Origin of the sequence: Rhizobium sp. BT-226, assembly GCF_025847085.2 — a bacterium.
GTDB lineage: Bacteria > Pseudomonadota > Alphaproteobacteria > Rhizobiales > Rhizobiaceae > Rhizobium > Rhizobium sophorae.
Genome location: NZ_JAOYTI010000009.1, coordinates 1 through 115,343, shown reverse-complemented (window position 1 = coordinate 115,343; position 115,343 = coordinate 1). Strand labels below are relative to the sequence as shown.

The window sequence follows — 115,343 nt, the reverse complement described above, 5'->3', positions numbered from 1 at the left end:
CTTGAAAGCCTTGGGGAGCGACATCCGGATACAGATTGCCGACGAACGAAAATCGCAGGATGAGCAATACGCGCTCGATCGGATCACCCTCGCGGAGGAACGCGTCGAGACCTTCATCCAGACCCTTGAGGATGCAGAGGAGGACGAAGAGGCGCTCGAGCGCGATGTCGATCGCTGGCTGGTCGACACTCTTCAGATCAAGAAGCAGCCGTTTGCTTGGCCGGAAGAAGAACCCTTCAAACTGGTTGCGACCGGTCACACACTGATCCCGCGCATTCCGTGGCAGTCAGAACTGCATATTGACGGTGTAAAACCGCTTACGTGGAAAAGACGCGTCGTGACCAACCGGCATGGTGCTGGTCTGCTGCGTCCAGGCATGCCATTGCTGGACAGTCTTGAGAGGTTCACAAGGTGGGATGACAGAGGAACGGCGTTTGCCACCTATCGCGTTGTCCCGAACTGGACAAACGACATCTGGATCGGCTTCAAATTGTGTTTCGTCGTCGAGCCGAAAGTCGAATTCTCCGATTTTCTGGCTCCCTCGCGAGCCGAACTGGCTTTGTGGCGTCGTGCCCAGCGATACCTCGCGCCCACGGCCCATACCGTTTATATCGATCTCAACGGCGTTGAAGTCACAGACCCCGAACTTGTTTCCATCTTAAGCCGGCCGTACGTCGACACGCCGACAGGCGGCAGGGCGAGGGACATTAATCTTGGTAGCCGGCCGCAGTTGCTTGCCGAGATTATCGATCCGTCTGCTTTTCAAGGGATTTGCCTATCTGTCCGTGACAAAGCGCGCGGAGCCCTCGCGTCGAGGAGTGACATCGTCTCAGCGATCTCGTCCGGAGCCGCTTTGGCGGAGGCGGATCTCGAGCGTCACGAACGGCGGATGTTGCAAGGACATTCAGTCAGTGAAACGTCGGCTCAGATCGACATCGAGATGATCAGGTCAATCCTTCGGATCATAAGCCAACCTTCGATCAGACTGGACGCGATGGGTTCCATCATCCTCGCGCCACATGCGCCAAAGCACGCTCCCAATGGATAGATTACAGGGTCACCACGAATTTGAGGCGCTGTCACACCTGCTTTCCGGTAAAGAAGTTTCCGGAACTTGGCGCGGGCAGTCTCCTGCCGTTGAAAGGCTTCGCGCGGCACTCTGTGATGCGACCCAGGCCGCGAGCGTGCTTGATCTTGTCGTTCTTCTGCGGCAGGCATTGATACATGAATATGCGCGGCGCGCCTATGAAGTGTCGCCTACCCTCCTCATCGCGCATCCACGGTTCGGCCCATTTAATAAATGGGACAAGGTTGGGCTGCTTGCCGCTTCGACCCCCGGCGGTACTCTTGTGACCGCGCGTGATTGGCAACCGGATTGGTTGCCGAAGGTGGACGGGAGAGGCGTCGACACGCTTGCATCATCCGAAACCGTTGAACGTGTCTTCAACGCCGAGGGAACGGACGGTGACCCGTTCCTGGTGTCTGTCAACCGCCCTTCCTACCGCAGCCGCGGACAGCGCGCAGCTGTCCGCGCCGCTCTTTCGACGCCAGCAGGTGGCACGCTGGTGATCGCGCTCCCGACCGGCGAGGGAAAGAGCATGATCTTCCAGTTGGCGCACAAAGTAGGATTCGTCGGCTCCAGTTCCGATGCCAGGGGCGTAACGCTGGTCATCGTTCCCACGGTGGCATTGGGGGTCAACCATGAGCAGGAGGCCGTTGATGTCTGCGGCCTGACGCGTCCTCTTGCCTTTCAAGGCGGCAGTGATGCCCAGAACGCGATTATCGCAGATCGCATTGCCGACGGTTCCCAGGGAATATGTTTTGTATCCCCGGAGGCTGCCTGTAACCGCCTGCGCATTCCGTTGAGGCGTGCCGCTGAAGCAGGCTTTCTGCGTGCATTGGTGGTTGATGAAGCCCATTTGGTGGACCAGTGGGGAACAGGATTCCGCAGCGAGTTCCAGGAACTGAGTGGCCTCAGGCGCGAACTTATCAGTAAGGCTCCGCCAGAGCAGCAGTTAAGAACTTTGCTCCTCTCAGCGACCCTGACGGACTCTTCACTGGAAACGCTTCGCACGCTCTTTGGCACCGACGGCCAATTCGAGAGTATTGCTGCGGTTCAACTCAGGCCCGAGCCCGACTACTGGATCGCGCCGGAAACGGATGAAGCGACGCGGGTCGATCGCGTCCTGGAAGCCCTGCACCACGCGCCAAGACCAGCCGTTCTATACGTCACCGAGGTTGCCGATGCGGATTTTTGGCACCGTCGACTGGTCGAGGAAGGCTTCCGCCGGGTGCGGAAACTCCACGGGAAGACAAATCGGGGCGATCGAGAACGCATCGTCTCTGGTTGGCGCGATGGGTCACTTGATGTTGTTATTGGAACCTCGGCGTTCGGTCTTGGCATCGACTATGCTCACGCACGAAGTATCATCCACGCCTGCGTGCCGGAGACGCTTGACAGGTTCTATCAGGAAGTAGGGCGAGGTGGGCGCGACGGCATGGTCTCGCTCTCCATAGCCATCCCATCGGCGAACGACTATGCGACCGCAGACGGGATAAACGCGAAAAAAGTGATCAGCGTCGAGCGAGGCCATCAGCGCTGGTCTACGATGTTCGCTCGCAAGGTTTCGCTTGCGAATGGAAGATTCGCAGTGCGGGTGGACGGCCGCCCGGGCGCAGATGAGCGCGACATAGACATGGTCGGTGAGACCAATACGGACTGGAACCTGCGGACCTTGGCGCTTATGGCGCGGTCTGGCCTGATAAAACTGTTGGGGACTCCCCACCAAACTATCGAAAAAGAGGGCGATTGGCTGGAGATTGAGGTTCTCGACGATCATCATCTTGAAAACCAGGCGTGGGTCGAAAAGGTCGAGAAAGTCCGTCTTGGTGATTGGACCGCGAGCAGGCGAAACCTGGATTTAATGCGGGAGTTTCTGGAGGATAAACGTTGTCCGGCAGAAACCCTCGAGGACCTGTACGGCTCGGATCGATTGGCGCGCCGTTGCAGTCGTTGCAGGCTTTGCCGCACGGATCCCGGGAAAAAACATCATACGAAGCCTGTAGGTGAGCCGATTGGGCCATGGGTTCATCCACTTCATCCTTCGGTGGAAAGGCTCTTCGACAAAAATCTGAAACTGCTGGTCACCTACGAGCCGAATAGCTTGCCACGAGCCGCATCAAGGCGACTGGGTGAATCCTTGCAACGCTTGCAGCAGGCCAACGTTGCGAAATTGTTGCTTCTTGGAGCGCAGCCTTTTGAAATGGATCGTGTCCTCAAGTTTGCCGCGACCGCGCCATTTTTTGTCAGCGCAGTAACGGCGCTTGGTCTATCGAGACTGCCAAAAGGGCCTGAGATAGTCATGGTCGGACGTGATCAGATCCTGGAAGAACAGAATCTCGTCGCCCGCCCGGACTCTCCTCGGATTATCCTTGCGCCACTCAATCAACTCGCTCCTGACGGGAGACGTCTACGCGATGTTTTTGGCGGCCGTGTTCTGACGTTTGAAGAATTTAATGAGAGGGTATCCCGGTGAGCATCATCACAACCGTTGAAGCGGTTCCGAGCCGGCTTTACGCGATATATTCATCGCTGTTCGATAGCGAGAGCGGAGAGGTTAGAGAGCGCCTTGAGGCTTGGGCCACCCCTCCATCTTTAAAAAACTCCGGCGAAGACGGTGAGGGACCCGCAACCAAACTCTTCATCCATTCACTGCAGGAGGCCCGTAGGCTCGGCCTCGTCGAAGACATGGACGACAAACTGCTGTTGACCTTGGACGCCCGGAACGGCGGCAAGAGAGGAGATGATAGCGAGGCTTTTTTTCGGGAGTATATGCTTCGAACGCTGTTTGACCCCATCCGAGCCGAGGAAGCTCAGCAAAGCGCGTTCATGTTGGCTCTTACTTGGTTGCTGAGCACCAATCCTCTGAAGCCGATGGGTTTTTCTGACGATCCAAACTTGGCGATCAAAATGATAATTGGAGAGCATGCTCGAAAGACAGAGTGTACGATCGGGCTGAACTATCAAAATATGCTCTATTGGGCCAGATATCTGGGCTTTGCGACGGTCGTGGGCAACGGAGCCGTAAGACGGGTCATACCTAATCCCATTACTGCAATCGAGGGGGCTCTCCCAGCGATATTTGCGGATGATGACGAATTGCCCATCGAGAACTTCCTGACACGGTTGGCGGCCATCTACCCAGTTTTTGAAAAGGGCAGCGTGCGGGAACGTTTCAACGAGATGCGACTGGTACCACTGAGCGGCCTCGAGACACGGCTGTCTGTCACGACGAGTATAGCCTTGCAACGTCTCGCGGACCGACAGCGGTTGGGACTGAAGAGCGTCGCTGATGCGCCGGCGCGCATCCTCGATTTCGGAACCCGCGAAGGCCGGGTAAGTCACATCGCTCTGCGGGGGAGCAAATGATGCGTAATTTCCTCTGCTGGGATCCGGGTTCTGTACGCCAGGTTATCAATCCCTTTGCTGAGCACATGCCGGACAACCTTTTCAAAGCGGTGCATAGCGACTGGGATCTCAATGTGACGCCGCCCGTCGGCACGAGGTTCCAGGATATCTCCGAAGCATCCTGGAACGAGTTGAGCCAACGCCAGTTTTTGGCCGATTTTCTTAGTGAAGAGCGGCCGCATTCGCTGGCGGCTATCCTTGGCCAGACGGGGTCGGGAAAATCGCATCTCGTCCATTGGATGCGTCTCCACATCAAATCGGACAAGTCCCGTCTTGTTCTTTTGGTCCCGAAGTCCGGAACGAGCCTGCGCGCGATCGTCAGGATGATCATCGACGAACTTCCGATCGGTGAGCAGAGAAGTTTTTTGGACACGTTGCAGTCGGCTGGCGATGGCACTCAAACCCGTGCGGGCCAGAAACAGCAACTTTTGAACGACCTCGCTCAAGTAATCCGTGAGGAGGTCGTGTCGCCTGGTGCGGATGAGGTCGAGCAACTTCTCGTCTCCCATTTACCGCATCTGTTCCAGGATCCTCATATGCGGGTAACCCATTTCCTTGGGGATGACACGGTTATCTCAGAGATCGTCGACCATATTTTCGCACCGTCGAACGCTCAAGACCGTCCCGAGAAACGGAGAAGCTTCGAGACAAGCGATCTTCCCTTGGGCGGTCTGGACTTCGCAAATGCCTCGAAACTCGCTCAGGACGCGATGCAGATCATTGCCCTGGACAGTGAAACATATACCCAGTTGGCGGTCGATATTATAAACCGAAATCTCGATAAGGCTGTCGCTCGAACGCTGAGTTTCTCGGGTGATCGCGTCGAGGAATTGATGACCCGCTTGCGGGCGCATTTGAAGTCACAAGGCCGGGAACTTGTCCTTCTTGTCGAGGAATTCGCGCGTCTGCAAGGGATCGATCGGGCACTTCTTCAATCTATCACCTCTCATGGCGACGAGCGCCTATGCAAGATGCGCTCTGCCATCGCCGTGACGACCGGCTTTTTCGAAAGTGTCGCAGAGACAGCCTATATGCGAACCACGCATATCGTCGATATGGATCGCTCGGCCGGGCGGGCCGAGGGCCATGTCGTGACGACCGCGTCACTGAGCCAGTTCGCATCTCGATATCTCAATGCTGTCAGGCTTGGCCGGGCCGCAATAGACCAATGGTCTCAAGACTCTACCAGCGAGGACAACCCTCCTTCGCGTTGCTCGAACTGTCCTCATCGAAGTGATTGCCATGTAATCTTCGGCGAAGTTGATGGGTACGGCCTATATCCCTTCACACCTCGTGCGCTATGGAATGCCGCGATGCGCGTTGATAAAACTCTGCCAGAGAGCCTCAACCCGCGCGTCTTGCAGAATGACCTTCTGGTCGAGGTTCTGGATAATTATGGTGACTCCATCCAGACTGGGTCATTTCCACCATTGCAGTTGCTCGAAAAATTGGGCGGCGTAAAACTCCTGCCTCTGGCATCAGAATTACAACTCGAATCGAGAAATCCGCAGTTTTCCGGCCGTTGGAAGGCATTTCTCGAGCTGTATGACGGTTCGGGTGAGATCAAGAACTTGGATGCTCGTCTTCGAGAAGCTCTTGATGTCCCGGAAATTTCCGACGCAAGCGACGATGTGCCCGTCCCGGAACATGAAGCTTTTGCACCGGCTAGTGAGACGACGAAACCCGCCCTTAGCCGGGAAGAGATCTTGGTCCAAAACTGGAGCACGGGTGGCGTCCTTGACCAATCGATCTTGAACCCCCTTCGGAACCTTATCTTTTCGGCAGTCTCAGACGCCATCGACTGGGATATGCTCGGTCTTGGAAAATCAGCTTTCGTCAACGCCACGAACAGTCGTCCTTTCCAGCGAGGTAGTATCAGTTTTGCAAGGCAGGCCAGCCTGGTTCGTTCTGATCTCGGAGTGAAACTCGAAATACCCGGGTCGTTAAGCCCCGCTATGACAGGTGCGGCACTACAAGGATTGCTTAGGGCCGACAAGAATAAGTTCAGCTGGGATTTTGAGAACGGGGACAGAATGCTGGCCGCGTTTTTGGATTGCGTCGACGTATGGGCACGAAGCGTCGAAGAGCAACTGCTCGCGCTCTGCTCTCCGACACCCACTTGGGATCAGGCGACTGCCGCAGTGGAACTGCTTTGCGTCGGTGCCGCGATTGGCGGAAAGCTGAAGACCGAAGCGAGCATAGCAGAATTCATTGAGGGCGCATTCAGCACTTGGCAGCCGGAGTGCGCGAGCCGGTCGAAACAGATGCGAGACGTTTACGATAGCTTGCTCAATGGGCGCCCAAACCTGGCTCAGATCGCGCGCGCTCAGATATCGAGCATGAAAGGCGGCCAGATGGGCGCCATGCTGGCTCCGAGCCGGGTGGTTCCTATTATCCGGAATATCAGGCAGTCGAAATGGCGCCTGACGCTCGTTCCTCCGAGCGAGGACCGTTCTGAGCTAGCCGCCCTTTACAGAAGTATTCAGGAGACCCTGCCGACTGCTGCCACTGCCGAAATAAGTGATCGACAGGAGTGGCTCCGAGAAATGGATGAGGCGTTTGGCGAGGGAGCAACTCGGCCGACAATTGTTTCCGCCTTGGAGAAGGCCCTACTTGCCGCGGTCGATGCCGGTGTCGGATCGAACAGCACGGCCAAGCCGTTAAACGACGCTCTTGATCGCATCCGCAGCGTCCAATTCGATGACTCATTGGCTGCGGCTCGCAGCCTTGCGAAACAGGAGGACGCCCTGTCGGCGCTGACCCATTTCGGCCGCGGTCGGCGAAACGGCGTGGAATCCGGAACCGCTCTGGCAAATGCTGCCAAGGCATTTCTGGATGCAATTGATCAGACTGTAGACGCCAACAGCCAAAGCCACGAAGTAAAGCACAGTGCTCTGGCATCAAGCATCACCTCGATCCACGGTGCCCTGGATGCGATCGAAACGGATTTGCGGGTAATGGGCGATCTCTCGCAGGAGGCCTCCGATGCTGCTTGAAAGAGCCTCAGTCCTTGCAGACAAGATCAATGAGTACCAGACACTCAAAATGGCGGGAGACGAAGCGCTTCAGTTTCAGGTCCGCGCCAACCAACTGACAGCAGTTTCCGAGAAGCTGTCGCGCGCGCGTGCGGCGTTGAAAAACATGCGCGATGCTGGCGTCACGGTAGACTTTGTGCCGGCGGACGGAGTGACCCTCGCGGAGCGAGCGAAGGAACTTCGCGCCGCCATGACTGCCAATCCGTCTGCGATCAATGATCCGCCGTTCAATCTCAAATATGAGTTTCTCGATCGCTTGTCCGCCGTCACCTCCACTGCGGAGCGGACGATCGCCGCCTGCTGGAAATCGTATGTTCGCAAACGCGCGGAGTTCGGCGCTTCTGATGTGCTCGATGCTCTTTACGCGATCCCGCAGTTTCGCGCCGGCGTTACCAGAATCCGACAATCCCGTGCTGCAGTCGACGCACTGGGCGAGACAGTCCCGGCGGATCCAAAATCAACGATAGCCCGATTGGAGGTTTTGGTGGAAGAGCAGGCAAAGGCCTGGTCCGACCTCTCGGCAAAGGATATTTCACCCAGCGTCGTCAAATTCATTCGCGACTCCGCCAACGATGGTGCATCGCTTGCCGCCTATTCCGAGGAAATCAGGAAATGGCTGACTGACCACAATTTGATTGCGTCGTTTCGGATAAGACTGAAATAGGTAACTGGTAATGGCACTGTCACTGCACGCGACCCACCTTCTGGATCTCATCGAAGCAATAGAGATGCGCTCGCTCGAATGGGGTTTCACGGACGGCTCCCTGAGCGAAAGCGAAGTTTTGGCGCTCGCTCGATCAGTGGTCGGTGCGGAAGGTCCAGCCGCCGATGACGTCATCGAAGAGCTGATAGACGCTCGAGTGATCTTCGAACTGCACAATTCAGGCGATGGGATCCGTCTGCGGTCGCGTTTTGCCGAGATGATGCGGTTGCTGGCGGCAAATCGGCAATTGTTTCCAAACAAGCCGTGGCAGGGCGCGCCTCATCTCGTCGCTGATTTTCGTGTCGACCGTCGGCCTAGACGATTTCCAAAGCGCGATCGGTTGCCGCACGACGTTCTGCGCGAGCGTGAATCAGTCTTTGCATCGAGCCCTCTTCGTCGAGATCTCTGGCAGTCCCTGACGGCAGTACCGGGAATGAAGTTGGCGGCCTTTCAGGAACGCGCAGCGGTCAGACTCTCTGCGCCGACTGAGGACGGCGGCACCATTGTCACAGCCGGAACGGGCAGTGGCAAGACCATCGCGTTCTACCTTCCGGCCATGATCCGTATCGGGGAGACTATAGGCTCAGATCATTGGGTTAAAGCCGTCGCCATCTACCCGCGCACCGAGTTGCTCAAGGATCAGTTCGTCGAAGCATTTCGGATGGCGCGCACTATCGACGGAACGCTCGCGGCGCATGGACGCCGGAAACTGAAAATCGGTGCACTGTTTGGATCGACCCCCACCCGGGCAACCGAGCAGGAACTCGTCAGGAAGGAATGGGTCCGCCGCGGACAGGATTTTGTTTGCCCATTCATGCGCTGCCCGACATGTGCGAACGAACTCGTTTGGCGGCAAGCCGATATCGATGCAAGAACCGAGCGGCTAAGATGTGTGCGGCCGGAGTGCACGGGCATTGTGAGCGACAGCGAAATCGTTCTCACGCGAGAGAGGATGCAGCGTCAACCGCCAGACATCTTGTTCACAACGACAGAAATGCTCAATCAACGGCTGTCTGATCACTGGATGCGTGGCTTGTTCGGCGTCGGCGCGCCCCCGGCTAAGCGTCCATTTCTTGGACTGCTTGATGAAGTTCATACCTACGAAGGCGTTTCGGGGGCACAGGCCGCGTTGACACTAAGACGCTGGCGGCATCTACTAGCTTCACCAATCAGCTGGGCCGGACTTTCTGCAACGTTGGGTGATGCAGCCCGCTTTTTTGCTGACCTGACCGGTGCTAACCCGGATCGTGTTGTCGAGATCACGCCCACGTCAGCCGAATACGAAGAGCAGGGAGCCGAATATCAAATTTTGCTTCGTGGCGATCCAACGTCGCGGGCCTCATTGCTTTCGACCACGATCCAGACGTCGATGTTGGTTCCGCGCCTGCTCGATCCGCCGGGAGCGAACAACGTCTCAGGCGCGTTCGGTCGACGCGCCTTCCTTTTCACCGATGACCTCGACGTCACCAACCGACTCTACGACGATCTGCGTGACGCGGAGGCGTATACGATTTTCGGCAAGCCCGACAACCAGCGTCGACCACTTGCAGCCATTCGCGCAGGAGGCGGAGATGCAGCAATCCGTGACGTGGAAGGGCAGCGTTGGCGGGTTTGCGAAGATATCGGGCATCCGCTTGACAGGCGATTGATCGTCGGTCGCACGACATCGCAGGACGCCGGGGTCAATCAGTCCGCCAATATCGTCGTTGCGACGACAGCGCTAGAGGTGGGTTTCAACGATCCCACGGTCGGGGCAGTAATTCAGCACAAGGCTCCACGGGGCATGGCGTCTTTTCTACAGCGCAAAGGCCGGGCCGGACGAGACCGATCCATGCGTCCCATAACCTTGACGGTCCTGTCTGATTACGGGCGAGATAGAGCTTTTTACCAAGCTTACGAGCATCTCTTCGATCCCGCGCTGGAGCCGCAGAATCTTCCAATCCGAAATCCATATGTACTGAAGATACAGGCTGTCTACGCCATGTTCGATTGGCTGTCAGCGAGGACAGCCGGATTCGAAAAGGCCTGGCAGTGGGACTTGTTGAGCCGCCCACAGACAAATCCCAGTCAGTCAGTGCAAGCCGTATTGGAGCAAACGAAGACGACACTGTCAGAACTCATCCAGGGCAATCAAACGACGGTTGACGACCTTCGCAGGTACCTCGTCTCGACATTAGCCGTCGACCAGGCCACCACCGACTCCTTGCTTTGGGAGGCTCCACGCTCGCTGCTACTTGAAGCGGTGCCGACGCTGGTGCGGCGGCTCTTCCGACAATGGAATCTGGCTTTCCCAGCACCTGACGGCGAACTCGATCTAAAAATTGATTACCACCCATTGCCAGACTTTGTGCCGCGCAGTCTCTTCAGCGATCTCAGTCTGCCCGAAGTCCGGGTAATCCTACCACCGGCCACGGCAAATCACGACGAGCGGGTGGAAATGATGCCTATCCTCCAAGGGCTCAACCAACTCGTGCCTGGACGCGTTACGCGGCGTTTTGCTCATGAAAGAGGCGCTCTTTCGCACTGGGTATCAGTGAATCCCGCGTTTCCGGAGCAAGATCGCCGGATAAGCGATTATGCCGAGGAACATGAGTTTGTTGGCCTATTTACCGGGCGCTTCAACGATCACGTCAGCGACACGCCTCTCTTGGTGTTCCGCCCATGGACGGTGCGCCTTTCAAAAGCCGCGCGTAGCGATGCGCTGCCCAGCAGTAACGCTAGACTTGCCTGGCAAACGGACATTGTTCCCAACGGCGACCCTCTGAACGTGCCGATCCCGCCGCGCTCGAATTGGCGGCGCTTGGTGGGATCGATTGACTTCTACCTCCACCGGTTCCGATCGAGCGTCAGCGTGCGCAGATTCGCACCTACAGCGTACGCAAACGTTCGTACGCTCCAAGATGATTTCCCCGTCACAGTCCATTTCAAAAGTGACGATGATCGTCCGGCCGCTCTGGGCTTCGAGTTGGAGGTGGACGGACTCCGCGTCGATTTAACGTTGCCTGTCGATCTTGCTCATGCGGCAAATATCCTCCCTGGTTCACTGTTGGCGACAAGCAAACTGAGTTTCGCGCGGGATACCTTTAAAAGAGACGATGAGCTGCCATCTGATCTCAATCCGTTCCAACGTGATTGGCTTTTTCAAATCATGGTATCGGCGCTCCTCGCAGATGCCGCGACCACTGGCCGATCAATTACCGAGGTCGCTGGAGAACTTCTAAGCGAGCAACGGCTCGAAGGCGTATTTCATGACACGATGAGTGAATTATTTGGCGCTCTCCCGCCGACCGTGCCGGATGACGAGGACGACGACTCAGATGATGAACTCGACGACGACACCGGCGATGCGGCGAACGGCGGAAGAGGAACTCAGGCTCTGGGGCCTAGAGGACCGGGACGGCTGCAGCAGGCGCTGTCGATCCAACTAAGATTGCCGATCGTGCGGGAGCGCTTGCGTCTTGTGGCTCAACAACTCAGTCAGCCTGATCCTGCCGCGTTCGACAGATGGCTGCGTGCCTTGGTTTTGGAAACGCTTGGGGAAGCGATGCTACAGGCATGCATCGCTGCTGCGCCGCGGCAAGCGACGGTCGACACGCTTCTGGTCGATGTTCGCGACGACTCAGAAAGTGGCGAGACAAGCGTCTGGTTCACCGAAACGACGTTAGGCGGTGCCGGTGTACTGCAAGCCTTCGCGGAGCGGTTCGCCTCCGAGCCTCAGATTTTTCTGACCGCGCTTGAGGCGGCTCTCGCTGCGACGGACTTGGAACTGGTCGACGACGGCCTTCGCCAGATTCTCCATCTTGCGCTCAACGATGCCGACGTCGCCGGCGACATGATGCGGTTACGCGGTACAACCTCGCACAGTGAACGAGCGACCGTCTGGAGATCACTTTCATATCGTCTAACGCAAAATGGTGGTATCGACGTAAGCCATGCGTTTTCCGTATCGCTCAACATTCGTCTGTTGCGCGCAGGCAGCGGACCGCAACTCGATCAGCTTCTGCTCGACCTTCAGGCCCACTGGGATCGTCTTGAGGAACAGTTCTCGATATCCATCGGTCTGCGGGAATTCGCATATATTTGCAGCAGAGACGCAGGCCTGTCCGCATCGATAAGGTCATTTCTATCCGCCACTTTGCCGGCGGCAGCTATTGGAAACGTTACGGTCTTGGCGGCTGTCACCAGCTTGCTATGGCCACGTGCCGACGAGCTGCGGCAACGAACGCTTCAATCCTACAATCCCTATCGGCAGGCTCGCAGTACAGACCCCGCAGTGGTCCGACATTTGCTGCTGACTAGGTCCACACCAACGGTAGAACTCACTGACCCCGATTGGTTCGAGCAACTCTCGGACGCCTTTGACAGTCACGGTGTTTGCCAGTTGGCCATCAGTGCAACCAACACCGGATCGCTGCGCCAGGCGATCGTGTTTCTCGTCGCAACGCCCATCAACATCGGCGTCCTTCAATTTTTCCCCGTAGTGGAACGCGTCGACCGGGTCTCCGGTCGGATCTTAGCAACCCTGACACTGAGGGAGCAAATCTAATGCCGGCACCCTCACGTGACCTTCACGGACCTGCGCAGTCGCGCGCCGTGCGTGACCTCCTTCAAAGCCTTTTCGTTGCCGAACTGATGAGCCCAAGTCCGAAACTCTGGCTCTTCTTTGCCTGGATATCCGACGTTGAGGTTATAGACAATTCGGCACGACAGTTTGCGGCGCTGCAGCCCGACTGGCCCAGCGCGCCAATCAAATTGTCGGAAGTGCTACGGGCCCTCCTTTCGCGCGGAATTCAAATCCGGTTGATCATCCGGGAGCATGGTCATAACGACTACTTCATCGCAAAATTGCAGGCGCTGAAGGCAATTTTCGGGGATCAGGTCAGGTGGACAATCGAAAAAAGTTTTCATGCCAAAGGCCTTTTGGGTGCTGATTATTTTCTGAGTGGGTCGATGAACCTTACGTTGAACGGAATATCGATTAACGGCGAGCATCTCGTTCTTCGGACAGATCCGCCTACGGTTGCCGAACAAACGATCGAATTGGAATCCAGATGGGAGGGGCTCCTAAAATGATCGGGTCGGATATCGCGGAAGCACGCACGATCCTTGCTGATCTGGAATCCATTTCGGACTTCTCCGCACTCGGTACCGATGTCGACGAACTGTGTCAGCGACTTCTTATGACAATTGCTGATGCGGGATTCCCTGGCGCGCTTATCCCGAATATCGATCCGGGTGGCAGCTTGCACATATTCGTTGCTGCTCCGACGATGACAGCTTGGCGCCGGCTGAGCCCGGTTCTCAGAGCATTTGCTGGCCCAACGCTCACTTCCTTTAACGGAATCACCGAGCCACTGCCTCTGGCAGACGTTGTTGCTCAGAGGATCGCGCGATCAGCGCCCGCGGCAACAGCAATAATAAGGATCCCGCAGGACGGTAGAAGCATCTTGTCGGCTTTACGCGCGCTCACGCGCGTTCGTGAGACTATCGCCCGCGCCCCGGATCTTCAATCCGCGATACCGGAGCCGACCAGTTGGCTTCTGGCGCGCTTTCAAGACAATCTCAACGTCGGCCGCCGCGACGCTGCGGCGGCAATTCTCGCGCATCTTACCGACGAACTGCGTCTCGACGCTCTCAACATAAAATTCCTTGAGATCCAACTGCTTGCCGCGTTCGCCGACTGGGCGGCTATCGTGTCTCTTCCCGGTTTCGCAAGTCTCTGTATTGCTCGCCGACCGCCTGCCATCACAGCACTTTTGTTGGAAGCAATCTACCAGGTTCACGTCGCTTTTCCGTTCGATGCCGGCGATCGCAACGGCACGCATGAAACCTACGAAAGCACCGTTCGGGTCTTTGCACAGCCGATGCTGACGATACCCGTACCGCCAACTTTAACGGAAGGCGGATGGAGGATCTACGGACTTGAGAATTGCGTATCGGCATCAAGATCGGACATTCATCAAGCGCTCTTGCGTGAGCAGCCCAATCTGGGTTGGATAGCGGATGAACTTGCTAAGACTTCGGTGGCCGCCCCAGTCCCCTCGCCGTCGGCCCACACGCAGCTTGACGATGCGCGAAATGCCCTTATCCAGGTTGATGCGGTCGAAGCGGTCGACAACGTAGCCACCGCGCTGGCTGCATTGGCGAAACTAGCGCCGGCGGAACTTGCACTGCTCCGAGAAGCCGAGCCGTTCAGCGCGGCCTTACGGCTAACCGAGGAGGCCGCCTCCAGCGGCGTGCCTTCATCCTGGATCGAATGGCTGGCGAAATCAGGTGATCCGTCCTTCACGGTTGCCCTCGACATCGCACGCCACGGCAAGGACGAGTGGTCATTCGAGGCAGCGACAAGTGATCCCCCTCACGTCGCCGCTATGGTTGCTGCACTTAACCGCGCACAAGATAATCCACTAGCGTCGGAAAGGACCTCACAGGCCCTCCCCTTCCTCGTCGCCTGGCTTCAGCGAGATCCGGCGTTTCCTGCTCCCCCAATGAAGGCCGTGTATGCGAGCCTTCTGACCTTGTTTGCGCTGAATTCGACGCGAAGCGGCGCAGTCTTTGAATCGAGCCAGGTATTGGTAGAAGCGCTCCTCGCCGTTGGGCTAAGCGGCGCGGAGTATAGGTCTCTCATCGCAGACATCGATGAGTTAGCCGGCCAAGCCTTCGGTGTGGACATGATCTACTGGGTCTTGGATACCATCGAGGGATTCATGAGGGCGAGCGCTCCTGACGCGAAAGCTCGCGAAGCTTTCCTGCACGGCATTCTTGCTCGCACGGCCCCCCTTTATGGTCGCTTGAGCAGTTTGCAGCGAACCGCAGTAAAAAGTCTGGCCGGCGAACTCGGGTGGTCGCTGGATACATTCGGTGTGAACGTCGATTTGGCGCCGGCAGACAACTTCAGCACACGACTTGAAGGACTGCGGATCGCGATTTACTCTTTGACAGAGGCATCAAGTCGCCAGGCGAAAGCCGCTATCGAGGAAATGGCGCCGAGCGCCACGGTCGATTGCAGTGCTGACCATGGCGGGTCCGTGCGTCTTCGAGCGTTGGCTGAGAATGCCGATATATTCGTAGTAACATGGCTATCGGCGAAACACGCGGCTACGGAATTCATCCGGGAGCACCGGGGCAACCGCACCTTGTTATATGCTCAAGGCCGCGGCTTTTCGAGCATACTTCGCGCGCTTGAAGACCACTTCGCATAGTTCGGGACCTTTTGGATTGTAGTCCCGCCTCACACCGAGCCAGGAGTGGTTGGCCACACCAAGCCCGGCAAAGCAAATGGCCCACAACGGCTTAAACGTCCGAAGTCTCGGGCGGCGACTTAAACGGATTGAGGATCCTGACGCCACGCCCAGCGAAATCGGAGACATTTCGCGTCACAACCACAAGACCGTGGACACGGGCGGTGGCGGCAAGAGCAACATCCCACCTGTCCTTGTTCTTGGCGCCGAGCAGGCGCGTCCATTCTGCGACGACCGGCCCATCAATCGGAATGATGCGATCGGAGAACGATTTTTCCAGCGCATCAATACCATCCAGGATCCTCTGAGCGCGCTCCGGTTCACGCTTCATCAACGCTTCGGCTCCCCGGCTTTTCGAATAGCGTCGCGACACTCAGCCGAAGGTCCGTGTCATCGACCGTCGTGATCCATTGATGCACGTTCTTGTGCCCGCCGCTCTTGAGTTCACGGAGAGCATTTTCATCGAGCAGATAAAGCGTCACGGAATGGCCCTTGGTCCGACCTCACCAAGATCACTGTCGTCATCGAACGCACCAGCATCAGCCAAAGCGGCCAAAGTCGTCTTCAGGCTCTTCGTTGGATAGGGACGCCCCCGCTTCGGATATGCCTTAGCATACTCGACTGCAGCTTCAGCCTGATCCCGCGTTATGGAAGGAAAGTCTGCAAGGACCGCATCAACGCCCTCGTCGCGTGTCAAAGCTGCGATCAAGTGCGCCGAAATTGTCGTTCCGCGGATCAGCGCCTCGCCTCGATCGCCCTCGCTATCAATCCTGCCTCTGACCGTCTCAAGTCTCTTCATCCGGTCTTTCAGATCAGTATCGATTTGGGCAAGATCCAGTTCGAGTTTACCGAGTTGGAGCTTGTGAGCATCTTCAGGTAGTTTACGCAAGGCACCGTACAGCCGGCGCCGCCCCGCCGGCGTCAGGTCCTTATCGAGTTCGTCGGCAAGCCGCAGAAATCGAAGCTCAGCGGGTCCAAGGAGCCTCTGAACTATATTCCCCACCTTCTTTTGCCGGGCGAGAATGATACCTGTGTCAACCGCCTTGTTGAGCATCGCAGGGGTTCGACCCAAGACATATCCTGCTTCACTTAGCGTGAAATTCTGGGTCTGGGGCATATGCGGCTCCTTCATCAATTCATCCCAATATAGGGATTAATTACATGCCGCACAAGATAGCAAAGACAGCCGTAGGATGGACCCTCGTCTGCCTATGTCCTGGTCTCGGAGCTGATGCATGAACCGAAGCATGGATTAATGAGGCTGCTGGAGCCAATCAAACGTTTGATTGCTGATGCGGTCGCAAGCCGGCGCTGTCCCCGCGACTATGGCCTTGAGTTGCGCTCCAGAGATGGCCATGCCCTGATAAGTCGATAGCGGATTTATGGTGCAACTGTTGAAGAAGTCATTGAGCGATGGCGAAATCACATTTGCCCAGACCTGCATCTTGCTCCGTGTGGTTTCTGGTGTCAGGGGCGTTACGAATGCATCAGTGAGGGTCGCAACGGCTCGACAGGCAGGACATCCCGACGCATCGGTCGGCGCTCTGGTCGCCCCTTCATGGAAAAGGATGAAACCACGATCGGAAACTTCCCAGCTTCCACTTTCAACGAGGACGCCAACGCACGCTGATACACAAGCAGCGCCATCTGAGACGACGGGTTTGAGCCCTGAAGATCTGATTGCTATCGCAATCGTCTTAGCTGCGTCTTCGTCCCCGCCTAAGCCCTTCGCCTCGATTTTTTTGATCTCGTCGCTGTGCTCGCGTAAGATTTTCAAAAACTCCTGAGCCGATCGCTCATTGATTGTCTTTGGTACGCGTAGCGTGTCGCCACTGAGCAGGCTTTCCGACGGTGGCATCGTCGGAGCGACAATGTACTTGCAGACGCTAAGTGCGGCGAGAAGAAGAATGAAAATTGCGGCCAGTGACGTTGTGTATTTGAAGACTTTTATTATAACCCGCATTCCTAAAGACCCAATTGAAACAATAATCTGCAAAATTCGGTAATGGCTCCGGGAACCGGCGAGATCAGGTGGTACTACAGGTTGATTAAGAGATTCTTCGATCCCGACTAAGGCCTGGGCGCCGATTTTGAGTCGATGCTGACCACGACAGAACGTCCGAAAACCTCTGTGAGGCTACTCGTTATCCTCCCCCTGGGGCTCGAAGAATTCTATCTGATCGGCCTTACGGCTTAGCAAGCCCGCATCTTCCAGTGCGTCGATGTCCGGCAGATCGCGAAGCGTTTGCAGGCCGAAAGTGGATAAAAAATGCTGCGTGGTCACGTAGGTGTAGGGGGCACCAGGTGTTGGGCTGCGCGGTCCAGACGCCAGGAACGCTGCTCCCCGGAGAGAGGCGATCGTATCGCGACTGACCTCCTTGCCGAAGATCTTCGATAGCTCGGTCCTTGTCACCGGCTGAAAATATCCCACCGCCATTAGCACCGTCGCCTCGAACTCCGACAGCGCCGCTTCGAATTGGCGCGTCGGCGCCGAGGAAGCGCGAATGGTATCGCCGAACCGCACCCGGGTGCGATGCTGCCAGCCACCAGCGACCGACACCAGTTCGTAGGGACGATCTCGCAGTTCCTCGACCAGATCGTCGATCAGCAGATCGATGCTGCAGCCACTGCCCACTACCCGGGCCAGTGACTCGCGGCCGACCGGCTCGGCCGAGGCAAAGATCACCGCCTCGACCCGCATCATCCATTCACGCCAGCGCAGTTCGGGCGGGAGATCCTCCAATTCCCGATCGAAGAGACGTTCGCTTCCAACGTTCGTCTCGCGGCGGGATGGCTTTGCTGCGCGAGATCGGGCCATCGTCACAACCCGTAAGTCCGGAAGGAGGACCGGCCGGAGAACTCGCGAACCGCCTCAAGACTTTCTAAGCGGTCGAACAGGCGTGTCGCCGCCCAGCGGGACAGTTTGCTGCCGGGCGCCGAGGCCAGTATAGCGTCCTCGTTCAGTAGCTCCCGGATGACTGGCTCGGCGCCCTTGGTGCGCAGCTTTGGGGCCACAGCCAGCAGTCGTCCGGCCCGGCGATCGATCTCGGTCGCGGATCGAAGCGCGGTATCGACGCCGTCGGCCAGCGCTAGGCTGATGGCGCGCGCGAATGCCGGTTCGCCCGGCCGGACGCGCCCTCGCCCGCCGACCGTGCGGAAGGCCGGGCCGTAGCGCTCGGGTAGCAGCAGCGGCACGGGCCTGGGCCATTTCAGCATTTCCGCCAGGACGACATCGGCCACGCCCAGGGCCAGCACCTCGGCATCCGGGCGGGTCACGCAAATCGCTGCAATCAGGTCCGCCGCGACGAAGGGCGCTGCTCGTCCGGACTGAACGGCTGTGTCGACTAGATCCGGGACCGACGCAAGGCAATTGTCCCAGCGCAACCCCAACCGTGCGGCGAGCTCCTTAATGAAGGGCGACCCGATTGGGCTGGATCGGCGCGTCAGCATTCGGGCTGCCAGAAACAGCTTTCCGGCCGGTCCTGGATCGTCACCCGGCTCTGTTAGCAACACGGCGTCGCGCAGTGCGTGTTCCACCTCGCCGCGGCCGAGCATTCGGGCGGCGATCGCGGCGGACTTGAGGGCAAGGCGATCGCGCCAGCAACCAATCCAGGGCGGTTCGGCGCGGATCAGATCGTCCAGTGATTTCAGAGCGATACCAGCGACGAAGGCGGCGTCGGTCTCGTTTGTGTCGCGACCACGCGGCAGCGCCCAGCCCGGTAAGCGGGGCGACCAAGCGGGGGCAGTTGAAGCGGAGGGCGCGAGCAAATCCATGCCCCGAAGCATAAATCAGATGCGCGCTTCATGCCAGTAGAAACACGTCAAACCGCACGCCCTGTCGCCGATTAAAAACGACCGATAAACTTCCATTATCGTTCATTTCTGTCACTATAGAGAAATGGCGCAAATCATCGAGCAAAACAGCGAAATTCACGTCGAGGCGAAATCTCCTCCGTCTCTCAGCACGGAGGCCGACGGTGACATTTCCGCGCCGCAGTCGTCGGCCGACATCCCGATGCCCGACGCCTGGCTCCCCTCCCCTCTTCCGGAAGCAGGCAGCGCATTGCCCGCCCACTTGGAGCAGCTTGCCGATCGGGCGCGCGATTATGTCAAGGCCGCCAGCGCCGCCAACACCCGCAAAGCCTATGCCTCCGACTGGAAGCATTTTTCCGGCTGGTGCCGCCGGCAAGGTCTGGAAATTCTGCCGCCCGATCCGCACACCGTCGGCCTCTATATCGCCGCCTGTGCCGGTGGCGCGGTCACCGCCTCGGGTGCCGCGATCGCCGGCCGCAAGCCCAATTCGGTCACGACAATCGAACGGCGGCTGTCGGCGATCACCTGGAACTATGCCCAGCGTGGCACGCCGCTGGACCGCAAGGATCGTCATATCGCCACGGTGCTTGCCGGCATCCGCAACACCCATGCCGCTCCTCCCCGGCAGAAGGAAGCCGTGCTGCCGGAGCACCTGATCGCCATGCTGGAAACACTCCCGCGCGGCACCTTGCGCGGCCTGCGAGACCGGGCGATGCTGCTGATCGGCTTTGCCGGCGGATTGCGGCGCTCCGAGATCGTCGGGCTTGACGTCGGTCGTGACCAGACGAAGGACAGCCGCGGCTGGGTCGAGATTTTTGACAAGGGCATGGTGGTCACGGTTCGGGGGAAACGAGGTTGGCGCGAAGTCGAGATCGGCCGCGGCTCCTCGGACGCCACCTGTCCTGTCGTCGCGCTTCAGACCTGGCTAAACCTTGCAAGGATCGCGCACGGCCCCCTCTTCCGGCGGGTCACCGGTCAGGGCAAGGACGTCGGCCACGACCGGCTGCTCGATCAGGAAGTGGCCCGCCTCGTCAAGAAGGCGGCGCTAGCCGCCGGCGTGCGCCCCGATCTCACCGAGACCGAGCGCGCGGAAAAGTTCTCCGGCCATTCGCTGCGTGCCGGCCTTGCCTCCTCCGCCGAGGTCGACGAACGCTACGTGCAGAAGCAACTCGGCCACGTGTCCGCCGAGATGACCCGAAAATATCAGCGACGGCGGGATCGTTTCCGGGTGAATCTCACCAAGGCATCCGGACTTTGACATTTCTCATCGAGGCGCGGTCTCGTTGATCACCTTCCCGGGATATACGATGCTCAGGATCCGCACTTCCCTTTTCGGGCCCAACGCATATTCTCGGCGCAACGCTAGAGAGAGGCCATGACGACACCGACACCCCCGAATGACGCTATCTGCTGCCTGGCACTGGTAAAGCCCGGATCCCGGCTCGCGCGCGAGTGGAAATTGCCGAAGCCGAGCTACGGCATTTACGAGTACCTCCCAGCCTTCGAAAGAAGGGAGCTGCGCTGGGGCGATGGTTCTTGGCAGGAACTCACCAAGGAGGATCATGCCGATCTGATTTTGCTCCCGCAATTTGGTGAGAAAGAAATAGAAGCGATATTTGATTGAGCGCTTTGGATGAGATCCGAGCACGTCTGTGCCCATGAAGGTTGAGCAAATTTCTCTACCTAGCTGTATCGCGGTGTTGCCCTCACGCGATCGGTATGGCGTCGACCATCCGGACCTTGGGAGCCCCCTCCCCTTTCGGCTTGAAGGTCGAATTCCAGCTTATCGCTTCCATTGAAATCGGGGGCAAACGCCACGCCTCTCGAGCGTTTCAGGTTGCTGACTTGATTGCGTTTTGATACTATGCAAGCAACGCAATCAGATTTAAGGACGTAAAGCAATGCCCTCCATCACAATCCGCAACGTTCCAGACGAGGTGCATCGTGCCATCCGCGTCCGGGCGGCGCTCCACGGCCGTAGCGCTGAAGCTGAAATCCGCAACATTCTGGAACAAGCAGCCAAGCCAGAAGGACGGTTAAAGCTCGGCGCATTGCTGAGTTCCATTGCACGCGAAGCTGGCGGGCTTACCGACGCCGAAGTGGAACGCTTCAACCAGCTTCGTGACAAGACCCCGGCGGAACCTTTGAGCTTTGAATGATCGTTCTCGATACCAACGTAATCTCCGAGCTGTGGAAGGTCGAGCCGGATTCTAACGTCCTGGCCTGGATCGACGCGCAAATGGTCGAAACCCTCTATCTGTCTACGATCACGATTGCCGAACTGCGATTCGGCTTGGCGACAATGCCGGATGGCAAGCGTCGTGCGATCTATCAGGATCGTTTGGAACGAGAGGTCCTGCCGGTCTTCACCGGACGGGTTCTGTCCTTCGACCTGGATGCCTCGCAAGCTTATGCGCAACTGATGGCACGAGCGAAGGGCGCCGGCAAGGCGATAGGCAAGGCGGACGGTTACATCGCAGCCACGGCTGTCGCGCGCGGTCTGATAGTTGCAACACGCGATACCAGTCCGTTTGAAGCCGCTGGCCTGAACGTCATCAACCCTTGGAATATGTCGCAATGATGCCTCGCAGGGATGCTTAGCGTCCCCTGCCTCTGGGACGGTCCCGGTATCTAACTTCGTTCCTCGCCTGAAGCTCCGCTTGTGCCTTACTGTAATCTTCACCTACTCCGTCTGAGAGCGCTTGGGCAACAGCAGCAATCTTCGGGAGACGGTCACGCTCGACAGCGCGGCGATCAAGAATACGATCCAGTCCTCCAGAACGCGAAATCTCATGCAGCCTCGCCTGAAGCACCTTTATTTCGGCAGAAGAGATTCTAGTCCGGTCGTCTGGTACCCTGTCCGCATCAACGCGGCGCCTTTGCTCCAGCTGTGTATCAAACACTGCTTTCAGACGCCGATTTCCGCTCCACTTTTGCTCCAGTTCAAAATGCTGTTCCGGCTCAATATGCGCATGGACCCTGGCCAACGCTTCTGCAGACGCCCTACTTCGGAAAGCAAGGGGATTGCCGCCCGAGCCAAAAAGCCGGATGGCATCGTCAACAAGAAATCTACGATCAGACTTACTCAACGCTGTGAAATCACCGTGCTTGGCGATCGCCAAGATCGCGTCCGCTCGCGCACCAGGGTGCCGCAATTCTCTTATGTCGTCGACGACTTTGGCCCTAAACTCTTTTGGCAAAAAGCGTAGGACAGGTCCTACTGCCGCAATGTGCTGCCCAGCGCTTATTGGATAGTTTGACCGCACATTTGCTGCATTCGGGGCTGGATGAACGTCGGATAAACCTGATTTTGGATATACCTTGGCGATGTCCTCCGCGAGTTCTGTAACCTGGCTGGGAAGTTGCACTCTCCGCAGAAGCGGATCGCGATCGACGAAACCACGAGTAGCCCTGCTAGCCAGCCTTAGGTTAGCCAGATTTTTGGATGCAGCAGCAGGATCGTCCGAACCCTCGGCGAGACGATCGAGAACGGGTTCCATCAGCTCAGGCGGCAGTTCGTCAATCCCAGCCCACCGCTTCGACACCGAGCTATTGTGGGTGGTGACGGCCTGCCGCCTGAGGGTCCGTTTGAGTAACCTCTCCAACCAATTGCCCTTGCGCATGTGCAGTCCTCATATCCGATCGGGCAAACCTGCTGGACCATGGTCTCCTCCGCAGTTCTTTCCTTGCTTGCAGCCAGGAGCACGCTAGCTGCGCCACAGGCTAATGCACCGATTGACCGGAGAGAACTGCCAACGAGTTTCAGCTGTAATCAGTCATGTCTGGCGTCACGAGACCGCTCGGACTTCGCCGGCATTCGCCCTCAGCAGCGCCATGATCATAGGGCCTAGTGAAAATTCGCCCTGCGCTGCTTTCCGCGTCAGATCGCGCAGATATCCACCCGCCGAATTGATCTGTCCCCCTCGTTCAAGCAGGCATGCCATAGTGGTGGCAGCATTTTCGGCGCCCAGAACCTCGCAGGCCTCCTGATAGGCCGACGGACTTACGCCCAGCATCGACCGAACCACCACGGCAGCAGACATCAAATCACGCCATTGCCCTATCCGCCCGCCCGGCCCGTAGTCGCTAATCTGTGGGCAAGCCTTCAGCACCATACCGAGAGGGAATGTCTTTACCGGCTCCTTCAGTTGCTGCTGTTTTGGCTCAACGCTGCCCCCCTGCTCTTTTTCGGAGCTAGGTTCAAATTCATGGATAGATTCGGGTTTTGAATTCTGTATGTGGCATCCATTCCGGGCATCATTGCCGTCCGTATTTTCAGTTTTTAGCTGCATTTCCAATATGTTAATAACCTCCTCCCGAAACATCTCCATCTCTTCGAGTACATTTTCTACTTCCTCTCGCCTCGGCGCCCGCGGAATCCTGGCAAGCAAGGCCACATAACGTGCTTCGATGGCCTCCCAGTCCCCGTCAGCCCCCTCTTCCATCGCCGCGGAGATAAGCTTGCGGACGTCACGCCGGCAAATTGTCAGCGCCTCCTTCGAGCGCTTGAAAAGACGCCGCTCTTCGGCGACTTGCTGCGCCATGTGGGCGAGTTCACCTGCACGTGCCAGGAGCGGGGCGAGGCTGAAGCCAAATGCCTCCTCAATGACCCCATTCCGGGCGCGATGCGCATACCGCTTGCCGTTCGGGCTGTCGCGCCGGTGAACCAGCCCGGCATCTACAAGCGCTGCCAGATGACGGCGCAACGTTGTGCCAGCGATCCCATGAGCCCGAAGCGACAACTGCGCGTTGGAGGGAAATACGACCAGTCCATGCTCCTCTGAAAGATCGCTCTCCGGGTAGAAGCTTAAAAGGGCGTCAAGCACCGCGAGCGCGCGATCCTGAAGGCCAAGAACGCTCCGCGCTTCCGAGATATCTCGGAAGACCTTCCATTTGTTGGCGGGACGTGTGACGCTGGTTTCGGCGACATCAATCTGTCCCCGAACCAGGGTAAGCGTCATCGGTCGCCGCCCAAAGGGCGTCGTTACATTTCCAGTTCGCATTTTCTTTCACCTTTCTTCGGGCAAAAGCAAAACGCTCACCAAACCGGTGCCAAAGACTCTTGACTAAGATTCATGGAAATGCGATTCTCAGGCTGCTTACACCTTTGAGAGGGGCTTCCATGACGGCAACGTTTTGGGGGCCTTTTTCTTTTGCTGCTACTTTCCTTCAGCTTTGGTTGACGTGAGGTACTCCTTGTGGATGCGCTCCAGGTTCTCAGCAATAAATCGCCCAAACCGAGCTGCATCATTGGACTTCAGCGCAATCGCGTAACTCTTTCCACTGCCCTTGAATTCCGCTCGAACACTTGCGTCCTCGGCGCGCCATTCGCCAGCGGGATTTGCGCGCTTCACCGGGCGATTTGCTTTTTTGAACTCCGCTACCAGAAAATCGAAGCGGGCATCCGAACCTAGGGATTTGAAGGTCTCGTGGGAAATAATCGTGTTTGCCAATGCGAGCGAACCGGGCCTTTCGATCTGCTGGGCGAAATCGAGCCACCGATCCCGGCCAATCGACTTCGCGGCGCCGATAGCGGCAACGATCGGGGCAGGGACTCTGCCCGATACCGACAGCATCCGCGTGAGCATTGGAGCGTCCACCGACAATGCGGTCTGGATCGTCGTGCGCTCATAACCGAGATTGAGCAGGCTCTGTGCAAACATCGCGCGCTCGATGAATGAGAGATTTTCGCGAGCGGAGTTTTCTTGTCCCTGCGCAATAACATGGTCCGCATCAGACATGCTTTTGACGACTGCGCGGACCGGCCGGCCAAGCTCCCTTGCAGCGCGAGCGCGTCGGTGTCCGAAGACTATCTGGTAGCGTCCGTCTCCACTCGGGTGCGGCCGCACCTGGATCGGCGTATCCTGGCCGCGCTCCCTGATGGCCTCGAGCAATTCACCGTATGCAAGGTCGTCACTGCCCATTCGGTCCGATACGAACGAACTATCGAGAAGGGCAGGATCCAGATCGACGATCGCCTCGCCGGGGACCTGTTGTTCGGCGAGCGCAACCTTATCCCGCAGCTCGCTCAATGAACTGATCATCGAGCGGGAGGCACCGTGTGTCGCATAGCCAGGCGTCGCGCGGCGCTCAGGCGCCGTATTGCCAACAGCGTTAATGCTTGCAAAGACATCTTTCCGAGCCATCTAGCGCCCTTTCCTACTCAAGTAGCTGAATCGACTTAACAAAATCGCGTATTGTACGGCTGACAATTGACTAGGCATTGCGACGGCCCCAAGCGTTTCTCAGCAGTTCGACAACCTCGTTGTTGACGGCATCCATAGACTCTCGCGCCCGGTCGTAGGTCGCGGGAGTGAATTGGCCTCTCTCGACCTCATAGAGGCTCTGTTTCGTGAGCCCGGCATCCGATATAGCGGTCGATTTCACCATGTGGTTCTTCATCATCTGCTGTGCGAACATGGACTGCATGAAACCGACCATCTGTTGTTGAGGGATGTCGGTTGGCTCGTACCGGGTGATCAGATACCGGAACCAATCGAGCGACACATCGACTCCCAAGGCCTCGACACTTTTCAGGATCTCGCCAAGCATCAGGAGGAACTGCGACATCGACATGATGTCCAACATCTGCGGATGAACCGTGATGAGAACTGAGGTCGCGGCGGTGAGGGCCGTCAATGTCAGGTAACCAAGCTGCGGTGGGCAATCCACGACGACGACATCGTATCTGTCGTCGACCTCTCCCAGGGCGTCGCCGATGCGAGTGTAAAACAGCTTGCCGGCATTCGAATCCTTCCGCTGCATGGCGATCGGAGTGTCGTATTCATATTCCTGCAGCTCGAGGTTTGCCGGCACCACATCAAGGTTGGGAAAGTTGGTGGGCTGAATCACCTCGGTGATTGATTTGCGCTCATCGTCGTAGCGAAGCGCTTCGTAGAAGGACTTCTTTTCGTCCAGCTCAGGCTGAATCCCGTACAGGGCAGTCAGCGAGGCCTGCGGGTCGAGATCGACGGCCAGTACACGATAGCCTTTCAACGCGAGGAACTGCGCCAGATGCGCTGCCGTTGTAGTTTTGCCGGAGCCGCCCTTGAAATTGACGACCGCGAGAACCTGAAGCTTTTCATGGGCCTGACGATGTGGGACGCGATCGAGCAAGGCGCGGAGCTCATTCACCTGCGCAGCAGTGTAGTATCTGCGTCCGGTCGATGTCGTGGTCGGCTCGACACCTTTGCCCTGCAGGTGTAACTTCTTCAGGTAGCTTTGGGAGACACCCACGAAATCGGCCACCTCAGAGAGCGAGAACTGGCGAAGCGTTTTTTGGGCGTTAGGAGGAAACTTCTCCTGCCGCAACATATCAAGCTTCGAAGAGATGTCGCCACCCTGCGCGAGGATCGTGTCCGCGAAACTCAACACTTTTTCCGAAGGTGCCATTTTCACGTTCATTTACAGATTTATCCTCAGTCACGATATTTCGGGATTATCACTCCAATTATCGTGACAGTTACCCGATTCCCTCATCATGGCAAGGAAAATAGGGTTTTCAAAAGGTTACAATCGCAACAGGGAACAGGGGTGATCATCCAACAGGATGAAGATTCCGCTTTCGGATCAAAGGGTTATCAACATCTTGAAGATTGCCGTTGATGATGGCGCTAACACTTTTCGTAGCAAAAAAACGCGCCGCGACTACCGGCCTACGCCTCAACGCCGCACCCCGAGAGACCGAATCGTCACTAACACTTCTGCGAGTAGATTGGCTCTCCCATTGCGGGCAAACCTCCCTGCGTTGAGTCACGCAGGAGACCTCTCGATGGAAATAGCCGCTATTCATGACCCCAAAACACCTGGCGAGCGTGAAATCGTCAGCCAGATGCATCGCCTTCGCGCGCGAGTGTTCAAGGAACGCCTCTCCTGGAATGTACGCTGCGCCAAAGGGATGGAATACGACAAGTTCGACGCGCTTTCCCCGACTTACATCATTGCGCTCACGTCGCAAAACCGTGTTGTCGGCTGTGCACGCCTTCTCCCGGCAACCGGGCCAACGATGCTGGCGGCGATTTTTCCACAACTGCTCCCTAGCGGCAGACTCGATGCCCATGCCCGCATGATCGAAAGCTCTCGCTTCTGCGTCGATACCGGCTGGCAGGAGGGCAGGGTAGACGGGTCGCTGCACAAGGTCACCATTGCAATGTTCGCAGGTATTGTCGAATGGTGCCTGCTCAACGGCTACAGCGAAATTGCGACAGCGACCGACGTCCGCTTCGAACGGATCCTGAAGCGGGTCGGCTGGCCGCTCCGCCGCCTCGGTCCACCCACCTTGATTAATGAGACCTGCAGCGTCGCAGGTATCCTGCCAGCGGACCCGACGAGCTTCGAACGTCTCCGGCCACAGGTATATTGCTCCACCTTCGCCGTCCTCCGGTCAAAGGCGGCATAAGGTATGATCAACGGCCGTCACCACTCGCTCCCTCGTCTCGTCAACAAGCTACAGAACGCACTGGGAGACCAGTTGTGTGCCGCACTTGACGATGCGAGCGTCGTCGAGATCATGCTCAATCCCGACGGCAAGCTGTTCATAGAACGTCTCGGCCAGAGCATCACGCCGGCGGGAGAACTATCGCGCAGCGCTGCCGAGACCGTCATCGGCAGTGTGGCACATGTCTTGAATTCCGAAGTCGATGAAGAACGGCCGATCGTCTCCGGAGAGCTTCCGATCGGCGGTCATCGTTTCGAAGGCCTGCTGCCGCCGATCGTCGCGGGACCGTCGTTCACGATCCGCCGTCGGGCGTCCAGGCTGATCCCGCTTGACGATTACGTCACCGCCAAGATCTTGAGCCGTAACCAGGCGGCAGTCATTCGCAATGCGGCGCAGTCCAGACTCAACATCATCATTGCCGGCGGCACAGGATCGGGCAAAACAACCCTTGCCAACGCCATCCTGGCCGAGATTGTCGATTTTTCGCCGCCGGACCGCCTCGTCATCCTTGAGGATACAGCGGAAATCCAATGCGCGGCGAACAATGCCGTCTGCCTGCACACGAGCGATACCGTCGATATGTCCCGGCTTCTCAAAAGCACGATGCGGTTGAGACCCGACCGCATCATCGTCGGTGAGGTGCGGGACGGGGCCGCCCTGACACTGCTCAAGGCCTGGAATACGGGGCACCCCGGCGGAATCGCCACAATCCACGCCAATAACGCCCGCTCCGCGCTGCAACGGCTCGAACAACTGACCGCGGAAGTCAGCCAGCAGCCGATGCAGGCGGTGATCGGGGCTGCTGTAGACCTGATCGTCTCGATCGAACGCACGCCGAAGGGAAGGCGCGTCGCCGAGATCCTGCACGTCGCCCGCTTTTGCGGGGGGCAATATCAGATCGAACCTTATGGAAAGGAAGAGCGCGATGCAGCCTGACCGAAGTTTTCTGATCCTTGGCCCGGCCATCATCGGAGCCATGGCCCTTGCTTCACCGGCGGTCGCCGGATCCGGGGGAGGGGGACTTCCCTGGGAAGGACCGCTTGAACAGATCCAGGAATCCATCACAGGGCCTGTGGCCGGCTATATCGCTCTGGCGGCGGTCGCAGTCGCCGGCGGGATGCTGATTTTCGGCGGTGAGTTGAACGATTTTGCGCGGCGCCTGGTATACGTCGTCTTGGTGGCCGGCATCCTGCTGGGCGCCACACAGATTATCGGCCTGTTCGGTGCAACCGGCGCCTCGGTTGGTCTGCCAATGGATCGACATGCGCGCGCCAGCGTTTCCGCGAGTGGGGAGGCGGCGTGTGGCTGAATCCTCCCCAAGCTCCTCATTGCGACGAAATCGCATTCACCGGGCCCTGTCACGACCGAACCTTTTAATGGGGGCCGACCGTGAACTGGTGCTGATCACGGGTCTTGCTGCCGTCATCCTGATCTTTGTCGTGCTGACGATCTACTCGGCCCTGTTCGGTGTCGCCATCTGGATCGTCATTGTCGGCGCGCTGCGCATGATGGCCAAGTCCGATCCTTTGATGCGGCAAGTCTATATCCGGCATGTTTCCTACAAGCCTTACTACAAGGCTACGTCAGCCCCGTGGCGCAGATGCTGAGGGGGCTTGCATGGTCGCATTAAAACGCTTCCGGACCACAGGCCCATCCTTCGCTGATCTCATTCCCTATGCGGGCCTCGTTGACAATGGCGTGCTCCTTTTGAAGGACGGTTCACTCATGGCGGGCTGGTATTTCGCCGGACCGGACTCCGAGAGCGCGACAGATTTCGAACGCAACGAGCTGTCGCGCCAGATCAACGCGATCCTTTCGCGCCTTGGCAGCGGTTGGATGATACAGGTCGAGGCAGTGCGAATTCCGACCACCGACTATCCTTCTCAGGACCGCAGCCATTTCCCGGATCGCGTGACACGCGCGATTGACGCCGAACGCAGGGCACATTTCGAGACGGAGCAGGGGCATTTCGAGAGCAAGCACGCCCTGATCCTCACCCACCGGCCGTTGGAGTCGAAGCGCACCTCACTCAGCAAATACGTCTATGCCGACGAGGAAAGCCGGAAGAAGTCCTATGCCGACACCGTGCTCTTTCTCTTCAAGGGTTCAATCCGCGAAGTCGAACAATATCTCTCGAACACGCTGTCCATCCGCCGCATGCAAACGCGCGAAATTGTGGAGAGGGGAGGGGACCGGATCGTCCGCTATGATGAACTGCTCCAGTTTGCCCGTTTCTGCATCACCGGCGACAATCATCCTGTCCAGCTGCCGGACGTGCCGATGTATCTCGACTGGATTGCCACAGCCGAGCTCGAACATGGTTTGACGCCGAAGATCGAGAACCGTTTTCTGGCAGTCGTCGCGATCGATGGCCTGCCGGCCGAAAGCTGGCCAGGGATTCTCGGCGGCCTCGATCTCATGCCACTGACCTATCGCTGGTCCTCCCGCTTCATCTTCCTTGATGCGGAGGAAGCGCGGCAGAAACTGGAGCGCACACGCAAGAAATGGCAACAGAAGGTGCGGCCCTTTTTCGACCAACTTTTTCAGACGCAAAGCCGGTCCGTTGATCAGGACGCCGTGACCATGGTCGCGGAAACGGAAGATGCGATCGCGCAAGCCTCCTCACGGCTCGTCGCTTATGGCTATTATACGCCGGTCGTCGTGCTCTTCGATAATGACCGCGAAACACTGCAGGAAAAAGCCGAGGCGGTCCGGCGCGTAATCCAGGCGGAAGGCTTCGGCGCCCGTATCGAAACCCTCAACGCGACCGATGCCTATCTCGGCAGCCTGCCTGGCAACTGGTACTGCAACGTTCGCGAACCGCTGATCAACACAAGCAACCTATCCGACCTTATCCCTTTGAACTCGGTATGGTCCGGAAATCCGGAGGCGCCCTGCCCCTTCTATCCGCCGAACGCGCCGCCGCTGATGCAAGTCGCCAGCGGTTTCACACCGTTTCGCTTGAACCTGCATGTCGATGATGTCGGGCATACCCTTATCTTTGGACCCACCGGGTCGGGTAAATCAACGCTTCTTGCGCTGATCGCCGCGCAGTTCCGCCGATACAATCAAGCGCAGATCTTTGCCTTCGACAAAGGCAACTCGCTCCTTCCTCTCACACTGGCCGCTGGCGGCGACCATTATGAAATCGGCGGGGGCAACGAGGGGGAGGGGAGGGCGGCCCTGGCGTTTTGCCCGCTGTCCGATCTTTCTCACGATACCGACCGGGCTTGGGCGACGGAATGGATCGAGATGCTGGTGGCGCTTCAAGGTGTCGCGATCACACCGGACCATCGCAACGCGATCTCCCGGCAGATTTCTTTGATGGCAGATGCTCCCGGCCGGTCGCTCTCGGACTTTGTCAGTGGGGTTCAGATGCGGGAGATCAAGGATGCCCTTCATCACTACACGGTCGACGGGCCGATGGGTCAGCTGCTCGATGCCGAACGGGACGGCCTCGCGCTCCATGCATTCCAGACGTTTGAAGTCGAACACCTCATGAACATGGGCGAGCGCACCCTCGTTCCGGTGCTGACCTATCTTTTTCATCGCATTGAAAAGCGCTTCGACGGCTCTCCAAGCCTGATCATCCTCGACGAAGCCTGGCTCATGCTCGGCCACCCTGTGTTCCGGGCCAAGATCCGCGAATGGTTGCGCGTTTTGCGCAGGGCAAATTGTGCGGTGGTCCTGGCCACCCAGTCGATTTCCGATGCGGAGCGGTCTGGCATCATCGACGTGCTGAAGGAATCCTGCCCGACCAAGATCTGCCTGCCAAACGGTGCAGCCCGCGAACCTGGAACGCGCGAGTTCTATGAAAACATAGGCTTCAACGAGCGCCAGATTGAGATCGTCGCGACGGCGCGGCCGAAGCGCGAATACTACATCGCTACGCCCGAGGGCCGCCGGCTGTTCGATATGTCGCTCGGACCAGTTGCGCTCAGTTTTGTCGGCGCGTCCGGCAAGGAGGACTTGAAGCACATCCGCGCCCTCCACCGCGAACACGGCAAGGACTGGCCAATTCACTGGTTGCAAACGAGAGGAGTTCACGATGGCGAAACGCTGCTCAACATTGAATAGGTGCCTCTCAGCCATCCCGGCGCTGATGGTGAGTGCTGCAATGATCGGGCCAGTCTATGCGGGCAGCGCCACGGGTGCTGCGACGGAATGGACCCAGATGGCCAACAATGCCGAGTTGATCAAGTTGCTGGAGAGCTCGGGCGTGCAGGTGGAAAATCAGGTGAAGCAAATCAGCCAGCTTGCCGAGCAGATCCAGAACCAGCTGAAGATCTATCAGAATATGCTGCAGAACACGGCTGGGCTACCCAATCATATCTGGGGCCAGGTCGAGAACGATCTCAACCAGCTTCGCAGCATTGTCGAGCAGGGGCAAGGTATTGCCTTTTCGATGGGCAATGCCGATGACGTCCTGAAACAGCGCTTCAAAAGCTACGCCGAGCTGAAAACCAGCCTGCCCGATGTTGGAAGCTTCTCCTCGACCTACCAGACCTGGTCGGACACCAATCGCGAAACGATTGCCGGCGCGCTCAGGGCCGCCAGTCTGACCGCCGATCAATTCGACAGTGAGGAGAGCACGATGGGTTCACTACGCTCGATGTCGCAGTCTGCCGACGGTCAGATGAAAGCGCTGCAGGTCGGCCACCAGATCGCGGCGCAACAGGTCGCCCAGACGCAGAAGCTTCGCGGTCTGATCTCCCAGCAGATGACGATGATGGGCACCTGGCTCCAGAGCGAGCAGACCGACAAGGATCTGGCGCAGGCGCGGCGGGAGAAATTCTTCGGCGCCACCGCGCCTTCCACTTCCGGCGGGCAGAAGATGGGGATCGAGTGGTGAGAACGAAAGCTATCCTGATTGCCGTCGCAGCGATGCTGGGTGCTGCAAGTGCCGGCGCGTGGTTTTTCATCTCCGAAAAGCAGGCGGCACACGAGCGTCGGCAAAAATTCTTCGGCAAGAAAGACTACCCGACCTCGGGCGGCCAGAAGATGAAGCCGGAATGGTGACGCCCATGGACACTGTTCGGATTTGGCCGTTGCACAAGGCGTTTCTAGCTATCGCGTTGCTGGCGGTCGCAACCCAGCCGGCGCTTGCGCAGGAGGGCTCGGTTCTCACCACGTTGCAGAACCAAGTCACGACTGCGGCCAAGGGGTGGGAAACCACCGTCATGGATGCCGCCAGATCCCTGTTCTGGATTCTGGCGACAATCGAAATCGGTATCGCGGCCGTATGGCTGGCGCTTCAGGCCGCATCACTTGACAGCTGGTTCGCCGAACTGGTCCGACGGATCATGTTTATCGGGTTCTTCGCCTTCGTTCTTGCGCAAGGGCCGACATTCGCCAAGGCCGTGGTCGACAGCCTGTTCCAGCTGGGCGCCGAGGGCGGCACAGCATCGCCGGCGGACGTCTTCAACGCCGGTTTGACAGTTGCAACCAAAATGTCGGAGAAAGTCCAGTTCGGTTTGTTCGAGGATAACGCGCTGGCGATTTCAGCGGCCTTCGCCATGGTCGTGACCGTGATTTCCTTTTCGCTCGTTGCTGCTCTTTTCGTTTCCGTCATGGTCGAAATGTATATCGGGCTTCTCGCCGGCATGATCATGCTTGGGCTCGGCGGCTCGTCCTACACCAAGGATTTCGCCGTCAGGTACCTGGTTTACGCCTTTTCGGTTGGCATGAAGCTGATGGCACTCGTGATGATTTCCCGCATCGGCTCCGAAGTGCTGATCGGCCTTGCCAATGAACCTGACGTCGGCGACCAGTTCCAAACCGCGCTCGCCATTGCCGGCATTGCTGTCGTCGTCTTTATCATCGCCATGTACGTGCCAAACATCATGCAGGGTGTCGTGCAGGGCGCGTCCGTCAGCAGCGGCATGGAGGCGATCCGTCACGGCGGCCAGGCGGCAACCTTTGCCACTGGCGGAGCATTCCTCGCGGCAGGCACTGTGGGCGCCGGATTTGCTGCCGCACAGGCGGCGAGAGCCGCCGGATCATCGGTGGCAGGCGCGGCACTTCGGGGCATCGGCGCGGGTGTCGGGTCGGGGGCAAGGGCCGCCGGTTCTGCTGCCAAGGAAAAAGCGATCGGCTCTCCCGGCGCCTATGCCGGCTCGATCCTTGGCCTCGCCAACGCAAAGCTCGACGGGAAGCGCAGCGCTTATAGCGGTCATACGCCGCCGCCCGAGCGCAACGATTGATAATAACCGGAAAGGATCGAGCGATGGCATCCAACCGCGCGCCGGAAAATCCGTACCTTGCCGCCCGTCAGGAATGGTCCGAACGATATGGCTCCTATGTAAAGGCGGCCGCTGCCTGGCGGATCGTTGGTATTGTTGGCCTGACAATGGCCGTCATCGGCTTCAGCTATGCCATGTACCTCAGTATCCAGGTCAAGCTGGTGCCCTATATCGTCGAAGTCGACAAGCTCGGCACCTCGGTCGTGGCCGGTTTCCCGGAGCAGATCGAATATGCCGACGCCCGCGTGGTGCGCGCGACCTTGGGAAACTTCGTGACGAGCTTTCGCAGCGTCACCCCCGATGCGGTGGTGCAGAAGCAATATATCGACCGAACCTATGCGCTTTTGAGAGCCTCGGATCCCTCCACACAGAAGATCAATGCCTGGTTCCGCGGCAATTCACCGTTCGCCAAGGCCCGAAACGCGACCATTGCCATTGAGGTCAACAACATCGTTGCACTTTCCAATCAGACCTATCAGGTCGATTGGACCGAATACGAGCGCGACCGGAAAGGCAAGGAAACGGGCACACGCCGGTTCCGCGGCATCGCAACAGTGACGCTGACCGCGCCGCAAGACGAGACAACCATCCGGCTCAATCCAATCGGCCTCTATGTGCGGGATTTTGATTGGACGGCGCAGCTTTAAGGGCAAGGGACTTTCATGAACGCCACAGGATTGATCGCAGCGACCGTCTGCATGGCCGCATCGCTGGTTGCAGGCAGCGCGCACCCTCAGGGTATGACGACAAACGAGGTGAAAGGGACCAGCCTTTCCGGCAAATGGCGAGGCACATCCGGCCTTGTCACAAGGGGACCGGACGGCAAGGTGAATTTCCTGTTTGGCGAAACCCAGCCCTCGGTCGTGTGCTCGCCGCTCCAGGTCTGCGACATCGAATTGCAAGGGGGCGAAATCGTACGCGATGTTCTGGTCGGCGACACCGTGCGCTGGAAGGTCGAGCCGGCGACGTCCGGCGCCACCGGTGGACAGGCGATCCATCTGATCGTCAAGCCATCAGAGCCCGGCCTGGTAACCTCGATGGTCGTCACCACCTCGCGCCGCACCTATCATATCCGGCTGAAATCCCATCCGAGCCAATACATGGCGCGGATCGGGTTCGATTATCCGGAAGACGTGTCGACCAAGTTGGCAGACGTCAATGCTCGAATGGAGGTCGGCGCAGCTGCTGGCACGGCGCCCGATAGGCTGAACTTCTCCTATACCGTCAGCGGCACGGCTTCATGGAAGCCGAAGCGCGTCTATTCGGACGGGATGAAAACCTACATTCAGTTCCCAGGATCAGTGTCGAGCCAGGATGCGCCGGTTCTCTTTGTAGTCAGCGGGGGCCAGAACCGCATCGTCAACTACCGGATGAAGAACAATATGATGATCGTCGATTATGCGGTCGAGAAAGCCATTCTGGTTTCGGGCGTTGGCTGGCGACAGCAAAAGATCACCATCCGCAGGGGAGGGTGATCCATGCACAAGCTTTTTGCTTTCATCGTCATGGCGGCTCTTCTCGCCGGTTGCCAGACCGCTGACGACGCTCTCGACACGCATACCGCTCCAGCCGCAATTTCGGGTTTAGCCGCAAGCGCCGTTGCGGGTGACATGGCAAGCCGTCTTGCCGAACAGATCGGCAGAGGCGGCACGACAACAATCAAAATGAAGAAAGACAGTTCTGAGTTCGCCGCAACGCTGGAGGCTGCACTGAAGGGTTGGGGCTATACCGTTATTGTCGATCAAAAGGTCGCGAAAGACGTCACGCCGCTCGAACTTGCGTGGTCGATCGGCAGCATGGACGGCCAGATCCTTGCGCAGCTCTCAACGCCATCGATCGCGATCAGCCGCGCCTATCTGGTAACGCCAGCCGGCGCCACGCCGGCAAGCCCGCTTTCCATCATGCAGCGCAGCTGAGAGAACGAAAATGGTCCAGTCGCTCCAGCTTGGAAACTTGAACCCGTCAAGCACCCAGACGGGGATGCGCCGTCTCAACCGGATACCGATCATCGTGGTGATCGCCATCGTCGCGGTGATCATCGGCATCGTGGTGATCGGCCTGGCGTCGCGGGGCTTGCCGTTCAGCAGGAATTCGGAAGCCGACAGTGCCTCGAACTCGCCAGCGTCGACCTTCGGCGATCAGTTGAAGCGGGGTGTCTCAGACGGTATCATTGGCGAGCCGGCCGAGCGGGAGGTTTATCAGCCAACGCCGGCCACAGAACAGCAAAAGGTCGAACAGAAGCAAGCAGAGGAGGTACCTAGGCGCGACGAGCGAGCCGAGCAGGGTTCGAAGCTTGAGCCGGAGGCGGACTGGCTCGCTCGATTGAAACGAGAGCAGGACGAACAGTTTATTCGAGAGCGGCAAAGACAACGGTTAGCACGCCTTCAGGCACGTTCGACGGCGCTAGACTCGCCACTCAAGATCGACATCGCCGAAGCAAGAGAGACTTCGACACGAACAGGTCCGGGTGGCCAAGCCGGGACGGCGAATACCTCAGTGGCTTCCGACCTCTACGCAGCCGCGATGCAGGCCGGATTAACGGGCCAGAATGCAGATCAGAACCGCCAGGTTTCGAAAGAAGATTTTCTAAACCAGGACATTAAAGATCTCGGTTATCTGCCGAGCAGGGTCGTGCCGCAGATATCGCCGTATGAGCTGAAACGCGGTTCCGTTATTCCGGCAACACTGATTACCGGGCTGAATTCCGATCTTCCCGGTCGCATCACTGCTCAGGTCAGCCAGAGCGTCTATGACAGCGCCACAGGCTACCGCCTGCTTATTCCCCAGGGCGCCAAGCTGTTCGGCCGTTACGATTCAAAGGTCTCTTTCGGCCAGGAAAGAGTACTAGTCGTCTGGACCGATCTCATTTTCCCGGATGGCGCGACGCTTCAGATCGGCGGCATGGCAGGAACCGATGCTGAAGGCTATGGCGGCTTCACGGACAAGGTCGACCGGCACCTCTTGCGGACCTTCGGCTCGGCAGCACTTGTTGCCATCATCGGAACCGGGATTGATATGTCGATGCCGGAAAGTTCGACACTCGCGACCCAGGACACCGCCTCGGATGCCGCGAGACGCAACTTTGCAGAAGTCTTTGGGCGTGCGGCCGAGCAGACAATCTCGAAAAACCTGAACGTGCAACCGACAATTCGCATCCGACCAGGATACAAGTTCAATATTCTGGTTGATCAGGACATTATTTTCCCCCGCTCATACACTCCCGGCTGAAACATCGGCGTCAACAGGGATGAGATGAAGCCCCTGTCAGCAACGCGGGAAGGCCTCTCGCGCCGGCGCTATCCATTTAAAGCGCTTTGCCTGAGAGGCATCGGTTCATGATCGGTTGCTCGGGAGGAGCGTCATCGTCGGCCTGAAAACACGGCGCCTACCGCTCGAGCGCTCATGGTTGATGGCCTCCGCCTTCGCGGGCTTGGCGGAGAGCGCGCTCGTTGGTAAAAAACGCCGCAAGAGCAGCCATTCCGAGCTTCCGCCCGAAAGCGCGGGTGCTCTCCAACCCCAAAGGATCGAAGTGCGCACGTGCGATCACAACGAGACGGTTCGGCATCATGCGCGACGTTTGCACAGCTTCCGTAGCTGCTGCGACATCGACGTCATAGGTTTGCGCCACCCGCTGAAAGGTGCCATCCGCCAGCAGCCTCTCGTAACTATGGAGAGCTTTGCGGAGGATCATCTGCAGCGCTTTGTGGGGAGAATACTGTTTGCAAAGAAGTTCGAATGTCGGCGAAACACCTGCCGCAGGAAAAGGAGCCGAGAGAAAAACCTGGACCTTATCGCGGCGTACCCGAGAGGTCGGAAACGGAGACTCCGCGACGACGCCTTTGTCCTGAGCGCCCGTCAGGGCAGAGGGACCAACTTTGTCCGACGACATTCCAGAACTTTTTGATGATGCCGCCGCCCCCGGTTTCTTCGGAGCGGGTTTCCCAGTCTCGCTGATGTCATTTCCTGCTGGGCGGCGTTGCCACGTGTCGCCCGACTTGCGGCTTTGGTTTGCTGAGCCGGCGATCGGAAGGGCAGGTGCATCGGGCACTTGATCCGGACTGCTCAAGGCGCCCAATTCTTGCGACGCCGTCGACCGAACCGAAGCGAGGGTCCTCGCCTCTTTGACCGACAGGCTGGGCTTGCGAATTCCCATCTTATTGCTCCAGGGCGTTGTCCACAAATCGGCCGAGTTCGTGAAGTTCCTCCATGGCGGTCGTCAGATTCCGCAAAGCGAGCCGCATAGCGGGATTCGTTTGCGCACTGCGGATATTCAAGTGCAGCATGCCCCTGTTCTTCATGGCCGCAAATGCATCTCGTTCATGCATCGGCCTGTCCGTTTGAGGCAATTCGCCAAGCATCTCCAACACTGTGCGCTGGGAGGATGTCAACCTTCCGACGGGCACGCGTTGCCGCAGGATCGCGGCCGGAATGGCCAGGTTCTCACCAATCAACAGCTCGATAATATACCGGTAGGTCGCCAGGGCTTCATCTGCATCGAGCGGGGACAGCATTGTCGGCACGAGCAGGAGTTGTGAGCTTGCAATGATCGTATTATTGAGTTCGCTGGAGCCGCCATGTGTGTCAGCCAAGGCATAGTCAAAATTCTCGGCCTCGGCTTGCTCATACGCATGCTCGAGAAGAGGAAGTTCATCTGCGATGAAGATCTCGCATGCCGTGTCCCACGCGTTCCGCTTGGTAGCGTTTTCTCTCCACCGGGTCAGAGGGCGGTTCTCGTCCGCTTCAAAAAGGGCCACTCTTTTTCCGTCCGCCACCAGAGCCGAGCAAAGACCCATCAGCGCGGTTGTCTTTCCGGCCCCACCTTTAAAGGAGCAGCACGTAACCAGTTTCATCATAGATCTCCAATAAAAAGACGACGCCTGTCGTTGTGTAAAAGTAAGTTTGTGCACCTCGTGATGATGGATATCTCGATCCGGAACATCAATTCATTTAGTTGAAGTTCTGGTTTCAAATGTAGCTTCACTGTTCTGCGAAAATACATCCACAGCGTTGAAGATGGGAGGGAGGATGGTAATTTGAATTGCGGGTGCGTCGCTCACGCGAGCGTCGTCGAGGCGCCCCTGAGGAGTTACTAATGACGCAACATTCAAAAAAGGCTTCGCCGGATTTTTTCGATGAGTCCTCCATCACTGGTGAGGAAGCCGATCCCAAGGAATACAAGATTGTCAGCCTTCGCCTGCGGGAAGCCGAATACCTGGCCTTCTCCGGCCAAGCTGCCACACTTGGACTGTCTCACAATATGGCGTTACGGATCGCCGCCCGACGGATTGCGGGGTTTCTCGAGATCGACTCTGAAACGCGCACGGTTCTTCAGGATATCCTGCGGGAAATCGGTGAGTTGTCTCGCAATATTGCCCAGCTGAAGCTGGCCTGCGCAAAGACCGGAACTGTCGATATGAACGATTTTGCCAGGCAACGGGCGGCTTTCGGACGCGAATTTGCGCACCTTGATGCCCGTCTCAGCATGATATTGAATGTCTCCCGCCGCCGCAGAGATGGCAGGAACATTCTTCAAGAGGCGATGGACGCTTAAGTCAGCACCATTCGCCTTGGAAGGATCAGATCGGATGTCCGGACCGCGACAAGCTATCGTCCATATTCCACGTAATGGCGGATGCAAATCCATCAAGCGCCTCCGCAAGCAGTTGTGTTACCTGGATCAGGATGAAGATGTTGTTCTCGAGCTCTCGGAGCGACACGGTGGTGCGCAGATGTCGCGGGCCGAATATGAGGACTGGGCGAGGCTGTGGGCAGAGCAGACCGGACATTATCTGAACGGCGAGTCGCTCTATGATGGCGAGCAGGACCTCACCACCCACATCATTGTCAGTTTCCCTCCTGGAACTGACCACGGGGCAGCCTACGCGGCCGGACGCGCTTGGGCCGAGGACGTCTTTGGATCCGGCCGCAATGGCGGAGAATGGGACTACATCACCGCCTTCCACACGAACAGGCCGCATCCTCATGTTCATGTCATTGTCAATCGACGCTCATTGGCAGCACGGGGTGAATGGCTTGCCATTTCCCATCGTAACCGCTTCCTCAACTATGACACGTTGCGCGAAACGCTAGCGGATGCGGCCTGGAATCAGGGGATTGAACTCGACGCGACGTCTCGCGGACAACGCGGCCTTCAAGGACGCGGGCCAACCACCGCTGAATATCGCCGACAGGCAAGAGTAGAGTTTCGCAATCACTTTGAAGAGCACCATGAAGTCGTCGACCTCGCTCGAGATGGCCAACAGGAGGTATTTCCCGAGCTGACCGGACGAAGGCCGGTCGGGGATGAAGGCGGCGGACCGAGCGGCGGGGCTGGTGCATCTCGGGACGAAGACAGGAGACAGGCCACCGGGAGCACGATCCCCGTCGAGAGCCAACGGGAAGCGGAAAATGCGCGCGATGATCGTCGGAGCCAAGAGCGCCGGCGCCGGGCTGAAGATGAATTGGAGGCGGGCCCAAGCCGACGCCGAGAGCCCCAACCAAGCCCATTTCCGGAAGACAATAGCGATCTTTATGAGATGCCGCTCCGTTTGGACCGTCCCGATTACGACACACTTGCGGCGCGGCAACTACGCGGGGAGATGACCCAAGCAAATGCATCCGGGGGCAATGACGGGCGCCAGGCTGCACCGAACCCGATCCCTGTCGACAGCCGCCAGGAAGCAGAAGACGCGCGCGACCTTCGTCGGAGCCAGAGCCGCGAGCGCCGTGCGGCGGATGAAGTGGAAGCTGGCCCAAGCCGTCGCCGCGTGCCCCAGCCCACCCCATCTCCGGAAGATGATGACGATCTTTATGCGGACGAGCCAAGTTGGCTCCTGCGCGAGTACGACTTGCTCGCAGCGCGTCAAATAAATGAGGAAATGCCGCGAGCAGAAGAGCCGCGCTTGCCGCCTGGTTATATCCCAAACCACGAACTCTACGCTAACCTCCAGAGAATGGCGGACGATCTCGCACGAAATGGCGGATCAGGTGAGGGGACGTCCCGCGATGAACTGGATCCAACAGGTGCCACGGGCGCGAGAAGAGGCCCATCTGAGCCCTCTTCTGAAAGCGACGACGTCGAGGACCAGATCCGGCGAGAGATGGCCGAGTACCGTGAACGCCAGGTCGAAGCATCACGTCGCAATCGCGAGATCGAGGAATCGGCAGCAGGTCCCAGCCGCCGCCGCAGGCCAGCCAGAACCACCGACGCTATGTCGTCCGCACCCGCGCGCGATCACCACGAGGCTACCGGGGCCGGGGCCGAATCCAGTGCAACCACCAATGCTGCTGTCACCGAAGGGAATGATGGGCGCGCGGCCCTGACGGATTCACGAGGAAGACACCTGTTGGCGGAAACCATCGAAACCCGTGGCCAGCAAATACGGCGCCGAAGCGACGAGCGAGCGGCAAGTCGCGAACGCCAGCGCGCCCTTGAAGAGTCGGAAGAACAGGCTGACGGATCCGAAACAGAGACACCGCCCGTCGAAACAACTCCATCGCGCACCGCTCCGGAGATCGCAAGGCAACCGGAGCCCGTCCCGACGAACAGCCGGCAAGCGAACCGCGCCGTTGCGGGGCCTGATCCATCTCAACCACGTGCCATCCCTGCGGTCGCGCCCGAAGGCGCTGCTCCTGACGAGGCCAACCGGCGAGGGCCTCCCGAGGTCAGGCGCACGCCACCGATTGAACGCGATCGGAACCGCACGCGATAGTGCTCTATCCCATCCTCCATGAACGTCCTGAACGGCCAATCGAAGCCGACAGGGAGAACCCAGCAGCGTTTCACATAACAGAAAAACGCACGTCGCTGCCGTATGTCGAACACCGTGTTAGGCAGCGAGTGTGGCGCAGATTTACGCACCACCCTTTTGAATTGCGGTCCGGACAGGCGTCGGGCTGACGCCCGATCCGGGATAGAATTGCAGCGACATGCACGCGTCTGCGTTTATCGATGCCCCAACTCTTACATGGTCTGGTTGATCGGGAATCTCCATTTCAGGTCGTCGTTTTGGGCTGCAAGATGATTGCGTCGGAAGCAGCGCGACATTTGTCCGGCCATGAGGTTGCACTGATCGGGCTCGATGAGCCGGCAGATTGTTCACGCCATAAAGATGTCTTTGGGGCCACCACGATGAGGTCGTATTGCGCGGTGGTTCGATAAGGAGCCGGTGTAAATGAACTGCGTAGCGCTTTCGCGCTGCGACAAGATTTGGTTGGAAAGCGGTGTGGAGTACTATCGCGACATCTTGAAATCAGGGATATCTGGTCGAGCCCGGTACGTGATCCGATTTCCCACCTATACCTCCTAAAGCGAACGGTAATTATCGGGTCGAAACCTCCCATCGAGCAAAGCCGTCGCTGTCGTATGACGTTTCAGCCCGCACACCTGCCCTTAAGCTCATCCAGGCATTGCCGGTGACCCTCGCTTCCAGGCTTTCTGGTCGTGAGAACCTCCAAGCAGAAATTCCATTGCTCTTCCATGGAAGGACGAAATCGGGCGGCGGCCACAATGTGGGAAGGGAACAGCGGTTACCTGCAAGACGACATGGACACTTACAACATAACGTGGTGCTGTCCCACTGAATGCCACTTCTTCTCGGCAATCATACGGTGATCGCCGCCCCCCGGTCTCTATCGTTACGTGGGTCGAATGTGCGTGCCGAAGGCGTGCTGACTGCGGCTGGTGTTGGAAATGCAGGGGCAAACGCGGCGGGTTTTGCGAACCGACTGCCACTCGTAGACGCCGCAGGCTGCGCTACCCGTCCCGGTACCGGCGTGTCCAGATGAGATGGCGCCACCTTTTTATCACCTGCATCGGTTGCCTCGGGAGCCTTCTGACTATTTCCAAGTCGCCGGATCGGAACCGATTGCGCTGGAAATGCAGGGCTAAACGCGGCAGGCTTTGCGAACCGGCTGCCGCCCGTAGGCTGGGATTGAGGTTGACTAAGGGCAGGGGGCGGAAAAGAGGCGGGTTGAACTGCCGGCCCCTGTTTCTGATTGTCCATCTCAGTCGACTCTCGCAGAGCTGCCAGGGCAAGTTGCTCCTGACTATTTCCGAGTTGGCGGATCGGAGCCGCCGGTGCTGGAAATGCGGGGCTAAACGCGGCAGGCTTTGCGAACCGACTGCCGCTCGTAGACGCCGAACGCTGAGGTAGGCTGGCAACAGACGAAACAGGGGCGGTCTGAGCTATCCCTCCCGATCTCGGCGGCGTATGTCCGTCCATTTGTATTGATTCAAACAGCGCTGCCACCGTCTTTTCATCGTTGGAAGCCCGCTCCTGATCCTGTCCAGCACGCTGGAATGGCTTTTCAGTTCCCAGTCCGACCCCCGAGTCGACTCTGGCCGGAGCAGAAATATCTGGGGAAGGTGACCTCTGCCCAAGCCTGTGGATCGGAGCAGGCGCGACACTACCATAGGGATCGGGAGCAGGCGCGGCCGGAGCAAAGCTGCCCCCCACAGATGCGGTCACCTGCGCATCAGGCTTCTGCGCGGCATCTCTACGCCGTTTCTGTTCGGCCAGTTCCTTGGCTGTCAGCAGCACCGTTCGGATCGACGTTCCGCCCAGTATCTTCCTCGTTGTCACCCTCTTGCTGTTTTCTCCGATGTATTGAACGTCTTTTTGCCAAATCTTGCCCCATTTACGGTTGTTGCCGGCAAGACTGCCGTCGGCTTTCAGCGTCCTATACTCTGAACTAACCCAGCCTTTCCTGCCCGTAAGGGTAAGCTTACCGGTCTTCTCGTCTCGTTCGAAAAGCTTTTCCCGACGTCCTTTTGTCTGGACGAGCAGGCGTTTTCCATTCTGATCGAGCCCGGACATGCGCTCCGAAACTGGGCTAAAAAATACCCCGTCTCTCAATCGATCCGTGCGAAAACGCGTCCGGATGAGTTTGCCGGTTGAGTCGGTTTCCCATTGCTCTTTAAACCGCCCGCCGCTACGCAGCTTCAGTTTTCTTTTGAGCTGGCCCGCCTCATTATATTCGCTATCGATGGTCTTGCCGCCCCGCGTTTTCACCGTCCTGGTGATCATTGCCCGCGGCTTTTTTCCAGACTCTTTGTCTGCCTGGGTCAGGGGAAGCTGTCTTTCAAATTTTTGAGTTGTGCCATTCAGTCTTCTTTTTTGCCGAACCAGCGTGTTCGGATCGGCAGGATCCACGAACAGCTTTTTCTGTCTCAGCCAGCTCTGGTATATAACGCCCTGGTTCGCCTCCGGACCAAGCTTGGCAAGATCTGCAAACTCGGCGGCATATCCACGCGCCTTGCCACGCTGGCCGTATTTCTTCTGAAACTCTTTCGCCTTCCCGGTCTCGGCGGCGGCAAGTGCGTCGAGAAGGCCTTGCTGGCGCCGCGCCGCGCGCGCGCCGAAGGCGGTGTTTGGATTTTTGGAAAGCCGTTTCCGAGATCGAGCCATGCGACAGTTCTTTCATGCCGGAGGAAGATTGGGTCCAGTTGAAAAACAGGGACGATGCGTGGATGGACGCGACTGCAGTCCGCGTCCGCCCAGAAGGTGGTGCGGGTTCCTTAACTATTCGGCTACCGACATATGTGAATCTCTGCTCGACGGCCGAGATATGATACCGTCCCGAGCAGCCTGAGAAGCCTGATAGCTCTGAGGAGTCATGTTTTCGAACTGGTGCGTCTGTACATTTGCGCCAGTATGAAAATTGGGTCCGGGTACCGGCGGCACGTTACTGTTTGCAAACCTCGATGGGACTGCCGGCGTCGCGGCTGGTGTCGCGTAAGCCGCCGCCGGTGGCGCGGTTTCCTTACCCGCCGCATCAGCACTTGTGTTCTGCGTCGCAAACCGGGACGCGGTGCGTGGTTCAGCGGTGCGTTCTCTCAACGCTTCCAAAGCTGCTGGAGGCATCCGGTCGTTCGTTAGCGAGGCCGCATTCCTGTAGGAACCGTTGCGGCCGCCGTTGTCCCCGACCGTCGCTACGAACGTTTTATCTCGAGGATATTCCTTTATAAAATCCGCTCCCTTCGCTGTCACTTTGGGGTCATTGAGAGGATACAGGGCGCCATTCGACTGCACCATGACGTCGGGAACGTCACGATGCTTCTGAAACAATTTGTTGATCGCGTTGGGCGTCAGCTCTTTGGAGCCTGACGCATTTATCTTGGTTTCGGCCCAGTCTCCCTTATGGATTCCGGTTCGGTCTGCAACTTTAGACAAATGCCCAGGAAATGTGACACTTGCCAACTCGATCGGGACATGCGTGTTGTTATGGGGATCCTTGACGTTGATAAGAATGTGTTCGTTTTCCGGTGTCGGCCCATATCGCAGTTTTTGCGCTTGGGGTGTGTCTGGAAGGTGCTCCAGGACAAGTTTGGCATCGAACATACGTCCGCCGCCCACGCTGACCATGACATCGCCCAGATCTTTCGTGTGGCCCTCGTTCAAGTATCCTTTGAAACGGTGGTCAGCGGTATTCCAGTCCTTCGACCGTGCATCGATATAGCCCGCGTCGTGATAGAAATTACCGGTCGATTTGAGCTGCGCCTTTTCATAACCGTAGTGCTGCTTCACAGCGTCAATCGAACCCAGACCGTCATTCTCGTGACGAAAAACTAGAATGCCTTTATTGCCGTTATGCAGCAACATGTCCGGAGCAGACGCTCCAGTTGTCATGATATTTTTGTATTCGTTTTGCTGCGACCGCAGACCGCCCGGCGTCTCGAAAAACTGCCGTTCCCCTTCAAGCTTGTATTTCGGAAGCTCTTTTCCGTCCTTGTTCCATGTCCCGTGTTGAACCCGCTCCGGATTAAGGTTTGCAGGTACGCCCCATTCACGCAGCTTGTCCTGCGCCGTCCTCACTCGGTCTTTGTATGGCAGCGCCGTGCCATCCGGCTTTGTAACAGTCTTGTCCAACAGAACGGATGGCGTGTAATTGCCGTTCTGATCCTTCACAAGAACCAATATGTGCTCGAGATCCTCGTGATTAAGCGGAATCCCGCCATGTTTTTGCACAAACTCCTTCGGAGGCAGCGCATCCCAGACGGCCGGGTTGTTATCCCGAGGCAGGCAAAGCAGAACCTCCCCCTCCTTGCCCGACTTCATGTCGACAGGAGAATGCTGGCTTAACTTCGTCGACTGCATCAAAGCCGAGAGCTCTTCCGTAGAATCCACCATATCTAAGTTCCTTCTATACCGGAATACTTGATTATTACTTGTCGTTGCTGAGAGCTTCCTGCTGATACAGCGCGTATGACTCCCTCAGCAGCACGAGCTCCTCTTCGGCCAAGTCCTGGTAGAAAGGTTCCTCATCCTGCAGATCATCGTTCTCTGGATGCCTGACGGCGGACACGATCCTGAGACTGCGTTTCGGTTGCGCTTCAAGCCCGTTGTTTTTGTCCGACATTCTCTTTTCCTTCACGGTTTGGTTTCCATTCGCGCGATGCACTTTCATCGGCATCGCGCCTGTGTTGACCGCGGCCTCGCGATCAAACGTCTTCGTCAGCAGTCGGCAACCGCCTGGTGACTTTGTGCCTCGAGTGGCCAATACGACCTGGCCGCTTTAATCCAGATAGTGCACGATAAAACCTAGCTCTCATTCCAGTAAAATCAATTCTATTCTTTCGGTAATAGGGCTATTATTACAAATGCAATACCTTTACTTGAATATCATTCATCCACTTGGGAGAGAGCAGCTGCCACCTTTATTGAGATGTGTCGCGATGCTGAAGGGCGATGATGCGGTCAAGCAGTGCGCGCTGGGCAGCCAGCGCCTGCATTTCCTCTTCAGTGAGACTGTTGACCGTCCGATCTGAGTCGACGGATCTCGGCTCTGCGGCGGCATGGGCGATTGTCTCGCTCTCCGTCTGCCATTCGTCATGGTTCCCGCCGCCGCTTTCCTGTTCCGCCGGCGGTTCGTTCTGCCCATTCTCTTTGCCCCCCTCATCCGCGTAACCGTAGGTATTTTCCTCAGCGTATGTATAAGGCTCCGCCTCGCCCCGGGAATGCCCGGCGTCTTCTCCGGTCTCGCCCATTCCAGTCTCAACCGGGGCGACCAATGCAGGCGTAGGCGTTTCCAGTTGAGGAAAAAACTCGCGGACATCGGTCGGCTCCGGCAGGGGCCCCGTCTGGGCTTCGAACAGGCGTTTGAGAATGCGGTCGGAATAATACTTGACCTTGTCCATGCGCAGCGGCGGTTGGCCCTTGATGAGCACGATCTGGGTGGAATCATCGATGACGCGAACCTGCTCGGAACGCATCAGCGGCGCTCCCTGATTGGAGAGCTGCACATTGGTGTCGAACATCTTGCTCTGGCTGTACGAGATCGACCGCTCCCGATATGTGTAGTCGCCGATGGCTTTTGAAATATAATTGGGTGTCTCGTCGTCGGCGGTCGCCATGAAGACCTGGACTCCGGTATTGCTGAGGAAATTCTCCTTGCCCGATTCCTCATACGCGCCTTTCAATGCCGCAAGGCTCTGGATGATGAACATGAACCGGCCCTTGTAGCCGGCAATGGTGGTTACGGCAGTCTCGATCGACTCCAGCTTGCCCAGATGCTTGAATTCGTCGAGCAGGAACAACACTTCGAAAATCTCGTCCTTGCCCGGCATGCTCCGCTGCAGGATCGAGACGACCTGCTGGAAGAAAAGACGCACCAGCGGCGCGATGACTTCAAGATCGTTCGGGCTGACGCAGAGAAAAATCGAAGTTGGGTCGCGGCGCAGGTCGTAGATCGAGAAATCGGAGGTGGTCGTTGCTGCCTTGATCATCGGATCGGCCCAAAGATTGAGGCCACCGTCGCCCAGGACCGACGTATAGGAGGTGAGGATCTTAGTGTCGTTGCCCGCCATATTGTCGAAAATACGTTGAGCCTCGGGGCTTTTGGTCTCCCCCGCTAACTGGGCAAAGAGCTTATACTTCTCGCCAGGTTGCGCGAAAAGATCGTAGACCGCGCCGATCGTCGGCGTACCGCGCTCGATGCAGGCCAGAATGCCCGCGACGAACAGGTCACGCGCGCCATCGATGAAGCCCTCCGATCCCTTACCCTTTGCCGCAATCAAGTTGTGGGCAAGGCGACGCGTCTCGCTGAAGCGGCGATCGGGCGGCATGTTCACGATGTCGAGCACCGGATTGTAGCTATGCGTGCGTCCGGCCTCGTCAAAGGGTGCGAATTTGAATACCTGGTCGCCCCGTGCCAGACGTGCACGCGACGTCAGCTCGAACAGCTCGCCCTTCACGTCAAGCGCAAGAATGGATCCATTGAAGGTGAGCAAGGTTGGAATAACGATGCCGACACCTTTGCCTGCACGGGTTGGCGCCACCACCAGACTATGTGGCTGGTCACCGTTGGTCAGATATCTGCCAAAGCCGCGTGGACCGCTGGTTTTGCCAAAGATTGGTCCGTTGATCTGGCCGTATCGCTTGATGTAGCCCGCAGTCGCCAGCTCGCCAAAACGCGCCCAGCGGGCGGTGCCATGATGTCTCCCTTGCCGGAAGAGAAAGATCGCCAGTAACAGCGGGATGAATACGGCTGCACCACCGACGATCATCAGGCCTTGCTGAAAAACAGGTGTCGCATATCCTTTGTAGAATGGCGTCTCGTACCAGAAAGCGAGAATGTCGAAATTATCGATTGCAGAGGCGTTGATGCCATGCTGAAATCCGGCATAAAGGCTCGCCAGAAATAGTCCCACGGCCAGCGAGAAGACGAACCCGAAAAACAACGTATTCACTTTTCCGCGTGTGTCCATGATCCGTCCTTGACCTTCCCTGTGTCAACGGCGATTTCGTTCGCATTGAGTGCTATCGGGCCCGTCGCAACCCCCGTTGTCGCCCCCATAACCTGTGTGCGATCGGACCGTCCTCCATGCGTTTTGCTTCTGCGGCAGCTTTCTGTGCAAACTTTGGACGATGCGTTTCAGATCGTCACCACGATGGTGCGAACGGGCTGCCACCCGGCGAAGACCGGCAGTCCTTGCAACGCGCGATACATTCGGTATCGAGAGCAGGGCGCGTCGACTCATCCAGTCAAAACCGTCAATCCACGTCCTGTGACGTCAGATAAATCTCAAGGACGCCACGCGAACCATTGCGGCGACCGACTTGCACAATGATATCTATCGTCCGCTTTGCATAAGTGATGACCTCACTATGCGTGAGGCGAACTCCGGATCGCATTACCATCAGCGCCAGTCGGTCGAAGGCCAACGCCGGGCTGTCGGCATGGATCGTCGTAACAGCGCCCGGATGTCCTGTATTGATCGCCTCGAGGAAATCGTAAGCCTCCACGCCTCGAATTTCGCCGACAATGATCCGATCCGGGCGCATGCGCAGGCAGCTCTCTAACAACTTCGAGGGCATGCGCGCCGATTTATCCTTGCGATCCGATATCAGCGCGACCTGATTGCGGTGGGGCGGAAAAAGCTCGTGTGCATCCTCGATGGTGATGAGCCGCTCGTTCATATCCATCATGCCAATCAGTGACCGCGCCATCGTGGTTTTCCCAGAAGACGTGCCACCGGAAATCAGCACGTTGAATTTTTCGTCGATGGCCTGCCGGAACAGCCCCTGCAGATCCCCGTCCTTTGCCATTTGCGCGATCCGCTGATGCCGAGCACGCCTTTCTTCATCAACTCGAACCTGAACGCCTTCAACAAAGCCAATATCCTTGCTGGCAAGCCCTTTTGCCAGATACTTCCGGATCGACAGCGAGACACCCTGTTCAATAGCCGGTTCGATCACGATCTGCACACGCTGGGGATTTCCCCAGACTTCCACGCGCCCCGAAACGATGGGATGTAACGCGCCCAGGGTGTTGCGGGTCTCGCCCGCGAGTTGCGCGCCCAGCCGCTTGATGGCGTGTGGTGAAAGGGTGACATCGATTTCGTGCATGTGGGCTGCGCCCGATGCCTCAATGAAAATGGACCCGTTTGGATTGATCACCAATTCGTTGACTTTGTCGTCGACCAGATAATCCCGCAGTGGGCTTAAATATTGCTCCACGTAGGAGATTTCTCGGCGTGGCTGGATGTAGTTCATCGGAAGATAAGATCCCTGTTCACGAAGACGCGAATTTCCTCGCCCTGAGGAATACGAATGAGAGGGGGCAGGGAGAGGTATTTTTCCATGACGCCACTGCTCTGGTCGGACAAGTCGCTGCCGGCATTACTCGCGAGCTGGTCGCCGAGATTGATCGTCGTGCCGGAAGACCCGGAGCTGCCGCCACCGCGCTTGGAAAGCGCCGATGGAATCGCGTTTATCGCGCTGATCAGCATGGCCGCACCGAACTTCGTTCCGTACCGGTTGTCCACGTTGCCAAGAGTACCAGCACGCCCGAGCGTGTCGGTGCCAGTGGAACCGATCGCGATCGATTTTCCGTCCGGAGTGACGGCCCGGTTCCATGCAATCAGAACACGCTTTTGAGCAAGATCCACATCGTTGTTGAACTGGCCGACCAGCATAGTCCCCGGGGGCATCAAGACACGGCTGCCGTCGAACGAATAGACAGGCTGCATAACCTGCGCTCTGATATTACCCGGAAGCTGTGTATCGATCGCTGTCTCCAGGACGGCGGATATGATGGTACCCTGCACGACCATACGCGATGGATCGAACAGTTTTTGCGATACCGATGTCTGAACGACGCTGGAAGCGGCGGACTTCAGAAATCGCTCGTTTCCATCAAGGTCGGCGACATCCTCACTTCCCGCGGCGCCAGCGCCGCCGACGTGGTCGCTGCGCTCGTCGACGATCACCGAACCAGACTCGCGTTGCGCCTTATCGATCTTTTCCAGTTCCTTGGCGTTAGCCGCGCGCGCCTTGGCTGCCTCTTCTGCCCGACGTCGTTCCTCTTCTGCCCGCTGCGCCTCCATCCGCAGCCGGGCGTTTTCCTCCGCCATGGCCTTGCGTTCCTCAGTGAGCTTCCGCGTAACCATCTCATTGTACGACGAGAGCATGTCCCGTATCTCGTTGGTCGAGATTTCGGGCCGCTTGTTGCGCTCCACCTCCGCCAATTTGTTCTGCAGTTCCTTGAACCGTTCGTTCCACGCCAGGTTAGGATCGACGGGTTTCTCCTCGACCGGTTGCGGCGATGCTGGCACGATAAAATCCAGTCGCGCTGGCTTATCCTTTTCGCGATCAACCTCCATGTCCACGCTCGACGTCCGTGAACTGTCGCCTATGACGCCGAGAGCTTTCAAAACGCCGGTCGGTCCTGCCGTGACGAGGAAAACAAAAGCTGCGCCGCCCATCAGGACCGCCAGCATGATTTTCGATTTCTTGCTTCGAGCGGTTCCCGTCTGGCGGCTGCGTCTTTCATTGAGCAATACCTCCCGCTCGGCGGCGAGACGCGCTTCTTCATCCGGACTTACCGGGTCGGGAGTTCCTTTGCCCAAGCCATTTTCATCCTGCATGGTTACCTCCCGAGGGCTTCTCACCTGCAAGGTGCGAGGTTTGCTTGACCGCGCCGCCCCGGCCGATGCAAATGGAGCGGTCGCCTATACGCAACACCCAGAAATCGCTGACGCCATCGACGACGATACGGTTGCCCTGCGTGCGTGAGTTGATGAGTTGCTCGTCTTTCTTGTCACCCACCTTGAAAACCGCAGGTCTGGGTGCTCCCTCCGGCAGGAAGAACGAGGTCTGCCTGCCATTATCCTGAACCCACACGGGTCTGAACTCCCCCTTCCCGGAAACCATATAGTTCGAGTTGATGATTTCCGGACGCGGCGGCGATGCCGATCTTTTCTCTCGATCAGCCGGGTACGCAAAAACCGACCGGATCGGCGGAGAGGCAGCTACACCCGCGGATTCGGCCAGCGACCGTATCTCGAAGGTATAGACGCGGCGATCGGTATAGATCGTCATGTTGGTTGCCGCCGCCGCTATTGTCGGCTTGATGCTGACGACATGTCCGTTTTTCAGCTTGACGACTTCCCAGGAGGCACTGTCGCCGATCAGGATGGACTCTACCTGCTCCTCCTTGGAGAACTCCACGGCGCTGACCGCTTTCATAGGCACAGCGATTTGATAGACGCTGTTTTCCCCATAGCTCACCGAGCGAATCCTGGGGTCCCGTACAGCAAGCTGCTGCGTAGATGGCATGTTCTGATCCGCCAGAACGGGCGTCGCCATGGCAGCGACAAGTCCAGATATCATCACTTGCTTGAACATCGCAGTCCCCTTGTTGTGGATTAAATTCATTGCGTCGCCTCCGCGTCGATACGATACGACAGGACGCTGAAGCCCAGTGGGTTCTTCCAGACCTCCTCCAGCTTCGCCCCGTCCTTGGGTTGAAACGCATATCCGACCGTTGCCACGAAAGTCCGCTCCGCGGTGGGGCGGCCTTTTTCCTCGCGGTACTTCGTGATGCGGACTCGAGCGAGGTCGGTGGCATTCCGGCGGGCGGCAGGGCTGATCGAAATGGATTTTACGACGACCCTTACCCGCACTTCATTGCCATAGACAGTCGGCGGATATTCGGTGGATCCTGACGTCCAAAGGTGCGCGAGCGTCTCGGCGGCGTTTGCGGCGGATCTGGCCATGACATCGGGAATCCGAACCGCGTTATCGGCTTGATCATAGGTCTCTCGGTCAATGACGTAGGACACCAGTTCAGCCTGCAGGACCGCGTCTTGCTGTGCGAGAGAGGCAGGCCGGACCTGGACCAGTTTCTCTGCTTCGCCGGTCGTCTTGTCGACCATCACGACGAATGGTTTCGTCTCGTTCAGCGGCAAGATTGCAATCAGGCATCCAAGCGCGAGCAGCGCCGCAATGATCGATCCCACTGCGATTTTCGCCCAGTTGTTGCGTTGCTGTCGGAGAGTAAAGAAAACCTCGTCCTCGAACGCGTTCGCAGTCGTCGTTTTTGACATGAAAACACCGCTATCCATCGGAAATTCCGTCGCTATTTGTTATAGAGGTCGCGCTGCTCAGGCGACATCTGGCTGGAAGTCTCGCCACTGGTTGAAGACGATTGACCAGTGGATGGGCCTCGATAGGACTGATAGGCCGGATTTGGGCTCATTTGCCCCGGTCCCACCACGGCCTGCTCACGCCTGTTTCTCCAGAATGCCTTGCGATCGTCGGCGTGGCGTCGGAAGGCCGAGAAGCCGGATGCAAGCCCTTGCTTCAGCGAGGCGCCGGATTTTGCCGCGCCGATCGTGGCGCCCGCAGCGTGCAGATACTTTCTCGGATCCGCGACTTGGCCCAATGTCCGCTGTGGAAGCGCCATCATGTACTGCTTCAGCGATGACACGCCGCCCATTCGGCTCGCAGCGCTTGTCATGCCTCTCGCCAGGCTCGCGCCGCCGACGGCAACGGATGCTGAAGCAAGGGTTTGTGCCATCGTCGGAATGTGGAACAACAGGACCAGTGCGGCGATCATGACGAAGATAAATGCCCAGAATTTACTCTTATCCAGGCTGCTCGCTCCAGACGTCGCAAGTATGTGGCTTGCAAAATACAGCACGATAGCCATCAGGCATCCCAGAAGCAGCGGAATGACCGCAAACCCGACCAACAGGCTGACCCACCCCTGAAAATAGTGGCGTGTCTTTTCCCACATGAACATCATGATGCCGAGCGGAGCCATGCTGAGTGCAAGGATCATGCCGACCTTCGCGATCAGCACGATGACAGCTGCCGCCGCGATGAATATCCCGCCAACGATGAGGATCAACACACCGGAAAATATGTTCCGGAATGTCTTTCCCAGATCGAGAATTGACGTATCCCGGAGAAAATCGTGCGCGATCCAGACGATGGCATGGCCGAACTCGTCCATCGCAGCATAGGTCTTTACCTCCGGATCAGCGCCGGTGATTTTGGACGGGTCCAGGATATCCGCTCGCAATGTCTCGATATCGAGTGCGACGGCCTCCACAACCAGGTTCGAGTACCCTTGCGTGATCCCTGTCAAGGCGTTGTAGATTGGCGTGAAATTGCTCCAGACCGTCGCAAAGCTGACCACCAGGATGTAGGTCACACCCCAATTGACGTATCTGGAATAATGAATGCTCTGGACCTGAAAGATGTGGTTCAAGGCTATGAACAGCAAGGTCACCAGACCGATCGAGGTCATGACGTCCTGTACAGGGGAAGCGACCGCGTCGAAGACGTTCTGCAGATAGTCGACCGTCGCATCGTCGATGTCTTTGCCGATTGATTGTATCATTCCCATGACGTCACCTGTTGAAGTCTTTGAGGCCGTCAATCCAATCCTTGTCGCTGGCTTCGCTCGCGAGCGCCATGAAGTAGGCGCTCAAAAGCGATGTCGTCGCCGACTGGGTCCGTATGCTCTCGTTCGATTGCTGGGTGAGTTCGATCATCACACGTGTGTTGATATCGATGCTGGTCTTCAGATCAGGGCTGTCTTCGAGGGCTGTAATGTAGTCGTTCAAGCGGCCATTGCTGGCATTGGCACGCTTGTAGGCGGCTTCCGCAGATGCTCCTGCCACGGCGCCCTTTGCCGCGAACTGAGCCAGGATTTTCTTGCTGAAGAGTTCGTCGTTCCTGAGCTCAAATGCCTTGCCCAGATCAAAAGTCGTCCGAAACTGGTTGAGCGCTTCGACCAGATCCGGCGGTCCTTCAACCGCTCCGTTCATGGCACCGTCGGCCATTTCCTTCAGACCGTCTCCGCCGCCGCGCGCCTCGATCTCCTCGGGGCCGTTGAGAACCGGAAATTCCTTTGGTCCGATCTGGGCGCCCCGGATCAGATCAAGCAATTGTTTTTGTCCTTGAGCGGCGCTGAAAAGTTGAGAAATTCCGCCCGCCACCAATCGTGAGAGATCGACGACCTTCATCAATTGCTGGATCGACACTTCATCATGTGTTTCCTGCGCGTCTCCCGAGGCTGCCGGGGCGGTGCCTGTTACAGGGTCAGGAACCGGAACGATAGTTTCCTGCGCCGCGCCTGTTCCGGTGAAGGCCGGGATGAACGCGATGGAAAGGACAGCGGACCTCAGGAGTATAGATCGCACAGCGCGGTTCATGAGAAAATTCCTTCCGAAGGATCTTGGAGAGGCTCCCAGAGGCAGGCGCAATTGTTCTTGCGCTCCGCTGGAACCGATTGACACGAAGAAAGAATAACGATGAGCAAAACGCACAGAACCGAACGAAAAATCATTGCAGCAACTCCATCTGGAAATTCGGCCGGTCGCGCCAGCCCTCCGGGAATTTCTCCCCGCGGCCGCCTCCAAGAACGTCAAGCCCATTCCCGAGCGCGATGAGATCAAAGTCCAGTACGACGCTGTCACTGCCTGATTTCAAAAGCACCAGATGGTTGTCGACGTTGCTCATCTGCAGGAAGGTGCTCTCGGTCGGCGTCAGGTTCAGGGGAGATAGCTCGGACTCCGTATTGAAAGCGCTCGGGTAGACCAGACGTGTCACGGCACTTTCCAGGATCGCGTCCCCGGCGGCACTGTTCTTGATATGCGAGACACGCTGTGTGAGAAGAACGACCGCAACGTTCTTCTTGCGCATCGTCAGCATCCAGTCTTTCAGGCGGGCCTCGAAGTAGGGATCGTCGAGTAGCTTCCAGGCTTCATCGAGGACAAGCAGGGTAGGATGCTCGTCTTCGACCAGGCGCTCTATTCGGCGGAACACGTAACTGAGCCAAGCGGTTCGAACGATGTCATTGTCGAAGATCTCGGTGAGGTCAAAGGCTGTCAGCCCGTTGTCGAAGGCCAGCGGATCGAGGTCCTTGCCGCCGAACAACCAGCCGAACTGGCCGGTTTCGTCCCAGCGTCCAAGCCTGTTGTAGAGATCACCGTCGTCGTCTGTCGCTCTCAGCTGGCTGCGGAACTGCTCAAAATTCTGCAGCCTGTGATCTGCTGTCGTGTTAGCCTGAACCGCGTCGCTCAGCGCCTGGATCTGAACGGGATTCAGGCGGTCACCATCATTTTCCGAAAGAGCGGTCAGCCAGTCCGTCAGCCAGGCGGCGCCGCGCATATCGGCCTCGGCCCGCATCGGGTTAAAACCTGTATCCTCACCCATCCGGACAGCGGCGTACCGGCCGCCCATTGCGCGCACGGCCATCTCAAATCCGTTATCCTTGTCGAAGAGGATGGTGCGGACATTCAACCGCTGGGCCTGACTGATGAGGAACGCAGTCCCCAAAGTTTTGCCCGACCCGGTCTGGCCAAGGACGAGAGTGTGGCCGACCGTCCTTTGTCCCGGCTTGCCCGGGAGATGGAAGTTGAACCTGAAGGTTTCACCGCGTGCCGTGGGAATAATGGTGACGGCTTCACCCCAGGGGCATTTGTCGGGGGGATTACCCTTCGACAGACCATGCATGGCGCAAAGCTGCGAGAAATTAAGGGAGGAGATCATCGCGGGACGGGTTCTGTAGGCAAAATTGCCCGGATGCTGGGCGAAATAGACGGCCCTGGCGGAGAAATTCTCCCGGACGATGGAGGCGCCCGCATCTTGCATGGCGCGCGTGACATAGGCCACCGCGTCTTCCAATTCCTTGGCGCTCGGGCAAAAAACGGCGATACTGCAGTGATGGTCTCCGAAGACGACACGCCCGGAGGCCACGTCATCTTCAGCTTCCTCAAGCTGCGCCATCAACGAGATGGCTGCATCTTCGGCGGCACGCATCTGCTTTCGGACACGCGAGATCTTGCCCTGCGCCGCGATGGTGTCGATGGGGGTAAAGCTTTGCGTTACGATCGTGTCATAAGGCAGGTTCAGCCGGTCGAGGATGCCTGGGTAGGTTTCGGTTGGATAATCTTTCACCGAGATGATCGTCCCGAAGCGCTGGTGCGCCGCATCCGGGCCGACGCATTCGAGGACGCGGCCGCGAAAGGTAATCTGGGACGTGGCGAGGAGGTCCGCAACCGGCACAAACTTGGGGCCTGGAACAAGTCGGCCACCCGAGCCGTCGATGATGGTGCGCAGCATTCCCAGCCAGCGTCCGTCCGAGACCGTTAGCCGCGTCGGTTTGGCCTCGCTCACGCCCACCATGCAGGTGTTAAGCAGTTGGTCCAGTCGCAGCGCCCGCGCCAGCACCTCCTGGCGGCTATGCACATCCTTGCCGCCGAACAGCGAGAGGAATTTCGCGATCTTGCGCGGAGGCCTGATGACGATCGTGACGACAGTTACCCGGTCCCGCAAACCAACAGTGCGAAGATAGTCCTGCCAACGGCTGTCGATCTCCTCGTTGAACGGATGGCCCTTGACCGGCGGCATATTGGGCCTGGTTTCCACCGATATCCGGTGAACGTAATAAGCAATACTGCCGCGCTGCTGCGAGATGAAGCGCGAGAAAGCGTTACAAAGCTCGGATGCATGACGGTGATCAACAGTATCGGCGTTTATCCCCTCGACGATGAACGATCCCATCAGGTCACCGTCGCGCAGCATCAGCGTCTTGTCATCGATGACACTCAGATAGGGAAGACCGCTGACCAGTTGCTCTCCCCGGTTGAGGTGCCTGTCGGTCAGGCCGCGCGTGGCGCGCGTTGCGGGGGCTTCAAGCACGATACACCAGCCCTTCTCCGCGCAGCAGCGCCGGGCTCATGCGTGTCTGTTGTACCGTTGCGATGAACACGTTGATGATCTTCGGGTCATAGGCAGCCAGACCCCGTAGGGCCGTGTAGCCGATCCCGGAAGTAACGATCAGGTAGATGAAAGAGCCGGTGAAGATGAAACCGAGCATGACGAAGACGATCAGCACGACCAGGTACATGATTGGCAGACCAGCAAAGCTCACCTCACGGGTCAGGCCGATGAAAAGCGGTGTGTGTTCCACGGTCACTCCTCCTTTTTACTATGTCCCGGAACCGGGCAGGCCTTAGGCCGTGCCCAATCCCTCAACGAAGCTGGCGGCGCCGAAGACGATCGCGATGCCGAGGATGACAGCGACTGCAAACGTCCAGTCCATCCTGCCGGTCATGAACGAGAATCCGATGGCCATCACCGCCAGCGCCGATACCGCAATGCCGATCGGCCCGGTGATCGCATCAACGATCGCTTCAAGAAACGTGGTGACGCCTCCAAAGTCCTGAGCCGCGCTGGGATGGCTCGACAGGAAGAACAGTGTCGACGTGATCAGAATGAACCTGGCAACGTCGCGCTTGGTGAACGATGCCTTGTATTGGATGAATTTTGACAGGATGCTCATGATGGGCCTCTTGCGGTTGCGGTGGATATTGAAAATGAGGGGCCTAGCCATCCGCTCGTGACGAAACGACGCCTAACCCCCTGTTGCAGAGCGAAACTTCACTCTGTGGATTGGTTGGGTTGTCGAGATAGGCCGTCAGAAAACCGGGGCGGCTAGCGTCGCCGAGCTTATAAGCGATGGCATCGTCTGGAGCCGGCAGCTCGGTTCGGTCCGCCCGCTCAAATGCGTAAACGATGTCGGCAACATATTGCCGCGTTTCCCTATAGGGTGGGATGCCGCCATGGCGCGCGACCGCGCCCGGACCGGCATTGTATGCAGCAAGAGCAACCGCCGGGGAGCCAAACTGCTCCAACATTGCCGTCAGGTATGTGGCCGAGCCGTTAAGATTGTCATGCGGCGAAAAGACGTCGCACACACCCAGATCGCGCGCCGTGCCCGGCATTAGTTGACCAAGTCCCTTCGCGCCTACCGGTGAGACGGCTTTCGTTTCAAAGTTGCTTTCGCGTTGGATCATCGCGGTAAACAGGGCGACGAAGGACTCCCGATCGAGTTTCGCGCGAGCAACCGCAGGCGAGCGCGCGAACCTGTAACCGACCTGGATAGTCAAATCCCGCATCCGCCGTTGCTGTGGCGACAGAGTTGACACAAGGCTGCGAGGTCTGGGCAGCGTGGCAAGCTTCTGAACCCTGATCGTTCGGATACGCTCGCGGCCGATGTCGAGGATCACCGCGGTGGTGCTCGGCCGTGTGAGCGGGCGTTCCACCGCCGGCCGCTCCCGTGAGCTGACATTTGCCGTGGCGGCCCATTGCCCGATGTCGTCGTCTTCGGTTGCTCGTGGCTCCGGCCCGACCGCGGAGACGCCGCCGATCGGCGCAAGCGTCCCACCGGCGGTTTCTTCCAATACCGCAGAATGCGCGCTATTCGAAACCCCGTCCAGGAGAATAACGAGTGACGTTACAACGGAAAAGCTAGTATACATTGCCTTATAACTTTGTGATCTATGCCACTGCGACGACATTGCTGCACCCTCTTAAATTTATCCCGTGCATATTATTGATGATATCAACATATATATTCGGATCATTTCTTCCGAAGCACACGCATAAACTGAAGATATTCCGGAATCTGTCAATCTGACGTTCGGCTTCAAATGTAACCTTCAGGGTACTGGCTCTGGCAGCCGCACTCTGCGCATACGCTCGGACTGCGCCCTCTGATGAGCGATTCCGTCCCTGAACAAGGTTTCTTTTCAACGCTGTAGGCGACCGGTGGCCCACCGGTAGTTGAACACCGACCGATGTCGGCCTGTTTTTCCGACAACTACATACTTAGTGGTATTGTCGTATGCGTCCGGCGACTATTGTGCCGCCAGGGTCCAAACGGGATGCTCCTCCTGCGTTTTCGGCATGCAGTAATGAGCGACCAAAGGAGCGGCCTGTGGCAAATATTCTGGTTATCGACAGCGATCCATTGTTCCGAAACCAACTCATCGAGTATCTCTCGCAGTATTCCTACGATGTGGATTTCGCGGCGGACCTTTCCGAGATCAGCCTCTCGTCGAACCTCCGCCCGGCGGATCTTGTGGTTATTGATGTGAACCGGCAGCACGACAATAGTCTCGGGTTTCTTCAAGATCTTTGCTCTACGGCCGACATTCCGGTCATAGTTATGAGCGCTGACCTCCTGGCCGAGAGCGACAAGGTCACTGCCCTCGAACTTGGAGCAAGCGATTATATCGAAAAACCCTTTGGTCTACGGGAGTTCCTTGCCCGTATCCGGGTTGCTTTACGAGACAGGGCCAGTCGCCGCGCCAACCCCCAGCACATGGTCTACACATTCGACCACTGGAGGCTGAGCACAAGGCATAGATGGCTCAAGGACGCGAATGGAGAGGAAATAAAACTGACTGCGGCAGAACTCAATCTCCTGATCGCTTTCCTTCAGTCACCGCGCCAGACCCTGTCCCGCGAACAATTGCTTTTGGCGACCCGGGTCCATGATCAGGAGATTTTTGACCGCAGCGTGGATGTTCTGATCTTGCGACTAAGACGCAAGCTCGAGGAAGATGCCTCGACCCCGCGATACATCAAGACCGAACGTCGCGCTGGATACGTCTTCGATGCAGATGTGGGCACCGAACTCCTGCGCATGCGGATGGCATAGGCATTTCGACCGCCTCGGCAGCGCCGTCGTGAACCTTCCAGCTTTTGCCCGGCACGAAACGTTCAAGCGGATTTCACAGACAATGCGCGCGGTATCGACCGCGCTCTCCGGCGGCGGATCACAATTTGACGTCCCCCAGAATATGCGATGCTATGACGCTGCGAACGCCTGCGTGCAGGCTCCGGCGGTTCCATCGTTCGTGCCAGATCAGAGACACCTGATAAGATGGCGCTGGCGACTCCCCTGGAGGCTCGAACACGTCCACGTCGTAGCGTGCGGCAAGAAGCTGGGCTGTCGAACTTGGTAGTACCAGCAGAGCATCTGTATCCTCCACAAAGCGGACGGCGGTGTGAATATCCGGCACGGTCAGGACTTCGCCTCCCTTCGCCCGAAGCGCTTCCAGACCATCCTGAATTTCGTCGAAGCCGGTGTTGAAGGCAGAGCCGATGCGAATGGAAAGGTAGCGGTTGAACTGCGAAAACGGGACTTGCTGTCTGACAGCTTCATGGCCCTTACGCCCGACGCAAAGCGACGGCACTGGGGGCAGCGCCCTGCAATAGAAGCCTGGCGGTGCGTCGTCTACGACGCCGACAGCCAGATCGACCTGCCCCTGCTCAAGCTGGCCCATAACATTTCCCAGGTTAAACAGGGGAAGAAACATCGTTGCCGGCGAGGTCTCTCGCAAAAATGCGGTGAGGCTACCGGTCAGCGACAGTCCCAAATGGTCCGGCATAACGATCGTGAATCGCTCCGGGGCCGGCAATCTATTGCCGAAGATTTTGTCGACATTGACAAGGAAGGCCTCGACTTTCGACGTGAGCGTCTCAGCCAGCGGCGTAAGGTCGAACGATCGGCTGCGTCGCACCAACAGGGGATCATCGAACATCTGGCGAAGCCTGCCGAGAGCTCTGCTAGTCGCCGGCAGACTGACCCGCAAGGTATGGCTTGCGTGGGTAATGTTGCGGGAGCGCAGCAGTGCATGGAGCACGACCAGAAGATTGAGATCATAGGACGAGGGGTTGATCGAACTGTCGCCATCCTCGATGCGAGGCATATTATCTGCTGAACTCATTGCGGTTCACCCGCCCCAACAGAACTGGGCATCCTCACGGCCGCCTGATACTCGCCGATCGCCTCGCCTGTGACCGTCGCGATGACATCGATCAATGGCGGCCGGCTCCCGCCCTGATCGCCGACAAGCCAGGAAATGCGTATCTCGTGACCCGGGATAGCAATGGGCGGCAACAAAGCCGACAGCGGAAGCGTTCGTGCCAGCCACCCCGCCATGGACCGCGGTACGGTCAGCGCGAGCCTCCCTTGCGACACCATCGAAGCTGCGGACGCAACGTCGGGAATCTCTACCATGTTTGACCGGTGCACCCCATGACCGGACAGAGTGTCCGCGATCTGCGGAAACATTTCTCCGCCAGTATCAACCAAGTTGATGTGTTCCATGGCAAGGAAGGCGTCCAAGGCCAGACGTATGCCGCTCAAGCGATGATGCCCGAACGCCACGAGCGTCACAAAATCCTCCGAGCAGGCTATCTCGTTCCCGATGTCGTCGCCGTCTTCAACCACCGGTCCCAAAACAAAGTCGACAATGCGCGAGCGAAGTTGTGTGGCGGCATCCGACGCAAGCCTGTGTGAGCTGATCTTGAGCCGGCGTCCCGCCAAATTGGAGGACTTCGCGAAGTGCGGTAGCAGCGCGGGCATCAGGTTTGCGTCGATGGTGATACGGGCATCTGCCGCTTCTCCCTCGGTCCCGATGATCCCCCGCGCCTGCGACATCGCGAGGGGAACGAGTTCCACGAGATACTCCGCCCGAGTTGTGAGCCTCAGCCCAGCGGAACCGCGGACAAGCAGATCGTCTCCGAGTAAATCACGTAGTCTTCCCAACAAGCGGCTCATGGCCGGTTGCGTCTGTCCGACCCGCCGGGCGGCGTAAGTGACGTTTCGGCAAGCAAGGAGCGCATCGAGCGCCACCAGAAGGTTGATGTCGACCTCACTCAAGCTGCATGCGGGCGCGACGTCGGGAACCTCCTGCGCTGCCAACTCCATAGCGCGACTTGCTTCATCCAGAGCCATGCTTCTATCCTGCCTATCAGAACGCCTCGTATGCAACGCTACGTTTTACCCGCAATTCGGGCAACAATAGGCCGAACCAAATTTACCGCATCTGCTGAGCGCTTCGACGGCGATGGCAACACAATCTTTATCCGAGAAGCGACCACCGCCGATTGCGGGCATGACTGCGCCAACCCATAAGCGTAGGCTTTTACAAGCAGCGACTCAAGAGTGTATTTGCAGAACAGACCGTTCACCGATTCAAAGAGCACATTTTGACGAAACCGATTACATTTCAGCTTGATATGTCCCCCGACTTCTGTTTGCGTTGCCGCGGTCCGCGACCGACCAGCGAACTTTCGCCCAGTACAGCAACAGTGGGGGCTCCCTGATGAAGCTGAGTTTCATGGCAGTCGCCACATCGCTCCTGTCGGGCGGGCTTTCGACGGACCACCGTGTGGCCCGGCAATCTGGACCAAAACGAGCAGGCATAACCTGCAGTATGCGCCTTGGTCCAATCGCGCTGCTCTCGTCCATCACGGCAGTGATGATGCTGGCAAGCGTCGTCAATGTTGCCGGTGAGGGGGCCACCGCAGAACCAATTAGCCCTGTTCCTTCACCCATCGCACTCGACGAGCGAAAAATTCTCCTGGGCCGGGACCTGTTCACCGACAGCCGCCTCTCGAGCGGCAATGGCGTCGCATGTGCCAGTTGCCACATGCTGGAGAAGACGCTGGCGGACGGCCTTGCGGTTTCCAGAGGCCTACCGGACCATCCAGGTCTGGTGAACACCCCAACACTTTTTAATGTTGCGCTGAGCGCCAAGTTCAACTGGAGCGGGAAATATCTCACGCTTGAAGAACAGGCCGATATGGTCGTCGAGAACCCGCGAACCATGGGGGGCAAGTGGGATGAGATACTGTCGACGCTCGGGAGCGATACTCGTGTGGTGGCGTCTTTCAACGAGCTCTATCCCGACGGCATCACACGTAAAAACGTTATCGACGCCATTGTTCAATTCGAAAAATCTCTCTTAACTCCGAACGCGCCGTTCGATCGCTACCTCAAAGGTGACGACAAAGCGATCAGCCCGCAGGCCGCCGCAGGCTACAGCTTATTCAAGAGTTATGGCTGTGCATCGTGCCATCAGGGTGTCAATGTCGGCGGAAACATGCTCCAGGTCTTCGGTATCTTCGGCACACCGGATGGCGCGGCGCTTGGCGAAGAGACCCCCGGATCTGCCACCAACTCCGGGATAGCACACGAGAAACCGGTTTTTCGCGTCCCGCCGCTACGCAACGTGGAAAAGACCGCCCCCTACTTCCATGACGGATCGGCGAGGACATTGAAAGACGCCATCAACGTCATGGCGGGCTATCAATTGGGACGGCAAATCTCCGAGACCGATGTCGCCAAGCTCGAAGCCTTCCTGAACTCGCTTACCGGTGAATATCAAGGTGCTCCGGTGGGAACCCGTTGAGTTTGCAGGAGGTCGCAGTGCTGCAGCAACTCAGACAGGCGCTATCAGTGTGGTCGAAGGACCTTAACTCATTTTTCCTCTCATCGGCATCGCCCAGGCTCTCAAGGCCCGTCTGGATCAGTTGCCTTGCGCTCGTGGTTGTCGGCGGGCTTGTCGGCGCCCAATGGTGGCTTTCGCTACGCGAGTCCGGGCTCCGCGAGTATCGAAACAGCTTCGAACAGCTGAAGAGTCTGGAGACAAGATGGAACAACGAGCTATTGTCCCTACAACTTGGATTCGCGCCTAATTATGATGCGGTCACGGCTATAGCGCGGGATCTCGAATTGCGTTGGCGCAGCCTGAATGACATCGCCTCCGATTCAGCGACCCTCAACGTATTGTCCCCAAAGGTGGAGGCTTATGGGGCGGCGCTTGAACAAAAGATCTGGCTGTCAGAACAGATCAAGGCCAGCTACGCGATGCTGCGCAATTCGGTCAGCGTTCTGCCTGATGCAGCCAGAGCGCTCTACCGCGATCCCGAGGTCCTTTTGCCTGTTCAGGGTACAGGGACGCGCGTTTCGGACCTGGTCGCAGAGGTCATTACAGGGACCATTGCGTTTACAGCATCGCCCACACAGTCCCTGGGCGATGCTGTCCGCCGGCAGGTTGCAGCGACAAGGTCGGCCGCGGGCCAGCTCTCGCCGCAGACCGCGGACGTGCTGGACCGTCTCCTTGCGCAGGTTGATGTCGTCGTCAAGGAACGTAAGCGAAGCAACGAGTTGATGCTTGCTTTGACTGCGGTTCCTACCGGTGCGGCTTCTGACTCATTGGAAGACGAACTTCAGCTGATCGAGCAGTCAAGCCTTGAAAGGCGGCATCGAATCCGGGACGTCACCGTGTTGGCAGGCGTATTGCTGTTCATAGCCGCCATCTTTTCAGCGCTGACGCTGCGCCAGCGCTTTGTTCGTTTGCGCAAAGACAACTGGCTTCTGAACCAGATCAACGAAAATGCTGAACAACAGCTCATTCAGTCAGCAAAGCTTTCAGCGCTGGGCCAGATGGTTGCCGGCATCTCACATGAGATCAATACGCCCCTTGCCTACGTGAAGGCAGTTTTCGAGTTGATCAAAGACCGGCTCACGGCACGACCTCAACTGGCGTATCCTGTCGCAGCAGGAACGGTGGACGCTCAAGCAGAGCAGGAATGGCGCAACGAACTTGAAACCTTGCTTGACGATGGACTTCACGGCTTGGAGGAGATGGCCTCTTTTGTAAGGTCCATGAAAAGTTTCAGTCGCTTGGACAAAGGCAACGTGGAGAGCTTTTCAGTCGTCGCCGCTTTAGAAAATGCGCTTCAGATTGCAGGACCACATCTTGGCCCCGAAATTGAGGTGCGGCGAGAGTTTGATCCTGTCCCTGCGATAAATGGCTCGCCGTCGCAACTTCGGCAGGTATTTCTAAATCTGATCGTGAATGCTGTTGACGCGATGGCGGACAAGAAGGAGGGCGGGGTCCTGACACTTCGGACCCGCCATACCGGGTCGGACATGATCCAGATTGAGGTTGGCGACACCGGAAAGGGCATAGAAGAGGAACATCTCAACAAGGTGTTTGATCCATTCTTCACGACCAAAGAAGTTGGCGAAGGGACTGGTATGGGCCTATCGATCAGCTATCGCATCATCGAAAACCACGGCGGGACCATCACGGTGCTCTCGAAAGCGGGAAGAGGCACCGTCTTTACGATAACGCTTCCCAGGCAGGATGACAAAGATTTCCCCGCTTCGGCCCCATGACCGGATCGGTATCTCCTGGCGGAAAACAAAGAAAGGGCAGAACCTTCCATGGCCGACCTTCATAGAAAACCGACAATCCTTTTTGTCGACGATGAGGGCCGCGTTGGCCGACTGCTCAAGATGATGTTCCGAACGGACTATGATGTTCATACCGCGCTTGGCGCTCGCGATGCTCTTGCCATCCTTGAGACCGTTGTTGTCGATGTGATCATCAGCGACCAACGCATGCCAGAAATGACCGGAGTCCAGCTTCTTTCGCAGGTCCGGTCTCGATGGCCGGAGACGGTTCGCCTTCTTCTGACGGGCTATAGCGACCTCGTGGCGATCATTGCAGCTGTCAACGAGGGCGAGGTTCACAGATTTCTCAACAAACCATGGCATCAGGATGAATTGCGAGACGCAATTTCCGAGGCAGCTGAGCTCGCAGAGAGCCTCCGAGCAACACGGGAGCAGGTTGGGCCTGTCTGGGAAGGCAATCAACAGGGATCACACTTCAGCATTGCTTCCCCGGTCCTCGTCATTGACTCAAAGGACGACGACCGCCGGTTGATTCGGGACTTTCTGGCCAGGGACTACCTGGTCGCCGAGGCGTCGTCTATTGAAGAGGCGATAGACCAGCTCGTGACTGATCAGGTCGGCGTTATCGTGAGCAACACCGAGGTCGGACGCTTCGATGTAGGTGCGCTGCTGGAAGAAGTTTCCCAAATCGATCCTGCAGTAACCACCGTAGCAATGACGTCGGAACCGCACGGCGACGCGATCATAAGACTTATCAATAATGGCAGGATCTTCCGTTTCGCGATAAAGCCGCTCAGCTTCAACTTGTTCCGCTCGGCGGTTGGCAACGCCATGCGCGAGCACCATCGCCGATTGGCTGACCCGCGCATCTTACGGCGTAGGATGCGCAGTGATTTTTCCGCCGATCAGATCAGGCATCGTCTGCTTGACCGGTTGGAGGTTGCTGGTGGATTTCGCTGACGAAGCCGGCGATTAGGAGGGGCAGACAGGACAGATGGATGCCTTCCATGCCCAGAGAGGTGCAAACCCATAGCAGAAGGGAGCAGGGCGCTCCGCTTGGCGGGTTTGCCACCACTCCCGGGAACAGATTATGGCGCTGATCGGCGACCTTGATCCGGAAGCATCGCCGCAAATCAAGTGCCATCTGCCGCAGCGAATTCAGCGGTATTCCAATCCCGCTCTGATGGATGGCGTTCCGGGCCGGTCCCAGATCTCGGTCGATCAGTCCGTCATGGATCGGCTACTTCAGCGTGCGCTCGCTCGGCTTCGCCTTCGCGGTGATCGCCACCCGTTCCGGACACCGACGGGAGCCAGTGTGCGGGAATGGGCCGCTCCAAGATGGAGCGCTCAGATGGACGCCTATCTTTCGCTTGCGCAAAGTACGCCTTCCAGCTGCCTCGCACTCTGATGGCTCCGGTCAAGCTCTTCCGGTCCGGCGCCGAGTTAGGCGTCCTGCCGAGCGACGAACTCGATGACAACGACGATCTGGTGATCGTGCATGAATAGGATGCGGATCTCCCCGAGCCCGTCCTTTGTCGGGTTCCGCTTGCGAGCAGCAGGCGGCAAGGGAAGCTTCGCCGCGGCAAGGCCCGGGCCGGCAGCCGACAAGCTGCAGATCTGCGACTTGCCAGCCGCGCCCTTGCCGCCTTTGCTCTTCGCGGGTCGCCGGAAACGGTCCCGCACAAAGCGGAAAATGGAAGCTGAACAGAAAGGCGGATGCGAGAGCCCCGGGATAAGGATGAAGAAACAGGAACTGGAAGACCTGCGTGATCGTGTCCCATGCGCCACCGTACTGGAACAGGCGGGCTTTGCGATCGATAGACAAGAAAGCACCCGCAAGGCGGTCAAATATCGACGCGGTGCGGAGATCGTTATCGTCATCCATGAAGGGATGGGCTGGTTCGATCCACTATCAGATGCCAAGGGCGATGTCTTCAGCCTCGTCGAGCACCTCGATGGCATCTCCTTCGTCGAAAGCTTGGACCAGGTCGCGACATTGGTCGGTTTCGTCGCAAGCGAACCGGACTGGAGCCGAACTTTTCGAGAACCCGCGCCATCTGATGCCATTCCGGATCGGTGGGCAAAGCGTCGCAAACCATGGCGCGTGTCGATGACCTGGCGCTACCTGCGGGATGAACGCTGCCTGCCGGATGCCATCATCCGCGCTGCTATCCGGGACGACCTGCTGCGGGAAGGTCCTTACGGCAGCATGTGGGCGGCGCATCAGGACGACGCCGGGATCATCACCGGCTGGGAGGAACGCGGCCCGGACTGGCGCGGCTTTTCGACCGGCGGGTCGAAGGCCCTTTTCCGATTGGGTCCTTGCGATGCACAACGTCTGTGCGTCACCGAGGCAGCGGTCGACGCCATGAGTCTTGCCGCATTAGAAGGAATACGGGAGGGCAGCCTTTATCTCAGCACGGGCGGGGGATGGTCGCCAACGACGGAAGCTGCCGTCCGCAGACTTGCCGCAGGTTCCGGTGTCCATCTTGTCGCCGCCACGGACGCCAACAGCCAGGGCGAGAGCTTTGCCGGCCGTCTTCGCGATATCGCCGCTGAGGCTGGCTGCGACTGGTTTCGCCTGAAGCCGCCGGCCGAGGACTGGAATGACGCCCTGCGTGCGCGTGCCCGGGAAAAGAAGGAAAGGAAAACGGAAGGATGAGGCCGGCGCGCTCGATGTCAGGAGGCCTCGCCCACGCTTGATGACCTTCATCTCCATCCCCTGCGGGAGTGCCGGCCGATGATACGGCCGGCAGCTTGTTCAGGGCCAGTTGTTCCGGCGGAGGTAATCGTCGATGTCCTGCGCATAGAAGCAGGGCGTGGCGAGGACGGCACAGAGAAAGAGGGATATGATCATTGCATGTTCCTTGACGTTGATGTTGGTGCCACTGGGTGGCATCTCAATGGTCGCCTGAAATCTCGCAAGGGACAAACGCCGGCGAAACGGCGATAAGAGCGCGGGCAGAGTTTGGGCGGCTGCGATACCCGACGGCGTGCCGTTCGATCCCGCTTGGTTCCGCGTGTTGTGTCGAAACGCTCCTTGAGATCTGATTTGGGTTTGCCAACGGCCAGTAGGAATGAGGAAACAGAGAAGAAGAACCCTTCTCGCAGATCGGTCGTCCCGCCGCCGCTGTCGCTCAACCGCTCCCTCCTCAACCCTGCCCGTCGTTCTCGCAGGGCTTCGCCCCGCTCGCTCTGACGGGCCAGGGCCGCTCGGGCGCAGTTGCGCCGGTCCGTCCTCTCCGCGGTCCGGGAACTGTCTTCGGAAAAAACTGAAGACAGGAAGGGGTGGCGACCGCTGCTCCGAAACCCCGAAGGAGCAAATCCCATGCAGATCCTCAAACTCGATCCCCGTGCGCTGAAGAACAATCCCGACGACGCGCGCCGCTCGAAATCCTCGCCGCAGGCCGATGCGCTGTTGCTGGCGACGGTCAAGGCCGTTGGCATTATCCAGCCACCCATCGTCGCGCCGGAACCCGACGGCGGAAACGGCTACATCATCCAGGCGGGGCATCGCCGTATTGCCCAGGCGATCGCCGCTGGCCTTGAGGAAATCGACGTGATCGTCGGTGAGGCGGCCAACGACAACGGCGCCATGCGCTCGATGGTCGAGAACATCGCCCGTGAGCCGCTCAATCCTGTCGATCAGTGGCGCGGTATAGAACGGCTCGTTGCCCTCGGCTGGACCGAGGAAGCGATTGGCGTGGCGCTCGCCCTGCCGGTCCGTCAGATCCGCAAGCTCAGGCTTCTCGCCAACGTGTTGCCGGCCATGCTCGACCATATGTCGCTTGGCGACATGCCGAACGAGCAGCAGTTGCGGACCATCGCAGCCGCATCGGTCGACGAACAGAAGCAAGTCTGGAAGGCCAACAAGCCCAAAAAGGCCGAGGGCGCCGACTGGTACAACATCTCGCGTGCGCTTTCGAAGACGCGGATGTTCGCGAAGGATGCGAGCTTCGATGACGAGTTGGCTCAGGCCTACGGTATCGAATGGATTGAGGATCTGTTCGCGCCGGCCGATCAGGACAGCCGCTACACCACCAATGTCGAGGCCTTCCTCGGCGCCCAGCAGGAATGGATGACCCGCAATCTTCCAAAGAAGGGCGCGATCGTCGAGGTCAACAACTGGGGTCAGCCGGAACTGCCGAAGAAGGCCGAGCGCATCTACGGCAAGCCGTCAAAGTCCGATCATGTCGCGATGTATCTCGACCGCGACGGCAAGGTGCAGTCCGTCGCCTTCCGCATGCCCGAAGACAAAACCAAGGGCAAAGGTGGTGCTTCCGCCAGCGGCAATGACGCGGGAATGGCCGATGATCCGATCATCGACGCATCGAAGCCGCGCCCGGAAGTCACCCAGAAAGGGCAGGACATGATCGGTGATTTTCGCACCGATGCCCTGCACGAGGCTCTCGGTCGCGCGCCGGTCGAGGATCACATGCTGATGGCACTGCTCGTTCTTGCCTCTGCGGGACAGAACGTCCGCGTTGACTCCGGCGCCAGCGACGGCGTGTACGGACCGAAGCGCTTCCGACGCCACGCCGCCCGGCTGCTCTCCGAAGACGGCAAGCTCGCCTTCGACATGGAGACTGTGCGTGTCGCCGCCCGCTCAATGCTGATCGACGTGCTGTCATGCCGTCGCGGCATGTCGAACAGTGGGGTGGTCTCCCGGATTGCCGGAGACGCTATCGGTGCTGACGGCTTCCTGCCCAACATGGGCTCGGAAGATTTTCTGTTGTGCCTGTCGCGGCAGGCGCTGGAGGCGGCTGCAAAGGACGCGAACGTGTTGCCACGCCAGAAGGTGCGGGAGACCCGCGCGGCTCTCGTCGATCACTTCAGCCAGGAACGCTTTGTCCATCCCTCGGCGCTCTTTGCACCCGACCGCCAGGACATCGTCGATCTGATCAGACACGGCGCGGCTGTGGACGATGAGGAAGAGGCCGACACCAACACTGCGGCCTTCGAGGAAGACGGTCTCGATCCATTCGAAGGTGAGGATGATCTTCCCGACACGTTCGACGATGAATCCGAAGCCGGCGAGCCGGACGAGGAACAGGGCGCCTACGGGATCGCGGCGGAATAGCCGCTTCCATTTCTTCTCCGGATGAAGTCCCGCCGCCGATGGTCTCCATCGGCGGCGGTTTTGTTTCCAATACCCTACCCCTCAAAATTCAGGGCGATTTCGCATGTCTGCACATCTCACATTTCTGGCGCCGATCGGCTCCATCCTTAAATGGTCCGACGGCGCGCCCCGGCCACCCGAACGCGATCGCAAAAAGCAATCCACCTGGAAGACCAGCAGCTTCGGCCTGATCCGCGAGCAGGACTAGCGCGCCGCCGGCGACGGTGTCATCACCATCCGCATCCACCGTACGTTCTCCCTCGAAACAGAATTGACGTTCAGCGTTGTCGAGGGTCCCCACAATCGGCAGTTGTCGCGCCTTCGACCGTGCCGGCGACAACGCCGAACTCGAGCATCTGGTGGCAAACCGCCATCTCGCGGAGGAATGGCTGTCGCGGCACGGTTGGTGGCAGGCCCCATCACAGTGTCGGGGAGAGCCGCTTTCTGGTGCTGTCCGCGGACTATAAGGCTGGCCGTTTCGGCTTCGTCATCGACGAGACCCGGCATGCGGCTTTTGACGGCCCATCGAGCTTCGCATCATGGACGGGGAGGGATACGGCATGATCTCCTCCGTCGACCTTCACGTAGAATTGCGGCGCATGGAAGACGCCTGTCGGCAGACGCGGCACCAGATCGACATGATCGAGCGTCAGATCATCCGCAAGATGACCGCGCTGATACCGTCTCTTGGCCGGCGAAGACCCGGGTATCGACGTGCCAGACCGCCTGAGCCGGATACGTTCCTCAATCGCTATCGCAGCAATCTTGCCGCCATCACCGCCGAGCGCCAGCCGGAGTTCGATGCACTCTCGCGAAAGCTCGCGCGGCAGGAGGCGGCAATCGCATCATTGCGTGCCCGTGCAACTCTGCCTGGCAGCGCTGGTCAAACGGATCCGGGGCCGCGACTCAGCGGTGACGTCCGGTGCCTCTGACGGATGGCAAGCTGCGGCAGGGAAGGGGATCGATCGGAGCTGGCGCAGGTCTTGCATGGTTTCCTTCCCGCTTCGGCATCCGGGATCTGTCCCCTGGCCGATCTGTCCTTCGGTTTCGTGGCGGCCTGAACCGGCGCCCGTTCGGTTCAAGGCCGCTGTCGCGCCGCGGGGCGGCCGGTCATGCCGCTCTCGACAAAGCAGGCACGCGGGCTTCGCAAGGGCCTTGGCACCCCGCTTGACCGCATGCCTTCTTCGCTCGAGCGGACCTGCCCGAACCCTGAACCGCCCGGCTTGCGCCGGTTCCTTTCGACCGCACCGAAGGACAGATCGGCCAGGGGGCCGGCGCTTCGGCGAAGCAGAAAGGAAACCACCATGGCAAAGCCCGCGAGCCAGTCCCGTCAAGCAACTCACCCATCCCCCCGCTTCGTGCCGCTGCGCAAGGGCGCCACCCTCGAAATGGTCAGCCTCACATGCCCCGATGAAATGCAGGCGCTCCGGATCGCAGAGAGCTTCGGCACCGCCATTCTCGACAGCGACGGCATCCGCGACATGCATGAGCGGCTGATCGTTGAGACTGCCACCACACTTTCCGATGGGCTTGGCGAACGGGCAATGCAGATCCATCTGCAGCGCATCGTCGGCGCCTATGTTGGATCGGCCCATGGCGCCGGCCAGTTCTACTCCCGTGCCGTCACCGAGGCGCGTGACGCCACCGCGAAAAGTGCTGCGGATGCTCGCGACGAGGATCTCGACGGTCCGGTCGGTTACGAAAGCGCCGCCCAGCGCAAACGCGAGTTCGCAGCCGACATGGGCATCCAGGCGCATGCGCTCAGAATGGCGGCCGTAGGCGCTGTCGCCGCCTATAAGCAAGTGGTCGGCGAGACCTGGAAGCCCTTCGACCGGCCGGTCGAAAATCCCGGCCAGACGCTCGATCGCAAGGCGGCCGCAGCACAGCTGTCGGCCTTCGAGTGAGGCTATCCGGCGGGACTTCGGCTCCGCCACTTTTTCGTCAGACCTGGCAGTCGGCCGGGTTGCGTCCGGGCCGACTTGCGTGCTTGTCCTGTTATGCTTACTTCTCCAAACCTACAGCTTGCTGCGGAGAACGCTTTAAAGGGATCAGCGGTGAACAAAACGATAGATGCCCATGTCAAACCGGTGCCCTGGACCCGGTCCCAGGGGCCAGGCCTTGCCACCGCTTCGGATTTGCGCAAGGCGGCCGCCGTAAATGCCTTGCTGGCCGCCCCCGCGCCTGTTCTTCCCGTCAACGACGGCGATCAGCTTCGTCCTTTCGTGATCGGCATATTTGACGCGTTTCGGGCTCGTCTGCTGCCTGATGTTCCGGCAGTCCATCTGCGCCGTGCAATCTCCGCCTATGCCCGCTCCAGGAACTATCTTCTCGCCAGCGCCCAGCCGGATGCTATGCGGCATGACATTGAGGCTCGTCCGGTGGTGCCCGTCAGCGAGGACGATCGTCTGGCAGCCCAGGTACGTGTCGAGGAAATCCGGCGGGAGCGACAATCGCAGGCGCAGGTCAGGGGTGATACGCCGTCATCCGACAGCGCTTAACGTTCAGTTCATGAAAATCGCGAGAAGGAGACAAGTTTTGAGAAACGGGGCAAAAATACCCGATGTCATCGATGTCGAAGTTGGTAGCCGCATCCGCTTGCAGCGGAAAGTGAAGGGGATGACCCAACAGGCGCTGGCGGCGGCTCTCGGGATCACGTTCCAGCAGGTCCAGAAATACGAGAAGGGTTCAAACCGCGTCGGCGCCAGCCGGCTCAGCGATATCGCGCAGGCACTTGATGTCCCGGTCTCCTATTTCTTCGCCGGAAGTCAGGCAGCGACAGAAGATGGCACAGACCCCCAATCAAGACGCGAGATCGACGAGGTCGCGCTGTTTCTGACGTCGAATGATGGCGTCAATCTCAACCGCGCGTTCATGAAGATCCCGTCGCCCGCCGTGCGGCAGAAGGTCGTCTCGCTGGTGAAGTCCCTCGCCATGGCCGCGGACGAAGCGCGGTAAACTCTCCATGGCGACTCCGTCCCGTCTTCGGTCCTGCCGGGGCGAGGGCTTCTCGCAAGGGCTTTCGCCCTCCTTCACGTGCCGTTGCGGCGCGTCCCGCGTGCGCTCATCCCTGATCTCCCCGGCCTTCGGACCGCCGTGACGGGGTCGCGATTGGCGCGACCTCCGAAAACGGAGGTTGAAGGAAATGAAGAGAAAAGAGCAGGGCGAACGCGCCGATCTCTATGCGCGGATCACGGACAAGATTGTCGCGGATCTGGAAGAAGGCGTGCGTCCATGGATGAAGCCGTGGTCGGCCGCAAACACGACGGGACGGATCACCCGGCCGCTGCGCCACAATGGCGAACCCTATAGTGGCCTCAACGTGCTGCTTTTGTGGTCGGAGAGCGTGGCGCGGGGTTATGTCTCGCCGACATGGATGACGTTCAAGCAGGCCCTGCAGCTGAACGGTGCTGTTCGCAAGGGCGAGACCGGGACGACGGTCATTTATGCAAGCCGCTTCACCAAATCCGAATCCGACGGTCAGGGCGGCGAGGTGGAACGCGATATTCCGTTCCTGAAATCGTACACGGTATTCAACTTGGCGCAAATCGACGGGCTGCCTGACCGCTATCATGGCGCACCGGAACCGGTACTGAGCCCGATCGAGCGCATCGGTTACGCCGACGAGTTCTTCCGCAACACCGGTGCGGTCGTGCGGCATGGCGGGGATCAGGCCTATTACGCGCCTGTCACCGATCACATCCAGATGCCCGCTTTCCAGAGCTTCAAGGACGTTGCCTCTTATGTGGCGACCCTCGGGCATGAACATATTCATTGGACGGCTCGACCGGGGCGCGTTGGACGCGATCTCAGCCGCTATGCGAAAGACAAGACTGAGCGCTGCCGCGAAGAATTGTTGGCCGAATTGGGCGCCGCTTTTTTAGCGGCGGACCTCGGGATTGTCCCCGAACTGGAGCCACGTCCTGATCATGCAAGTTACCTGGCCTCCTGGTTATCGCTGCTCGCCAATGACAAGCGGGCGATCTTTCAGGCAGCTGCGCATGCGCAACGCGCTGTGAATTATCTGCACAGCCTGCAGCCAATGGCAGCTGAACACAGGGGGGCTGCGTGATGGACCCGAATTCTCCCTCTCTTTTGCTGATCCTTGCCTGTTCGGCCACGAAACGCGGAGACGCGAAATATCTACCGGCGATCCAGCGTTACGACGGCCCGCTATGGCGCACCGTGCGCGCGGTCGATCCCGGCGGCAGGTTGGCGAAGGTCGCTTTCCTGTCGGCGTATTTCGGGTTTCGATCGGCGGATATACGCCGAAGCAGCGGGCAGATGGCCGACGGCCTTGCAATGTCGTGCGGTTCGACATCGCCGGGATCGGCTTCTGGTCAGCGTATCAGTCCGCAGTTTGCCCATGACCGGCGTAAGGAAGCGAAAAGGCGGTGCGTTTGATCGGAAGACGCCAGGCAGCGTCTGGAGAACGATCGCGTGCCCCCGGAAGTTCGCTGAGTTGTCGTTATCAATGGTGGATTCTGCCGATGACGATCAGCGCCACCGCGCGGTCCATCCAGGTTTAAAAATCCGGCGCAGCAACGCGGCCTCGATTTGACATGTCTGATCGAGAACCGGCTGCGCCTCGATCGTTTTCCCGCAACGGCCGTGCCCAGCCTTTTTCCGCCGCGCGTCAGCGCGCTTTGCATCGCGAAGCAAAAAACCTGTGCCCCTCCGCCCTCCACGGTGTTCCGGCCCTGCAGGTGCGGTCCGATCATCCCCGATCAATTCGACAGTCATCGAGGACGCGATGGTCGCGGCCCGATCAACCCGAAAGGATCACGACAATGGCAGTCATCGGCGAATTCACCACCAACGGCAATTCCATCCTCGGCCACGTGCGCACTCTGACGGTCTCCATGAAGGCCCGCCTGAACCCGATCGAACGCACCTCCCGCGACGCTCCCGACTTCCGGGTGATGTCCGGTGCGGCCGAAGTAGGCGCCGCCTGGAGCCAGGTTTCCGGCGACGGCGAACCCTACATCTCGGTCAAGCTCGACGATCCAAGCTTCCCGGCCCCGATCAACGCGGCCCTTTGGCCGACCGAAAAGGAGGGCGACTACACGCTGGTCTGGAACCGCCCGAAGCGCGACGCCTGATCTAAGACGGAGCCCTGCCGGAAACGGCGGGGCTTTCCCCTGCTGAAATCAAGAAGGAAACGGACATCGAGCCCGCTTCCTTCTTCCGGTCGCGATACGGAGAGGTGGGTCTGCTCAGAGTGAGCAATCGTGCCGTGAGGAAATGCCGGCCTCAAGGACTTCGCGTGGCCCCCCGGTTTTGCTTCCGCTCCGCTTCCCTGCGCTCCAACAAAACCGGCACCCCACTCGCCGCCTCCGGCGGTCGCCGTCGCGATCCTTGACCCCGCCATCTCCTCACGCCCCGCGGCGTCATCTTTCTCAAACGTCAAGGAGATGACGATGCTGCTGGAACAACACATCGAAGAACTGCGCCGCGAGATGAATCACTGCCATCCGGACGAGCGTCGTCAGATTGCCGCGGAGCTGGAACTGGCCCAGGCCGAACTGGCGGTCATCATGGCCGAGCAGGATGGCACCATCGACGCCGTGCCGCCCTTTTGAGGGCGGCAATCACCCGCGATGCCGGCGGCCGCGTCGGGTTGGCATGAGGTGCAACGAGTCCACCGTCTCCTTGTCGAGGACGGTCATCGACTATCGTCGATCGTGAATCCCGCGCAGTCAGGCTGCAACCTTTCGCCACGTCGCTTCGCCGGCCCGTGCAGCCTGCCTTTCCGGACCGCATCTTCTCCTCGCGATAACCGCAATCGACAAGGAGAATCCGTATGAAACGTCTCGTACAATTCCTCGCCGCCACCGGCCGCCGGCTCCGCATCCTCGCCAAGGTGATCTGTCACTTCTTCCGGGGTGGCAAACTCGGGTTGAAGCTTGCGATCAGGATCCCGTTCTTCATCGAGATCGAGTTCAGCTTCGAGCGCACCGGCAAGCAGCGCCGATGACGCTCCGCCGGGAGCCGCTTCGGCGGCTCCCCTTGACTATTCCGTCCGCCCTGGCGCGGCTCACTTGTTCAGCGTATCCTTCAGTGCCTTTGCAGGCTGGAAGGTCAGCTTTTTCGCAGCAGCAACCTTGATGGTGGCACCGGTGGCCGGATTGCGAGCCTCGCGCTCCGGAGTATCCTTGATTTTGAACTTGCCGAATCCGGGGATCGACGTTTCCGCGCCAGATGTGGCTGCCGCCGTGATCGATGCGAAGACGGTTTCGACAATCGTCTTTGCCTGCGCCTTGGTCAGATTCTGTTCGGATGCGATCTTGTCGGCGATTTCGTTGGTCGTGGTCATCATGCTTTCCTCGTTAAAGACGGAAACCTTTTCAGCCGATCCGGACATTGTCATGCGGCGATTTCCGCAGAATGGCGCTCCTGCCGGAGTTTCCACAGCTTCTAGCCGGTCTATAGCCCTTTTTTCGCTTCTGCAGCACAAGTTCGAGAAAGCGCGATATCGCGTCCTTGTCAGTGCCGAAGACCTCGGTCATCTCCCCGCCCGCTCTGCCGATCCGTCCCCAGCTTCGCACCACGGCTATTTCTCCAAACAGCGTTGGCCGGATCGCAAGCGCGTAATATCGGGCCATGTTCCTGCTGGCGTCGATCCTATGGCAATAGAGCTGGTAGTGGTGAGTGCCCATGCCGAATGATCGCCGATGTTCAGGATCTGGTCCAACGACACTTATGAATCGAAGAACCGCTGCCGATTCATTTCCGTGATGGATGCCTGTTGCCGACCCGGCAGTGTCCGGGCGAACCGGCTTTCGCCGGCCGGGTGCTACTCGCTTACGCTCACGGAGCCCGTAGCCGGTCTCCGCCTGCGGTGACACCCCCGTTCGCAGGCCGGCTGCACCGGCACACGGTCGCGCCCCTGGCGCGGGTCTTTCTTCTCTCTGCCTCTCCATTCTGCACCCGCCGCTCCGGCGTCAAGGACATCGCGGCAACCTCCAATTTGCTGCTGCCGCATGCGACGGCTCTCGCAAATTGGTTCCTCCGCTCGCCGCCTCCGGCGGTCGCGACGCGATCCTGGACCCCTCGCGCCTACGGTGCAGCCTCCTTCCGTCAGAAATGAAGGAGACATGTCCATGACACAGCGCAAAATTAAATACATCAAAGGTGGCAGCCCGGAATACTGGCGTCAGCGCACCGAAGGATTCCGACTGATACGCGAAGCCGAGCTCGCCCATGCGCGTCAAACGGGCCCCGACCTATATCTCGGGCGGCTATGACGAGGATGGCGATGTCATCCCCCTCGAGAACCTCGGTCCATGGGATGCGATGGACGAGGCGATAAAGGCTATCGAGAAGAACGAGACTGCCGTGGATATTCTCGTCGCGCAACGTCGCACGGAAATCGGCGGCTGGCGCATCGATGCCGTCATCCGCGAACTCAACGCTGCGATCGACTGATGTCTGGGACGAAAGGTGGCGCCGGCCACCTTTCGTCCTTGTCTTCCGTTTGAGAGTCATGCCGGCCGGATCGACCGGCCGCCATGACTGATGAAAGAGGGGCAGGCCCCCTCTCAACGCTCATCCCATCAGGGAAGGGCAAGCCCCTCCCTCAAACACCCTCCCATGGGGAAAGGGGACGGTTCCCTCCTCCCTTTCCCCAAACCCCTATCCCTCTCCCGTGCACGAAGATGAATGTTGAACAGCAGTCAGCCGGCGCACCAGCCGAACGCAGGGCCATCCCAGCGCCGCGCCATTCCTTCCTCCACAAGCTTCAAGCCCAGGGATTTCCCGGAACGCCACACCGCCCTCAACTTGCGCCCATACCGGTCTTCATCCCGCCATCCCGCCGTCAGAGAAAATCTGTCTTCATTCAGCAATACGAGCAAGCGATCCCGCGCTTTTTCACCGACCTGTTTTTTTGCTGGGCATTCCGGCCTGGAAATCTCGGGCGCATCGATATCGGCGATGCGGATTTTTTCGCCGCGGAACCAGAACGTATCGCCGTCGACCACGCAATTCGACCGGACCGGACCGTCGCAAAGCCTGAACCTGGCCAAAGATCGTCCCTGTAAAATGCGGGGGCAATGTGGCCATCCTGTCGGGTTCACCCGGGCCTGGACGACCGAATCGCTCATCCAGCCCCGGCCAACCGACACCGGTGACGAGGATTGCCGCGACGATCAGTGGTTTCCGCATGGCCGTCATCCTTTTCTAGCCCGGTGGTACCGGTTTTCGCCGACGCATGACTTCATCTCATCGCGCCGGAACCAGATCGCCCGGCCGCAGCGCAATGGTGCGTTTCCGGCAGTGAAGACGATCTGCTCGTCGGCACGCATGCGCAGCACTTCATGCGGTTGAATCAACGGCCGGGCAGCGAGCTGTTTTGAACGTGTGCGCGACGATCCTCTCGACTGGAAACTCCGGCTAATCTGGTCGACCTCCACGGTCGTGGTGCCGCAACGCCGCGAGATATATTCCGCCGTTTCCGGATCATTGATTGCTGCGAACGAAATCCAGCTGGCGCTTTCGAACCATTTACTGGCGGCGTCGCGACCGCCATAGGTCTCGCGCATCTGACCGATCGACTGATAAATCATCGTGAGCGAGATACCGTATTTGCGACCCGCGTCTCGTGCCGTCTCCAGAATCCGCATATAGCCCAGACGGGCAACCTCATCGAGCAGGAAAAGCGCGCGTCCCTTCATCGCGCCATTGCGATTATAGATGGCGTTCAGGAAAGAGCCGATGATGACGCGCGCCAGGCCTGAATGCGTCTCGAGTGTCTTGAGATCGATGTCGATGAACACGTCGGTCTCGCCGGCGGCGAGCGCGTCGGTGGAGAAGCTCGATCCCGAGACCAGCGCCGCATAATTGGCATAAGACAGCCAGTGCGTCTCCTTGATGGCATTTGCATAAACTCCGGAGAACGTCTCCGGTGTCATATTCACGAAGGCGGCGACATTCTCCTTTACGAAGTCAGATCCGGAATTATCGTAGATGTCTTGCAGGCGCTGGCGGAGCTTCGGTTCCGGTTCCGACAGGTTCGCCCGGACCTGACGGAGTGTCTGGTCCTTTTTTTCCGTATGTCCGGACAGGCAGACATCCGCGATCATGGCTGTGAGTAACTGCAGGCCGGACGCCCGGAAGAAATCGTCCCGCACACCTGTCGCACGCCCGCTGTCACTCATGATCCACGAGGCGACGGCCGCTATGTCCTCTTCCTTCGAACTGACGAACTTGCCGATCCAGTCGAGCGCGTTGAAACCGACCGCCGGCTGCTTTGGATCGAGAACATGAATATCGCGCGCCGACTCGGCGCGATGCGCCATCACCATCGGCGCGACCTCGTTGGACGGATCAAGCACGATGAGCGTACCGCCCCATTTGAGCGCTGTCGGGATCGTCACGGAGGTGGTCTTGAAACCGCCGGACCCGGCAAACACGATGCCGTGGGACGAACCGAACGAACCGTCAAAGCACAGCAGTGGCGCTCTGCCGCCGTGGCCCCACGTCTGCGCACTGTCGGCCCGGAATGACTGCGCTGCAACGCTGTCGCGGTCGACGCGGTAGCCTTCGCCTATAACGATACCACCCGCTTCAGGAAAAAGACTTTGCGCTTCCATCGCCGTCATCCAGTCGGCCTCTCCATGGACCGCCCGTTTGCCACGAATGCGTCGTGGCTCTGCTCTGGCAAAGGCCGCGTTGCCCCTGATTGCAACCTTCAAGCCGAAGCATCCCGCCGCCAGTACAATTCCCGCTCCGACCGCCGTCGCCGGATCCAGATACGAAAACACCGATCGACCTGCCGGCACCTGTCCGGAGAGAGCGATCAGGCGCACGGCCTCACGCATCACGGCGATCAGCATTGTCGCTACACTGCCCGCACAAACGCCCATGCCCGCGAACTTGATTCCGATCGAACCCGCAGCCGCAAAGAGGAAGAGCACGCCGCTGGCGGCGGCAACGACGAAGGGCAGGGCGATGCCCGCCCGTCCAAGCATGAGCTTCGTTTCCTGCGTTTTCCCGAAGGCGGCGAGCCAATACTCGATCCCCGTCATGCCGATGACGACCAGGATCATCAGCAGGATCGGGGCGGCGAAAAGTGCAACTCTATTCGCCATCATCGCCGAACGCCTCCGCGCCTACGGTCACAAGACGTTTGCGTTCCGCCTCATCCCCCTTGATCCGACGGCTGAGTTCGATCAGTGCTCCGAGCAGCAGGGCACGTTGCTCATAGCGCAAACCCGCCTTTACGATCAGGCCGCCGAGTTCAATCTTTTCCCGCGTATCCTTCTTGCGGGCATCGGACGCCTTTGCTCTCGACATCCGCTCAAGCCTCACTATGGCCGCCCGCTGTCGCGCCAGCCGCGACCGCCGAGGACTGCCCGCGGCCCGGGCCCTCGCCCCCATCGCTTTTCCCTCCGGTAGAACCGGCCTTGCCTGCGCGAAACCGTTTTGCCACGCCATCGAACGCTGCCTGCAGCTCCGTCTCGTCGATCTCGATCTCTCCGAGCCCGGCTTTCAGGGCAATGCGACCGATGCGCTCGGCTTCCCGCGTTTCCGCAGCCTTGAGCTGCTCCTGGAGTTTGGCGATTTCGTCCCGAATTTTCGAGGATGGCTTCTTCATTCCGGATGGTCCTTGTCTGCCGTTTCATCTGTGAACGGCATCAGATTCCACCAGATCGGGGTGCCGATCTACTGCCAGAAATGCGAGTTGGCGCAGCCAACGCCTTTAGCCATCATCCCGGCCGTTCGCAAGAACGGTTTCCAAGGGCGCAATTATACGTCGCTGATGCGACGCTTTGCTTGTCACCCCTGGCGGGGCCGGCCCTTGCGACGAACCCTTTGATTTCGTTCGCACCTGGAGCATCAACGTCGTGGCCGTCCCTCATTTCTCCGTCAGCATCGTTGCCCGCGGTTCCGGCCGCAGCGCCGTGCTGTCGGCGGCCTACCGCCATTGCGCCAAAATGGACTACGAGCGGGAAGCCAGGACAATCGACTATCGCGCCAAGCAGGGCCCGCTGCATGAGGAGTTCGTGATCCCGGCCGACGCACCCCGATGGCTGCGGGCGATGATCGCCGATCGTTCGGTTTCGGGAGCATCGGAAGCCTTCTGGAACAAGGTCGAAGCCTTTGAAAAGCGCTCTGATGCGCAACTCGCCAAGGATGTCACGATCGCTCTGCCCATCGAACTTTCCTTCGAGCAGAACATTGCACTCGTCCGGGAGTTCGTCGCCCGCCACATCACCTCGAACGGTATGGTGGCGGACTGGGTTTACCACGATGCGCCGGGCAATCCGCACATCCATCTGATGACGACTTTAAGGCCGCTGACCGAAGACGGTTTCGGGCCGAAGAAGGTCGCTCTGGCGGGTCCTGACGGCAACCCGATGAGGAACAATGCCGGCAGGATCGTCTACGAAGTCTGGGCAGGAACAGCCGACGACTTCAACGCCTTTCGCGAAGGCTGGTTCGCCTGCCAGAACAGACATCTGGCGCTGGCCGGTCTCGACATCAACATCGATGGCCGCTCCTTCGAAAAGCAGGGCATCGAACTCGTCCCGACCATCCATCTCGGCGTCGGCACCAAGGCGATAGAGCGGAAATCGCAAGAGCATGCAAAGACGCAGGAAGGGTGGTCTCCAGAACTCGAACGGCTCCTGCTGCAGGAGGAGCGCCGCTCCGAAAATGTCCGCCGCATCCAGCATCGCCCGGAGATCGTCCTCGACCTGATCACCCGGGAAAAGAGCGTCTTCGACGAACGCGACGTGGCGAAGATCCTGCACCGCTATGTCGACGATCCCGGTCTGTTCCGGAGCCTGATGGCAAGGATCCTTCAGAGCCCCGAAACCCTTCGCCTCGAGCGCGAGCACATCGCGTTCGCCACGGGAGTGCGAGCCCCTGCGAAGTTCACGACACGGCACCTCATCAGGCTTGAATCAGAAATGGCGCAGCGGGCGATCTGGCTTGCCGGCCGTTCCTCGCACGGCGTTCGCGAAGCCGTCTTGGAAAGCACCTTCCTGCGCCATTCGCGGCTTTCGGAGGAACAGCGAACCGCCATCGCCCGCGTCGCAGGGGAGGGGCAGATTGCGGCCGTGGTCGGCCGCGCCGGCGCCGGCAAGACAACGATGATGAAGGCCGCACGCGAGGCCTGGGAGGCGGCCGGTTATCGTGTCGTCGGCGGCGCTCTGGCCGGCAAGGCCGCCGAGGGTCTTGAAAAGGATGCCGGCATCCTGTCGCGAACGCTGTCATCCTGGGAGCTTCGCTGGAACGAGGGTCGCAATCAGCTCGATGAAAAGACCGTCTTTGTCTTGGACGAGGCCGGAATGGTGTCGTCGCGGCAGATGGCACTTTTTGTCGAAGCCGTCACAAGGGCCGGCGCCAAGTTCGTGCTTGTCGGCGATCCGCAACAGCTGCAGCCGATCGAGGCGGGTGCCGCCTTCCGGGCGATTGCCGATCGGATCGGCTACGCCGAACTCGAAACCATCTATCGCCAGCGTGAGCAGTGGATGCGCGATGCCTCCATCGATCTCGCTCGCGGCAATATCGCCAGGGCGGTCGATGCCTATCGCGCCCGTGGATCTGTGAACGGTTCGGACCTGAAGGCGCAGGCAATGGAAAACCTGATCGCCGACTGGGACCGTGACGACGATCCGCAGAAGACCAGTCTGATCCTAGCGCACCTGCGCCGCGACGTCCGCGCGCTGAACGAGATGGCCCGCGCCAAACGCGTCGCACGCGGTCTCATCGAAGAAGGCTTTGCGTTCAAGACAGAGGACGGAAACCGCAAGTTCGCGACAGGCGACCAGATCGTGTTCCTCAGGAACGAGGTTTCGCTCGGCGTCAAGAACGGTATGCTCGGCACGGTCGTCAAAGCTGCTCCAAGCCGTATCGTTGCCGAGATCGGCGAAAGAGAACACCGGGGCCAGGTGACGGTCGAAGAGCGGTTCTATCCCGATATCGACCACGGCTACGCGACGACCATCCACAAATCCCAGGGCATGACCGTCCACCGTGTAAAGGTGCTCGCTTCCCTGTCGCTCGACCGGCATCTCACCTACGTCGCAATGACCCGACATCGCGACGATCTCGCCGTCTATTACGGCCGCCGTTCCTTCGCGAAAGCCGGTGGCCTGATCCCTATCCTGGCACGCAAGAACGCCAAGGAAACGACCCTCGATTACGCCAGGGGCCCGCTCTATGCCCAGGCGTTGCGCTTCGCTGACGCCCGTGGCCTGCACCTCGTGAATGTCGCCCGCACCCTTGTCCGGGATCGCCTCGAATGGACGGTCAGGCAAAAGCAAAAGCTGGCCGGTCTCGGTGCTCGTCTCGCTGCCATCGGCGGTAGGATCGGCCTTATCGCAAGTGCGAAAAAATCTCCCTACCATGACCCCAACAAGGAGGAAAAGCCAATGGTATCAGGCATCGTCACGTTCCCCAAATCCATCGATCAGGCCGTCCAGGAGAGGCTCGAAGCCGAGCCTACGCTGAAGAACCAGTGGGAAAATATCTCGAGCCGCTTCCATCTCGTTTATGCGCAGCCCGAGACCGCTTTCAAGGCCATGAACGTCGACGTCATGCTGACGGACAAGTCTCTTGCAAAGGACACGATCGCGCGGATCGCAAGTGAGCCGGAGAGCTTTGGCGGGTTAAAAGGCAAGAGGGGCTTCTTCGCCACGAGCGCCGACAAAAAGGACCGCGAGCGTGCGCTCGTCAATGCGCCGGCGCTCAGCCGGAACCTTGCGAACTATCTGCGCCAGCGCGAGGAGGTCGAACGCCGGTATCACGCAGATGAACTGGCGGTCCGCACCAAGGTTTCGATCGAAATTCCCGCACTATCGCCGAGTGCGAAACAAACGCTCGAACGCGTTCGTGACGCGATCGACCGCAACGATCTGCCGGCCGGTCTCGAATATGCCCTGGCCGATAAAATGGTGAAGGCCGAACTGGAGGGTTTCGCCAGGGCGATCTCCGAGCGGTTCGGCGAACGCACGTTTCTGCCACTGGCGGCAAGGGAGGCCGGCGGCGAGACGTTCAACAAGATTACCGGCACCATGCCCGCGGGCCAGAAGGCGGAGATCCATAAAGCCTGGGACATGATGCGCACGGTGCAGCAGCTCGCGGCCCATGAACGCACGAGCGAGGCAATGAAACAAGCCGAGACCCTGCGCCAGACACAGAGCAAGGGGCTGTCCCTGAAATGACCACCGGTATGTGTTCGATTCCGACGATACGCCGTTCGCGATGGAGGGTCGTGGCGCTCCTCATTTCCACCGGCGCTGTCGCCTGCGGCATTATAGCGATCGGCGGGTTCTGCGGCTATCGCGTCAATGTCACGCCGAGCGAGCCGCTGGGGCTATGGCGCATCATACCGCTCGATCGTCCGGTTGCGACCGGCGATCTCGTCTTCATCTGCCCGCCGGAAACGGACGAGATGCGGCAGGCGAGGGAGCGTGGATATCTGCGTCGGGGACTATGCGCCGACGGTTATGCACCGCTCGTCAAAACGATCGTTGCCGTTTCAGGTCAGCAGGTCGAAATCGGGTCCTCCGTAAAGATCGACGGCCGGGAACTTGCGAACTCGCGCCTGGTGATGACGGACGGCAAGGGACGGCCCTTGGTTCCTTTTTCCGGAGGCATCGTGCCTGCAGGAAGCGTGTTTCTCCATTCCTCCTTCTCCGGCTCCTGGGATTCCCGTTATTTCGGGCCGATCCCGGCATCCGGTATTCTCGGCCTGGCACAAGCGGTGCTGACCTATGCGCCGTGATCTTGCACGAAATGCCGCCTTGATTGCTGGCGCGGTCGCCACCGGGTGGATCGGCTGGAGTGGCGAGCCGCGACTATTGCCGGTATCGCTGCTCTTCCCACTGATCTGGTCGAAGGCGCCGTCCCGAGCGGTCACGGTTCTCGTCGCTATGGGCTATTTCCTGGCAGCATCGCGCGGTCTGCCGCTGGGCATTGTGAATTTCTACGGCTCGAATGGCTATGAGGGCTATCTCCTCTGGATCATCTCCGCATCCGGTTTCGTCTCCGCACATACGATCTGCTGGGAAGGCCGTTCGGAACGCCGCCGGCTCCTTGGTTTTGCCGTTGCGACAGTCGTCACGATCCTGCCGCCGGTGGGCATTGCCGGCTGGGCAAATCCGCTCACTGCGGCAGGGATTTTATTTCCCGGATGGGGATGGTCCGGGCTTATCGTCACTGGGGCTGGCATGCTGTTCCTCGTGACAAAGCGATGGCCGATCGCGGCGGTAGCCATCGGAGGCCTGACGCTCTGGTCCGCCGCCGGGTGGACACCGCCGAATGTGCCCGCGGGGTGGACCGGCAGCGATACGCAATTTGGCCAGGCGCTCGGTCGCGGTTTCAATCTCTCTCTTCAGCGAGACCTAACTCGATCCGTTCATGAAGCCTCGGCCAGGTCTGGTGCGGACATGATCGTCCTTCCCGAAAGCGCATTCGGCTTCTGGACTCCGACAATCGAGCAGCTCTGGCAGCAGGAACTCGCCGGCTCGAATACGACCGTCGTTGGGGGGGCAGCCGTCGTGACAAGACATGGCTACGACAATGTCGTCATCGCCGTGAAGGCCGATGGCGCTTCTATCGTCTATCGCCAGAGGATGCCGGTCCCCGTGTCGATGTGGCAGCCATGGCGGGAATGGTCCGGGCAGTCAGGCGGCGCCAGCGCCGGTTTCTTCAACGATCCAGTCGTGGAGATCGCCGGCCATCGCGTCACCGTCCTCGTCTGTTACGAGCAACTGATCGCCTGGCCGGTTCTACAGTCCATGCTTCACAGGCCCGACGCTATCATCGCGATCGGCAATGGCTGGTGGACGAAGGGAACGTCGATCGTCGCCGTCCAGCGCGCCAGCGTGTTCGCCTGGGGCCGCCTGTTCGACATACCTCTTGTCCTATCCTTCAATACTTGAGCCTTCGGGAGATCCTATGCTCGACGCTATCCTCATCCAGCAATGCGCCGATCCGTCTGTGCCGCCGGCCATCATCGAACAGTTCATCGAGGTCGCAGGGTCGCCAGATCCTTTGGCCGTGACCGTCAAATCCGGTGGCAGGCTCATTCTTGTGCCGAAGGCGAAAACCCCGGAAGAAGCGATGGAGACTGTCCGCGTTCACATCGGCCATGCTGTCGTCCGCGTCGGACTGACGCAGTTTCCAGCGGGCGTTGGGATCAAAGATGCCTCTGAGTTGAAGCCAACACTGGTCGATGCCTGTGAGAACCTCCGTATGGGTACGAGGATGTTCGCCAAGATCATGCGGATCGTGGCCAGATGGTATGGTGATCCAAAAGACAAGAGCGTCCTGCCGCAGGTGTTCGACGACGCCGTTCATGCCTGGAAGACGGGTGAATTCGAGGGAACGGCGGTTTTTCAAGCGCCTGATCCGGGCACCGGTTGGCGGATTGGTGGCGGTTCCGCGCTGGCCGAAGAAATGCAAGAGCCGGAGAGCGATGCCCAAGAGGCCCCGAACGAGCGATTGGATCCTGAAGCGGATATCGGCCAGTCCGGGATCCGCATCGACTTGTCGCGGATCGGTGGAAATTGACGAAGCAGGCCAGCCGAATTTGACAACTCTCCCCACGCAACACACTCAAGATCGAGTTCTCGGGCTAGTGTTCTGCCGGGAGTTTCCCTATAAAGCGAGATGAGGCGGCACGTACCGCCTTGGGGCGTAGAAACCTCGAACACAGCGGCCGATATCGGCCGAAACGATATCGGATCCTCTGGCTATTCGGCCGGGGGCCTGTGACGTATGTCCAGGCACTCGTGCTAAAGGTCTCAGGGGCCGACTGTGTTCGGTTTTTCTAACCCCCGGCTTGGGGTCAAAGGATAGTTTGCGGGGACGGACCGCGGACGCATTTATTGTGGTGGATGGAGTGGTGAACAAAGCTGATGAAAACGCAGTGTCCCAGAACAAACTCGTATTAAGGCCTCTGATCGGGCTGATGCGCGGCCAGGCTCCCGAAGAGATCGAGCATTTCGTCATTGATGAAATAAAAAAGCACCGCCGTCTTCGCGACGACGCTGTGCGACTGGAAAAATCACTTGAGGAGGCAAAAGAGTGCACTCAGCTTGACGCGCGCCGGGCCTATATTACTGCGATGATCGCGGTTCATGCGCAACAGACCGTCGTTTCCACTCTCCTTGATATTCTTGGGTATATTCCGAACGGCGCCGAGGAAAGCGTTCACTGAGCGATCAGACCAGCCAGTGCTTTCGCTTGACGCGTCGCGGGCAAATGATCGACTGTGTCCGAAACTCATGCCGATGGTCTAAAGAATGAAAGGCGTGAGACTATAGGTCGATTGGATCGACAGATTTTAAGCATCACGGTTGTGCTGTCGCACTGGGATTTCTCGTAGCACGTTCCCTTCAGCTGGAATTTCGGCTGATCGGTTGGCTCTCACTGGCGGTTGTGTTTGCCATCATGCGATGGTGGTGGAGTGACCATCAATACCGCCCTGCTCGGACTGAAGATCTGATGATGTGCATAGCTGCAACTGCCGTCGGCGCCGCGGTCGGAGAAGGAATATGGTTTGAGTTATTCGCGCAGGTGTAGCGCGATGACGGAGTATCAAAGCGGGCTCGCTTTGTTCGAGCTTGAACGCGACTGCGGATTGAAAACGACAGACCCGCTGCATCCCGAGCCGCCCGGTTAAAGTGCCAACTGCTGCTCCAAACCTCCGGAGAATAGCCGATAATTCGTCTCACGGCTCAGTCTCACCAGTTGACGACCCGATGATAAGCCTCACGCGTCGCAAAAGCCGATCGGGCCACCACCAATCCTTCAGACGTTCTGATGACGGCGGTCGAGAGGGACGCGCAGTACCTTGCGATACATGCGGCGGTCGTCAGCCATCCAGATAACCGACCTCGATCCATGCGTGCCTGAAACGGAAACACCAAATAAAGTATTGTAAAACAAATAGTTGAGTAAAATCGCGTAAGATGCCTTATGGAACTGACGGATCCGTTAACAGTAACCGGTGTTCTGACCCCACATTGTCTGCTGTCGCCTGATCTGTAATCGACCTTCCATGGATGAGCTAAAAGGAGTTTCTCCATGGAGACTACACTGGAGTTTCTCACAACCGGGAAGCCTGGACGTGAGGTTCACCGACATTGGCCTGATAAGGTCAAGGCGAAGATTGTTTCGGAAAGCTTGAGGCCTGGCACGACTGTCAATGAAGTTGCGCAGCGCTATGGATTGCGAGCCAACAGCCTTTCCACTTGGCGAACGATGGCGCGGCAGGGCAAGCTGATTCTGCCAGAGCCGGAGGATGCAGTAGAGTTCGCGACGGTCATCGTCGATCCGCCTGTTTCGGAACCGCCGCCTAAAACGGTTGGTCGCCCCGAGATCGTCCTCGGTCCCGTCACCATCCGTCTTGAGGAAGGTGCGTCTGCCGCCCGGATCGCCGCCATCGCGCGTGCCTTGGCCACGCCATGATCTTTCCATCGAACCGAGTGCGGATCATGGTGGCAACAAAGCCGGTCGACTTCCGCAAGGGTCATGACGGGTTGTCGGCGCTGGTGAAGAACGAGTTGCACAAGGACCCATTCACCGGAACGGTCTTCGTGTTCCGGTCACGCAAGGCGGACCGGTTGAAGCTGATCTACTGGGATGGCTCCGGGATCGTCATGGCCTACAAAAGGCTGGAACAGCACACGTTCACTTGGCCAGGGATCAAGGATGGATTGATGACGCTCACTCACGCCCAGTTCGAAGCGCTGTTTGCGGGTCTCGATTGGCGGCGGGTTCATGCCGTCCAGACGAGAACCCCGGAGACCATCGAATAGCTGCGGCACGATGACTCAGAACTGTAAATTCCAAAGGCAAATCGGCGGGGGATTTGGTAGGTTTCGGCCATGCTTGATGCCGCCGATCTTCCCGATGATGTTGCTGCTCTGAAGGCGATGCTGATCGCGGCGCAAGCACGCGAGGCAGCCAAGGACTTCGCGATAGCGAGCAAGGACGAGCACATCGCTCGTAAGGACGAGCGGATAGAGCGGCTCGAGAAGCTGGTTGCAGCATTCAAGCAGGCAGCCTTCGGACGCAAGTCCGAGAAGACCGATCCCGACCAGTTCGATCTGGCACTGGAAGACCTGGAGACGGCGATGGCTTCCATCCATGCCGAGGATGAAGCGGACGCTCCCACTGGAGACAGGATTGCCAAGCCACGCGCGATCAATCGCGGCTCCCTTCCAAAGCATCTTCCGCGTGTCGAAGAGGTGATCGAGCCGGACAGCCTGATCTGCGGCTGCGGCGGTTGCCTGCATTACATTGGCGAGGATGCCTCCGAACGACTGGACGTGATCCCAGCACAGTTCCGTGTCATCGTCACCCGTCGCTCCAAATATGCGTGCCGTGCTTGCACAGACGGTGTCGTTCAGGCTCCGGCTCCATCACGGCTGATCCAGGCGGGGCTGCCGACGGAAGCGACCGTCGCCCATGTCTTGGTTTCCAAATATGCCGATCATCTGCCGCTTTATCGGCAGGCGCAGATCATGGGCCGCCAGGGCATCGATCTCGACCGCTCAACACTTGCCGACTGGGTCGGTCGGGCAGCCTATGAACTGCGGCCTGTCTTCGATGCGTTGATTGCCAACCTGAAGCGCTCGACCAAGCTGTTCATGGACGAGACCCGTGCACCGGTGCTCGATCCCGGCTCCCGCAAAACCAAGACCGGATACTTCTGGGCTCTTGCGCGAGATGACCGCCCTTGGAATGGCGGCGCTCCACCAGGCGTGGCCTTCACCTACGCTCCCGGTGCGGCGGGCTTCATGCCGAACGTATATTGCAGGGCTTCTCCGGCATCCTGCAGGTGGATGGCTATGCCGGATACAACAGACTGATTGCACCAGACCGTATTGGTCCAGACATCCGCCTTGCCTATTGCTGGGCCCACGCCCGTCGCAAGCTGGTTGAGATCACCCGCAATGGAACAGCACCGATTGCCGAGGACGGCGTCAGGCGGATCGGTGAGCTGTATCGGATCGAGGCCGAACTGCGCGGCCATGATCCGGACACTCGACTTGCTGGACGGCAGGAACGATCAATGCCACTGGTCGCCGACATGCAGGCGTGGCTCGTCCATCACCGCGCTCGCGTCGCGACCAAATCCCCGCTTGGCGAGGCTTTGGCCTACATCGCCAAATACTGGGATGGTTTGAAGCTCTTCCTGACCGACGGCCGCATCGAGATCGACAACAACAGTGTCGAGCGGACCATCCGGCCAATAGCCTTGAACAGGAAGAATGCTCTCTTCGCCGGGCACGACGCCGGGGCCGAGAGCTGGGCGGCCGTCGCCTCGCTGATCGAGACCTGCAAGCTCAATGCCGTCGAGCCGTTTGCGTATCTGACGAGTATCCTCACCGCCATCGTGAACGGCCACAAGCAAAGCCAGATCGCCGACCTATTGCCGTGGAATTGGATGAACAAAGCAGCCCAAGTTTAGCGGCCTTTTTGGTTGGAAGGGCCGAATCTATCTGTTCTCCGCAGCTCAATGACGGGGTCATGAGGCCGAACAGTTATGGTGCGCTCGCTCCGGTAAGTCCTGCCGAGATCAGAAACAATTTCAATTTCGCAAGCGACCTTGGCTGGGGCAACGATGGAAACCTTGATGGTTGCATTCGCGAGCCACACCTGCGGCATCGAATTGGCCTCCATCATTCGCAGAACCGCGCCTCGATAATACTTCTCTGACGCAGCGATGACGCGATTGTCAGGAGCCTCAGTCGCGTCCCTCAGCGTGAGCTGAAGTTGGCTTTCGCCTAGACGTTCGAGGAGCGCAACGTACTGGCCCAAGGACCAATAACCATCGTGATCGTTGTACCGGCTAACAAACGTTCCGAGGATGTCGTGGCAAATCCCGTTAAACTGGTTTCTTCTGGACATCTGAAATCTGAATCTCTTGCCGCGAACAGAGCATATAGGAGCAATTCCCGATAGCAACGGCTCTGGCTCAAGACAATGTGGGTCTGAAACATCGGTTACCGTTAACATGTATTATATCCACTTATATCCACGAACTCGCGCAACTGCGCGTCGATCTGACGGTGGTTATCACTCGCTCGTTAGCTGGCAAGATTCCGGATAGCGAGGCCTCGGCGATCAGATGAGCCCGAGCTCTTTCGCCCTGGCAGTCGCCTGTGGAAGGGTGGTTACACCGAGGGCGGCCTTCGCGTTGCGGATGAAAAAGCAGACGTTCGAATAGGTCGTGTTCTCGATGATCGCGATTGCCTTCATCGGCTTGCCCTCCGCCGACCATCGAAGGCATGTTAACTCTTCCACCTTCAACTGAACTTCGAAATTGGGATTCGGGGAAACCCGCATCCGTTCGATGCGCGCGTGCATTTGGCCGACGGCCGCAGCAGCGAGAACCGGGTTGAGTTCTTGCCGCTCGGCAAAGCCAGCATCCTCGCAAGCGAGCGTCAGCATGGCCATCCACCCGAAACCAGTACTGATCGGAATCGATATTCCGGAGCGGATGCCAAACTCGGCAGCTTCACCGAAGAATGCCTTGTGCTTCTTGGTCATGCGACTCGATATCTCGTTTGACCAAGCGAACGCCTCCATGTTCTGACGGGCCTTTGAGACCACAGGGTCAATTAACGCAAAGCGTTGCTTGAAGTAGCGGCGCTGCCATTCCTTATTATAATTGGAGATCGCGGTTCGAGCGTCTTCTTGCAAGCTAAGATAGGCAAAAAACTGAAAGCCGGCTCCGGTTGTCAGCTTCTCGAGGGTCGCCTGCACGGCCGCTTCATCGTGCGATAATGCAACTTGTTCGGTCAGTCGTTCAAACCAATGATTCATCTTTGTCGTAGCTATCTTCATGGCTTACCTCAGCGGACCTCGTGCGGCATTTATTGAGCTGGTATCGACGTTTGATCAATTTGGCCTCCACAACTCTCTCGGATTATGAGTTGGTGATCTACAATGACGCTTTTTGGCTTAAAGCTCGAAGCCTTTAAGTTTTTCAACAGCATCTGGGCACCCAATTCCCCCATTTTGTGTCTGGGCGTTCGAATTGTAGTTAGCGCAGGATCATAAACTCCGGCGAATGGGATGTCGTCGAAGCCGACGAACGCGATATCGTGTGGCACCCGGAGACCTTGACTGCGGGCATAACGTATCGCGCCCATCGCCATCTCGTCGCTCGCACAGACTACTGCAGCGGGAGCTTTTCCGCCGCGCATTAGCTTTTCCATGGCCTCCCGGCCAGCATCGATATTGAACCGCTCGCCCGCTTCGATCCGGAGGTGAGCTGAAAGGCCAGCTTTCTCCATCGCAACCTGATAGCCAGTGATCCGAGCTAAAAACGTTGGGCTTTCCTTTGGGCCGCCGAGGTGAGCGATATCCGTGTAACCTAGCCCTACCAGGTGTAGGACGGCAGTTTCAATAGCTTTCATATTGTCGATATTGACGTAAGGAATTTCAGGTTCGTTGATCGCCCGTGAAACGGCCACGATCCTTTTTTCGAACCCGGAATAGGAACGTAGAACTTCCGGGATACGTCCGGTCAGCAGAATGACGCCGTCCGCGGCTCCATTGAGGAGCTGTCGAGCAAGAGCATCTTCTCTCACTTTGTCGTACTGGGTGCTACCTATAATGACGCTGATGCCGTCTTTCTGGAGGGTTTCTTCAATCCCTAAAATGACTTCCGGAAAAAATGTGGCGGCGATATTTGGCAGCAGAATTAGAACCTGGCCTGCCATTTGGTTTCGAAGCATACGGGCGCCATGGTTCACCACGTATCCGTTTTCTTCGACGATTTTGCGTATGCGCTCTTTGGTCTCATCTGTAACCCGGGATGAGTCCGCAAGTGCGCGACTAACAGTGGACACATCGACACCCGCAAGGCGAGCAATGTCAACCATTGTAAGTCGATTCGCGCGAGATTGCCCCGGTCGAACATTTTCAAGAAGTGGTGACACCAGGCCTTCCTTTCAGGGTTAGCCGCTGTTGAGATTGAGATGAGCTCTCTACAATAAGAAGAATTCGCCCGCCGATATCTTTACGACCAAAGCTTCGTTTGCGGGCTTTTCCCTCTATATTTTGATCCATGCTCCGTTCCTTTTGGACGAGGCCACACACGCCTCGACAAAAGCCACGCCCTTCACACCGTCATCAATGGTCGGATAGATGACCGCCTTATCAGCCGCAGCACCCTTCTTGTGGGCAGCGATTGCCTGTGCAGCCTCTGAATAGATCGTTGCGAATGCTTCAAGATAGCCTTCCGGATGACCAGAAGGAATGCGGGAAACGCGGCCCGCAGCAGCTCCAGCGCCGGCGCCATTTCGGGTGATCAGCCGCTTCGGCTCGCCAAAAGGTGTAAACAATAGCTGGTTCGGGTTTTCCTGCCCCCATTCGAGCCCGCCCTTCTCGCCGTAAACGCGCAACTTCAGCCCGTTCTCGTTGCCTGGCGCCACCTGGCTGCACCAGAGCATGCCCTTCGCCCCGCTATCGAAGCGCAGCATCACATGGGCATTGTCGTCCAGCCGCCGGCCCGGCACGAAACTGTCGAGATCCGCGGCGAGGCTCTCCGGCGTCAGGCCGGTGACGAATGAGGCGAGGTTATAGGCATGGGTGCCGATATCACCCGTCGAGCCGCCCGCGCCTGATCGCGCCGGGTCGGTGCGCCATACCGCGCCCTTGGCACCGGTCTGCTCGACCGCTTCCGTCAACCAGTCCTGCGCATATTCGACCTGCACGACACGGATTTTCCCGAGCTCGCCATTGGCGATCATCTCGCGCGCCTGCCGCACCATCGGATAGCCGGTGTAGTTGTGGGCGAGAATGAACAGCGCGCCGCTTTCGTCGGCCGCCTTCTTCATTTTCTTGGCGTCCGCGAGGTTGGAGGTCAGCGGCTTGTCGCAGATCACATGGATGCCACGCTTCAGGAATTCCTTGGCGGCATCGTAATGCACGTGGTTCGGGGTGACGATCGACACCGCCTCGATGCCGTCCTTCAATCGTGCCTCGCGGGCCGCCATGTCCTTGTAGGAACCGTAGGTACGCGCGCTGTCCAGGCCCAGTTCGCGGCCGGACGCCAAGGCTTTTTCAGGGGTCGACGACAGCGCACCGGCAACCAGATCGAACCGATCGTCCAGTCGTGCAGCCATGCGATGCACCGCGCCGATAAAGGCTCCTGCGCCGCCTCCCACCATGCCGAGTCGGATGCGGGGTTCGCGTGCGTCCTCGGCCTTGCCTTCGATGGTCATGATAACTCTCCCCACAATCCCAGCATGCGCCGGTTGGCCGCCTGATCGGTGACGCTGCCGGCGAAGTCGTCGAACGCCTTTTCGGTGACGCGGACGATGTGCGCCTTGACGAATTCGGCGCCTTCGCGGGCTCCGTCCTCGGAGTTCTTCAGCGCACACTCCCATTCGACCACGGCCCAGCCGTCGAAATCGTTGGCGGCCATTTTCGAGAAGATCGAACCGAAATCGACCTGGCCGTCGCCGGGCGAGCGGAAGCGGCCGGCGCGGCCGACCCAGCCCTGGTAACCGCCGTAAACACCCTGCCGGCCGGTCGGGTTGAATTCCGCGTCCTTGACGTGGAACATCTTGATCCGGTCCTTGTAGATGTCGAGATGGTCGATGTAGTCGAGGCATTGCAGCACGTAATGCGACGGGTCGTAGAGCATGTTGGCGCGCGGATGGTTCTTCACTCGCTCCAGGAACATCTCGAAGGTGACGCCGTCATGCAGGTCTTCGCCGGGATGGATTTCGTAACATACGTCGACGCCGCAGGAATCGGCATGGTCGAGGATCGGCGTCCAGCGCTTGGCGAGTTCGTCGAAGGCGGTCTCGACCAGGCCGGCCGGGCGTTGCGGCCACGGGTAGATGAACGGCCAGGCGAGCGCGCCGGAAAAGGTCGCATGCGCCTTGATGCCGAGATGTTTCGACGCCGTCAGCGCCATCTTGACCTGCTCGACCGCCCAGGCCTGGCGTGCCTTCGGATTGCCGCGCACTTCGGGTGCGGCAAACCCGTCGAAGGCTTCGTCGTAGGCCGGATGCACGGCGACGAGCTGGCCCTGGAGATGGGTGGAAAGCTCCGTCACCTCGACTCCGTTCGCCCGCGCAACGCCGGCAAATTCGTCGCAATAATCCTTGGAGTTGGTGGCCCTCTTCAAATCGATGAGCTGACTGGCCCAGGTCGGCACCTGCACGCCGACATACCCCTTGTCGGCCGCCCATTTGGTGATCCCGTCCCAGGTATTGAACGGTGCCGCATCGCCCGCGAACTGGCCAAGAAAGATGGCCGGGCCCTTGATCGTTTTCATCATCTATCCAATCGATTGTATATGGGTGCGAACCTATATCGGAATCAGCACGGTCATCAACACTAATATGCTCCCGCCGACCGCTTGACAAGGATACAATCGTTTGTCTACGCTGTACAAACGATTGGATGACACGTAAGCGTGTTTCATGCGAGGAATGACTATGACCAAATTGTCAGTGCAACTGTTCACAATGCGCTCGATCGAAGACGACGCTGAAATGCTCGACTCGGTAAAGGCGGCGGGCTTTGAGTTTGTTGAGCTTTACGGCGCCAAGCTTTCTCGCGGCAATGCCTTGGCTGGGCTACTTAGTGAGCGAGGCCTCCAGGCAACTGGCAGCCATGTTGCGCTCGCCGACCTGACGGACGACTTAGGGACGGTTGTTGAGAACGCGCAGGCATTTAACATTTCTTCCCTGTTCGTCCCCTCTGTTCCCATTCCGCAGCGTGACATGCCAGCAGAGGGATGGCGGGAGTTGGGAAAGCGGCTAGCCTTCCTGAGCGACAAGCTATCGGCGCACGGGATGACTCTCGGCTACCATAACCATAATTGGGACTTGCATCTCAAGGACGGTGATAAAACCGCTCTGGATCTGGTCTTCGAAGCAGCCGGATCCGCTCCCGTGCAGTGGGAGGCGGATATCGCATGGCTGACACGCGGCGGCGTGGACCCGGTGGTTTGGCTGAAGCGCCATTCAAGCAGGCTTGCCGCGGCGCATGTGAAAGATCTTGCTCCCGAGGGTCAGAACGAGGAAGAGGCAGGCTGGGCCGATGTGGGCGCTGGCGTCCTGGACTGGAAAGTCTTGTGGCCGGAAGCGATTGCAAATGGCGCAAAGGTCATGGTGGTGGAGCACGACAAGCCGCTGAACCCGGCGGCCACCATTGCCAACAGCTTCCGCTATCTGCAGGAGAACCTGCGGTGAGCGCTTCTCCTATGAACGTTGGCATTATCGGGTGCGGTGTTATTAGCACCGCCTACATCCGCGGCGGCGCCCGCTCGCGCCACATCCAAGTCAAATCGGTGGCAGATATCCGAGAGGACGCCGCCCGTTCGCAAGCGTCCGCAATGGGCGTGGGATACGCGACCATCGACGAAATGTTGGCCGATCCCTCGATCGAGATAGTCATCAATCTCACGGTACCGAATGCTCATGCTGAAGTCAGCACGCGTATTCTTGAGGCTGGCAAACACGTCTATTCCGAAAAACCTTTGACAGTTTCCGTCGAGGAAGCCAACGCCCTGTTGCAACTGGCCGCTAAGCGTGGTTTGCGGGTAGGATGCGCTCCCGACACCTTTCTTGGAGCCTCACACCAAGCCTGCCGAGCGCTACTTGATGACGGAAAGATAGGAACAGTACTTGGCGGCGCCGCGAGCTTCCTGTCGCGCGGGATGGAGGCATGGCATCCAAACCCCGACTTTTTCTTCAAGCCGGGAGGTGGGCCGGTTCTCGATCTCGGACCGTATTATATCACCACGCTCGTCAATCTTCTTGGGCCTGTCCGAACGGTCACAGCAACTGCTTCGACTGGCTATCCGACACGCAAGATTGGCAGTGGTGATCGCGCTGGTGAAGAGATCGCGGTTGAAACTCCGACAAGTTACAGCGCTCTTCTGACTTTCGAGAGTGGTGCCCGTTTCAGTCTGGATGCTTCATGGGATGTCTGGAAGCACCAACGGTCGCCAATCGAGATCTACGGCACTGAAGGCTCGCTGCTGGTCCCTGACCCTAACTTCTTCGGAGATGAGCCGAAAGTTACCGAAAGAGGAGGAGATTGGCAGGCAGTCGATATATCCGCATTCGCATTTGGCGAGCGGAACCGCACCCTGAGGACCGGCCGCGAAGTCGCCGATCATCGCTCGATCGGTGTTGTCGACATGGCCCTTGCAATCAGGCAGGGCCGTCCTCATCGCGCAAGCGGTGAACTCGCATTGCATGTTTTGGACGTTCTGCTCGCTATCGGCATGTCTGCAGCCGAGTCTCGCGTCATCGAGATCGGGTCCAGTTGCGAGCGTCCGCTACCCATATCTCCGGGTCTCGATGAGACCGTTTTTGAAGTAATCGATCAACCGCATCCGGGCAAAGTCGCCTAAGCGCTATCGGGCCAATGGGCGGGAGGAATAGATATGCCAGGTCCAAGAGTTGTTCCTTTCCACGGTGACGAGACGTTACCGAAAAAGGTTGATGTCGTTGTCATAGGAGGAGGAATTGTGGGGGTCTCGACGGCCCTTGAGCTTGCCGAGCATGGCCTCAAGGTCGCCGTATGCGAGAAAGGCGGCGTTGGCCACGAACAGTCCAGCCGCAACTGGGGTTGGGTGAGACTTTCGCGCCGGGATCCTCGTGAAATCCCGTTGATGATCGAAGCCATCCGCATCTGGGAAACGCTCGACAAGCGGCTGGGACGTGATACCGGTTACAAGAAGGCCAGCATCACGTTCGCATGCGCGACAGAAAAGCAGTTCAATACATACGCAGACTGGAACAGGTATCTCGAGCCCTACCAGATCGAAAGTCGGATGCTGAACGGGCAAGAATTCGCCGAGATGTTCCCGGGGCTGCGAAACAAGCCGTATGGCGCCTTGCATACCCCGGGCGATGGCCGCGCGGAGCCTCAAAAAGCAGCGCCTGCGATCGCCGGAGCTGCGCGTGAGAAAGGCGCCACGATCCTAACCGACTGTGCTGTCAGGGGGCTGGAAACGTCCGCAGGGCGGGTGAGTGGCGTTGTCACGGAACGCGGACTGATCGAATGCGACGCGGTCGTCGTCGCGGGCGGCGTATGGAGCAATCTTTTCTGCCAGCGTTATGGCATAGACGTGCCGCAGCTCAACGTGATGAACTCCGTTTTGATGACAAAGCCGCTGGAAGGCGGTCCAGAAGGTGCTCTATGGACCAAAGCGTTTTCCTTGCGCAAGCGTCAGGATGGTGGCTACACGATCGCATCGGGACACGAAAACATCGTCGACATCGTCCCAAACTCCTTCAGGTATGGCTGGAAGTTTCTTCCGTCGTTTAAAGAGGAGTGGCGGTCCCTTCGGTTCCGGCTCGGTGGACGCTTCTTCGAGGAGCTTCGCTTATCCAAACATTGGGAGATGGACGAAGCCAGTCCGTTCGAATACCACCGTGTGCTCGACCCCGTCCCGTCGAAAAAATATGCCGACGGAACGCTGGAAAAACTCGCCGAGGCTTGGCCGGTTTTCGCAAAGGCGCAGATTGCCCAGCGTTGGGGTGGCTATATCGACGTGCTGCCCGATGCGATCCCGATCATTTCCGCCGTCGCCTCAATTCCGGGCTTCCATATCGCAACCGGCTTTTCCGGTCACGGCTTTGGCATCGCACCGGCTGCCGGTCGATTGATGGCGGATATCGTTTCCGGGCGACCGCCTATCGTCGATCCGACTCATTTCCGCTTCTCCCGTTTCTCGGATGGTTCAAAGATCGAGCTTATGCCCGACATGCGCCAGTAGTCCGCAACTGCCCGATAAAGAGGCAGGCAACCGTGATCGTTCACCAGACCAAAAAAGGGGTTCTGTTATGTCGACTGAAAATGAGAATACGAAGCTCGCCTTCACTCGGAGGAAAACTCTTGGACTGCTCGGCGCCGCTGGCGTTGTAAGCTACTTTGCGCCGAACCTGCTCGGCAAGGATCGGGCACTTGCTGCTCCACCTTCATCTCCAACCGGTCAACTTATTATCGGCCTGTCGCAGGAGCAGACCGTATTCAACCCTCACAAGCTTCACATTGAAGTCGATGAAGGCATTCAGTTCGCTCTCTACGACACGCTCTTCACTGTCACGCCCGAGGGCCACTTCGAACCATCGCTTGCGGAAGTACCAACAGTTGCCAATGGTGGCATATCTGCAAATGGTCTCAACTGGCGTATCAAGCTGCGCGACGACGTGAAGTGGCACGACGGTAGGCCGTTTTCCGCAGAAGACGTCAAATTCACGCTCGAACTTCTTGTTGATCCAAAGTTCAACAGCTGGCGTCGCACCGGCCACGAATTAGTCCGGGATCTGAAGGTTGTATCAGCAACCGAACTGACGTGGCGTATGGAGCAGCCTTTCGCGCCTTACCCGTCAATCCTTGCAGCAACTTTCATCGTCCCGGCCCATGTATTTGAGGGTGTCACGGACAAAAATGCCTCTCCCCTCGACAGGGCACCGATCGGCACAGGACCGTTCAAATTCGTTAATCGGCGGGCCGGTGACAGCATCGAGGTTGCCGCCAACCACGATTACTTCGGTGAAGGCCCGTATATCGAGAAGGTGATCTTCCGGTACATTCCCGATCAAACGGTTCTGTATACGCAGTTCAAGACCGGTGACATCGATCTGATCAGCCTTTCTTATATACCCGCAAACAATTACGAAGAGGCCCAAACTCTTCCGGGCAAGGTCGTGGAGCTGATGCCGGCTTCGTCGGTGGAATGCATCGCGTTCAACACCGGCCGAGCGCCTCTGGACGAGCAGGCTGTCCGTCAAGCGATCTACAGTGCGTTTGATCGGGACAGTGCGCTCCAGCAGATCAACTATGGTGTGCCGATTGCGACCGAGAGCTACATCCCACAGCAGTCGTACTATTACAATCCGGACTTACCGAAGCATAAGTACGATCCTGAAAAGGCGAAGGAACTCCTCGACCGGGCAGGTTGGGTTCCAGGCCGGGACGGCATCCGTGTCAAAGACGGAAAACGCCTGTCCTTCACGAACTCGACATCAGCCGGAAATCAGATTCGCGAACAAATACAACAGTACATGCAGCAGACCCTTCGGGACGTGGGCATCGAGATGAAAGTCGAGAACATGCCTTCGGCTGTTCTATTCGCCGACTTCTGGCTGAAGTCGCAATTTCACAGTGTGATGCACGGCCAAGACTTTCTCACAGGATTCGACCCCGATACAAGCGACTTCTTCCTGTCGACTAACAGCGCAGCAAAGGGTGGCGGCGGCCTGAATTTCTGGCAGTATTCCAACCCCGAAGTCGACAGACTTCTCGCTGAAGGCGGCAAACTTTTCGTCCCTGAGGAACGTAAGCCGATCTACGCCAAAATCCAGGAAATCGTGCGAGAAGATCTGCCGTTCATCGTAATGTGGCAGCGCCGCACTGTCCGCGGTCACGAGAATGGCCTCAACGGCTACGCGGCTAACGTGAATGTGCGCATCGACACCTGGAACATCGCTGATTGGTATCGCTCTTAGGTGGAGCTTGCGGGAGGCCAATGGCCTCCCGCGTTTCGATCGATGTCTTAGCCCGTGACGAAACGGGGGGGAACAAAACTATGCTTCGCTTTTTGTTCGGACGTCTCATGCAGAGCCTTCTTCTGCTCGTGCTCGTTTCAGTTATCGGCTTTTCCGTGCTACACTTGGCGCCCGGTGGGCCACTATCGCAGTTTGTTGCTACGCCCGGCATGACAGCGGCCGAGTTGGAACGCATTTCCACTCAGATGGGCCTCAACCGCCCCCTTCCCCTTCAATATCTTGACTGGGTTGGCAAAATGCTTATGGGCGATTGGGGCCGATCCTATCGCGACAGCACACCTGTCCTCGAAGTCGTCTCCTCTCACCTGGCGGCGACCGTCCTTCTCATGGTTTCGGCGACGTTGATCGCGGTCGTCCTGGGATGTTGGATTGGTGTGCGCAGCGCTGTCAGGCAGTACTCGGTATTCGATTATGTAACGACGGTCATCGCGATGATCGCGCTTTCGATCCCAACCTTCTGGTTTGGTTTGGTCGGGATCTACGTCTTCTCACTCAAACTTGGCTGGCTGCCGCCGGGCAACATGTACACCGTTGGCGACGAAACTTTCCTTGGTTACGCCAAACACCTCATCATGCCGTCACTTGTGCTCGCTCTCGTTCATCTGGCCGTCTGGAGCCGGTATATGCGCACGGCGACGCTGGAGGTCCTAAGTCAGGATTACGTGAGGACCGCACGAGCAAAGGGCATGAGCCACCGTCGGGTGATTATCCGCCACGTATTACGAAATGCCATGCTGCCGATGATCGCGCTCGCAGGACTTGAGCTGCCTACGCTGCTCAGCGGCGCCCTGGTGACAGAGACCGTGTTCACCTGGCCCGGCATGGGCCGGCTGTTTCTCGATAGCCTGAGCTACAAAGATTACCCCGTAATCATGGGTCTCCTGATGTTCTCAGCGATCCTCGTCATCGCCGCCAATCTGATCGCCGATATCTTGATTGCTGTCGCCGACCCTCGCATCCGTTACGCATAGGAGTACAAGATGTCTTCCGGTTCCAACGTCATCGATACTCCGCGTGCAGGTTTTTTTGCAAATCCGGCGGTTCACCGGTTCGCACAGCACCGCCTGGCCCTCTTCGGAATTGCCTGCGTCATGCTGCTCGTGCTGGTCTGCGTTGTCGGTCCATGTTTGCTCCCCTATGACCAGCTTTACATCGATCTGAGAGCGCGGTTTGCCCCGCCTTTGACAGGCCATCATTATCTAGGAACGGATCCGTTGGGGCGGGACGTTGCCGCACGATTGCTCATGGCGGGGCGTGTTTCGCTCCTGGTGGCCTTCTCAGCCATGTTCATCAGCATTTTCATTGGTGCAAGCATCGGTATCACTGCCGGTTACTATGGCGGTCGCGTTGGCGCGGCACTCATGCGCGTCGTCGATGCATTTCTTTGCTTCCCCTCAATCTTCCTGCTTTTGACGCTTGCCGCTTTTATTCAACCCAGTCCTGCGATGATTACCGTCCTCATCGCATCGACCAGCTGGATGGAAATCGCTCGTATCGTGTCTGCTGAAGTCCGATCACTAAAGGAGCGGGATTTTGTGGTTGCGGCACGTATGTTCGGGTTGTCAGGCCGCTGGATCATGACCCGCGAACTGCTGCCGAACGTTATGGGCCCGATCATCGTCGCAGCAACGCTCACGGTCGCCCGGGCAATTCTGGCAGAGGCCTACATCAGCTTTCTTGGCTATGGCATTCAGCCCCCGGCGCCAAGCTGGGGCAACATGCTCAATGGTGCACAGCAGTACCTCGCTACAGCGCCTTGGCTCGCAATCATACCCGGCGTGGCGATTACCCTTGCGGTGACCAGCTTTAACTTTATTGGCGACGGATTGCGCGACGCCCTCGATATCAGGAGCCATGGTAATGACTAAAGTGTCGCCATCGTCACAACAAGGTCGGCTCACCGAAAGCCCGGGTTCAGACATTGCGTTATCGGTTCGCAATCTCACAGTTCAGCTTCCGAAGGGTATGGAGCGCACCCATGCGGTGAAAGATATTTCCTTCGATCTGCGGAAAGGTGAAATTCTCTGCATTATCGGCGAATCCGGCTCCGGCAAATCGGTGACTGCGAACACGATCATGGGGCTTTTGCCGCCGTCCATCATGGCGACGGAAGGAACCATCACGCTCAGTGGCAAAGAAATACTGCAACTGCCTGAGCGTGAACTGCTGTCACTGCGTGGACGCGTGGTTTCGATGATCTTCCAGGACCCTCTGTCCGCCCTCAATCCTCTTATGAAGATCGGCGACCAAATCGAGGAGGTCATGCAGGTTCATCACATCGGCACGGCGGAGTCCCGCAGAAAGAAGGTTTTGGCGCTCTTGGACGAGGTCGGCCTCCCAGAGCCAACGGTTCTGCAAGGACAATATCCCTTCCGTCTGTCCGGAGGGCAACGCCAGCGCGTCATGATTGCGATGGCGCTGGCACTCGACCCCGATATTCTTATCGCAGACGAACCAACCACCGCATTGGACGTCACTACGCAAGCGCAAATCCTCGAACTAATCCGCAAGATCCAGAAGCGGAAAAACATGAGCGTGATGTTCATCACGCATGATTTCGGTGTGGTGGCCGAAATCGCCGATCGGGTCCTCGTGATGGAAAAGGGATCTCTGGTCGAACAGGGGAATGCAGCAGACGTGCTACAGTCACCTGCGCATCCCTATACTCGCAAGCTTATTGCCGCAGTTCCACGCATGTCCCAGGCAGATCGGCTAAATGAGCGTGGTGCTGAGATAGTGCTCAAAATAGAGAACCTTAAGAAGACCTATCAAACATCTGTCGGCCTCTTCAAGCCACAACGGGTGATAAAGGCCGTTAACGACGTCAGCATTGCTCTCTACGAGGGAACCACGTTAGGCGTGGTCGGCGAATCCGGCTCTGGCAAGTCGACGCTGGGCCGTATGATCGTCAAGCTCATGGACAGTGACAGTGGGCGTATCGTCTTCCGTGACACGGATATCGCCAAAATGTCTGATGCCGATTTCAGGCCCATGCGCCCTCAGATCCAGATGGTGTTTCAAGATCCCTTCGCCTCCCTCAATCCCCGCCATAGGGTCTTGACGGCCCTGACCGCAGGCCCACTTGCGCACGGAGATCTGACGCCGGCTGCCGCGCGCGAGAAGGCCGCTCGTCTCCTTGATCTCGTCGGTCTCGATGAACGAAGCCTCGACCGGTATCCTCATGAGTTCTCAGGCGGGCAGCGGCAGCGAATTGGCATCGCCCGTGCTTTGATGTTCGACCCGCAGGTTCTCGTAGCCGACGAGGCTGTTTCAGCGCTCGACGTGTCGATCCAGGCGCAAATTCTCGACCTCTTGACGCGAATTCAGCATGACCTGAAGATCGCAATGATCTTCATCACTCACGATCTGCGCGTAGCCAGCAAGATCTGTGACGAGATCATTGTTATGTATCGCGGAGAGGTTGTCGAAAGCGGCATTCCTTCGGCGATCTTTCGAAGCCCCAAACACGAATATACACAAAGGTTGGTGGCCTCGATTCCGGGCGCCGATTGGACGGTCGGGTGAGTGCGGCGCATGGCCACTGAAGAAGATATCCTGCGTTTCGCCGCAGCCTTACACTATTCGGCGGCTCGTTTTTCGGTCGAAGACCGGCAATCGTCGATCATGAACTTCGTTGACGGGGTTGGCGCCGCCTATGCCGGCTTTCGGCGGCCGGAAATCAAAACCTTACTGGCAAGTGACATCGTGGATGTCCGCGCGGATCATCCTAGCTGGCTTATTGGGAGCGAGTTGCGATGCCGCCCTTCGGATGCAGTACTGCTCAACGCAATGGCTGCGCATCTTGATGATTTCGATGATGACGAGGCCCTTGTTTCGATTGCGCATGTGACGGTGCCGACTATGGCTGCGGCCTTGGCCGCGGCCGGCATGACAAACTGCTCCGGCGTGACGCTTTTGAACGGCTATCTATCGGGTGTCGAAACCATGGTGGCGTTAGGTGAGTTACTCAATCCGGCACATTATGCACTCGGATGGCATGCATCAGCGACCCTCGGCGTGTTCGGCGCGGCGATGGCAAGTGCACACATTTTAGGTTTGTCCGTCGAACAATTGGCGACAGCGTTGTCGTTTGCAGTAACGGCGAGCAGCGGAACACGGTCTGCATTCGGCAGCAGCGCCAAGCCTTGGCAGGTCGCCGCCGCCGCCCGCGACGGCTTCGTCTCAGCGCAGCTTGCAAAGGCCGGGCTCGATGCCAACGCGTCGCTCTTTGGCCCGATGGGACTTGCAGAGCTTTACGGTGGCGATCCGAGTCGCGTCGATGCCGTCCTTGCCCGGATCGGACGTGGTTCGCCGTTCGAGGATCCTGGTGTGACGATCAAGGCTTACCCCTGCTGTACGGCTGCACACACCGCCATGGAGGCCTGCGAAGTGATTCGCGGTCGCCTGCCGACCGATGCTTTCCGAAACATAGAGTCGGTGCGGATAACGGTCGGCAGGACGATTCCTTCCATCCTCGTGCACAACGAGCCGAAGACAGCGCTCGAAGGCAAATTCAGCATGCAGTTCTGCGCGGCCGCCGCACTTTGCCTGCCTTCGGCCGGGTTGGACGCCTTCACCGACGAAACGTTCGGCGACCCGGGTATCCGACATATGATGGAGCGCATCGACATGATCGGCCTCGAGGAGCAAGACGATCCATTTTTGTGCGAAGTCACTGTCGCGCTGGTGGATGGCTCGTCGATCTGCGAGAGCGTGAGACAGACAAAGGGCAGTCCTGAAAGGCCCTTCGACCGCGAGACAATCAAGCAGAAGTTGGGATTGCTTTGTCGTGGTGCAGATGCCGAAGTGGTGTTAGAGCATCTTTATCAATTACCGTCTGCTACCGAATGGCGTTCGTTCGAGGCGCATCTAGCGCGCTTGCTCAGCCCTCCCTCGTGGTAGGCAAGCACCGAGTGTGTCGAACAGCCGAAATATTGAGGCGACGGTTTCGGGTTCAGGGTTGCTCTTACGCAAGGGCGAATACGCCTAAGTTCCTCTCAATCGTGGAGAATGGTGGCATTGCTTGCGCCATGCTTGCGGCACAGCTGCGAGATTGGCGTGCCCGCCTGTGCTCTTTCAAACCGATGATCTGCTCATAGTGGAAGTTGGGCGTCAATCTCTGGTCCCACGGTGGACCAGCCAGAGTTTACCTCAAGCCCGGCTCAACGGAGCAAGGCTCGCATACGAGACCGGGACGAGTTCCCTGTCGCTCGATAAACTTATTTATGTACAATTTTTCACAAATACGGGTCTAGAAACGGACAGACGAACAGTTTTTCAAACATACTCTTTATGAAACTTACAAATATTGAATACATGCAGATATATCCTGAACCCTAACCCTAACCCTAACCCTAACCCTAACCTTAACCCTAACCCTAACCCTAACCCTAAGGGTCCGCTCGCAGTTATCGCTGCTGTCCATCACTGTCCAACGGCTGTCCATCGGGGGGAAAGTTCTGTCCAACGGCCCCAAAGGCTGTCCATCATTGTTTCCCGGAATGCCACTGCTGAGGGATAGGCGATGTTGGTGCTTCTTGGCTGCGAGAAAAAGGGGCGCACCGTGTATGGTCGCCCGCTTTTTGTGGCGAGAATATACTGTTCGCGTTCAGTTCGCGATGAAGCCGTCCAACTGCACGGGAGTGAAATGTAGACCGAGATCAGCAGCTTTGATCAAAGGAGAACAAGCACTCCAGCGAAAAGTGCAAATTTTAGGAGATCAATCTTTCAGGAAAGCTATGCTAGAAGATTGAATATCTACTCAGGAAATGACTTTGTATCTATACACATTGGTGATGCGCCATGAGGCCCTAATCCAAGCGGCCGCAAGTGCTCGAACGCTGACCACCAGCCTATGATGCATTTCGGCTTCATGCTGCGTCAGTATGAAGGCAGCTTGAATTTCTTCCACTGGAGTGCAGTGTCGGCAACCTCCTCGTGCCTAGAGCTGACCGCTTACTCCGTTGGGCGACAGCGACAACCCTAGGCAACTTGTTGCTCGGTTTCCGCCATCTGGCAAACTTCATGCCCATCGAGGTGCAGAACTGTATCAGTCTTGCAATAGGCTCAAGAAAGAAGAAGCCTACGACACACATGGCCGCCATGAACGCCAACATGTTTCCCGTGGGGGTTAGAATGTGTTCGTCAATTTTGTACGGAACCGCCACCAAGAATATAGCCCAGAGGCTGCTGGCAACCATGTAGGTGAACTGCAAGCGAGCGCGCTCTGGAGACTGGAAGTCCTTGAACGCAATGACCAACTGCTTGACGAAGCAGACGGCGCCGGAATAAGCTGAAGAGATAAAATTGAGTGTCTGTTCCGGCCAGAACGCCCAACACAAAAACCCGAATATGAGCGCAGTTGTTCCGGCTAAGATGAACTTTTCCAGCGAAGGTTCTCTGTGACCTTTCTTGCAACGAAGCGCTGTTGGTGCATAGCGGTTGTAATCCATCAAGACGTTAATGCAGCCCTCGAGATAATTTCTCAACAGTTGCAACATGAACTCGAGAGCCCGTCCGGTATCGAAAAGGTTCGTGAATTTGATGAAGCGCTCCACCCGAACCCTGATGGGCACGTCCTTTGCAGTAACGGGGGCTGCAGGATCATCCGCAGACGTCATGAACTCTTCGGATGTCGTGAGTTCCCAACGAACGAGCTGGTCGAACTCAACCCAATCTCCATTTTGTCGTTGCTGCTTTATTTCCCAACACGTCCATAACCGGGAAAGAATGTCCCTGATTGGGAAGACAAACTGGACAAAGATTTGCCATGTCGCTGAAATCGAGGCGTTCATCCCGGTGAACCACTCTGCATGGTACAAAAACCTCAGACCGGGGACGATTGTAGTGAGGATATAGATGGTGGCGAATGGGATACCGCCCAAAACACGCTCCAGGCTCCAGTTGAAAAGGTACCAGAGTTCGAGAAATCCGATCTGCCAGACGAAGTACATCGCGACGAAGACATTCACCACTCCGGTAAATGCACGCTCGATGAATGACCGTTCATTCCGAAAACCCGCTGCAAAAAGGGGAAGGATATTGTATGCGATCAGGACCACCAAGAATATCCGGGACCAACGTCTCTCTTTGGGGCTCACTCCTTTCCGACACCCCTTCTCCAAAATTCTGAATATCTTAGCCACGCCGTCCGTAGATCTTCCGAAAAGAGCATTCTTGATCGAAGAGCCTGTCAACTGCTGCAACAAATGGCGTGCGTTTAGGGCGGCAAGAAGATACCGAACATCCTTGGGAATGCGTCCGTAGGTCTCTTCCGGTGATGCGAGAGTTCGCACCCAAGTGCGGAATGCCTCTCCGTACCTGAGAAGATCTTTATCTGAGGCCTCCGGAAACGCCTCGGTGACAATGCAGAAAATACTGGTTTCCTCTGAAACTCCAAACTCGCACGTCTCGTCTGGCTCGATCGTTTCCAGATCCCGCAACACAATAGCTCGCACCAAGCCGCGCAACGCCTCTCGATGCGCGGGCATCTCTCCATCCAAAATATCCGGGAATGCATCCCTCAGCATGTCGAGAGTGTAGGAGTATTTCGATGTCTTTTCACTTGAGAGTGTCTCTGCGGAGCCGTCCCTTTCAACGTCTGGAAAAACCTCAGATCGTCCCGATTGTCGGCCAGTCTTTTCGGCCGCAGCAAATTTCTGATCCGTTATATCTGCAAACATTTCCTTAGTCATGATTTCGAAGAAGGCAGTTCTGACGATCTCGCGAATGCTATCAGGACAGGCCCCGCTTTCGCTGTCATCTTTTCCCCTCAGTCCATTCTTTTCGTTGCCGGGTAACAACAAGTCTCGCGCCAGATGGCGGATTTGCTCCTCATCCGTGGGAAGCTCTTGAAGCGGAATTTCGGGAAATGCCCTACGCAGAATGCGACGAATGTTTTCCGGGTCGAGCGAGATGCTCCAGATTTCAAGAAATTCGAGATCAACAGGCTTATTGCAATATCTCTTTATCGGAGACCATGCCCAAATGAACTTCAGGATGTCCCACGACACCAGCAAGATGCGCGTCAACCACGTCGGCTTGGAAGTAGATGAGTTCACCGGCACGGAAACGTCGCCACCGGGAGGTTGATCATTCGTGCATCCGGCCACGGGAATGATCGTTTGCGTTGCCGTCCTCGGCGCCATCAGGTCAGGTTCAATGAAGTGCGTTAGGCTGCACTCACGATTTTCTTTCGAATGTTTCGGAGGAATTACGTTTTATATATACCTGCGGCAAGTCACTACCCTACACATTGGCTCGCATATTGGGCCAAGTAATCTCGACGTCACATTCACTAGTGCACCTCCACTTGACGCTACACTCGTCTGGGCTTGGGAGGTATGATCTATCAGGCATTCGTTGGCAAATGTAAGCTGCATGATGCGTCCGTAGCGTAATGCAGCATCTGGAAGTGGCGACATATCTAGCACGGGACGCACGAAAAGTCAGAGGGTGCGCATGGCCTACCGATTGTGTTGATATGGCGCCGCACGGCATGAAGCAGGTAGAAAAAGAGCTCTACACGTAGGGCTAAAACAACTAAACTGGATGAATAATGAAATTGGGTAAATCAGCTCCTATGTGTACGCTGCTGCCGTCCTTCACGAATTCTAATAGTAGTTCTTACGGCGTTGCCGCCACAGCTCAGCGCTTAGCTTCATGTTCACAGTTGACGGTAATGTCGCCAAGTTCTGCATTGTTGGGCAGGCCCATCAAAAATGCAACGATGGCTCCCACGGTTTGCGGCTGCGTCTTGTCTTCAATGGGGACCTTCGAGTGAGCGCTCAAATCCGTATGAACCCAGCCAGGACATACAGATGTTACCCGCACACCTTCGTCCCAAGCCTCATTGTTCGCCGTATGCGCGAGGCCTTGTTGCGCAGCCTTAGCTACATTGTAGCCAAGGTTCTTGCTTCCCAAGACCCGTTTTGCGGATAGCGAATTAATGAAAACGACACGGCCAGCCCCTGTCGTCCTAAGGTAGGGCATGCAAAGGCGAACAAGGTGTGAGGGCGCCTTCGCGTGTATCGTCAACAGCTTATCTAGCCCTTCGTCATTACCATCCATCAGATTAACCTTTCCGCCTGCGCCGCAACCGGCATTGTTCACCAAGCCATCAATCCTTCCAAATTTGGCAACCGCGGCGCTGATCCAAGTCTCCCAGGTGCCCTCATCCTCTGCGTCGAATTGGGCGTAGTGGATACGCTCGGTCTCATCGCCAAAAAGGGAGGTGAGCCTCCCTAGGTCGCGGGCTCCGAGGCTGACAAGATAACCTTCGAGGATGAGAGCCTTCGCTATCTCCAAACCGATGCCACGGGTTGGGCCACTGATCAGCACAACACGGTTGTCCGAGGTTGTTGAAATGCCTCTCGGCAAGACAAGCTTATCTCGTATTCTCTTCGACAAAATCATCTCGTCTATTTGGTGGATAGTGGCGTCATCGAAGTCGATGTTCCATGCTTCGCCGATCCGGACGAACTCATCCAGTACCCGGCGTAACAAGATGGCGTCAGGACCATTGGGATCCGAGTAGTGCTTCCTGGTTGGGATCAACAGGCGTACCGCGCCAATGCCCGGCTTAGCGATCAATACCCGTTCCACGATATTTTCGATGATCTTACGCCACGGAATGTCCTCCTTTCCCGGGCCTGTGAAAAGATGAAGATCGAAATGCTGTGTGGGACCATGGCGCATCTCTGCGATTGCAGACATGTCTTCTCCTAACACCAAGGCGCGTGGCTTCAAGAGGCTGAGGGAAAGGCCGTAGTGTTCGAGGATCTGTTCAAGACCCTCGTTCGACCCCTCTTCAAAGCCGGCATTCTCGACATCGGCTGTTTCTTGGACCTGGCATAGAGCGAGATGCAGGATGGCTCTCAGGCGAGTGGCCTTCCAACCCGAACCGTCATCTTCGAGGCGAACAGGAACGGCGTTTCCGACATCTTCCGCGGAGAGCTTCATTCCAAGAACGCCGGCACCACCCTTGAACCATCCTCCATGAGTGACCACAACGGTTTTTTCGTTGTGAACGAGACCCAATCCTGGAATGATGAATTTCTCAGTGAACTCGACGGGATCTTCGATGCCGGGATAGGGTCCTCGAAAGGCTTTACCCGGAAGCATCTTCCCCTCATGCTCCAAGAAGTCGTGCTCTTGAAGCTCGCTGTGTAGCGTGAATTCCGCGTTGTTGACGATTTTGGCATATATTGCAGTCTGGACGGCGCGCTGTGACGGCGAGCAGATCACATGTCGTATATCCTCATGCCGAAGAGCAAACCCGCCAGCGAGAGCCTGTTTCACGCCACACTCGTCGATAGGGGGGTCGATGCCTCGCCCTTGAGCGACGAACGTCGTATCACCATTCTCATCCCTCCCCTCTATTGGGTTGAACCGAGTTTGCGCGTGACGAAAGACGATGAGCGACTTGGCCATATTGTGCGGGGGCCGTGCTCCTCCTGTGAATTCCTGGCCGTAAGCTTTGTTGACAGCATTCGTGCCGTGCTGCGGTGCGCGCAGCCTCCGGAAAGCCTGGACCTGTCCGAAAGCCATTGTGGCGAGCTGAGAAAAGATGGAGGGGTAAAAATGGCGCGTGGGTGAGCGAAGGAGGCGTGGAAAAAACTGAGTGAATGAGCGAGACAACCGCAGATACTACGATCGTCCGCTTATCTATGCCGCATGCGCAAGCACTAGAAAATAACGCAATTTTCTCAGATGACTTGTGCCACTTGGCATACGACCTACCCCGCTTTCCTGCACCGAGGACGATAGGTGTCCATGCATATGCACCGTCACTATGCTGACTTGTTCCGTTGGATGAATGGTGGGTGAAGAGTGAGGGGCAGAAGATTGAGTGAATTACCGGAACAAGCGCAGATATCAGGGTGATACGACCATGGTCAGCCTGCATTGCGTAAGCGCTAGAAAATAATATAGATGACTGCGCTGCTTGGCATACGACCTACCCCGCTTCCTTCGCTGAAAATTGACAGGTGTTCATGCATATGCACGTCACCATGCTGGATGACAGCGCTCCGGAACGTTCGCAACGGGCCGAAGTGGCATTAAACCTTGCAGGACGCTGATCGAGAGGCTTGGAGAACGAGATCTCCGCGCGGTTTAGGGAGCCAACGAAGCAGGTTTAGCCATCCAATGCAGCTCATGGGAACCGCCAGAGCATCTGCCGATCAATTTGGCCGCAGCTCGGGAACATAAAGTGTCGCTCACCGTCCGCCATTCCTAGCAATATCGCGACACCACAAGACAAGACCAACAGGACAGAACCCAGATCAATCCTAGTCCCCCTACATTTGATCATCGCCAACAATGGCCCCATTTCCAGTTGACCAGTTCGGCGAAAAGCTGCAGCCTGCTTTGGGCCAGATTGAGGGCATCATCAGTTTGGCGAAGCAACTCGCACCCAACATTGACCGTATCCAAATGGTCTCCTCCGGCACCGGCGACAGCTTCATGGAGAAGGTTCTCCTGAAGTGGATCGATGCCCAATCGCGAGACCTGGAGGGTTACGCTTACAAGTCTGCCGACTACGCCATTAGCCCCCCCAAGAGGACCAACGATCGCACTCTCCTCATCATTACTTCCGTGTCGGGGAAAACAGATGACGCGCTCCTGGCGATCGACGCCGTTCGTGACCGAGTTCACCATACCGTCGCCTTCATCGGACGGGATCAATCCCCGATCGCCGTTCGCGCCCACACAACGTTTACTGCGTCTGGGGCTGTTGACCCCTACGTTGCGAACTGTCTCCTGATGCAGGTCTTCATCGGCAAGATCTTGGAATTGAAGGAAGGATGGGGCGGCATGTCGCGCCTGCTCAACTCTCTCGCCCACTTTCCAAAGGCTTATGTTGCCGCAGCCTTGGAGAGCCAGAAGCGGGCAAAGGAGGATGCGGTTCGCTTCAAGGATCATGACAAGATGATGTTTATCGGCGCCGGCTACGCTGAGCAGCTTGGGTTCGTGACATCCGACTGCAACATGGCGGAGAAGCTCAAGATCCACTCCACCTTCGTCGAAGCTTCACGCTTCCTTCACGGCCCGCAGGAGCTCGTCAACAGTGGCGTTCCTGTCATTCAGGTCCTTGGCGAGGATCAGTACCAGCCGTTGATGGGACCCGTGCAAAAGCTGTGCTCCGATCACAAGGTGAACACGGCGGTCTACAGCACGCGAGAGATGAAGATGGCAGGCGTCGCGCCGGACATTCGACCTCTCTTCAGTCCCCTAGTCCTCCGAACGTCGCTGAAGAACTTGGTGGCCGAGTTGGCTGAAGTGAAGGGGTTAGATCTGGATCACAGGTACTTTTACGGGAAGGCCAGTTACACGGTCGAGGAGCATGGAGAATTCAATTTGTAGAGCTATCTGTAGTTTGGAATACATTTGAGTAGCGAACACAATTTATCGCGAAGTGACAAAAAGTGCTTTCTTCAATCCCTAGTCGCATCTTCGGACGGCAGAACAAAGCGGTCTATGCACGCGTAGAAGGAGCGAATTGCCCCTGGTTCCATGAGCAGGCCGAACAGGTCGCTCGCGAACTTTGACGGTGCGGGGTGTAGGCACTTTATGAACTTGTTCTCCAGGTCGCCGTCCGACATTGGCTCCCCCACGCTTCCCGGCACAAATTCCTGAAACCTCTCGAAGCGTCGCCCATCTTTCAGTTCAACCTGCAGTCGTGAGGCTACCGAGGCGCCGCTTGCCAGGGTGGGCAAGTCCTCGGCTTCCTGAACAGTGGTTCGTTCCATAATTGACAGGATGTCCTCGCCGGGAGAACCCTCCAGTTCAAACTCAGCGATACCGGCCTTGCCCAACTGTGCTGCGATGGCGAGACTGTAAGTGATACTGAACTTGGCCTCTGCGCCATTCGTCGGCCTGTCGTAAATCAGGAGCCCATTGGCGACAGCATCGATATGACAGACTACACTGGCAACGTCGCTGCCCTTGAAACCGTGCTCGCCCTTGAGGGTGAGCATTGAATAGATGGCTGTATGCGAGGCCGTGCAACATGGATACGCCTTGATGACCATAGTGTTCCCTAGAGAGCGGTAAGGTCTGCCAAAACCCTCGATGATTGCTTCGGCATCGCGTCCCCTTTGAAACATATGGGCAAAACCCGTCTCTCCAAACAATGCGCCCGTCGCGGATGTCAAGCCGGCCTTTGCCAACTCAGCGGCCAGGATGCCATCGTGGACAGCTTTGCCAACCTGAAGCGGTTTCGTATCGCTGCCAAAGTTGGCTCGAATGCCGGACGCAAATGAGGCACACATTCCCAGCGCATGACGCATCTGCTCCGAGGCCAGACCGAGAATGCGCCCCGCAGCAGCGCAAGCAGCGAAACTTCCCAAGGTCGCGGAGGAGTGCCAACCGCCACGATAATGATCCGGATTGATGATCTCGCCAATTCTCATGGCTGCTTCCGATGCGATGAGATATGTCTTCACGACTTCTGCGCCGGATACTTCAGGACAGGCATCGGCCACCACAATCGCAGCAGTTCCAGCCGTCACCGTTACATGGGCTATGGCGTAGCCGGTCTCGTCATCGTCGAAGTCGTGAATGTGGCCTGCAAAGCCATTGATCAGTCCGGCTTCCTTCAACGAGACGCGTCTGTTGCTACCCCAGATGCGCGCCAAGAGCTGGTTCTGCCCAGGTTGATCTGCGACATTTGCCACGAGCCGGTGGAAAGCGGGCTGTTGTGTACCTGCAATGGCAACACCCACCAGATCGGTGACATGTCGAGCAGCCTGGCGCACCTCCGCATCCGATACGGCTGGCGCATCGCCAACGATGAACTTTGCTAGGCGGAGCTCCAGAGTTGCCGGTGACGCCATGCTGATGAGATCCGGCTTTCGCTGAGATATAGTCGATGGATAAGGTAGCGAGAGCGGAGAAATTTGCTGAGAAAGATGAGGTTACCCCGCTCGATCTCGGCGTTAGATAACGACGGTCACATGATGACAAGGACAGCACACAGGCCGATGGACAGTCCTGATGGACAGCGGTCAGCCTCTGCCGAAAGCAATCGATGGCGACACTCACCTTTGGGGACACCAGTAGCTCCAGACGGCGTTGGACAGCGAGAGACCCCCAATGGACAGCGTTGGACAGCCGATGGACAGTGATGGACAGGCTTGGACAGCCCCTCGGCCTGATGGACAGCGGTCAGCCTCAGCCAA

Annotated in this window: 101 protein-coding genes and 2 pseudogenes (1 of these 103 running past the window's edge); 60 read left to right on the top strand and 43 right to left on the bottom strand. The window is 58.1% G+C overall.

Features of this window, described 5'->3' with window-relative positions:
- The 8 genes in view from dpdE to dpdD are tightly spaced (at most 10 nt apart) and all read left to right on the top strand, a layout consistent with a single transcriptional unit that may run on beyond the window.
- Positions 1-1,048 carry the 3' portion of a protein DpdE gene (dpdE, locus tag OIU37_RS34045; protein WP_264260076.1) on the top strand. The gene continues 2,108 nt to the left of window position 1, outside the view, so only the last 1,048 of its 3,156 coding nucleotides appear in the window; its start codon lies off the left edge, out of view; the stop codon is at positions 1,046-1,048.
- The gene (gene dpdF / locus OIU37_RS34040; protein WP_264260075.1) at positions 1,041-3,536 is read left to right on the top strand and encodes a protein DpdF; all 2,496 of its coding nucleotides are present in this window, start codon (positions 1,041-1,043) and stop codon (positions 3,534-3,536) included. Before dpdE ends, dpdF begins: the two co-directional genes overlap by 8 nt.
- A complete protein-coding gene (gene dpdG / locus OIU37_RS34035; protein WP_264260074.1) occupies positions 3,533-4,429 on the top strand; it encodes a protein DpdG in 897 nt (298 codons plus the stop codon). The genes dpdF and dpdG overlap by 4 nt, the downstream gene beginning before the upstream one ends.
- Entirely contained in the window at positions 4,429-7,464 is a 3,036-nt protein-coding gene (dpdH, locus tag OIU37_RS34030; protein ID WP_264260073.1) for a protein DpdH, read from the top strand. Before dpdG ends, dpdH begins: the two co-directional genes overlap by 1 nt.
- Positions 7,454-8,167 carry a hypothetical protein gene (locus OIU37_RS34025; protein WP_264260072.1) on the top strand — a complete coding sequence of 238 codons (714 nt, stop codon included), beginning with the start codon at positions 7,454-7,456 and terminating at the stop codon, positions 8,165-8,167. The genes dpdH and OIU37_RS34025 overlap by 11 nt, the downstream gene beginning before the upstream one ends.
- Positions 8,168-8,177: 10 nt before the next feature.
- Positions 8,178-12,752, top strand: a complete 4,575-nt coding sequence (gene dpdJ / locus OIU37_RS34020; RefSeq protein ID WP_264260071.1) for a protein DpdJ — start codon at positions 8,178-8,180, stop codon at positions 12,750-12,752.
- A complete protein-coding gene (gene dpdK / locus OIU37_RS34015; protein WP_264260070.1) occupies positions 12,752-13,279 on the top strand; it encodes a phospholipase D-like domain-containing protein DpdK in 528 nt (175 codons plus the stop codon). Before dpdJ ends, dpdK begins: the two co-directional genes overlap by 1 nt.
- On the top strand, positions 13,276-15,408 hold the full coding sequence (dpdD, locus tag OIU37_RS34010) for a protein DpdD (RefSeq protein WP_264260069.1): 2,133 nt from the start codon (positions 13,276-13,278) through the stop codon (positions 15,406-15,408). Before dpdK ends, dpdD begins: the two co-directional genes overlap by 4 nt.
- Positions 15,409-15,499: 91 nt before the next feature.
- On the opposite strand, the gene OIU37_RS34005 is transcribed toward dpdD, so the two are convergent.
- From OIU37_RS34005 to OIU37_RS33980, 6 genes are all read right to left on the bottom strand, one after another.
- Positions 15,500-15,778 (bottom strand): hypothetical protein, encoded by a 279-nt coding sequence (locus OIU37_RS34005; RefSeq protein WP_264260068.1) that lies wholly within the window; start codon positions 15,776-15,778, stop codon positions 15,500-15,502.
- Positions 15,768-15,929 carry a hypothetical protein gene (locus OIU37_RS34000; RefSeq protein ID WP_264260067.1) on the bottom strand — a complete coding sequence of 54 codons (162 nt, stop codon included), beginning with the start codon at positions 15,927-15,929 and terminating at the stop codon, positions 15,768-15,770. The genes OIU37_RS34005 and OIU37_RS34000 overlap by 11 nt, the downstream gene beginning before the upstream one ends.
- Positions 15,926-16,564 (bottom strand): DUF433 domain-containing protein, encoded by a 639-nt coding sequence (locus tag OIU37_RS33995; protein ID WP_264260066.1) that lies wholly within the window; start codon positions 16,562-16,564, stop codon positions 15,926-15,928. The genes OIU37_RS34000 and OIU37_RS33995 overlap by 4 nt, the downstream gene beginning before the upstream one ends.
- A 135-nt stretch (positions 16,565-16,699) precedes the next feature.
- Positions 16,700-17,443 (bottom strand): hypothetical protein, encoded by a 744-nt coding sequence (locus tag OIU37_RS33990; protein WP_264260065.1) that lies wholly within the window; start codon positions 17,441-17,443, stop codon positions 16,700-16,702.
- Positions 17,444-17,584: 141 nt separating this feature from the next.
- Complete coding sequence (locus OIU37_RS33985; RefSeq protein ID WP_264260064.1) at positions 17,585-18,265, bottom strand: SMC-Scp complex subunit ScpB; 681 nt, start codon at positions 18,263-18,265, stop codon at positions 17,585-17,587.
- Positions 18,266-18,267: 2 nt separating this feature from the next.
- On the bottom strand, positions 18,268-19,221 hold the full coding sequence (locus tag OIU37_RS33980; protein ID WP_264260063.1) for a DUF1403 family protein: 954 nt from the start codon (positions 19,219-19,221) through the stop codon (positions 18,268-18,270).
- A gap of 124 nt (positions 19,222-19,345) precedes the next feature.
- Here OIU37_RS33980 and OIU37_RS33975 point away from each other — a divergent pair, with 124 nt between their 5' ends.
- The 5 genes from OIU37_RS33975 (at position 19,346) to OIU37_RS33955 (ending at position 22,469) form a co-directional block, all read left to right on the top strand.
- On the top strand, positions 19,346-20,518 hold the full coding sequence (locus OIU37_RS33975) for a site-specific integrase (protein WP_264260062.1): 1,173 nt from the start codon (positions 19,346-19,348) through the stop codon (positions 20,516-20,518).
- A gap of 117 nt (positions 20,519-20,635) precedes the next feature.
- Complete coding sequence (locus tag OIU37_RS33970) at positions 20,636-20,884, top strand: hypothetical protein (RefSeq protein ID WP_264260061.1); 249 nt, start codon at positions 20,636-20,638, stop codon at positions 20,882-20,884.
- A gap of 277 nt (positions 20,885-21,161) precedes the next feature.
- A complete protein-coding gene (locus tag OIU37_RS33965) occupies positions 21,162-21,419 on the top strand; it encodes an Arc family DNA-binding protein (RefSeq protein WP_264260060.1) in 258 nt (85 codons plus the stop codon).
- Complete coding sequence (locus tag OIU37_RS33960; RefSeq protein WP_264260059.1) at positions 21,416-21,841, top strand: type II toxin-antitoxin system VapC family toxin; 426 nt, start codon at positions 21,416-21,418, stop codon at positions 21,839-21,841. Before OIU37_RS33965 ends, OIU37_RS33960 begins: the two co-directional genes overlap by 4 nt.
- 121 nt (positions 21,842-21,962) lie before the next feature.
- Positions 21,963-22,469: a hypothetical protein gene (locus tag OIU37_RS33955; protein ID WP_264260058.1), complete on the top strand. Its 507-nt coding sequence runs from the start codon at positions 21,963-21,965 to the stop codon at positions 22,467-22,469.
- Between the two features lie 579 nt (positions 22,470-23,048).
- On the opposite strand, the gene repC is transcribed toward OIU37_RS33955, so the two are convergent.
- The 3 genes from repC to repA all read right to left on the bottom strand — a co-directional run bounded on the left by repC (position 23,049) and on the right by repA (position 26,664).
- The gene (repC, locus tag OIU37_RS33950) at positions 23,049-24,263 is read right to left on the bottom strand and encodes a plasmid replication protein RepC (RefSeq protein WP_264260057.1); all 1,215 of its coding nucleotides are present in this window, start codon (positions 24,261-24,263) and stop codon (positions 23,049-23,051) included.
- Positions 24,264-24,419: 156 nt separating this feature from the next.
- On the bottom strand, positions 24,420-25,406 hold the full coding sequence (gene repB / locus OIU37_RS33945; protein ID WP_264260056.1) for a plasmid partitioning protein RepB: 987 nt from the start codon (positions 25,404-25,406) through the stop codon (positions 24,420-24,422).
- A gap of 70 nt (positions 25,407-25,476) precedes the next feature.
- On the bottom strand, positions 25,477-26,664 hold the full coding sequence (repA, locus tag OIU37_RS33940) for a plasmid partitioning protein RepA (protein WP_264260055.1): 1,188 nt from the start codon (positions 26,662-26,664) through the stop codon (positions 25,477-25,479).
- A gap of 367 nt (positions 26,665-27,031) precedes the next feature.
- On the opposite strand from repA, the gene traI reads away from it, so the two are divergent.
- Genes traI through trbI form a run of 12 tightly spaced genes read left to right on the top strand, consistent with a single transcriptional unit; the run spans position 27,032 to position 37,167 of the window.
- Positions 27,032-27,658, top strand: a complete 627-nt coding sequence (gene traI, locus OIU37_RS33935; protein WP_264260054.1) for an acyl-homoserine-lactone synthase TraI — start codon at positions 27,032-27,034, stop codon at positions 27,656-27,658.
- Between the two features lie 3 nt (positions 27,659-27,661).
- A complete protein-coding gene (trbB, locus tag OIU37_RS33930) occupies positions 27,662-28,633 on the top strand; it encodes a P-type conjugative transfer ATPase TrbB (protein WP_264260053.1) in 972 nt (323 codons plus the stop codon).
- The gene (locus OIU37_RS33925; protein ID WP_264260052.1) at positions 28,623-29,006 is read left to right on the top strand and encodes a TrbC/VirB2 family protein; all 384 of its coding nucleotides are present in this window, start codon (positions 28,623-28,625) and stop codon (positions 29,004-29,006) included. The genes trbB and OIU37_RS33925 overlap by 11 nt, the downstream gene beginning before the upstream one ends.
- The gene (locus OIU37_RS33920; RefSeq protein WP_264260051.1) at positions 28,999-29,304 is read left to right on the top strand and encodes a conjugal transfer protein TrbD; all 306 of its coding nucleotides are present in this window, start codon (positions 28,999-29,001) and stop codon (positions 29,302-29,304) included. The genes OIU37_RS33925 and OIU37_RS33920 overlap by 8 nt, the downstream gene beginning before the upstream one ends.
- A 10-nt stretch (positions 29,305-29,314) precedes the next feature.
- Positions 29,315-31,774 (top strand): conjugal transfer protein TrbE, encoded by a 2,460-nt coding sequence (locus tag OIU37_RS33915; protein WP_264260050.1) that lies wholly within the window; start codon positions 29,315-29,317, stop codon positions 31,772-31,774.
- A 25-nt stretch (positions 31,775-31,799) separates the two neighbouring features.
- A complete protein-coding gene (trbJ, locus tag OIU37_RS33910; RefSeq protein WP_264260106.1) occupies positions 31,800-32,549 on the top strand; it encodes a P-type conjugative transfer protein TrbJ in 750 nt (249 codons plus the stop codon).
- The gene (gene trbK / locus OIU37_RS33905) at positions 32,546-32,716 is read left to right on the top strand and encodes an entry exclusion protein TrbK (protein ID WP_319004770.1); all 171 of its coding nucleotides are present in this window, start codon (positions 32,546-32,548) and stop codon (positions 32,714-32,716) included. The genes trbJ and trbK overlap by 4 nt, the downstream gene beginning before the upstream one ends.
- Positions 32,717-32,721: 5 nt before the next feature.
- Positions 32,722-33,900, top strand: coding sequence for a P-type conjugative transfer protein TrbL (trbL, locus tag OIU37_RS33900; RefSeq protein WP_264260048.1), 1,179 nt, complete (start codon positions 32,722-32,724; stop codon positions 33,898-33,900).
- A gap of 23 nt (positions 33,901-33,923) precedes the next feature.
- The gene (locus tag OIU37_RS33895; protein ID WP_264260047.1) at positions 33,924-34,586 is read left to right on the top strand and encodes a conjugal transfer protein TrbF; all 663 of its coding nucleotides are present in this window, start codon (positions 33,924-33,926) and stop codon (positions 34,584-34,586) included.
- 15 nt (positions 34,587-34,601) lie between these two features.
- Positions 34,602-35,414 carry a P-type conjugative transfer protein TrbG gene (gene trbG / locus OIU37_RS33890; RefSeq protein ID WP_264260046.1) on the top strand — a complete coding sequence of 271 codons (813 nt, stop codon included), beginning with the start codon at positions 34,602-34,604 and terminating at the stop codon, positions 35,412-35,414.
- 3 nt (positions 35,415-35,417) lie between these two features.
- Positions 35,418-35,855, top strand: a complete 438-nt coding sequence (trbH, locus tag OIU37_RS33885) for a conjugal transfer protein TrbH (protein WP_264260045.1) — start codon at positions 35,418-35,420, stop codon at positions 35,853-35,855.
- A 10-nt stretch (positions 35,856-35,865) separates the two neighbouring features.
- Positions 35,866-37,167, top strand: a complete 1,302-nt coding sequence (gene trbI / locus OIU37_RS33880) for an IncP-type conjugal transfer protein TrbI (RefSeq protein WP_264260044.1) — start codon at positions 35,866-35,868, stop codon at positions 37,165-37,167.
- A 172-nt stretch (positions 37,168-37,339) separates the two neighbouring features.
- Here the strand turns inward: trbI and OIU37_RS33875 are convergent, their stop codons facing one another.
- The gene (locus OIU37_RS33875; RefSeq protein WP_264260043.1) at positions 37,340-38,092 is read right to left on the bottom strand and encodes a VirC2 family conjugal transfer protein; all 753 of its coding nucleotides are present in this window, start codon (positions 38,090-38,092) and stop codon (positions 37,340-37,342) included.
- A gap of 1 nt (position 38,093) precedes the next feature.
- On the bottom strand, positions 38,094-38,789 hold the full coding sequence (locus OIU37_RS33870; protein ID WP_264260042.1) for a conjugal transfer ATPase VirC1: 696 nt from the start codon (positions 38,787-38,789) through the stop codon (positions 38,094-38,096).
- Between the two features lie 242 nt (positions 38,790-39,031).
- On the opposite strand from OIU37_RS33870, the gene OIU37_RS33865 reads away from it, so the two are divergent.
- The gene (locus tag OIU37_RS33865) at positions 39,032-39,490 is read left to right on the top strand and encodes a DNA mobilization endonuclease VirD1/MobC family subunit (RefSeq protein WP_264260041.1); all 459 of its coding nucleotides are present in this window, start codon (positions 39,032-39,034) and stop codon (positions 39,488-39,490) included.
- A gap of 34 nt (positions 39,491-39,524) precedes the next feature.
- Positions 39,525-41,651, top strand: coding sequence for a relaxase/mobilization nuclease domain-containing protein (locus OIU37_RS33860; RefSeq protein ID WP_264260040.1), 2,127 nt, complete (start codon positions 39,525-39,527; stop codon positions 41,649-41,651).
- Between the two features lie 891 nt (positions 41,652-42,542).
- Here the strand turns inward: OIU37_RS33860 and OIU37_RS33855 are convergent.
- The 14 genes from OIU37_RS33855 to OIU37_RS33790 form a co-directional block, all read right to left on the bottom strand.
- Positions 42,543-44,348, bottom strand: coding sequence for a hypothetical protein (locus OIU37_RS33855; protein WP_264260039.1), 1,806 nt, complete (start codon positions 44,346-44,348; stop codon positions 42,543-42,545).
- Between the two features lie 114 nt (positions 44,349-44,462).
- The gene (locus tag OIU37_RS33850; protein ID WP_264260038.1) at positions 44,463-46,070 is read right to left on the bottom strand and encodes a hypothetical protein; all 1,608 of its coding nucleotides are present in this window, start codon (positions 46,068-46,070) and stop codon (positions 44,463-44,465) included.
- A gap of 34 nt (positions 46,071-46,104) precedes the next feature.
- On the bottom strand, positions 46,105-46,299 hold the full coding sequence (locus OIU37_RS33845; protein ID WP_264260037.1) for a hypothetical protein: 195 nt from the start codon (positions 46,297-46,299) through the stop codon (positions 46,105-46,107).
- Positions 46,300-46,597: 298 nt separating this feature from the next.
- Positions 46,598-48,646 carry a type IV secretion system ATPase VirD4 gene (virD4, locus tag OIU37_RS33840; protein ID WP_264260036.1) on the bottom strand — a complete coding sequence of 683 codons (2,049 nt, stop codon included), beginning with the start codon at positions 48,644-48,646 and terminating at the stop codon, positions 46,598-46,600.
- A 286-nt stretch (positions 48,647-48,932) separates the two neighbouring features.
- Positions 48,933-49,934, bottom strand: a complete 1,002-nt coding sequence (gene virB11, locus OIU37_RS33835; RefSeq protein WP_264260035.1) for a P-type DNA transfer ATPase VirB11 — start codon at positions 49,932-49,934, stop codon at positions 48,933-48,935.
- Positions 49,931-51,307, bottom strand: a complete 1,377-nt coding sequence (locus OIU37_RS33830; RefSeq protein ID WP_264260034.1) for a TrbI/VirB10 family protein — start codon at positions 51,305-51,307, stop codon at positions 49,931-49,933. Before OIU37_RS33830 ends, virB11 begins: the two co-directional genes overlap by 4 nt.
- Complete coding sequence (locus tag OIU37_RS33825; RefSeq protein WP_264260033.1) at positions 51,297-52,097, bottom strand: TrbG/VirB9 family P-type conjugative transfer protein; 801 nt, start codon at positions 52,095-52,097, stop codon at positions 51,297-51,299. The genes OIU37_RS33830 and OIU37_RS33825 overlap by 11 nt, the downstream gene beginning before the upstream one ends.
- Positions 52,094-52,786 (bottom strand): virB8 family protein, encoded by a 693-nt coding sequence (locus OIU37_RS33820; protein ID WP_264260032.1) that lies wholly within the window; start codon positions 52,784-52,786, stop codon positions 52,094-52,096. Before OIU37_RS33820 ends, OIU37_RS33825 begins: the two co-directional genes overlap by 4 nt.
- A gap of 14 nt (positions 52,787-52,800) precedes the next feature.
- The gene (locus OIU37_RS33815; RefSeq protein ID WP_264260031.1) at positions 52,801-54,075 is read right to left on the bottom strand and encodes a type IV secretion system protein; all 1,275 of its coding nucleotides are present in this window, start codon (positions 54,073-54,075) and stop codon (positions 52,801-52,803) included.
- Positions 54,076-54,079: 4 nt separating this feature from the next.
- Positions 54,080-54,886 (bottom strand): type IV secretion system protein, encoded by an 807-nt coding sequence (locus OIU37_RS33810; protein ID WP_264260030.1) that lies wholly within the window; start codon positions 54,884-54,886, stop codon positions 54,080-54,082.
- Between the two features lie 130 nt (positions 54,887-55,016).
- Entirely contained in the window at positions 55,017-57,377 is a 2,361-nt protein-coding gene (locus tag OIU37_RS33805) for a DUF87 domain-containing protein (RefSeq protein ID WP_264260029.1), read from the bottom strand.
- Entirely contained in the window at positions 57,370-57,648 is a 279-nt protein-coding gene (locus tag OIU37_RS33800) for a VirB3 family type IV secretion system protein (RefSeq protein ID WP_264260028.1), read from the bottom strand. The genes OIU37_RS33805 and OIU37_RS33800 overlap by 8 nt, the downstream gene beginning before the upstream one ends.
- Before the next feature lie 42 nt (positions 57,649-57,690).
- Complete coding sequence (locus OIU37_RS33795) at positions 57,691-58,020, bottom strand: TrbC/VirB2 family protein (protein WP_264260027.1); 330 nt, start codon at positions 58,018-58,020, stop codon at positions 57,691-57,693.
- A 43-nt stretch (positions 58,021-58,063) separates the two neighbouring features.
- Positions 58,064-59,038: a lytic transglycosylase domain-containing protein gene (locus OIU37_RS33790; protein WP_264260026.1), complete on the bottom strand. Its 975-nt coding sequence runs from the start codon at positions 59,036-59,038 to the stop codon at positions 58,064-58,066.
- A 419-nt stretch (positions 59,039-59,457) separates the two neighbouring features.
- Between OIU37_RS33790 and OIU37_RS33785 the strand changes: the two genes are divergently transcribed.
- Positions 59,458-60,183 carry a winged helix-turn-helix domain-containing protein gene (locus tag OIU37_RS33785; RefSeq protein WP_264260025.1) on the top strand — a complete coding sequence of 242 codons (726 nt, stop codon included), beginning with the start codon at positions 59,458-59,460 and terminating at the stop codon, positions 60,181-60,183.
- 118 nt (positions 60,184-60,301) lie between these two features.
- Here the strand turns inward: OIU37_RS33785 and OIU37_RS33780 are convergent, their stop codons facing one another.
- Together OIU37_RS33780 and OIU37_RS33775 are read right to left on the bottom strand one after the other, a co-directional pair.
- Positions 60,302-61,255 carry a LysR family transcriptional regulator gene (locus OIU37_RS33780; RefSeq protein WP_264260024.1) on the bottom strand — a complete coding sequence of 318 codons (954 nt, stop codon included), beginning with the start codon at positions 61,253-61,255 and terminating at the stop codon, positions 60,302-60,304.
- Positions 61,252-62,268, bottom strand: coding sequence for a LysR family transcriptional regulator (locus OIU37_RS33775; protein ID WP_264260023.1), 1,017 nt, complete (start codon positions 62,266-62,268; stop codon positions 61,252-61,254). The genes OIU37_RS33780 and OIU37_RS33775 overlap by 4 nt, the downstream gene beginning before the upstream one ends.
- A 370-nt stretch (positions 62,269-62,638) precedes the next feature.
- On the opposite strand from OIU37_RS33775, the gene OIU37_RS33770 reads away from it, so the two are divergent.
- From OIU37_RS33770 to OIU37_RS33760, 3 genes are read left to right on the top strand one after another with little or no spacing between them, the layout of a single operon-like run.
- Positions 62,639-63,727: a cytochrome-c peroxidase gene (locus tag OIU37_RS33770; protein ID WP_264260022.1), complete on the top strand. Its 1,089-nt coding sequence runs from the start codon at positions 62,639-62,641 to the stop codon at positions 63,725-63,727.
- A gap of 17 nt (positions 63,728-63,744) precedes the next feature.
- Positions 63,745-65,502: a HAMP domain-containing histidine kinase gene (locus tag OIU37_RS33765; RefSeq protein WP_264260021.1), complete on the top strand. Its 1,758-nt coding sequence runs from the start codon at positions 63,745-63,747 to the stop codon at positions 65,500-65,502.
- 48 nt (positions 65,503-65,550) lie between these two features.
- Entirely contained in the window at positions 65,551-66,480 is a 930-nt protein-coding gene (locus tag OIU37_RS33760) for a response regulator (protein WP_264260020.1), read from the top strand.
- Positions 66,481-66,963: 483 nt separating this feature from the next.
- Here the strand turns inward: OIU37_RS33760 and OIU37_RS33755 are convergent, their stop codons facing one another.
- Entirely contained in the window at positions 66,964-67,128 is a 165-nt protein-coding gene (locus OIU37_RS33755) for a hypothetical protein (protein WP_264260108.1), read from the bottom strand.
- A 130-nt stretch (positions 67,129-67,258) separates the two neighbouring features.
- Between OIU37_RS33755 and OIU37_RS33750 the strand changes: the two genes are divergently transcribed.
- Positions 67,259-68,182: a DUF3991 and toprim domain-containing protein gene (locus OIU37_RS33750; protein WP_264260019.1), complete on the top strand. Its 924-nt coding sequence runs from the start codon at positions 67,259-67,261 to the stop codon at positions 68,180-68,182.
- 99 nt (positions 68,183-68,281) lie between these two features.
- Here the strand turns inward: OIU37_RS33750 and OIU37_RS33745 are convergent, their stop codons facing one another.
- Positions 68,282-68,419, bottom strand: a complete 138-nt coding sequence (locus tag OIU37_RS33745) for a hypothetical protein (protein ID WP_264260018.1) — start codon at positions 68,417-68,419, stop codon at positions 68,282-68,284.
- A 429-nt stretch (positions 68,420-68,848) separates the two neighbouring features.
- Here OIU37_RS33745 and OIU37_RS33740 point away from each other — a divergent pair, with 429 nt between their 5' ends.
- The 10 genes and pseudogenes from OIU37_RS33740 (at position 68,849) to OIU37_RS33695 (ending at position 76,613) form a co-directional block, all read left to right on the top strand.
- On the top strand, positions 68,849-70,600 hold the full coding sequence (locus OIU37_RS33740; protein WP_264260017.1) for a ParB/RepB/Spo0J family partition protein: 1,752 nt from the start codon (positions 68,849-68,851) through the stop codon (positions 70,598-70,600).
- A 103-nt stretch (positions 70,601-70,703) separates the two neighbouring features.
- A pseudogene (locus OIU37_RS33735) lies at positions 70,704-71,106 on the top strand (hypothetical protein).
- A gap of 93 nt (positions 71,107-71,199) precedes the next feature.
- Entirely contained in the window at positions 71,200-71,571 is a 372-nt protein-coding gene (locus tag OIU37_RS33730) for a hypothetical protein (protein WP_264260016.1), read from the top strand.
- Positions 71,572-71,943: 372 nt separating this feature from the next.
- Positions 71,944-72,543, top strand: a complete 600-nt coding sequence (locus tag OIU37_RS33725) for a hypothetical protein (RefSeq protein ID WP_264260015.1) — start codon at positions 71,944-71,946, stop codon at positions 72,541-72,543.
- 150 nt (positions 72,544-72,693) lie between these two features.
- Entirely contained in the window at positions 72,694-73,137 is a 444-nt protein-coding gene (locus OIU37_RS33720; RefSeq protein ID WP_264260014.1) for a ProQ/FinO family protein, read from the top strand.
- 37 nt (positions 73,138-73,174) lie between these two features.
- Complete coding sequence (locus OIU37_RS33715) at positions 73,175-73,594, top strand: helix-turn-helix domain-containing protein (protein ID WP_372353434.1); 420 nt, start codon at positions 73,175-73,177, stop codon at positions 73,592-73,594.
- 187 nt (positions 73,595-73,781) lie between these two features.
- Entirely contained in the window at positions 73,782-74,708 is a 927-nt protein-coding gene (locus OIU37_RS33710; RefSeq protein WP_264260012.1) for an ArdC family protein, read from the top strand.
- A gap of 718 nt (positions 74,709-75,426) precedes the next feature.
- Positions 75,427-75,738 (top strand): DUF736 domain-containing protein, encoded by a 312-nt coding sequence (locus OIU37_RS33705; RefSeq protein ID WP_264260011.1) that lies wholly within the window; start codon positions 75,427-75,429, stop codon positions 75,736-75,738.
- Between the two features lie 318 nt (positions 75,739-76,056).
- On the top strand, positions 76,057-76,218 hold the full coding sequence (locus OIU37_RS33700) for a hypothetical protein (RefSeq protein ID WP_264260010.1): 162 nt from the start codon (positions 76,057-76,059) through the stop codon (positions 76,216-76,218).
- 221 nt (positions 76,219-76,439) lie between these two features.
- Positions 76,440-76,613, top strand: a complete 174-nt coding sequence (locus OIU37_RS33695) for a hypothetical protein (protein WP_264260009.1) — start codon at positions 76,440-76,442, stop codon at positions 76,611-76,613.
- A 60-nt stretch (positions 76,614-76,673) separates the two neighbouring features.
- Here OIU37_RS33695 and OIU37_RS33690 read toward each other — a convergent pair whose 3' ends face one another.
- On the bottom strand, positions 76,674-76,952 hold the full coding sequence (locus OIU37_RS33690) for an HU family DNA-binding protein (RefSeq protein ID WP_264260008.1): 279 nt from the start codon (positions 76,950-76,952) through the stop codon (positions 76,674-76,676).
- A gap of 31 nt (positions 76,953-76,983) precedes the next feature.
- Complete coding sequence (locus OIU37_RS33685) at positions 76,984-77,295, bottom strand: WGR domain-containing protein (RefSeq protein ID WP_264260007.1); 312 nt, start codon at positions 77,293-77,295, stop codon at positions 76,984-76,986.
- Between the two features lie 544 nt (positions 77,296-77,839).
- Between OIU37_RS33685 and OIU37_RS33680 the strand changes: the two genes are divergently transcribed.
- On the top strand, positions 77,840-78,064 hold the full coding sequence (locus OIU37_RS33680; RefSeq protein ID WP_264260006.1) for a hypothetical protein: 225 nt from the start codon (positions 77,840-77,842) through the stop codon (positions 78,062-78,064).
- Positions 78,065-78,312: 248 nt separating this feature from the next.
- On the opposite strand, the gene OIU37_RS33675 is transcribed toward OIU37_RS33680, so the two are convergent.
- The 4 genes from OIU37_RS33675 to traC form a co-directional block, all read right to left on the bottom strand.
- The gene (locus OIU37_RS33675; RefSeq protein WP_372353433.1) at positions 78,313-78,618 is read right to left on the bottom strand and encodes a thermonuclease family protein; all 306 of its coding nucleotides are present in this window, start codon (positions 78,616-78,618) and stop codon (positions 78,313-78,315) included.
- Between the two features lie 189 nt (positions 78,619-78,807).
- A complete protein-coding gene (gene traG, locus OIU37_RS33670) occupies positions 78,808-80,730 on the bottom strand; it encodes a Ti-type conjugative transfer system protein TraG (RefSeq protein WP_264260005.1) in 1,923 nt (640 codons plus the stop codon).
- Positions 80,717-80,932: a type IV conjugative transfer system coupling protein TraD gene (gene traD, locus OIU37_RS33665; RefSeq protein WP_264260004.1), complete on the bottom strand. Its 216-nt coding sequence runs from the start codon at positions 80,930-80,932 to the stop codon at positions 80,717-80,719. Before traD ends, traG begins: the two co-directional genes overlap by 14 nt.
- A 4-nt stretch (positions 80,933-80,936) precedes the next feature.
- Positions 80,937-81,233 carry a conjugal transfer protein TraC gene (gene traC, locus OIU37_RS33660; protein ID WP_264260003.1) on the bottom strand — a complete coding sequence of 99 codons (297 nt, stop codon included), beginning with the start codon at positions 81,231-81,233 and terminating at the stop codon, positions 80,937-80,939.
- A gap of 250 nt (positions 81,234-81,483) precedes the next feature.
- Here traC and traA point away from each other — a divergent pair, with 250 nt between their 5' ends.
- The 8 genes and pseudogenes from traA to OIU37_RS33620 all read left to right on the top strand — a co-directional run bounded on the left by traA (position 81,484) and on the right by OIU37_RS33620 (position 91,073).
- Positions 81,484-84,810, top strand: coding sequence for a Ti-type conjugative transfer relaxase TraA (traA, locus tag OIU37_RS33655; RefSeq protein ID WP_264260002.1), 3,327 nt, complete (start codon positions 81,484-81,486; stop codon positions 84,808-84,810).
- Positions 84,811-84,818: 8 nt separating this feature from the next.
- The gene (traF, locus tag OIU37_RS33650; RefSeq protein ID WP_264260105.1) at positions 84,819-85,373 is read left to right on the top strand and encodes a conjugative transfer signal peptidase TraF; all 555 of its coding nucleotides are present in this window, start codon (positions 84,819-84,821) and stop codon (positions 85,371-85,373) included.
- Positions 85,363-86,532, top strand: coding sequence for a conjugal transfer protein TraB (locus tag OIU37_RS33645; RefSeq protein ID WP_264260001.1), 1,170 nt, complete (start codon positions 85,363-85,365; stop codon positions 86,530-86,532). Before traF ends, OIU37_RS33645 begins: the two co-directional genes overlap by 11 nt.
- Positions 86,533-86,548: 16 nt before the next feature.
- Positions 86,549-87,163: a TraH family protein gene (locus OIU37_RS33640; RefSeq protein WP_264260000.1), complete on the top strand. Its 615-nt coding sequence runs from the start codon at positions 86,549-86,551 to the stop codon at positions 87,161-87,163.
- Between the two features lie 334 nt (positions 87,164-87,497).
- Positions 87,498-87,812 carry a transcriptional repressor TraM gene (locus OIU37_RS33635; protein WP_264259999.1) on the top strand — a complete coding sequence of 105 codons (315 nt, stop codon included), beginning with the start codon at positions 87,498-87,500 and terminating at the stop codon, positions 87,810-87,812.
- An 869-nt stretch (positions 87,813-88,681) separates the two neighbouring features.
- Complete coding sequence (locus tag OIU37_RS33630; RefSeq protein ID WP_025393257.1) at positions 88,682-89,065, top strand: transposase; 384 nt, start codon at positions 88,682-88,684, stop codon at positions 89,063-89,065.
- Positions 89,062-89,415, top strand: coding sequence for an IS66 family insertion sequence element accessory protein TnpB (tnpB, locus tag OIU37_RS33625; protein WP_077979902.1), 354 nt, complete (start codon positions 89,062-89,064; stop codon positions 89,413-89,415). The genes OIU37_RS33630 and tnpB overlap by 4 nt, the downstream gene beginning before the upstream one ends.
- 69 nt (positions 89,416-89,484) lie before the next feature.
- Positions 89,485-91,073 (top strand): annotated as a pseudogene (locus tag OIU37_RS33620) (IS66 family transposase).
- Here the strand turns inward: OIU37_RS33620 and OIU37_RS33615 are convergent.
- From OIU37_RS33615 to OIU37_RS33595, 5 genes are all read right to left on the bottom strand, one after another.
- Positions 91,070-91,513: a hypothetical protein gene (locus tag OIU37_RS33615; RefSeq protein ID WP_051449384.1), complete on the bottom strand. Its 444-nt coding sequence runs from the start codon at positions 91,511-91,513 to the stop codon at positions 91,070-91,072. The pseudogene OIU37_RS33620 and the gene OIU37_RS33615 overlap by 4 nt on opposite strands.
- A 216-nt stretch (positions 91,514-91,729) precedes the next feature.
- Positions 91,730-92,452 carry an autoinducer binding domain-containing protein gene (locus tag OIU37_RS33610; RefSeq protein ID WP_264259998.1) on the bottom strand — a complete coding sequence of 241 codons (723 nt, stop codon included), beginning with the start codon at positions 92,450-92,452 and terminating at the stop codon, positions 91,730-91,732.
- 29 nt (positions 92,453-92,481) lie between these two features.
- On the bottom strand, positions 92,482-93,552 hold the full coding sequence (locus OIU37_RS33605) for a LacI family DNA-binding transcriptional regulator (protein ID WP_264259997.1): 1,071 nt from the start codon (positions 93,550-93,552) through the stop codon (positions 92,482-92,484).
- 114 nt (positions 93,553-93,666) lie between these two features.
- The gene (locus OIU37_RS33600; RefSeq protein ID WP_264259996.1) at positions 93,667-94,839 is read right to left on the bottom strand and encodes a Gfo/Idh/MocA family protein; all 1,173 of its coding nucleotides are present in this window, start codon (positions 94,837-94,839) and stop codon (positions 93,667-93,669) included.
- Positions 94,836-95,903: a sugar phosphate isomerase/epimerase gene (locus tag OIU37_RS33595; protein WP_264259995.1), complete on the bottom strand. Its 1,068-nt coding sequence runs from the start codon at positions 95,901-95,903 to the stop codon at positions 94,836-94,838. The genes OIU37_RS33600 and OIU37_RS33595 overlap by 4 nt, the downstream gene beginning before the upstream one ends.
- 163 nt (positions 95,904-96,066) lie before the next feature.
- Between OIU37_RS33595 and OIU37_RS33590 the strand changes: the two genes are divergently transcribed.
- The 8 genes from OIU37_RS33590 to OIU37_RS33555 all read left to right on the top strand — a co-directional run bounded on the left by OIU37_RS33590 (position 96,067) and on the right by OIU37_RS33555 (position 106,062).
- Positions 96,067-96,825, top strand: coding sequence for a sugar phosphate isomerase/epimerase (locus OIU37_RS33590; RefSeq protein ID WP_264259994.1), 759 nt, complete (start codon positions 96,067-96,069; stop codon positions 96,823-96,825).
- Positions 96,822-97,994 carry a Gfo/Idh/MocA family protein gene (locus OIU37_RS33585; RefSeq protein ID WP_264259993.1) on the top strand — a complete coding sequence of 391 codons (1,173 nt, stop codon included), beginning with the start codon at positions 96,822-96,824 and terminating at the stop codon, positions 97,992-97,994. The genes OIU37_RS33590 and OIU37_RS33585 overlap by 4 nt, the downstream gene beginning before the upstream one ends.
- 33 nt (positions 97,995-98,027) lie before the next feature.
- The gene (locus tag OIU37_RS33580) at positions 98,028-99,365 is read left to right on the top strand and encodes an FAD-binding oxidoreductase (RefSeq protein ID WP_264259992.1); all 1,338 of its coding nucleotides are present in this window, start codon (positions 98,028-98,030) and stop codon (positions 99,363-99,365) included.
- Between the two features lie 67 nt (positions 99,366-99,432).
- Positions 99,433-101,100: a peptide ABC transporter substrate-binding protein gene (locus tag OIU37_RS33575; protein ID WP_264259991.1), complete on the top strand. Its 1,668-nt coding sequence runs from the start codon at positions 99,433-99,435 to the stop codon at positions 101,098-101,100.
- A gap of 80 nt (positions 101,101-101,180) precedes the next feature.
- Positions 101,181-102,131, top strand: a complete 951-nt coding sequence (locus tag OIU37_RS33570) for an ABC transporter permease (RefSeq protein WP_264259990.1) — start codon at positions 101,181-101,183, stop codon at positions 102,129-102,131.
- A 9-nt stretch (positions 102,132-102,140) separates the two neighbouring features.
- Positions 102,141-103,028 (top strand): ABC transporter permease, encoded by an 888-nt coding sequence (locus OIU37_RS33565; RefSeq protein WP_264259989.1) that lies wholly within the window; start codon positions 102,141-102,143, stop codon positions 103,026-103,028.
- Complete coding sequence (locus tag OIU37_RS33560) at positions 103,021-104,685, top strand: ABC transporter ATP-binding protein (RefSeq protein ID WP_264259988.1); 1,665 nt, start codon at positions 103,021-103,023, stop codon at positions 104,683-104,685. The genes OIU37_RS33565 and OIU37_RS33560 overlap by 8 nt, the downstream gene beginning before the upstream one ends.
- Positions 104,686-104,694: 9 nt before the next feature.
- Positions 104,695-106,062: an MmgE/PrpD family protein gene (locus OIU37_RS33555; protein WP_264259987.1), complete on the top strand. Its 1,368-nt coding sequence runs from the start codon at positions 104,695-104,697 to the stop codon at positions 106,060-106,062.
- Between the two features lie 968 nt (positions 106,063-107,030).
- Here the strand turns inward: OIU37_RS33555 and OIU37_RS33550 are convergent.
- Positions 107,031-109,226: a hypothetical protein gene (locus OIU37_RS33550; RefSeq protein WP_264259986.1), complete on the bottom strand. Its 2,196-nt coding sequence runs from the start codon at positions 109,224-109,226 to the stop codon at positions 107,031-107,033.
- A 580-nt stretch (positions 109,227-109,806) separates the two neighbouring features.
- On the bottom strand, positions 109,807-111,591 hold the full coding sequence (locus OIU37_RS33545) for an SDR family NAD(P)-dependent oxidoreductase (protein ID WP_264259985.1): 1,785 nt from the start codon (positions 111,589-111,591) through the stop codon (positions 109,807-109,809).
- Positions 111,592-112,482: 891 nt separating this feature from the next.
- Between OIU37_RS33545 and OIU37_RS33540 the strand changes: the two genes are divergently transcribed.
- Entirely contained in the window at positions 112,483-113,526 is a 1,044-nt protein-coding gene (locus OIU37_RS33540; protein WP_264259984.1) for an SIS domain-containing protein, read from the top strand.
- Between the two features lie 71 nt (positions 113,527-113,597).
- Here OIU37_RS33540 and OIU37_RS33535 read toward each other — a convergent pair whose 3' ends face one another.
- Complete coding sequence (locus OIU37_RS33535) at positions 113,598-114,998, bottom strand: MmgE/PrpD family protein (RefSeq protein WP_264259983.1); 1,401 nt, start codon at positions 114,996-114,998, stop codon at positions 113,598-113,600.
- Positions 114,999-115,343: the final 345 nt, after the last annotated feature.

Excerpts from the sequence above, each read along its gene's own strand:
- OIU37_RS33595 (WP_264259995.1), bottom strand. The coding sequence starts at position 95,903 with ATGAAAACGATCAAGGGCCCGGCCATCTTTCTTGGCCAGTTCGCGGGC.
- OIU37_RS33560 (WP_264259988.1), top strand. The coding sequence starts at position 103,021 with ATGACTAAAGTGTCGCCATCGTCACAACAAGGTCGGCTCACCGAAAGC.
- OIU37_RS33700 (WP_264260010.1), top strand. The coding sequence starts at position 76,057 with ATGCTGCTGGAACAACACATCGAAGAACTGCGCCGCGAGATGAATCAC.
- OIU37_RS33770 (WP_264260022.1), top strand. The coding sequence starts at position 62,639 with ATGAAGCTGAGTTTCATGGCAGTCGCCACATCGCTCCTGTCGGGCGGG.
- OIU37_RS33695 (WP_264260009.1), top strand. The coding sequence starts at position 76,440 with ATGAAACGTCTCGTACAATTCCTCGCCGCCACCGGCCGCCGGCTCCGC.
- trbI (WP_264260044.1), top strand. The coding sequence starts at position 35,866 with ATGGTCCAGTCGCTCCAGCTTGGAAACTTGAACCCGTCAAGCACCCAG.
- OIU37_RS33710 (WP_264260012.1), top strand. The coding sequence starts at position 73,782 with ATGAAGAGAAAAGAGCAGGGCGAACGCGCCGATCTCTATGCGCGGATC.
- OIU37_RS33535 (WP_264259983.1), bottom strand. The coding sequence starts at position 114,998 with ATGGCGTCACCGGCAACTCTGGAGCTCCGCCTAGCAAAGTTCATCGTT.
- OIU37_RS33745 (WP_264260018.1), bottom strand. The coding sequence starts at position 68,419 with ATGCCACCCAGTGGCACCAACATCAACGTCAAGGAACATGCAATGATC.
- dpdH (WP_264260073.1), top strand. The coding sequence starts at position 4,429 with ATGCGTAATTTCCTCTGCTGGGATCCGGGTTCTGTACGCCAGGTTATC.
- traC (WP_264260003.1), bottom strand. The coding sequence starts at position 81,233 with ATGAAGAAGCCATCCTCGAAAATTCGGGACGAAATCGCCAAACTCCAG.
- OIU37_RS33775 (WP_264260023.1), bottom strand. The coding sequence starts at position 62,268 with ATGGCTCTGGATGAAGCAAGTCGCGCTATGGAGTTGGCAGCGCAGGAG.
- trbG (WP_264260046.1), top strand. The coding sequence starts at position 34,602 with ATGAACGCCACAGGATTGATCGCAGCGACCGTCTGCATGGCCGCATCG.
- OIU37_RS33855 (WP_264260039.1), bottom strand. The coding sequence starts at position 44,348 with ATGGCTCGATCTCGGAAACGGCTTTCCAAAAATCCAAACACCGCCTTC.
- OIU37_RS33985 (WP_264260064.1), bottom strand. The coding sequence starts at position 18,265 with ATGGCCCGATCTCGCGCAGCAAAGCCATCCCGCCGCGAGACGAACGTT.
- dpdF (WP_264260075.1), top strand. The coding sequence starts at position 1,041 with ATGGATAGATTACAGGGTCACCACGAATTTGAGGCGCTGTCACACCTG.
- OIU37_RS33970 (WP_264260061.1), top strand. The coding sequence starts at position 20,636 with ATGACGACACCGACACCCCCGAATGACGCTATCTGCTGCCTGGCACTG.
- OIU37_RS33760 (WP_264260020.1), top strand. The coding sequence starts at position 65,551 with ATGGCCGACCTTCATAGAAAACCGACAATCCTTTTTGTCGACGATGAG.
- OIU37_RS33915 (WP_264260050.1), top strand. The coding sequence starts at position 29,315 with ATGGTCGCATTAAAACGCTTCCGGACCACAGGCCCATCCTTCGCTGAT.
- traF (WP_264260105.1), top strand. The coding sequence starts at position 84,819 with ATGTGTTCGATTCCGACGATACGCCGTTCGCGATGGAGGGTCGTGGCG.
- trbL (WP_264260048.1), top strand. The coding sequence starts at position 32,722 with ATGGACACTGTTCGGATTTGGCCGTTGCACAAGGCGTTTCTAGCTATC.
- OIU37_RS33865 (WP_264260041.1), top strand. The coding sequence starts at position 39,032 with ATGACGCAACATTCAAAAAAGGCTTCGCCGGATTTTTTCGATGAGTCC.
- virD4 (WP_264260036.1), bottom strand. The coding sequence starts at position 48,646 with ATGGACACACGCGGAAAAGTGAATACGTTGTTTTTCGGGTTCGTCTTC.
- repA (WP_264260055.1), bottom strand. The coding sequence starts at position 26,664 with ATGAACGTGAAAATGGCACCTTCGGAAAAAGTGTTGAGTTTCGCGGAC.
- OIU37_RS33630 (WP_025393257.1), top strand. The coding sequence starts at position 88,682 with ATGGAGACTACACTGGAGTTTCTCACAACCGGGAAGCCTGGACGTGAG.
- OIU37_RS33540 (WP_264259984.1), top strand. The coding sequence starts at position 112,483 with ATGGCCCCATTTCCAGTTGACCAGTTCGGCGAAAAGCTGCAGCCTGCT.
- OIU37_RS33825 (WP_264260033.1), bottom strand. The coding sequence starts at position 52,097 with ATGAATTTAATCCACAACAAGGGGACTGCGATGTTCAAGCAAGTGATG.
- OIU37_RS33725 (WP_264260015.1), top strand. The coding sequence starts at position 71,944 with ATGGCAAAGCCCGCGAGCCAGTCCCGTCAAGCAACTCACCCATCCCCC.
- repB (WP_264260056.1), bottom strand. The coding sequence starts at position 25,406 with ATGGCTCGGAAAGATGTCTTTGCAAGCATTAACGCTGTTGGCAATACG.
- OIU37_RS33820 (WP_264260032.1), bottom strand. The coding sequence starts at position 52,786 with ATGGATAGCGGTGTTTTCATGTCAAAAACGACGACTGCGAACGCGTTC.
- OIU37_RS33590 (WP_264259994.1), top strand. The coding sequence starts at position 96,067 with ATGACCAAATTGTCAGTGCAACTGTTCACAATGCGCTCGATCGAAGAC.
- dpdD (WP_264260069.1), top strand. The coding sequence starts at position 13,276 with ATGATCGGGTCGGATATCGCGGAAGCACGCACGATCCTTGCTGATCTG.
- OIU37_RS33780 (WP_264260024.1), bottom strand. The coding sequence starts at position 61,255 with ATGAGTTCAGCAGATAATATGCCTCGCATCGAGGATGGCGACAGTTCG.
- OIU37_RS33730 (WP_264260016.1), top strand. The coding sequence starts at position 71,200 with ATGATCTCCTCCGTCGACCTTCACGTAGAATTGCGGCGCATGGAAGAC.
- OIU37_RS33615 (WP_051449384.1), bottom strand. The coding sequence starts at position 91,513 with ATGTCCAGAAGAAACCAGTTTAACGGGATTTGCCACGACATCCTCGGA.
- traG (WP_264260005.1), bottom strand. The coding sequence starts at position 80,730 with ATGATGGCGAATAGAGTTGCACTTTTCGCCGCCCCGATCCTGCTGATG.
- OIU37_RS33980 (WP_264260063.1), bottom strand. The coding sequence starts at position 19,221 with ATGGATTTGCTCGCGCCCTCCGCTTCAACTGCCCCCGCTTGGTCGCCC.
- OIU37_RS33555 (WP_264259987.1), top strand. The coding sequence starts at position 104,695 with ATGGCCACTGAAGAAGATATCCTGCGTTTCGCCGCAGCCTTACACTAT.
- dpdK (WP_264260070.1), top strand. The coding sequence starts at position 12,752 with ATGCCGGCACCCTCACGTGACCTTCACGGACCTGCGCAGTCGCGCGCC.
- OIU37_RS34025 (WP_264260072.1), top strand. The coding sequence starts at position 7,454 with ATGCTGCTTGAAAGAGCCTCAGTCCTTGCAGACAAGATCAATGAGTAC.
- trbJ (WP_264260106.1), top strand. The coding sequence starts at position 31,800 with ATGGTGAGTGCTGCAATGATCGGGCCAGTCTATGCGGGCAGCGCCACG.
- traD (WP_264260004.1), bottom strand. The coding sequence starts at position 80,932 with ATGTCGAGAGCAAAGGCGTCCGATGCCCGCAAGAAGGATACGCGGGAA.
- OIU37_RS33860 (WP_264260040.1), top strand. The coding sequence starts at position 39,525 with ATGTCCGGACCGCGACAAGCTATCGTCCATATTCCACGTAATGGCGGA.
- OIU37_RS33795 (WP_264260027.1), bottom strand. The coding sequence starts at position 58,020 with ATGAGCATCCTGTCAAAATTCATCCAATACAAGGCATCGTTCACCAAG.
- OIU37_RS33645 (WP_264260001.1), top strand. The coding sequence starts at position 85,363 with ATGCGCCGTGATCTTGCACGAAATGCCGCCTTGATTGCTGGCGCGGTC.
- OIU37_RS33570 (WP_264259990.1), top strand. The coding sequence starts at position 101,181 with ATGCTTCGCTTTTTGTTCGGACGTCTCATGCAGAGCCTTCTTCTGCTC.
- OIU37_RS34005 (WP_264260068.1), bottom strand. The coding sequence starts at position 15,778 with ATGAAGCGTGAACCGGAGCGCGCTCAGAGGATCCTGGATGGTATTGAT.
- OIU37_RS33790 (WP_264260026.1), bottom strand. The coding sequence starts at position 59,038 with ATGTCGTCGCAGTGGCATAGATCACAAAGTTATAAGGCAATGTATACT.
- OIU37_RS33975 (WP_264260062.1), top strand. The coding sequence starts at position 19,346 with ATGGCGCAAATCATCGAGCAAAACAGCGAAATTCACGTCGAGGCGAAA.
- OIU37_RS33965 (WP_264260060.1), top strand. The coding sequence starts at position 21,162 with ATGCCCTCCATCACAATCCGCAACGTTCCAGACGAGGTGCATCGTGCC.
- OIU37_RS33810 (WP_264260030.1), bottom strand. The coding sequence starts at position 54,886 with ATGAACCGCGCTGTGCGATCTATACTCCTGAGGTCCGCTGTCCTTTCC.
- OIU37_RS33925 (WP_264260052.1), top strand. The coding sequence starts at position 28,623 with ATGCAGCCTGACCGAAGTTTTCTGATCCTTGGCCCGGCCATCATCGGA.
- OIU37_RS33575 (WP_264259991.1), top strand. The coding sequence starts at position 99,433 with ATGTCGACTGAAAATGAGAATACGAAGCTCGCCTTCACTCGGAGGAAA.
- OIU37_RS33815 (WP_264260031.1), bottom strand. The coding sequence starts at position 54,075 with ATGGGAATGATACAATCAATCGGCAAAGACATCGACGATGCGACGGTC.
- trbB (WP_264260053.1), top strand. The coding sequence starts at position 27,662 with ATGATCAACGGCCGTCACCACTCGCTCCCTCGTCTCGTCAACAAGCTA.
- OIU37_RS33545 (WP_264259985.1), bottom strand. The coding sequence starts at position 111,591 with ATGGCCAAGTCGCTCATCGTCTTTCGTCACGCGCAAACTCGGTTCAAC.
- OIU37_RS33680 (WP_264260006.1), top strand. The coding sequence starts at position 77,840 with ATGCGCGTCAAACGGGCCCCGACCTATATCTCGGGCGGCTATGACGAG.
- OIU37_RS33690 (WP_264260008.1), bottom strand. The coding sequence starts at position 76,952 with ATGACCACGACCAACGAAATCGCCGACAAGATCGCATCCGAACAGAAT.
- OIU37_RS33960 (WP_264260059.1), top strand. The coding sequence starts at position 21,416 with ATGATCGTTCTCGATACCAACGTAATCTCCGAGCTGTGGAAGGTCGAG.
- OIU37_RS33685 (WP_264260007.1), bottom strand. The coding sequence starts at position 77,295 with ATGGGCACTCACCACTACCAGCTCTATTGCCATAGGATCGACGCCAGC.
- OIU37_RS33580 (WP_264259992.1), top strand. The coding sequence starts at position 98,028 with ATGCCAGGTCCAAGAGTTGTTCCTTTCCACGGTGACGAGACGTTACCG.
- OIU37_RS33830 (WP_264260034.1), bottom strand. The coding sequence starts at position 51,307 with ATGCAGGATGAAAATGGCTTGGGCAAAGGAACTCCCGACCCGGTAAGT.
- OIU37_RS33750 (WP_264260019.1), top strand. The coding sequence starts at position 67,259 with ATGAAGAAACAGGAACTGGAAGACCTGCGTGATCGTGTCCCATGCGCC.
- tnpB (WP_077979902.1), top strand. The coding sequence starts at position 89,062 with ATGATCTTTCCATCGAACCGAGTGCGGATCATGGTGGCAACAAAGCCG.
- OIU37_RS33600 (WP_264259996.1), bottom strand. The coding sequence starts at position 94,839 with ATGACCATCGAAGGCAAGGCCGAGGACGCACGCGAACCCCGCATCCGA.
- OIU37_RS33875 (WP_264260043.1), bottom strand. The coding sequence starts at position 38,092 with ATGGGAATTCGCAAGCCCAGCCTGTCGGTCAAAGAGGCGAGGACCCTC.
- OIU37_RS33565 (WP_264259989.1), top strand. The coding sequence starts at position 102,141 with ATGTCTTCCGGTTCCAACGTCATCGATACTCCGCGTGCAGGTTTTTTT.
- OIU37_RS33610 (WP_264259998.1), bottom strand. The coding sequence starts at position 92,452 with ATGAAGATAGCTACGACAAAGATGAATCATTGGTTTGAACGACTGACC.
- OIU37_RS33870 (WP_264260042.1), bottom strand. The coding sequence starts at position 38,789 with ATGAAACTGGTTACGTGCTGCTCCTTTAAAGGTGGGGCCGGAAAGACA.
- OIU37_RS33995 (WP_264260066.1), bottom strand. The coding sequence starts at position 16,564 with ATGCCCCAGACCCAGAATTTCACGCTAAGTGAAGCAGGATATGTCTTG.
- traI (WP_264260054.1), top strand. The coding sequence starts at position 27,032 with ATGGAAATAGCCGCTATTCATGACCCCAAAACACCTGGCGAGCGTGAA.
- OIU37_RS33705 (WP_264260011.1), top strand. The coding sequence starts at position 75,427 with ATGGCAGTCATCGGCGAATTCACCACCAACGGCAATTCCATCCTCGGC.
- repC (WP_264260057.1), bottom strand. The coding sequence starts at position 24,263 with ATGCGAACTGGAAATGTAACGACGCCCTTTGGGCGGCGACCGATGACG.
- trbH (WP_264260045.1), top strand. The coding sequence starts at position 35,418 with ATGCACAAGCTTTTTGCTTTCATCGTCATGGCGGCTCTTCTCGCCGGT.
- dpdJ (WP_264260071.1), top strand. The coding sequence starts at position 8,178 with ATGGCACTGTCACTGCACGCGACCCACCTTCTGGATCTCATCGAAGCA.
- OIU37_RS33640 (WP_264260000.1), top strand. The coding sequence starts at position 86,549 with ATGCTCGACGCTATCCTCATCCAGCAATGCGCCGATCCGTCTGTGCCG.
- virB11 (WP_264260035.1), bottom strand. The coding sequence starts at position 49,934 with ATGAACTACATCCAGCCACGCCGAGAAATCTCCTACGTGGAGCAATAT.
- OIU37_RS33845 (WP_264260037.1), bottom strand. The coding sequence starts at position 46,299 with ATGTCGGACAAAAACAACGGGCTTGAAGCGCAACCGAAACGCAGTCTC.
- OIU37_RS33850 (WP_264260038.1), bottom strand. The coding sequence starts at position 46,070 with ATGGTGGATTCTACGGAAGAGCTCTCGGCTTTGATGCAGTCGACGAAG.
- OIU37_RS33895 (WP_264260047.1), top strand. The coding sequence starts at position 33,924 with ATGGCATCCAACCGCGCGCCGGAAAATCCGTACCTTGCCGCCCGTCAG.
- OIU37_RS33740 (WP_264260017.1), top strand. The coding sequence starts at position 68,849 with ATGCAGATCCTCAAACTCGATCCCCGTGCGCTGAAGAACAATCCCGAC.